102 protein-coding genes, 4 tRNA genes and 2 pseudogenes (1 of these 108 running past the window's edge) are annotated in these 111,911 nt (G+C 66.3%); 38 read left to right on the top strand and 70 right to left on the bottom strand.

All coding sequences use genetic code 11. The annotated features are described in order from the left end of the window. The 14 genes from BJP62_RS00510 to BJP62_RS00445 form a co-directional block, all read right to left on the bottom strand. Positions 1–95, bottom strand: the beginning of a protein-coding gene (locus tag BJP62_RS00510) for an EAL domain-containing protein (RefSeq protein ID WP_083300610.1). It extends 937 nt beyond the left edge of the window; the window shows 95 of its 1,032 coding nt (coding positions 1–95); its start codon is at positions 93–95; the stop codon falls past the left edge of the window. Positions 96–204: 109 nt separating this feature from the next. Further along, entirely contained in the window at positions 205–852 is a 648-nt protein-coding gene (locus BJP62_RS00505) for a response regulator transcription factor (RefSeq protein WP_070532095.1), read from the bottom strand. Between the two features lie 55 nt (positions 853–907). Further along, positions 908–4,177 carry a hybrid sensor histidine kinase/response regulator gene (locus BJP62_RS00500; protein ID WP_145927049.1) on the bottom strand — a complete coding sequence of 1,090 codons (3,270 nt, stop codon included), beginning with the start codon at positions 4,175–4,177 and terminating at the stop codon, positions 908–910. 188 nt (positions 4,178–4,365) lie between these two features. Then, the gene (locus tag BJP62_RS18800; protein ID WP_205700942.1) at positions 4,366–5,364 is read right to left on the bottom strand and encodes a fimbrial protein; all 999 of its coding nucleotides are present in this window, start codon (positions 5,362–5,364) and stop codon (positions 4,366–4,368) included. 63 nt (positions 5,365–5,427) lie between these two features. Further along, positions 5,428–7,989 carry a fimbria/pilus outer membrane usher protein gene (locus BJP62_RS00490; RefSeq protein WP_070525449.1) on the bottom strand — a complete coding sequence of 854 codons (2,562 nt, stop codon included), beginning with the start codon at positions 7,987–7,989 and terminating at the stop codon, positions 5,428–5,430. Between the two features lie 139 nt (positions 7,990–8,128). Continuing rightward, the gene (locus tag BJP62_RS00485) at positions 8,129–8,839 is read right to left on the bottom strand and encodes a fimbria/pilus periplasmic chaperone (protein ID WP_205700941.1); all 711 of its coding nucleotides are present in this window, start codon (positions 8,837–8,839) and stop codon (positions 8,129–8,131) included. 145 nt (positions 8,840–8,984) lie between these two features. Further along, positions 8,985–9,518, bottom strand: a complete 534-nt coding sequence (locus BJP62_RS00480; protein WP_070532092.1) for a fimbrial protein — start codon at positions 9,516–9,518, stop codon at positions 8,985–8,987. 410 nt (positions 9,519–9,928) lie between these two features. Then, positions 9,929–10,567 carry a response regulator transcription factor gene (locus tag BJP62_RS00475; RefSeq protein WP_070525445.1) on the bottom strand — a complete coding sequence of 213 codons (639 nt, stop codon included), beginning with the start codon at positions 10,565–10,567 and terminating at the stop codon, positions 9,929–9,931. A 155-nt stretch (positions 10,568–10,722) separates the two neighbouring features. After that, on the bottom strand, positions 10,723–13,983 hold the full coding sequence (locus BJP62_RS00470) for a hybrid sensor histidine kinase/response regulator (protein WP_070525443.1): 3,261 nt from the start codon (positions 13,981–13,983) through the stop codon (positions 10,723–10,725). 162 nt (positions 13,984–14,145) lie between these two features. After that, positions 14,146–14,454: a copper-binding protein gene (locus BJP62_RS00465; RefSeq protein WP_070525441.1), complete on the bottom strand. Its 309-nt coding sequence runs from the start codon at positions 14,452–14,454 to the stop codon at positions 14,146–14,148. Positions 14,455–14,502: 48 nt separating this feature from the next. Beyond that, complete coding sequence (locus BJP62_RS00460) at positions 14,503–14,973, bottom strand: plastocyanin/azurin family copper-binding protein (protein ID WP_070525439.1); 471 nt, start codon at positions 14,971–14,973, stop codon at positions 14,503–14,505. 23 nt (positions 14,974–14,996) lie between these two features. Continuing rightward, positions 14,997–16,403, bottom strand: a complete 1,407-nt coding sequence (locus BJP62_RS00455; protein WP_070525437.1) for a multicopper oxidase family protein — start codon at positions 16,401–16,403, stop codon at positions 14,997–14,999. A gap of 135 nt (positions 16,404–16,538) precedes the next feature. Next, positions 16,539–17,957, bottom strand: a complete 1,419-nt coding sequence (locus BJP62_RS00450) for a TolC family protein (protein ID WP_070525435.1) — start codon at positions 17,955–17,957, stop codon at positions 16,539–16,541. Beyond that, positions 17,954–18,214: a hypothetical protein gene (locus tag BJP62_RS00445; protein ID WP_070525434.1), complete on the bottom strand. Its 261-nt coding sequence runs from the start codon at positions 18,212–18,214 to the stop codon at positions 17,954–17,956. The genes BJP62_RS00450 and BJP62_RS00445 overlap by 4 nt, the downstream gene beginning before the upstream one ends. Before the next feature lie 145 nt (positions 18,215–18,359). Between BJP62_RS00445 and BJP62_RS00440 the strand changes: the two genes are divergently transcribed. Together BJP62_RS00440 and BJP62_RS00435 are read left to right on the top strand one after the other, a co-directional pair. Continuing rightward, a complete protein-coding gene (locus tag BJP62_RS00440) occupies positions 18,360–19,040 on the top strand; it encodes a heavy metal response regulator transcription factor (protein ID WP_070525432.1) in 681 nt (226 codons plus the stop codon). After that, complete coding sequence (locus BJP62_RS00435) at positions 19,037–20,395, top strand: heavy metal sensor histidine kinase (RefSeq protein WP_070525430.1); 1,359 nt, start codon at positions 19,037–19,039, stop codon at positions 20,393–20,395. Before BJP62_RS00440 ends, BJP62_RS00435 begins: the two co-directional genes overlap by 4 nt. Positions 20,396–20,902: 507 nt before the next feature. Here the strand turns inward: BJP62_RS00435 and BJP62_RS00430 are convergent. From BJP62_RS00430 to rnr, 9 genes are all read right to left on the bottom strand, one after another. Next, positions 20,903–21,187 carry a copper-binding protein gene (locus tag BJP62_RS00430; protein ID WP_070525428.1) on the bottom strand — a complete coding sequence of 95 codons (285 nt, stop codon included), beginning with the start codon at positions 21,185–21,187 and terminating at the stop codon, positions 20,903–20,905. Continuing rightward, entirely contained in the window at positions 21,184–24,348 is a 3,165-nt protein-coding gene (locus BJP62_RS00425) for an efflux RND transporter permease subunit (RefSeq protein ID WP_070525426.1), read from the bottom strand. Before BJP62_RS00425 ends, BJP62_RS00430 begins: the two co-directional genes overlap by 4 nt. Continuing rightward, positions 24,345–25,820, bottom strand: a complete 1,476-nt coding sequence (locus BJP62_RS00420) for an efflux RND transporter periplasmic adaptor subunit (protein ID WP_070525424.1) — start codon at positions 25,818–25,820, stop codon at positions 24,345–24,347. The genes BJP62_RS00425 and BJP62_RS00420 overlap by 4 nt, the downstream gene beginning before the upstream one ends. Beyond that, positions 25,820–27,028 carry a TolC family protein gene (locus BJP62_RS00415; RefSeq protein WP_070525422.1) on the bottom strand — a complete coding sequence of 403 codons (1,209 nt, stop codon included), beginning with the start codon at positions 27,026–27,028 and terminating at the stop codon, positions 25,820–25,822. Before BJP62_RS00415 ends, BJP62_RS00420 begins: the two co-directional genes overlap by 1 nt. A gap of 81 nt (positions 27,029–27,109) precedes the next feature. Beyond that, positions 27,110–27,493 carry a hypothetical protein gene (locus tag BJP62_RS00410; RefSeq protein WP_070525420.1) on the bottom strand — a complete coding sequence of 128 codons (384 nt, stop codon included), beginning with the start codon at positions 27,491–27,493 and terminating at the stop codon, positions 27,110–27,112. 32 nt (positions 27,494–27,525) lie between these two features. Beyond that, positions 27,526–27,969, bottom strand: coding sequence for a protein YgfX (locus tag BJP62_RS00405; RefSeq protein ID WP_070525418.1), 444 nt, complete (start codon positions 27,967–27,969; stop codon positions 27,526–27,528). Positions 27,970–27,974: 5 nt separating this feature from the next. Then, positions 27,975–28,685: an SIMPL domain-containing protein gene (locus BJP62_RS00400; RefSeq protein WP_070525416.1), complete on the bottom strand. Its 711-nt coding sequence runs from the start codon at positions 28,683–28,685 to the stop codon at positions 27,975–27,977. A 146-nt stretch (positions 28,686–28,831) separates the two neighbouring features. Continuing rightward, positions 28,832–29,191: a hypothetical protein gene (locus BJP62_RS00395; protein ID WP_070525415.1), complete on the bottom strand. Its 360-nt coding sequence runs from the start codon at positions 29,189–29,191 to the stop codon at positions 28,832–28,834. A gap of 66 nt (positions 29,192–29,257) precedes the next feature. Continuing rightward, on the bottom strand, positions 29,258–32,224 hold the full coding sequence (gene rnr / locus BJP62_RS00390) for a ribonuclease R (RefSeq protein WP_070525412.1): 2,967 nt from the start codon (positions 32,222–32,224) through the stop codon (positions 29,258–29,260). A gap of 62 nt (positions 32,225–32,286) precedes the next feature. Between rnr and BJP62_RS00385 the strand changes: the two genes are divergently transcribed. After that, positions 32,287–32,373: transfer RNA gene (locus tag BJP62_RS00385), tRNA-Leu, on the top strand. A 37-nt stretch (positions 32,374–32,410) separates the two neighbouring features. After that, positions 32,411–32,497, top strand: a tRNA-Leu gene (locus BJP62_RS00380). Between the two features lie 115 nt (positions 32,498–32,612). On the opposite strand, the gene BJP62_RS00375 is transcribed toward BJP62_RS00380, so the two are convergent. Then, positions 32,613–33,818: an MFS transporter gene (locus BJP62_RS00375; protein WP_070532090.1), complete on the bottom strand. Its 1,206-nt coding sequence runs from the start codon at positions 33,816–33,818 to the stop codon at positions 32,613–32,615. A gap of 98 nt (positions 33,819–33,916) precedes the next feature. Between BJP62_RS00375 and BJP62_RS00370 the strand changes: the two genes are divergently transcribed. Next, entirely contained in the window at positions 33,917–34,750 is an 834-nt protein-coding gene (locus BJP62_RS00370; protein ID WP_205700940.1) for a helix-turn-helix transcriptional regulator, read from the top strand. A 25-nt stretch (positions 34,751–34,775) separates the two neighbouring features. On the opposite strand, the gene BJP62_RS00365 is transcribed toward BJP62_RS00370, so the two are convergent. Together BJP62_RS00365 and ybaK are read right to left on the bottom strand one after the other, a co-directional pair. Continuing rightward, complete coding sequence (locus BJP62_RS00365) at positions 34,776–35,327, bottom strand: cob(I)yrinic acid a,c-diamide adenosyltransferase (protein WP_070525410.1); 552 nt, start codon at positions 35,325–35,327, stop codon at positions 34,776–34,778. Between the two features lie 41 nt (positions 35,328–35,368). Next, entirely contained in the window at positions 35,369–35,866 is a 498-nt protein-coding gene (gene ybaK, locus BJP62_RS00360; protein WP_070525408.1) for a Cys-tRNA(Pro) deacylase, read from the bottom strand. 91 nt (positions 35,867–35,957) lie between these two features. Here ybaK and BJP62_RS00355 point away from each other — a divergent pair, with 91 nt between their 5' ends. Both BJP62_RS00355 and BJP62_RS00350 read left to right on the top strand, forming a co-directional pair. Further along, positions 35,958–37,409 (top strand): YdiU family protein, encoded by a 1,452-nt coding sequence (locus tag BJP62_RS00355; RefSeq protein WP_070525405.1) that lies wholly within the window; start codon positions 35,958–35,960, stop codon positions 37,407–37,409. Between the two features lie 192 nt (positions 37,410–37,601). Then, positions 37,602–39,080: an inorganic phosphate transporter gene (locus BJP62_RS00350; RefSeq protein ID WP_070525403.1), complete on the top strand. Its 1,479-nt coding sequence runs from the start codon at positions 37,602–37,604 to the stop codon at positions 39,078–39,080. 47 nt (positions 39,081–39,127) lie between these two features. On the opposite strand, the gene BJP62_RS00345 is transcribed toward BJP62_RS00350, so the two are convergent. The 4 genes from BJP62_RS00345 to BJP62_RS00330 form a co-directional block, all read right to left on the bottom strand. Next, on the bottom strand, positions 39,128–39,811 hold the full coding sequence (locus tag BJP62_RS00345; RefSeq protein ID WP_070525402.1) for an amino acid ABC transporter permease: 684 nt from the start codon (positions 39,809–39,811) through the stop codon (positions 39,128–39,130). Continuing rightward, the gene (locus tag BJP62_RS00340; protein ID WP_205700939.1) at positions 39,793–40,506 is read right to left on the bottom strand and encodes an amino acid ABC transporter permease; all 714 of its coding nucleotides are present in this window, start codon (positions 40,504–40,506) and stop codon (positions 39,793–39,795) included. The genes BJP62_RS00345 and BJP62_RS00340 overlap by 19 nt, the downstream gene beginning before the upstream one ends. Positions 40,507–40,585: 79 nt before the next feature. Beyond that, positions 40,586–41,392, bottom strand: a complete 807-nt coding sequence (locus tag BJP62_RS00335) for an ABC transporter substrate-binding protein (protein WP_070525400.1) — start codon at positions 41,390–41,392, stop codon at positions 40,586–40,588. A gap of 216 nt (positions 41,393–41,608) precedes the next feature. Next, positions 41,609–42,487 carry a histone deacetylase family protein gene (locus BJP62_RS00330; protein WP_070525398.1) on the bottom strand — a complete coding sequence of 293 codons (879 nt, stop codon included), beginning with the start codon at positions 42,485–42,487 and terminating at the stop codon, positions 41,609–41,611. A gap of 180 nt (positions 42,488–42,667) precedes the next feature. Between BJP62_RS00330 and BJP62_RS00325 the strand changes: the two genes are divergently transcribed. The 7 genes from BJP62_RS00325 (at position 42,668) to BJP62_RS00295 (ending at position 50,655) form a co-directional block, all read left to right on the top strand. Further along, entirely contained in the window at positions 42,668–43,552 is an 885-nt protein-coding gene (locus tag BJP62_RS00325) for a hypothetical protein (RefSeq protein ID WP_070525396.1), read from the top strand. Between the two features lie 19 nt (positions 43,553–43,571). Beyond that, the gene (locus BJP62_RS00320) at positions 43,572–44,483 is read left to right on the top strand and encodes a MoxR family ATPase (protein ID WP_070525394.1); all 912 of its coding nucleotides are present in this window, start codon (positions 43,572–43,574) and stop codon (positions 44,481–44,483) included. Next, positions 44,483–45,433, top strand: coding sequence for a DUF58 domain-containing protein (locus BJP62_RS00315; protein ID WP_070525391.1), 951 nt, complete (start codon positions 44,483–44,485; stop codon positions 45,431–45,433). Before BJP62_RS00320 ends, BJP62_RS00315 begins: the two co-directional genes overlap by 1 nt. Further along, a complete protein-coding gene (locus BJP62_RS00310) occupies positions 45,430–47,400 on the top strand; it encodes a DUF3488 and transglutaminase-like domain-containing protein (protein WP_070525389.1) in 1,971 nt (656 codons plus the stop codon). The genes BJP62_RS00315 and BJP62_RS00310 overlap by 4 nt, the downstream gene beginning before the upstream one ends. After that, the gene (gene hemH / locus BJP62_RS00305; protein ID WP_070525387.1) at positions 47,397–48,503 is read left to right on the top strand and encodes a ferrochelatase; all 1,107 of its coding nucleotides are present in this window, start codon (positions 47,397–47,399) and stop codon (positions 48,501–48,503) included. Before BJP62_RS00310 ends, hemH begins: the two co-directional genes overlap by 4 nt. 81 nt (positions 48,504–48,584) lie before the next feature. Further along, positions 48,585–49,283: a response regulator transcription factor gene (locus BJP62_RS00300; protein WP_070525385.1), complete on the top strand. Its 699-nt coding sequence runs from the start codon at positions 48,585–48,587 to the stop codon at positions 49,281–49,283. Then, positions 49,270–50,655, top strand: a complete 1,386-nt coding sequence (locus BJP62_RS00295; RefSeq protein ID WP_070525383.1) for a sensor histidine kinase N-terminal domain-containing protein — start codon at positions 49,270–49,272, stop codon at positions 50,653–50,655. The genes BJP62_RS00300 and BJP62_RS00295 overlap by 14 nt, the downstream gene beginning before the upstream one ends. Here the strand turns inward: BJP62_RS00295 and BJP62_RS00290 are convergent, their stop codons facing one another. The 3 genes from BJP62_RS00290 to BJP62_RS00280 all read right to left on the bottom strand — a co-directional run bounded on the left by BJP62_RS00290 (position 50,656) and on the right by BJP62_RS00280 (position 52,322). Then, a complete protein-coding gene (locus BJP62_RS00290) occupies positions 50,656–51,276 on the bottom strand; it encodes a CoA pyrophosphatase (protein WP_070525381.1) in 621 nt (206 codons plus the stop codon). Beyond that, positions 51,276–51,890: a trimeric intracellular cation channel family protein gene (locus BJP62_RS00285; RefSeq protein WP_070525379.1), complete on the bottom strand. Its 615-nt coding sequence runs from the start codon at positions 51,888–51,890 to the stop codon at positions 51,276–51,278. The genes BJP62_RS00290 and BJP62_RS00285 overlap by 1 nt, the downstream gene beginning before the upstream one ends. Positions 51,891–51,968: 78 nt before the next feature. Beyond that, entirely contained in the window at positions 51,969–52,322 is a 354-nt protein-coding gene (locus tag BJP62_RS00280; protein ID WP_070525378.1) for an Hpt domain-containing protein, read from the bottom strand. A 117-nt stretch (positions 52,323–52,439) separates the two neighbouring features. Here BJP62_RS00280 and metG point away from each other — a divergent pair, with 117 nt between their 5' ends. Then, the gene (metG, locus tag BJP62_RS00275) at positions 52,440–54,485 is read left to right on the top strand and encodes a methionine--tRNA ligase (RefSeq protein ID WP_070525377.1); all 2,046 of its coding nucleotides are present in this window, start codon (positions 52,440–52,442) and stop codon (positions 54,483–54,485) included. 82 nt (positions 54,486–54,567) lie between these two features. Further along, a complete protein-coding gene (locus BJP62_RS00270) occupies positions 54,568–54,852 on the top strand; it encodes an acylphosphatase (RefSeq protein ID WP_070525375.1) in 285 nt (94 codons plus the stop codon). An 18-nt stretch (positions 54,853–54,870) separates the two neighbouring features. Here the strand turns inward: BJP62_RS00270 and BJP62_RS00265 are convergent, their stop codons facing one another. Continuing rightward, positions 54,871–55,350, bottom strand: coding sequence for a WbuC family cupin fold metalloprotein (locus tag BJP62_RS00265; protein ID WP_070525373.1), 480 nt, complete (start codon positions 55,348–55,350; stop codon positions 54,871–54,873). Positions 55,351–55,606: 256 nt separating this feature from the next. On the opposite strand from BJP62_RS00265, the gene BJP62_RS00260 reads away from it, so the two are divergent. From BJP62_RS00260 to BJP62_RS00250, 3 genes are read left to right on the top strand one after another with little or no spacing between them, the layout of a single operon-like run. Continuing rightward, the gene (locus tag BJP62_RS00260) at positions 55,607–56,686 is read left to right on the top strand and encodes a hypothetical protein (protein WP_070525371.1); all 1,080 of its coding nucleotides are present in this window, start codon (positions 55,607–55,609) and stop codon (positions 56,684–56,686) included. Between the two features lie 17 nt (positions 56,687–56,703). Beyond that, complete coding sequence (locus BJP62_RS00255) at positions 56,704–57,021, top strand: ferredoxin (RefSeq protein WP_070525369.1); 318 nt, start codon at positions 56,704–56,706, stop codon at positions 57,019–57,021. Beyond that, complete coding sequence (locus BJP62_RS00250; RefSeq protein ID WP_083300605.1) at positions 57,018–57,665, top strand: alpha/beta hydrolase; 648 nt, start codon at positions 57,018–57,020, stop codon at positions 57,663–57,665. Before BJP62_RS00255 ends, BJP62_RS00250 begins: the two co-directional genes overlap by 4 nt. A gap of 60 nt (positions 57,666–57,725) precedes the next feature. Here the strand turns inward: BJP62_RS00250 and BJP62_RS00245 are convergent, their stop codons facing one another. Together BJP62_RS00245 and BJP62_RS00240 are read right to left on the bottom strand one after the other, a co-directional pair. Then, positions 57,726–59,117 carry a sensor histidine kinase gene (locus BJP62_RS00245; RefSeq protein ID WP_070525366.1) on the bottom strand — a complete coding sequence of 464 codons (1,392 nt, stop codon included), beginning with the start codon at positions 59,115–59,117 and terminating at the stop codon, positions 57,726–57,728. Then, the gene (locus tag BJP62_RS00240; RefSeq protein ID WP_070525365.1) at positions 59,104–59,781 is read right to left on the bottom strand and encodes a response regulator; all 678 of its coding nucleotides are present in this window, start codon (positions 59,779–59,781) and stop codon (positions 59,104–59,106) included. The genes BJP62_RS00245 and BJP62_RS00240 overlap by 14 nt, the downstream gene beginning before the upstream one ends. A 198-nt stretch (positions 59,782–59,979) precedes the next feature. Here BJP62_RS00240 and BJP62_RS00235 point away from each other — a divergent pair, with 198 nt between their 5' ends. From BJP62_RS00235 to BJP62_RS00225, 3 genes are all read left to right on the top strand, one after another. Then, entirely contained in the window at positions 59,980–61,077 is a 1,098-nt protein-coding gene (locus BJP62_RS00235; protein ID WP_070525363.1) for an ABC transporter substrate-binding protein, read from the top strand. 74 nt (positions 61,078–61,151) lie between these two features. Next, positions 61,152–62,903 (top strand): iron ABC transporter permease, encoded by a 1,752-nt coding sequence (locus BJP62_RS00230; protein ID WP_083300604.1) that lies wholly within the window; start codon positions 61,152–61,154, stop codon positions 62,901–62,903. After that, a complete protein-coding gene (locus tag BJP62_RS00225; protein WP_070525360.1) occupies positions 62,896–63,960 on the top strand; it encodes an ABC transporter ATP-binding protein in 1,065 nt (354 codons plus the stop codon). The genes BJP62_RS00230 and BJP62_RS00225 overlap by 8 nt, the downstream gene beginning before the upstream one ends. 94 nt (positions 63,961–64,054) lie before the next feature. On the opposite strand, the gene BJP62_RS00220 is transcribed toward BJP62_RS00225, so the two are convergent. Next, entirely contained in the window at positions 64,055–65,164 is a 1,110-nt protein-coding gene (locus tag BJP62_RS00220) for an agmatine/peptidylarginine deiminase (RefSeq protein ID WP_070525358.1), read from the bottom strand. A gap of 206 nt (positions 65,165–65,370) precedes the next feature. On the opposite strand from BJP62_RS00220, the gene BJP62_RS00215 reads away from it, so the two are divergent. From BJP62_RS00215 to BJP62_RS00205, 3 genes are all read left to right on the top strand, one after another. Further along, the gene (locus BJP62_RS00215) at positions 65,371–66,282 is read left to right on the top strand and encodes a LysR family transcriptional regulator (RefSeq protein ID WP_070525356.1); all 912 of its coding nucleotides are present in this window, start codon (positions 65,371–65,373) and stop codon (positions 66,280–66,282) included. Between the two features lie 102 nt (positions 66,283–66,384). Beyond that, positions 66,385–66,918 (top strand): phospholipase D family protein, encoded by a 534-nt coding sequence (locus tag BJP62_RS00210; RefSeq protein WP_070525354.1) that lies wholly within the window; start codon positions 66,385–66,387, stop codon positions 66,916–66,918. A gap of 90 nt (positions 66,919–67,008) precedes the next feature. Beyond that, the gene (locus tag BJP62_RS00205; RefSeq protein ID WP_070525352.1) at positions 67,009–67,668 is read left to right on the top strand and encodes an energy-coupling factor ABC transporter permease; all 660 of its coding nucleotides are present in this window, start codon (positions 67,009–67,011) and stop codon (positions 67,666–67,668) included. Here the strand turns inward: BJP62_RS00205 and BJP62_RS00200 are convergent. From BJP62_RS00200 to BJP62_RS00190, 3 genes are all read right to left on the bottom strand, one after another. After that, complete coding sequence (locus BJP62_RS00200) at positions 67,665–68,615, bottom strand: IS481 family transposase (RefSeq protein ID WP_070525350.1); 951 nt, start codon at positions 68,613–68,615, stop codon at positions 67,665–67,667. The two genes, BJP62_RS00205 and BJP62_RS00200, sit on opposite strands and share 4 nt — an antisense overlap. A 95-nt stretch (positions 68,616–68,710) precedes the next feature. Further along, positions 68,711–69,256, bottom strand: coding sequence for a GNAT family N-acetyltransferase (locus BJP62_RS00195; protein ID WP_070532077.1), 546 nt, complete (start codon positions 69,254–69,256; stop codon positions 68,711–68,713). Positions 69,257–69,272: 16 nt separating this feature from the next. Beyond that, complete coding sequence (locus BJP62_RS00190; protein ID WP_070525344.1) at positions 69,273–70,550, bottom strand: NAD(P)-binding protein; 1,278 nt, start codon at positions 70,548–70,550, stop codon at positions 69,273–69,275. Positions 70,551–70,662: 112 nt separating this feature from the next. Here BJP62_RS00190 and rlmM point away from each other — a divergent pair, with 112 nt between their 5' ends. After that, positions 70,663–71,721 (top strand): 23S rRNA (cytidine(2498)-2'-O)-methyltransferase RlmM, encoded by a 1,059-nt coding sequence (rlmM, locus tag BJP62_RS00185; RefSeq protein ID WP_070525342.1) that lies wholly within the window; start codon positions 70,663–70,665, stop codon positions 71,719–71,721. A gap of 85 nt (positions 71,722–71,806) precedes the next feature. Beyond that, positions 71,807–72,223, top strand: coding sequence for a large conductance mechanosensitive channel protein MscL (mscL, locus tag BJP62_RS00180; protein WP_070525339.1), 417 nt, complete (start codon positions 71,807–71,809; stop codon positions 72,221–72,223). Positions 72,224–72,314: 91 nt separating this feature from the next. Here the strand turns inward: mscL and BJP62_RS00175 are convergent, their stop codons facing one another. The 9 genes from BJP62_RS00175 to gyrA form a co-directional block, all read right to left on the bottom strand. Further along, a complete protein-coding gene (locus tag BJP62_RS00175; protein WP_205700938.1) occupies positions 72,315–73,391 on the bottom strand; it encodes a calcium:proton antiporter in 1,077 nt (358 codons plus the stop codon). A 139-nt stretch (positions 73,392–73,530) separates the two neighbouring features. Beyond that, complete coding sequence (gene hisC / locus BJP62_RS00170) at positions 73,531–74,628, bottom strand: histidinol-phosphate transaminase (RefSeq protein ID WP_236943637.1); 1,098 nt, start codon at positions 74,626–74,628, stop codon at positions 73,531–73,533. A 60-nt stretch (positions 74,629–74,688) separates the two neighbouring features. Next, positions 74,689–75,276: a TIGR00730 family Rossman fold protein gene (locus tag BJP62_RS00165; protein WP_070525332.1), complete on the bottom strand. Its 588-nt coding sequence runs from the start codon at positions 75,274–75,276 to the stop codon at positions 74,689–74,691. A gap of 181 nt (positions 75,277–75,457) precedes the next feature. Further along, complete coding sequence (gene pheA / locus BJP62_RS00160) at positions 75,458–76,537, bottom strand: prephenate dehydratase (RefSeq protein ID WP_070525330.1); 1,080 nt, start codon at positions 76,535–76,537, stop codon at positions 75,458–75,460. After that, positions 76,534–76,740, bottom strand: a complete 207-nt coding sequence (locus BJP62_RS00155; protein WP_070525328.1) for a hypothetical protein — start codon at positions 76,738–76,740, stop codon at positions 76,534–76,536. Before BJP62_RS00155 ends, pheA begins: the two co-directional genes overlap by 4 nt. A 4-nt stretch (positions 76,741–76,744) precedes the next feature. Next, positions 76,745–77,842: a 3-phosphoserine/phosphohydroxythreonine transaminase gene (gene serC, locus BJP62_RS00150; RefSeq protein ID WP_070525327.1), complete on the bottom strand. Its 1,098-nt coding sequence runs from the start codon at positions 77,840–77,842 to the stop codon at positions 76,745–76,747. A 58-nt stretch (positions 77,843–77,900) separates the two neighbouring features. Continuing rightward, complete coding sequence (locus BJP62_RS00145) at positions 77,901–78,314, bottom strand: PaaI family thioesterase (RefSeq protein ID WP_236943636.1); 414 nt, start codon at positions 78,312–78,314, stop codon at positions 77,901–77,903. Continuing rightward, a complete protein-coding gene (locus BJP62_RS00140) occupies positions 78,314–78,763 on the bottom strand; it encodes a PaaI family thioesterase (protein ID WP_083301017.1) in 450 nt (149 codons plus the stop codon). Before BJP62_RS00140 ends, BJP62_RS00145 begins: the two co-directional genes overlap by 1 nt. Further along, a complete protein-coding gene (gyrA, locus tag BJP62_RS00135) occupies positions 78,756–81,389 on the bottom strand; it encodes a DNA gyrase subunit A (protein WP_374749727.1) in 2,634 nt (877 codons plus the stop codon). The genes BJP62_RS00140 and gyrA overlap by 8 nt, the downstream gene beginning before the upstream one ends. Positions 81,390–81,760: 371 nt before the next feature. On the opposite strand from gyrA, the gene BJP62_RS19225 reads away from it, so the two are divergent. The 6 genes from BJP62_RS19225 to BJP62_RS00105 all read left to right on the top strand — a co-directional run bounded on the left by BJP62_RS19225 (position 81,761) and on the right by BJP62_RS00105 (position 87,290). After that, on the top strand, positions 81,761–82,447 hold the full coding sequence (locus BJP62_RS19225) for an OmpA family protein (RefSeq protein ID WP_070525319.1): 687 nt from the start codon (positions 81,761–81,763) through the stop codon (positions 82,445–82,447). Between the two features lie 67 nt (positions 82,448–82,514). Continuing rightward, positions 82,515–83,129, top strand: coding sequence for an outer membrane lipoprotein chaperone LolA (lolA, locus tag BJP62_RS00125; RefSeq protein WP_070525317.1), 615 nt, complete (start codon positions 82,515–82,517; stop codon positions 83,127–83,129). Continuing rightward, positions 83,113–84,447: a replication-associated recombination protein A gene (locus BJP62_RS00120; protein WP_070525315.1), complete on the top strand. Its 1,335-nt coding sequence runs from the start codon at positions 83,113–83,115 to the stop codon at positions 84,445–84,447. Before lolA ends, BJP62_RS00120 begins: the two co-directional genes overlap by 17 nt. 60 nt (positions 84,448–84,507) lie before the next feature. Then, complete coding sequence (gene serS, locus BJP62_RS00115) at positions 84,508–85,791, top strand: serine--tRNA ligase (protein ID WP_070525313.1); 1,284 nt, start codon at positions 84,508–84,510, stop codon at positions 85,789–85,791. A 117-nt stretch (positions 85,792–85,908) separates the two neighbouring features. Further along, entirely contained in the window at positions 85,909–86,334 is a 426-nt protein-coding gene (locus BJP62_RS00110; RefSeq protein ID WP_070532074.1) for an NfeD family protein, read from the top strand. Between the two features lie 11 nt (positions 86,335–86,345). Beyond that, positions 86,346–87,290 (top strand): SPFH domain-containing protein, encoded by a 945-nt coding sequence (locus BJP62_RS00105; protein ID WP_070525311.1) that lies wholly within the window; start codon positions 86,346–86,348, stop codon positions 87,288–87,290. A gap of 59 nt (positions 87,291–87,349) precedes the next feature. Here BJP62_RS00105 and BJP62_RS00100 read toward each other — a convergent pair whose 3' ends face one another. The 5 genes from BJP62_RS00100 to BJP62_RS00080 form a co-directional block, all read right to left on the bottom strand. Beyond that, positions 87,350–88,258 carry a polysaccharide deacetylase family protein gene (locus BJP62_RS00100; protein ID WP_070525309.1) on the bottom strand — a complete coding sequence of 303 codons (909 nt, stop codon included), beginning with the start codon at positions 88,256–88,258 and terminating at the stop codon, positions 87,350–87,352. A gap of 216 nt (positions 88,259–88,474) precedes the next feature. Continuing rightward, positions 88,475–88,780, bottom strand: a complete 306-nt coding sequence (locus BJP62_RS00095; RefSeq protein WP_083300602.1) for a PilZ domain-containing protein — start codon at positions 88,778–88,780, stop codon at positions 88,475–88,477. Between the two features lie 13 nt (positions 88,781–88,793). Then, complete coding sequence (gene gspE, locus BJP62_RS00090; RefSeq protein WP_070525304.1) at positions 88,794–90,257, bottom strand: type II secretion system ATPase GspE; 1,464 nt, start codon at positions 90,255–90,257, stop codon at positions 88,794–88,796. Next, positions 90,254–92,362: a type II secretion system secretin GspD gene (gene gspD / locus BJP62_RS00085; protein WP_070525302.1), complete on the bottom strand. Its 2,109-nt coding sequence runs from the start codon at positions 92,360–92,362 to the stop codon at positions 90,254–90,256. Before gspD ends, gspE begins: the two co-directional genes overlap by 4 nt. A gap of 8 nt (positions 92,363–92,370) precedes the next feature. Then, positions 92,371–93,168 carry a type II secretion system protein N gene (locus tag BJP62_RS00080; RefSeq protein WP_070525300.1) on the bottom strand — a complete coding sequence of 266 codons (798 nt, stop codon included), beginning with the start codon at positions 93,166–93,168 and terminating at the stop codon, positions 92,371–92,373. Between the two features lie 167 nt (positions 93,169–93,335). Here BJP62_RS00080 and BJP62_RS00075 point away from each other — a divergent pair. The 5 genes from BJP62_RS00075 (at position 93,336) to BJP62_RS00055 (ending at position 99,698) form a co-directional block, all read left to right on the top strand. Further along, positions 93,336–93,411, top strand: a tRNA-Val gene (locus tag BJP62_RS00075). A 35-nt stretch (positions 93,412–93,446) separates the two neighbouring features. Then, positions 93,447–93,523: transfer RNA gene (locus BJP62_RS00070), tRNA-Asp, on the top strand. Between the two features lie 156 nt (positions 93,524–93,679). Then, positions 93,680–94,891: a PAS domain-containing protein gene (locus BJP62_RS00065; protein WP_070525299.1), complete on the top strand. Its 1,212-nt coding sequence runs from the start codon at positions 93,680–93,682 to the stop codon at positions 94,889–94,891. A 36-nt stretch (positions 94,892–94,927) separates the two neighbouring features. Further along, entirely contained in the window at positions 94,928–98,809 is a 3,882-nt protein-coding gene (hrpA, locus tag BJP62_RS00060) for an ATP-dependent RNA helicase HrpA (RefSeq protein WP_070525298.1), read from the top strand. Positions 98,810–98,978: 169 nt separating this feature from the next. Then, positions 98,979–99,698 (top strand): hypothetical protein, encoded by a 720-nt coding sequence (locus BJP62_RS00055; RefSeq protein WP_070525296.1) that lies wholly within the window; start codon positions 98,979–98,981, stop codon positions 99,696–99,698. Positions 99,699–99,783: 85 nt separating this feature from the next. Here the strand turns inward: BJP62_RS00055 and BJP62_RS00050 are convergent, their stop codons facing one another. The 16 genes and pseudogenes from BJP62_RS00050 to BJP62_RS00005 all read right to left on the bottom strand — a co-directional run bounded on the left by BJP62_RS00050 (position 99,784) and on the right by BJP62_RS00005 (position 111,894). Beyond that, entirely contained in the window at positions 99,784–101,577 is a 1,794-nt protein-coding gene (locus tag BJP62_RS00050; protein ID WP_070525295.1) for a diguanylate cyclase, read from the bottom strand. Between the two features lie 342 nt (positions 101,578–101,919). Further along, positions 101,920–102,327 carry a YkgJ family cysteine cluster protein gene (locus BJP62_RS00045; protein WP_236943630.1) on the bottom strand — a complete coding sequence of 136 codons (408 nt, stop codon included), beginning with the start codon at positions 102,325–102,327 and terminating at the stop codon, positions 101,920–101,922. A gap of 20 nt (positions 102,328–102,347) precedes the next feature. Then, on the bottom strand, positions 102,348–103,244 hold the full coding sequence (locus BJP62_RS00040; RefSeq protein WP_168163764.1) for an FAD-dependent oxidoreductase: 897 nt from the start codon (positions 103,242–103,244) through the stop codon (positions 102,348–102,350). Beyond that, on the bottom strand, positions 103,235–103,495 hold the full coding sequence (locus tag BJP62_RS18580; RefSeq protein ID WP_168163763.1) for an FAD-dependent oxidoreductase: 261 nt from the start codon (positions 103,493–103,495) through the stop codon (positions 103,235–103,237). The genes BJP62_RS00040 and BJP62_RS18580 overlap by 10 nt, the downstream gene beginning before the upstream one ends. Next, entirely contained in the window at positions 103,492–103,869 is a 378-nt protein-coding gene (locus BJP62_RS18795) for an HAD-IA family hydrolase (protein ID WP_257785850.1), read from the bottom strand. The genes BJP62_RS18580 and BJP62_RS18795 overlap by 4 nt, the downstream gene beginning before the upstream one ends. A gap of 8 nt (positions 103,870–103,877) precedes the next feature. Continuing rightward, complete coding sequence (locus BJP62_RS00030; RefSeq protein WP_205700936.1) at positions 103,878–105,554, bottom strand: 2-aminoethylphosphonate--pyruvate transaminase; 1,677 nt, start codon at positions 105,552–105,554, stop codon at positions 103,878–103,880. An 84-nt stretch (positions 105,555–105,638) separates the two neighbouring features. Next, entirely contained in the window at positions 105,639–106,355 is a 717-nt protein-coding gene (locus tag BJP62_RS18790; RefSeq protein WP_205700935.1) for an ABC transporter permease subunit, read from the bottom strand. Next, positions 106,337–107,023, bottom strand: coding sequence for an ABC transporter permease subunit (locus BJP62_RS18785; RefSeq protein ID WP_205700934.1), 687 nt, complete (start codon positions 107,021–107,023; stop codon positions 106,337–106,339). Before BJP62_RS18785 ends, BJP62_RS18790 begins: the two co-directional genes overlap by 19 nt. Positions 107,024–107,034: 11 nt before the next feature. Then, the gene (locus BJP62_RS18780; RefSeq protein WP_205700933.1) at positions 107,035–107,319 is read right to left on the bottom strand and encodes a hypothetical protein; all 285 of its coding nucleotides are present in this window, start codon (positions 107,317–107,319) and stop codon (positions 107,035–107,037) included. Then, positions 107,316–107,573, bottom strand: coding sequence for a hypothetical protein (locus BJP62_RS18895; protein ID WP_236943635.1), 258 nt, complete (start codon positions 107,571–107,573; stop codon positions 107,316–107,318). The genes BJP62_RS18780 and BJP62_RS18895 overlap by 4 nt, the downstream gene beginning before the upstream one ends. 52 nt (positions 107,574–107,625) lie before the next feature. Continuing rightward, positions 107,626–108,228 (bottom strand): ATP-binding cassette domain-containing protein, encoded by a 603-nt coding sequence (locus BJP62_RS00020; protein WP_250637342.1) that lies wholly within the window; start codon positions 108,226–108,228, stop codon positions 107,626–107,628. A gap of 76 nt (positions 108,229–108,304) precedes the next feature. Beyond that, positions 108,305–108,445 (bottom strand): annotated as a pseudogene (locus BJP62_RS19145) (hypothetical protein); the annotation flags it as partial. A 325-nt stretch (positions 108,446–108,770) separates the two neighbouring features. Further along, positions 108,771–108,992, bottom strand: a pseudogene (locus BJP62_RS18775) (hypothetical protein); the annotation flags it as partial. Positions 108,993–109,143: 151 nt separating this feature from the next. After that, complete coding sequence (locus BJP62_RS18890; RefSeq protein ID WP_236943634.1) at positions 109,144–109,797, bottom strand: extracellular solute-binding protein; 654 nt, start codon at positions 109,795–109,797, stop codon at positions 109,144–109,146. A 127-nt stretch (positions 109,798–109,924) separates the two neighbouring features. After that, positions 109,925–110,158 (bottom strand): hypothetical protein, encoded by a 234-nt coding sequence (locus tag BJP62_RS18885; RefSeq protein ID WP_236943633.1) that lies wholly within the window; start codon positions 110,156–110,158, stop codon positions 109,925–109,927. A 128-nt stretch (positions 110,159–110,286) separates the two neighbouring features. Then, on the bottom strand, positions 110,287–111,894 hold the full coding sequence (locus BJP62_RS00005) for a bifunctional diguanylate cyclase/phosphodiesterase (protein ID WP_070532070.1): 1,608 nt from the start codon (positions 111,892–111,894) through the stop codon (positions 110,287–110,289). Between the last annotated feature and the right edge of the window lie 17 nt (positions 111,895–111,911).

The following is a 111,911-nucleotide window of genomic DNA, read 5'->3' as shown; positions in this document are numbered from 1 at the left end:
AAAGAAAGATTCATTGTCCGTTTACGGAAAGCCCGGCCGGGCGGCGTCGCCACCGGCACGTTTTTCCCAACCCCGATCCACTCGATGCAGGGCATCGTCGTCGATTGCCGATGACGAGGACATCGGACGATCCCTAAAGACGCATCGGACAATCCTTAAATTGACGGGTCGCAGCCGGGCACCATCGGCACGCTGGCCCGGCGGTCACTGCCGGTTCAGGATGCCGTGATGCAGCGCGTACTCGTACAGCTCGCGCGGATTGGCGATGCCGAGCTTCTGTTGCGCACTGATCTTCTGGTGGCTGATGGTCTTGACGCTTCGGTGCAGCAAGGCCGCGATCTCCGAGACCGTGAGCCCGCTGACACACAGACGCAGCACTTCCAGCTCCCTGGCACTCAGGATGTCGGCAGGCGAATCTCCGGTCGACAACCGCGCCGCCTGCAGCAGTTGCCAGACACCTTCGCCGACGTACCGCCCCCCCGCCGCGACCGCCTGCACCGCCGAGCGGATTTCACCGTCCCCACCGGTTTTCAGCAGCAGCCCGTGGACACCGCTGTTCAGAATGCCTTCGAGCAGCGGCGGGTTGCTCATCATCGTCAGGATGACGAGCTTCAGCGCCGGATGGTGCGCCTGCAGCCAGGCGATCAGCGATAACCCGTCGCCAAGCGCACCGCCCGGCATGTAGAAATCACAGATCAGCAGCTCCGGCCGTTCGCGCTCGATCAGCCCGGCCAGCACACTCGAATTACCGACCACGCTGCAGACCTCGACCCCGGTCATGTCAGCCAGCGCCTGGCATACCCCATGGACGATCAGCGGATGATCGTCGATCACGGCCACCTTGAAGTTCATCATTTCCCCCTTTTTAACAACTGGTTCATCGTTCAGACCGACGCCGGCCGGACTGTCACGCGGCGCTGTCTGCCGCCTCCACCTGCAGCAGCGCCAGCACATCCTCGAGCATTGCCTGCAGCTCCTGCCAAGCCGGCTCGACGTCGGCCAGGCTTGTCGTGGCCAGCGCCTTTTCCAGTGCACGGCAATGCTCGCCCTCGACGTCGTAACCGATCACCGCCAGCGCACCGGCCAGCGCATGGGCCCGCTGGCGCAGCTGTGTTGCATCGCCGTTGGCCCACGCCTCCTGCAGCACCACCAGATCACCTTCCAGCGTCCGGACCAGCACGTCGGCAGACAAGCGGCCGGCAGCCTTCGGTGCCGGTGGCGCGGCCGGTGCCGACGGCAGCAGCGTATCGAGCAAGGTCCGCAAGGCGCTGATCTGCACCGGCTTGGTCAGGAACTGGTCGACGCCGGCGCTACTGGCCTGCTCGCGTTCGTCCCGATAGGCGTTCGCGCTGATCGCGACGATGGGCAGCCCGATGCCTTGCGCCCGCAACGCACGCGCCAGCGTGTAGCCGTCCATTTTCGGCATCTGGATGTCGGTGATGACGAGGTCGTAGTCGGCCTGGTGAATCTGTTCGAGTGCGGCAATGCCGTCGCCGACGACGTCGACGACTTGCCCCAGCGATTCGAGCTGGCCGCGCATCACGATCTGGTTGACCTGGTGATCTTCGACCAGCAGGATCCGCCTTTGCCGCCGGGCAAGCTGGTGCAGCGGCGCCGCCGGCCTTTCCTCGCGTTGCGGTGCCCGGCCGGCGATCTGAAGCACGGCGTCAACGATTGCACCGCGACTCAGCCAGCTGACATAACGCGCCTTGGCCTTGGGTGGACCGGTGGCGCCCTGCCCGAGCAGAATCGCCGCCTTCGGATAGCCTGCAAGCAAACGGGCGTCGGTCACCAGGATCGTTCCATCGCCCTCGGGCGCGCTGCTGTCAATGACACGGGCGTGGTGCCAGCGCAACCAGCGCGCCAGATCGCCCTGAAGTTCCGGCGACGACAACGCCAGCTTCACCGTCACGCCGCGCAGCAGCATCGGAAAATTGTCATTCGCCGTACCGACGACCTCCTCATACGGCACGGTAAGGCGAAACGACGAGCCGAAGCCGGGCTCGCTGACGAGGCGGATCTCCCCCCCCATCAGCGACAGCAGGCGCCGGCAGATCGACAGCCCCAGCCCCGTGCCGCCGTAACGGCGGGTATCCGACTGCTCGGCCTGGATGAACGGTGCGAACAGCCGCTTCTGGTCTTCCTCGGCAATGCCGATGCCGGTATCGACGACCTTGATGTCCAGCCACGACGACTCGCCGTCCGGCACCGCCACGCTGATCATCACCTTGCCGTTGTCGGTGAACTTGACCGCGTTGCTGACCAGATTGCCGAGAACCTGCTCGAGCCGGACCCCATCGAGCACGACATCGCTGCGCAGCACCGGGTCGATCGTGCAATACAGGTCGATCCGCTTGGCCAGGGCCGAATCGGTAAAGTTGCGCGCCACGCCTTCAACGATGTCGACCACATTGCAAGGCTGCGGCCGGATCACCATCTGGCCGGCCTCGATCTTGCTGAAATCGAGCACATCGTTGATCGTGTTGATCAGCGAGCGCGACGAGCGCTTGATCACCTCGAGCCGATCACGCTGCTGCATGTCCAGCCGGGTCATGTCCAGCAGTTCGATTCCGCCGAGCATGCCGTTGAGCGGCGTACGGATCTCGTGGCTCATCGTCGCCAGAAAGGCCGATTTGGCGCGATTGGCCTCGGCGGCCTCGGCGACCGCCTGCTTGAGCCGCGCTTCGGACATTCTCGCCTCGCTGCAGTCGCTCAGCATCAACAGCAGCGCCGGCAACCCCAGATAAGGGCTGGTGACGAAACCGACCTGGACGAAACGGGATCCCCCGCCGGGACAACTCATCTCGATCTCGAACCGGACGGGCGCATCGTCGCCAGAGCGGACCGGTGCCACGCGCTGGCAGCGGCCGATCAGCCGGTGAATTTCGGCAGCATCCACCTTGCAGATCAGTTCACGCGCCGTCTGGTTGGCCTTGAGAATCTTGCCGTCCTCACGCCGGACGGTCATCAGGCCCACCGGCGCAATCCGTACCACGCCGCGGTTGTACGTTTCGCTGTCCTGGACCAGCCCCGTCTGCCGACAACCTGGCCGCAGCACGCGCCAGTCCAGCCAGAGCAGCCAGCCGATCAGCATGACGGCGCCTGCCAGCATCGCCGCCAGCAATGGCAGCAAGGTCGGGCAAGCCTGCGCCCAGACCGCTGCTGCCGGTACCATGGCGCGCATCTGCCAGTCACCGATGCCGTACTGGAACAGCAGCCCCCAGCGCCAGCCGCCCAGGTAAATCCAACTCGCTCCGGCCATCGTCTGGACCGCTGCAAGCCGCGCCGAGACCACACGGCGGAAATCCGGCCCGGACGGGGTGGACGAAATCGGGCCGGTACCCGGCGCCTCGATGGTGAAACCGGACAGCAACACACCATCGGGCAGCAACGCCGACGTCGGGACATCGATTGCCAGGATCGCCAGCGGATTGCCGCGTTGCTGCACCAGCCTCACGTAGCTGACCACCTGCTTGCCGCTGATCGGATCAATCATCGGCGGCAGAACAACCGGCTCGTCCGGATCGGCGTACAGCTGCCGCAGCAGCGCCGGCGGGCGGAACCTGCCCAGCACTTGCGAGACATAACGCGCGTGCCACGCCGAATCGGTCAGCCGCGCCTGAGCCTCGCCACGCCGGCGTGGAAGCAGATGGAAGCCAGGCGACTTCAGGTCGACGACATAGGCGTTGCGCGCCGACTGGTACAGCCCGCCATTGAGGTACCAGCCGTGAGCCAGCAGTGCCGACAAGGCGGCCAGCTCGGTCCGTTCGGGGAGTACGGTGCCGGCGGCCGATACGATCAGCGCCCGGTCGTCACGGTACCGCCCTGCCACCGCCTCGCCGGGCTGCGAAAGGCCGGCCGACGGCGCGTCCTGATCCGCCAGTTGCGCCATTTCCGCTTCGGCATGATCGACCAGCCGCTGCATCGCCCCCAGCCGATCGGCCGTCGCCTGGCTCTGCTGGGCAAACCGGATGGCCTGCATTTCAACGACCCGCCGGACCTGCTGCCTGGCGATCAGGCCGCACACCACCAGCGCCCACAACGCCACCATGGCCGTCAGCCACCACACCAGCGAACGCAGTTGCCGCACGCTCGACGAGAGCGTTCTGCGCTTGCTCAGCAGCAAGCGCTTGGCGAGGGGATGGCGGTTGGCAAATACGGTGAGGGTCTGAATCATGAATCGCTTCGGCAGGCGGATGCGGAACGCCGTCAAGCACGGCGCCCGATACGCTGTCGATACTGACAGCCATTCGGAAAATTCTTAATCGGCGAAACCCTAAAAAGCCAGTCCCCTTCGCCACCATGTCGCAAAAAACGCCCTGCGGAGAGGGCGCAAGAGAGGAACAGCACATGAATCCGGCGATGTCATTGATAAGTCATCGTGAAAGTCATCGAGCTATTGGCACTGCCCGGCCCGACATTGGCCGCGGTCTTGTAATAACGCGCCTTCAGCGGAATCGTGTAGCTGCCACCTGTAGCTGTGCTGTAACTGCCCATTGTTCGGGCGACGCCGAGCGGAAACGGCACGCTGCTATCATCGAGCAACTGTACGCCAAGCCCCGTTGCCGTCGACGCAGCGTCAAGCGCCACGACCGAATTGCCCGAATCGATGACATTGGTCACCGCATCGATCTGATACTTGATCAAATTCATGCCAGCCGGACATAAAATTAGCGAAATTTCAAATGAAACCTCAGAAGAAACATTGCTGATCTTGAATTCAGACTGCACATGCGAACCAAGTTTGACCTCAGGATCGGGCGTCGTGCATGACAGCGAGCCAAAATTGATCGAATTGCCGAGGGAAAGCGTGATAGCATCCAGATTGTCACTAAGGGTAAAAGACGCCATGCTGCCACCGGGCACCGATGCATCCGCAGCCACAGGCCCGGTTTTAACCAGATCAAACCCGTGCTTGGTACCACCAAACCCTGTTGACTCGCCCTGTGGATATACGTGCACGCCGTATCTTTTTAAGAAATAATTGCCGGTACCGCTGTAGTATTTGTAGCGAAACGACACACCGGTCGATCCAATGGGAAACAGCACCTCCTCCAATGCAGACTGGGATCCGGCCTTGTTCACAACTCCGTAATAACCGGTACTGCATGTCAATGAGACCTGAAATGGCGGATCCTGCATTGGAGAAGAGTAAAGCGTTGTTCCATTCGGTAAGTCACGCGGAACCATGATCATGTCCGGCACCTGGAAATTGATCACTGCCGGCCCGCCGACGATATAGGAACAAGCAGCTTGTGCGCCCATAGGAAGCAACCCAAACACGACAAACAACTGGACGATTATTTTTTTTATTGGAACAGTGATACACACACTCATAATAATTAGCCTCTTGTTTCGTTGCATTCGTGACATCCAGATGATTCTGCTTCATCCTGCACTCGAACCGGACTCGGTACGCAGCGCAATTCAAATGCACGCCGAATCGGTCAGGTAGTACGGTGCTGCCTTGCCATCCAGCGTCGTCGGCAGCTGGTAGCCGAGTTTGCACTGCTGACCGCCCCCCCACTTCACCGTCAGCTCCCCCGTATCGGCGCCGATCTTGTGTGCAACGATACGGCTCGCTTGAGCCACGACCCCGACGCTGTGGCCTTCACCATCGAACACCTCTGCACCGAATGGCAGCGGTTTGCCATCGCCGAGATGCGCCCGCAGCACCACCGCACGTCCACCGCTTTCGGTCTCGAACCTGACCCGGACCACGGCGCCGGCCGTCGGCGCCGCTGCCTGCTGGGTGGACTTGAGCTGCACGCTCATCGGCAGGCCCTTCGGGTCGATTTCGATGTCATTGCGCTCGAACGGCCGCAGGCCCGAGACAACCGCGTGCCCCCACGCATCAATGCGCAGGCCGCTGGCGTTGGTGACGCGCGCGCCCCCAGCCCCGTCGGCCTCGACGATGGCGATGGTGTCGCTCAGGTTCGGGGTGAACGCAATCCCCCCTGGATAGGCAACGATGCCCCCCGACAAGCCGGCGCCGGTTTGCGTGTAGCTGTTGCTGCGGCTGGCACTGGCGCTGAGCGACGCGAACGGTGCGGCATAGCCGACATTGGCGCCGACGCTGTTGCTGCCGCCATTGCCGGTGCTACGGCCGGCGTTCAGGCCATACGTCAGAGCCCCATCGGCACCGATCGCACCCGAGATCGACTCCTGAATGCTGTTACTGCCGTCCCTGCTGTCGTGCTGGTAGGTCGTCATCGAATACGGCACCTGCGCGCCGCTCCCGAGTGGAATGCCGATATTGAGCATGAAGCGGTTGTCCCACTTGCCGGTATTGACGTCGTACTGGCGGTTGGCGGACAGGCCGTAGTTGATTCTCCGGTAGCTGTTGTTGTAACCAGCCGAGTACTGGGTATCGGTGCCGCTGCGGTTCCAGTAATCCTGCACCGATCCGCTCAGGTAAAGGCTGCCGTAGCGCTCGCCCAGCGCCTGATTGATCGTCGCCTGCAGCCGGCCACGCTGCGTACCCGGCATGCTGGCGGCGAGGCCGCGATCATCGAGGTCGCGCAGGCGCATCGCGTCGCCCAGGCTGAGGAAGCCGCTGGTCGAGTAGCGGTAGGCCGCCAGCGCGATATTGGTGTTGGTCGGGGCGAACTGCTTGGTGTAACTGAGCCGGAAGCTCTGGCCGTCGCGGTCCGGCAGGCTGTCGAAGCCGGCCTTGGCCAGCGTAGCATCGAAGCCAAATGCGCCATAGTCGGTGTTCAGTGCCACCCCGAGCGCGCCGGACAGATAGCTGTTGGCGAAGATCGCGCCGCCGTACACCGTCAGCAGATTGCTGATGCCGCTCTGGAATGCCGCCTGCGATACGAAGGGCTTGAGGTGGATACCGTCATCGCGGTACTGGCCGATGCCGAAGCTGTACTTGTTCATGCCCGGGCGCAGTGCGTTCACCGGCGCCGCATACGGCACAGTCGAAACATGCACACTGCCGTCGGCCTCGGTCACGATCACGTCGAGGTTGCCGCCATAACCGGTCGGATACAGGTCGTTGATCTCGAACGCGCCCGGCGCAACATTGGTTTCGTAGATGATGTTGCCGTTCTGGCGGACCTGCACCTTGGCATTGGTACTGGCAATGCCGCGCACGGTCGGTGCATAACCGCGCATCGACTCCGGGTACATCCGGTCGTCGCTGGCCAGCATGGCACCGCGCAGGCCGAAGCTGTCGAACACATTGCCATCGGTATACGCATCGCCCAGCGTCAGCTGGCTCTTGATCGGCTCGATGCTGCGTTGCAGATAGGTCTGCAGGTTCTGGTAGCGGGTGCCGGTCTCGTCGTTGTGCGTCAGGTTACCGCTATAGCGCAAGCGCCAGGGGCCGGCATTCAGGCCCGCATTCACGCCCAGATAGCTCTGCGTCGACGACGTACTGCCGCTTTCGGAGCGGAAAACGTTGGCGTTGTATCTGAGCATTGCCGCCGGCACCCCGTCGTCCCAGTATTTCGGATCGACATAACCGCGCGCCTGCTTGTTCAGCATGGCCTGGGGCAGGCTGATGTCCAGCCGCTGCTCGCCGACATCGAAGGTGGCGATCGCATCGGGCACCAGCTCGCTAAGGGTCAGGCAGGCGCCAGCGCCGGCATCCAGCCACGCAACGGCTTCCGGACTGAGCTTGACGAGATCGACACCGATCCGGGCCAGCAAGTCGCGGTCGAAGCACGGCTGCACATTGCCGGAGCCGGCTTCGATGTCGCGCAGGCTGACCCGGCCTTGCCCTTGCCAGACCTCGTTGACGTAGAGACCGACGCGGTAATCGCCGGGCAGCGCGGCGCTGCCCTTGTTGAAGCGGCTGATGTCGATCGACCGGCCGCCGCGTTGCAGAAAGGACTCGTTGAATTCAACCTCGCGCGGTGCGGCGCTGGCGATCGCCACGGCGCCGTAACTGCCGGGGGCAGCAAAGAGCAGCAGAATCACCGCGCTGACCGGCCGCAAGCGGCGGATGGACGGTTCAGGTTGTCGGGCATTGCGTGTCATGACGGTATTCCGGTTTCTTCAGGCAAGCCGTCCCCGATCACCGCCGCTGGCGGCGTGCGGCCCGGGCGGATAGCACTGATGGGATGCGGTCAGTTGGCGGCTTGTTCACCGCCAGCCGGATCGGCCGGCAGACCTGTCGTTATTGCGGCGCCTGAAGTGGTGCTTCACCGGTGGTTTCGCCACCGTAGTCGTTGATGAAGCGGTAGATCACCTTGCTCGTTTCGCCGGCCGGGACATTCCCCTTGAGCGGCATCAAACGCTTTTCGCCGGGCCTGACCATCGCGCTCTCCTCGCTTTCGGCCTTCTTCCCCACTGAAACCACATCGAACGACGCCAGCGTGACGTTGTATGGCGTGGGGTTACTGACTTCGACTGCCGGATGTCCCTTGGCCTGGACCAGCCGCCAGCCGAGCTGCGCGGGCGCCTCTTCGGCACGCCCCTTCAATCCGGCCGGGCGAAAGAACAACTTGATCCGGCTCCGGAACGCCAGTTGCAGCTTGTTGGCGCCCTCCTCGTCCGGCGCGGCCTTGGGGGGGATTTCGAGCACGTTCAGCCAGAAGACCGATTCCCTGTCCTGCGGCAGTGGCTCGCCGGTATAGCTGATCCGCAAGGTCTGCGCCTTGCCCGGGTCGATACGCGCAACGGGCGGCGCAATCGTGAACGGCACATCCAGCGCCTCCGGGTTGGCCTTGGCATTGCCGTCGTCGATCCAGGCTTGGACAAGCGCCGGGGATTTGCCCTCGTTGCTCAGCCTGAGCGTCGCTTCGGGCTCCGCTGCGTTGTAAACGACCCGCGTGCCGGCAAGCACCACCGAAGCCTGCGCAGCCTGCGTCATGCCCCAAATCAGCAAGCCAACTGCCAAGAAGCGGTTGATGATTTTACTCGTACCCATTGCCTACCCATTCCGCATTTGCATTCAACTCAGAAAAGGCGGGTTTCGGTCGAATCCCGCCTTATCAGTTTCCGATCAGGTCAATCCAGGACCGAATTGCAGCTTACTGATAAACGATGCTGTACATCACCGACGAATTGGCAGCACCCGCACCGGCAACACCGGTTGCTTCATACTGAACGGCATAGGCCAGCGTTGCAGCACCTGCAGCCAGCGCGGTCGACTTCGAGTTCTGGGCCGCATCGGCAGCACCCAGCTGGATTCGGGTGTAATCGCCGTTCAGCAGGCCGAGTTCGACATTGCTTGCGCCACCGGCCGCAACGATCAGACGACCGGTCGCCGCATTGACGGTCGGGCCCGGCTCGAAATAGGTGTGAACGGTGCCACTGTTCGGCGTGCATGCCGACAGGGCGATCGTGAACGGCGTACGGCCGGCAACCTCGCCGGCGCTGGCCAGCGCACTGGCCGATACGGTCGGCAGCGTGACGGTGAAGTCCTTGGCGCCAGAACCATTGCCGTTGATCGTGCAGGTCTGTGCGGTAACCTCACCATTGAAAGTAATGGTGCCGTCGGCCGCTTGCGCGCCGGCAGCCAGACCCAGACCGACCACCAGACCGGCAATCATTTTCTTCATCATGCTCATTTCTCCAAAATCAATTCACTCATCCGGGTATTGACGGATAGCCAATAACAATCAGCAATCGACGCCCACCCATTCCTCTGCATCCACAAAACCATTCTCAACACCATCTGCAAAACACCGCTTGAATCGTCGAATCCGGCTTGTTTCTTCAGGTGGCGCCATTATTGCCGTGTACGCCTCGATATCGAATCGGCGATACCTTAAAATCGCCGGTACTGCACGACGCCATTACATCGGGAAGGCCGGATGCCTTTCCGGCATCGCTGGAACAGCTCGAACAACCCCTGAAACGACGCGCAACCCCGGTCATCCGGCCCAGCAACGGCCGGGCCCAAGCGCAGCGGCGCCAAACCGGTTCGTCAATCGCGGACAGGGGCAGATCTGGATCGGCGGGTCTACGGCGGTCAGCAGGCCGGGCTGATCAGCCCGGTCGAGACCGCGTACTGGAAGATGTCGTGGTCGTTCTCCAGCCCCAGCTTGCGCATGGCGACGGTTTTCTGGGTGCTGATGGTCTTGGTGCTGCGGTTGGCCAGACGGGCGATTTCGACAATAGCCATGCCGGATGCACATTGCCGCAGCACTTCGAGCTCGCGCTTGGACAGCCGCTGCTCGACCAGATCCGGCACGGCGGCCTGCAACAGGTGGCGGACCGACAGCGGCAGGTAGTCACCGCCCAGATGGACGGCACTGATCGCCGCGGCGACGTGGCTGACCTTGTCGCTCTTGTTGAGAATCGCGTTCATGCCGGCCTTTTGCATATTGCGGATCAGCGCCGGGTTGTCGAGCATGGTCATCACGACGATGCGCAGATCAGGAAAGCGGCGACGCAGCAATTGCAGCATCGGCAGACCATCGCCGAACTTGCCGCCGGGCATCGAATAGTCGGTAACCAGCACGTCGCACACGCCGCCATCCAGCAACTGCATCAGCTCGGTTGAGTTGCTCGCCTCGCCGACCAGCTCGAACCCGGGGTACTGGACGATTTCACGGCTGATTCCCGCCAGAACGATGGGGTGATCGTCGGCGACGATGATCCTGATCATGGACCGTACTCCTGTTGATTCGGCGGGCCCTGCCCGACGTCTGCCCGGCAGATCTCGACGGCCAGCACTCGAATGCCGATTGCGTAAGCGCAGATACTAGGACTTATCCGACGTGCATTCTTTAGGGTAAACCTTAGTTTTGCTTGCATCCGGAATCATTTTTCACGCTCCGCCGAATGCGTCGGCGCCCCGTATTCATCGAAAAACAGCTGGAGATAATCCTCCAGCCCGGCCAGCGCAATCTGTGCCTCCTCCTGCACGCGGATCGCCATCGTTTCGAGCAACCGGCACGACTCCTGCACGTCCTCGCCGTCCACCACCGTGGTCAGCGCCCCCCGCAGCCGGTGTGCATGGCGCCGCAGCAACAGGACGTCACCCTGTTCGACGGCCCGGCGGATCTGCGCCAGATCCTGCTGCACGCTGTGCTCGAAGGCATCACGCAGCGCTTCGTCATGTACCGGCGCCATCACTTCGCCGACCGCAATCCACTCGTGGTCCGGCAGGATTCGGCGCAGCGCCTCGCTCAAGTCCTGCAGCAGCAGCGGCTTGAACAGTGCCAGCGTCATGCCAGCCTCGATGCAGCGTTCGCGCTCGCCGGGGAAGGTGCTGGCAGTGACGCCGACCAGTGGCGTGCGGTCGCCGCGCTCGCGCAATGTACGGGCCAACTGGTAGCCATCGACGTCAGGCATGTTGACGTCGGAGAAGATCACGTCGAACGAGTTTTGCCGCAGTAGCGTCAGTGCCTCGGCGCCGCCCTCGGCACTGGCCACCTCACCGCCCAGTGCCTGCAACTGCCTGACCAGCAGTTGCCGGTTGACCGGGTGATCCTCGACCACCAGCAGGCGCAGGCCGCTGGCGGTCTGGGCGGGCCGTGTAACCGTAGTTTCGGCAGCATCCGCTAGCGGTGCGCCCGCCAATACCAGCGCCTTGAGCAAGCCGCTCTGGCTGTAGGCGCTGACGATGATGTCCCCGCCCGCGCGGCTGGGTGTCGCCGGCCCGTCTGGCAAAAGGTGCACGGTCAGATAAGGGCCGGTCTGGCCGCTACTGTCGACAAGCAAGAGGCGGCAATCGTCCGGTGTGGCCTCACCCGCCTCGAGCACGCGCACCGGATAGCCGGCCGCCCGCAGCTGCTCGATCACGTTGTCGCGTTGCGGCGCCAGCCCGAACCGTACGCAGACCGGCGGACAGTCGGCCGGGGGAGGCGTTTGTGTATCGGACACGAGCGGGGTCACCGGTATCTGTACCTCGAAACGGCTCCCCTTGCCGGGCGCACTCTCAAGCCGTATCTCTCCCCCCATCATCTGCACCAGCCGGCGGCAGATCGACAGCCCCAGCCCGCTTCCGCCAAACCTGCGCATGACCGAACTGTCGGCCTGGACGAACGGCTCGAACAACTGTCCCTGCCGTTCCGGGTCGATGCCGATGCCGGTATCGGTAACCGTCAGCCGCAGCATCGGCACCGTTCCGTGCTCGAGTCCGAGCCGGACGGTCACGCTGCCGGCAGCGGTAAACTTGACCGCGTTCGACAGCAGGTTGGCGACGATCTGGCGCCAGCGTACCGGATCACCCAGTATCTCGGGCATGCCGGCCTGCAGCCAGCAGTGCAGCTGCACGCCCTTGGCCTGCGTCATTGGCGCATACATCCGGACCACGCTTTCGATCATGGGCACTGGTTCAAACGCGATGTGCTCGAGACGCATCTGCCCCGATTCGATCCGCGAGAAATCGAGAATGTCGTCGATGACGGCCTGCAGGGTCTGCGACGAATCGCGCATCGTCTGCAGCGCCTCCCGGTGTGCCGGCGGCAGATCGGCGATGGCCAGCAGGTCCAGCGTTCCCATCATCCCGTACAGCGGCGTACGGATTTCGTGGCTCATCACCGACAGAAACGCCGACTTGGCCTCGCTCGCCGCCACCGCCGCTTCGCGACTCTGCTCGAGCATGCGCTCGGTTTCCTTGGCGGCGCTGATGTCGCTGAGCGCACACAGCAAGGCCGGCTTGCCGTGATAGCGGGTCTGCGCACCGGCCAGCAGCAGGTAGTGTGCCTGTTCGGCATCACCGGCCATCAGTTCCATCGAACCACGCGGACCTTCCGGCCCCGGCTGCAACCAGGCAGCCAGTTTTTCCTGTGCCTGTTTGCCGGCCACTTCCGGCAGCAGGCGCTGCGCCAGCGCGTTGCCGAGCAGGATCGCACCGTCGGGCTGGTTCAGCACGTACAGCCCCACCGGCGCGGTTTCGATCAGCGCGCGGTTGAATGCCTCGCCTTCCTGATTGCGCCTGACCTGCTCGGCCCACGGCGCCAGGTAATGGCGCCCGATCAGGCGCCGGCCAAGCAGCAGTAGCGCAACCACCAGCAGATAGAGTCCCAGCGCCCAGAAAAGCCTGACCTGGGTCAGTTTGAACAGGGTCGAGAACGGGAAGGCGAATACGCCGCCCCAACGCTGCTCGCTGGATCGTCCGGCGATAAACAGCGTGTCCCCGTCCACCCAGTAAGTAATGATCGGCCGCCTTCCCGGCCGATTCAGATGTTCGGAAACCTGACTCGCCGACGCGCCTGTATCCCGGGAGACCCACAACGGCATGGCGTTCCGGCCGTGGTTCAGCATGATCAGCCTGCCCGCCTCCCAGCTGTCGTCGCCGGGCCAGTCAATGCCGACCGGCAACGCTGCGGTTTCGATCCCGGTCACGGTGTAGGCGATCACCTTGCCGCGCTGATCCCGCAGCGGCATCACGCAGTGGATCATCGGCACCCCGGTCAGCGGGTCTGTCCATTCGGGCAGCCAGAACGCCGAGCCGTCATCGACACGGGTGGATTCCGCCTGATGAATCCGCGCCAGCAACTGCCGCATCGCGGCACGGCTGAGCCGAATACCGCGCCCTTCGACCGGGTTCGCAATCGTAAAGAGACTTTCCTTGTCGACATCCAGCGTATAGCGCGGCCGGCTCCTGGCCCCCGGCCATATGACGCGGTTGACTTCGGCGAAGCGCAGGAACTGTTTGGCGATCACCTGCAACTGCGCCTCCCCGACGCTGGCGGGCAGGACAAGCAGCGGCAGCCCCCAGGCATCACCATTCAGTGCGCGCGGCTCGCCGACCGGATACGAGCGAAGCTCGTCGCCGAGTCTGCGCACACTGTCCGGGTTCGGCCCCACCGCCGGCAGCGATACCCGTGGCGCGGCAAAGCCGGTGACGAATGCCTCGTTGCTGCGCTGAATGTCCTGGACGCGGTTGACATAACTCCGTGCCGCCCCGCCCAGCAACCAAACCACGCCCTGGAATGTCCCGTAGAGCGAGAACAGCAGAACGCCGGTCGTCAGCGCCAGCATCAGCACCGTCATCCAGTTCAGCAGACGCCGCGAGAGCAACAGCTCGGAATGCGAGCGCGGCGAGGATTGGCCGGCGGGCCTGCTTGTCATCGTCGAATCAACCGGGGAAGCCTTGCCAGCGTTCAATGTACCCCATAATCACGACGCTCAAACCGTCGGTCTGCGCTGCCGCATGCGCACCTGTCGCACTTTGCCGGGCATGAAACGGGCCTGCCCGCTTGAGCATCGGCCCGACGTTTCAACCTCCCGCGGCTACGGTTTTGCCGCAACGTCGGCGGCGCGCAGATCGATGACCACCATCTTGCCGCCCTCGCTGGCCGCCTTGAAGCTGACCTTGTCGCCAGGCTGGACCTGATCGAGCTGCGCCTTGTTGGTGACGGTAAACACCATCGTCATCCCCGGCATGTCGAGGTTTCTGATCTCGCCGTGCTTGAGCGTGATCTTGCCGTTGGCCTTGTCGACCTTCCGGACCTCGCCGTCGGTGTAATCGTCGCCCTGGGCGTGGACGGTGCCGAGCCAGAGCGTGGCGGCCAGCGCGGCGAGCGCAAGGCGTTTTTGCATGATGGGTTCCTCGAGGTAATCGGGCTGCCGCCCGGTGGTTGATGACGCTTAACGTTTCTTGGCTACGTCGACGTAACCCTTCATCCCGGCGTCGTAATGCCCCGGCTGCAGGCAGGCGAAGTTGACCTTGCCGGCCTTGGTGAACTGCCAGATCACCTCGCCGCTTTTGCCCGGCGCAACCGATGCGGTCTGCGGGTCTTCGTGCTCCATGTCGGGAAATTTCTTCATCTGCTCGTAGTGCGCCTTGAGTTCGGCCTCGGTGCCGATGACGAGCTCGTGCTTGACCTTGCCGAGGTTTTTAGCGACGAAGCGGATCGTTTCGCCCTGCCTGACCGTGATGGTCGCCGGTGAATAACGCATGTCGTCGGTCATCTCCACCGTCACGGTCCGGTTGACTTTGGCGGCGCTGCCGGGCTGGCCGATCGCCGCATCGTGGCCACCGGCGTGCGTGCCGCCGGCAAAAGCCGTGGCGCCAAGGCCAAGGCCGGCGATCAGGACGGCGAGGTTTGAGGTTTTCATGGCTGCTCCAGTGGGTTGTGAATTCAGTGACCGGCCTTGGCCGTAGGTTTGCGGACCTGCACTTCGACATCGCCGCCCCTGGCGCGCGGCATCGCCGGGCTGCCGGTCGCCTTGCTGCGGGTCGCGTCGAGCGGCGGGCCCTTGTATTCGTGCGCCACCGTGCCGGGCGGGTGTTTGAACCAGCCGGGGTTCTTGTAGTCGCCGGGTTTCTGGTCGCGGCGGACCTTGAGCACGCTGAACATGCCGCCCATCTCGACGCTGCCGAACGGCCCCTGCCCGGTCATCATCGGCACGGTGTTGTCGGGGATCGGCATCTCCATCTCGGTCATGTCGGCCATGCCGCGCTCGCCCATCACCATGTAGTCGGGGATCAGCTTGTTGATCTTCTTCGCCACGCCGCGGTGGTCGACACCGATCATCGTCGGCACGTCGTGCCCCATCGCGTTCATCGTGTGGTGGCTCTTGTGGCAATGGAACGCCCAGTCGCCCTCCTCGTCGGCGAGGAACTCGATCTGCCGCATCTGGCCGACGGCGACGTCGGTCGTCACCTCGTACCAGCGCGTGCTTTTCGGCGTCGGCCCGCCGTCGGTACCGGTAACGAGGAACTCGTGGCCGTGCAGGTGGATCGGGTGGTTGGTCATCGTCAGGTTGCCGATGCGGATGCGCACCTTGTCGTTCAGCCGCACGTTGAGCGAATCGATGCCGGGGAAAATCCGGCTGTTCCAGCTCCACAGGTTGAAATCGAGCATGGTCATGATCTTCGGCGTATAGGCGCCGGGGTCGATGTCGTAGGCGTTGAGCAGGAAGCAGAAGTCGCGGTTCACGTCGTCGATCAGCGGGTGCTTCGCCTTCGGATGCGTGACCCAGAAGCCCATCATTCCCATTGCCATCTGCACCATTTCGTCGGCGTGCGGGTGATACATGAAAGTGCCGGGGCGGCGCGCGACGAATTCGTAGACGAAGGTCTTGCCCGCCGGAATCGCCGGCTGGTTCAGCCCGGCAACGCCGTCCATGCCGTTGGGCAGGCGCTGGCCGTGCCAGTGGATGCTGGTGTGCTCGGGCAACCGGTTGGTGACGAAGATACGCACCCGGTCGCCCTCGACGACCTCGATCGTCGGCCCCGGGCTCTGGCCGTTGTAGCCCCACAGGTGGGCCTTGAAGCCCGGCGCCATTTCGCGCACCACCGGCTCGGCAACGAGGTGGAACTCCTTCACGCCATTGTTCATCCGCCACGGCAGGGTCCAGCCGTTCAGCGTCACCACCGGGTTGTACGGCCGGCCGGTGCCCGGCACCAGCGGCGGCATCGTGTCCGGCCCGGTCTGGATCACCGGCTCGGGCAGCGCGGCCATCGCCACCTTGCTCACCGTGCCCGCCGCGACGGCGCCGCCGGCGATGCCCACGGTGCGCAGAAAGTCTCTTCTTGAAGTCATGTTCCAGTTCCTTGGCAGCTTAGAGTGGCTAACAAAACCCAGTGCAACGGTGCTGGCAAGGCGTGCGAAACGCAGACAGTACGAGCAGTACGGCAAGTGAGCACAACGCAGCCAGCAGGGTTTTGTTAGCCACTCTCAATGCCCGGCCTCGCCACCGCCGCCACCGGCACTGGCCACGGCGCCGACGCTCGTCGCGGTCGGTTTGCCGATCACCGCCGCCTGCAATGCCGCGTCGGCCAGCCAGAACTGCTGCTCTGCGCCGATCGCACCGATCACCGCACCGATCTGGTCACGGCTGTCGGCGAGCAGCTCGAACACGCCGATCAGCATGCCGTTGTAGCGAAGCGTGTTTTCCTCGGAGATCGTCCTGCGCAGCGGCACGACCTCGTCGCGGTAATGGCGGGCGATGTCATAGCTGGTCCGGTACGCCGAGTAGCTTTCGCGCAGGTTCGACCCGGCAGCGCGCAACGTTGCCTCGTAGCGGTTCGCCGCGGCCAGCGTCTGCGCGTTCATCGCGTCGCGCTGCAGGTCGCCCCAGTCGAACAGCGGCAGCCGCACGTCGATCTCGTAGCCGCGCTTGTGCGCCTTGGCGCCGTCGGCCGTATCGAACACCGTGTCGTAACGCAGGCCGAGTTCGATGTCGGCAAAGCTGGTGATCCAATTCAGCCCCTGTGCCTTCGCCGCCGCGTCGAGCAACAGCCGCGCCTGGCGCACGTCCATCCGGGTGCTGCTGGCCGCCTTGCCGGTGTCCTCAATCGAGCGCGGCACTTTCGGCAGATCGGGCAGACGCTCGGGCAGCGTCAGCCGCTGCGCCTGCGCGTCATCGAGCCCCAGCAGCCGCACCAGCGCCTCGCGCGCCGCCGTTGCACCATGCTGTGCACCGGCCAGTTGCGTTGCCGCGTCGGCGTAGAACACCTGCTGCCGCGCCCGGTCGAGCCGGGTGAAGTTGCCGACCGACTGAAGCCGGCGCGCCAGCTCGGCGCTGGCTTCGGCCGCCTCGAACACCTGCCGCGTGTAGACCAGCGTCTGCTGCGCGGCAACGGCGTTGACCCATGCCTGCCTCACCTGCGTGACCTGATCGACGACATCGCCGGTCAATCGCAGCCGCGCTGCGGCGATCTGCCGCTGCGCCGTGTTGTAGCGTTGCGGCAAGGTGATCAGGTCGAGCAGGCCGAAAGCCAGCAGCCGGCCGAACTCCAGCTCGTTGGCAATCGTCATCCGCTCGAACGAGAACACCGGATTCGGCAAGCGTCCGCCCTGCGCGGCCGCCGCCGCATCGGCCCAGTTCTGCGCCAGCAGCGCCTGCAGGGCCGGGTTGTTGAGCAGCGCCACCTGCACCGCACCGGTCTGGCCCAGCGGCTGGTCCAGCAGTTTCGCCGCTTCGTCGCGCATCGCATCGCGTTGCTCAGCGGTCGACGCCAGCGCCAGCTTGCCCTGCGTGAAGTCGGCCGCTTCGCGGTTGGCCTGCGCCAGCGACTCGTCGAAGCGGACGCTGGCGCAACCGCTCAGCACCAGCGCAGCGGCAATCGCCGCCAGCCGTCGTCCGGACGTCATTGCCGGCCTCCGTGGCCCGCGTGCGCATCGGCCGCGCCGGATTGCGCCGCCTCTTTCGCGTAGACACGCCAGCCACCAACATGGTCGACAAGCCGGTTGGCCTCGCGCCAGTCACCAGTCGACTCGTCCTTGTACGCCTGATACGTTGCGAATGCCGATTCGAACGACAGTCCGGTCGACGAAACCTCGGCCGACGCGGCCTCGTCGGCATGCACCCACGGCGAGATCGCCATCGCCAGCAGCACCAGCTTTACCATGTCCTCATCCCGGTCCCACGCTTGAATGAGCCGAGTATGGCCAGCCGTGCCGGGCGGGCGGATTACCCGCAGATGACGGAATTGTCATCTGCGGAACGCGCCGTGGCGCCCGGCTTAGAATGGCGCGGTGAGCAAGGAGAAGGCTGTGCGAATACTGATCGTCGAGGACGAAGCCAAGACTGCGGGCTATCTGAAACAGGGGCTGAGCGAGAGCGGCTACGCGGTCGACATTGCCGTGGACGGCATCGACGGGCTGCACAAGGCGCTCGAGGACGACTTCGACCTCGTCATCCTCGACGTGATGCTGCCGGTGCTCGACGGCTGGGGCGTGCTCGACGGGCTGCGGCGGCGCAAGCAGACACCGGTGCTGATGCTGACCGCGCGCAGCCGCGTCGACGACCGGGTGCGCGGCCTCGAATCGGGCGCCGACGACTATCTGGTCAAGCCGTTCGCGTTTGCCGAGCTGCTGGCGCGGGTCCGGCTGCTGCTCAAACGCAACCACAAGGGAAATCCGTCCGAAGTGCTGGACATCGGCGGGCTCGAGCTCGACCCGGTCAGGCACCGCGCCTACCGCGACGGCCGCAAGATCGAGCTGACCTCGCGCGAGTTCGCGCTGCTGCACCTGCTGATGCGCCGCAGCGGCGAAGTGCTGACGCGCACGCTGATCGCGGCCAATGTCTGGGACGTCAATTTCGATACCGACACCAATATCGTCGACGTTGCGATCCGCCGGCTGCGCGCCAAGGTCGACGACGACTGCGCGGCCAAGCTGATCCACACCGTCCGCGGCGTCGGCTACGTGCTCGAAGTGCGGGAGGACGAATGAGCGGCCGCTCGCTCGCGCTGCGCGTCGGCGGGCTGGTCGGCGCCTTCGGCACGGTGCTGGTGCTGGCGATCGGCGCCGGCATGGATCACCTGCTGCAGCTGGCGCTCGACCGGCGGGCCGAAACCGAACTCGGCGGCAAGATGGCACTGGTCGAAACGGCGCTCGCCCGCAAAGGCGCGCAGCCCGACGAGGCCGTCTCGCTGCTGCTCGTCGGCCACCCCTATCTGCACTGGGCGACGGTAACGCCGACCGCGGTGCTCGACGGCTCGGATGCCGTCGCCGAGCGCAGCGCCGGCCGGGTAATCCGCCAGCCACTGCACGCCGGTGTCACCCGGCTCGACCCGCGCCGCGCCGTCGGCCCCCTCGTCTGGTCGAAACCGGTCGGCGACGGGCGCTGGCTGCTCGGCTTCATCGAACGCGACGGCGACGAGCGCCTGCTCGCCGCGTTCCGCCGCTCGCTCGCCCTGCTGCTGCCGTTCGCGATGGTGTTCATCGCGCTCGGCTCGTGGTTCGTCGCCAAGCGCGCGCTGCGGCCGCTGCGCCACCTCAACGCCCAAGTCGGCGGCATCACTGCCGCATCGCTGCACTCGCGGCTGGCCACCGGCGACCTGCCGGCCGAGCTGCGCGAACTGGCCGAATCGTTCAACGGCATGCTGGTCCGGCTCGAACACAGCGTCTCGCGGCTGTCGCAGTTCTCGGCCGACCTCGCGCACGAGATGCGCACGCCACTGACCAATCTGCTCGGCGAAGTGCAGGTGTGTCTGGGCAAGACCCGCGATATCGCCACCTACCAGACGGTGCTGGCCTCGGCGGAGGAGGAAATGCAGCGGCTGAACCGGCTGATCACCGACCTGCTCTTCCTCGCCAGCACCGAGCAGCCCGAGCGCGCGCTACAGATCGAAACGGTTGCGCTGCGGCCGCTGATCGAGGGGCTGTTCGATTTCTTCGACGCGCTGGCCGAAACCCGCGGCGTCTCGCTGCAACTGCACGGCGACGGCGAGATCGCCGCCGACCGAAGCATGCTGCAGCGCGCGCTGACCAACCTGCTCTCGAACGCGATCCGCCACAGCCATCCGGACAGCGTGATCAGTGTGGCGATCCGGCACGAGGCCGGCAGCACGCAGATCGACGTAAGCAACCGCGGCGAGCCGATTCCGCCCGCCCACCTGCCCCACCTCGCCGAGCGCTTCTACCGCGTCAACCCGGCCCGCAGCCGCGACGACGGCGGCACCGGCCTCGGGCTGGCGATCGTCGCGTCGATCATGCAATTGCACGGCGGGCAGTTGCACATCGTCAGCAACGAAACACAGACCACATTCGGCCTGCATTTCGCCGACCTGCATGCCAGCCAATAAGCACGACCGACAAGACCCTGCTGGCCGCGCCGTACTCGCTGGCCGTACGGGCTTGTGCTTGCCAGCATCACCGGACGTTGGCCGATCAGCAGCAAACTACCGGCTGCCGCGCAAGCCAGTGAAAAGCAGGCGGCAAGCGCGGCCGGAGTTGCTCATCCAAACATCGACGAACAGGCGGAACCCGACAATTAATCAGCATCAACCACTTGCCGGATAAATTCTGACCCCCGTCGAATGCCGCAACGCACGCCGATACAGCTCCCATCGCAAAATACGCCTGGCAAGCGGCAATGCCGGGGCATGTTCACCGTTCAGCCACACCGCCCCCTTGTATCGGGCTCCGGTGGCCGCACCGGGTGATGCCGGGCCGTCCACTCTTCAGAGCACGTGCAACACTTTTCGGCCGCCAGCCGAGTCACTGAACGGGCGGCAGGCAACCCGGCCGAACCGTTCATGAAGCCCGCCCGAAAACGGGCCACCGACATTGCTGGCTGCGGGCGGAACCGCTCAACCGGCGCTCTTCTCGATCCGCTCGATCACCGCCCTGCCCGATTCGACACGGAAACTGAAGCCGACCTGATCGCCGGGCGTCAGCGCACCGGCTGCACCCCGGGCCGTGAACGGCATCGTCATTGCCGGCCAGCCGAGCGACCGGATCGCTTCGTGCGCGATCACGACCGTCGACGCGTCAATCCGCTCGACGATGCCGCTCGCGGCATGCACGCGGTCGCGCCGGTTACCCGGCGACAGCAGCGCGACGATGGCGGCGATCTGCGGTTGCCCGAATCTCATCGCCGCTCCAATTGCGTGACTTGGGATGGCGCAGCAGTGCTGTCACGGCGCCGCCGCATCAAGAGGTAGGCCGCCGGGATCACGAACATCGACAGCAGCGGTGCGGTGATCATGCCGCCGACCATCGGCGCGGCAATCCGGCTCATCACCTCCGAACCGGCACCGCTGCCCCACAGGATGGGCAGCAGGCCGACGAGGATGGTCGCAACCGTCATCACCTTGGGGCGGACACGCTGCACCGCGCCCTCGACAATGGCCGCCGTCACCGTTGCGGCATCCGGCGCCGCGCCGGCCTGCTCGCGGGCTTCGAGCGCCTGCTTCAGGTAGAGCAGCATGATCACGCCGAACTCGGCCGAGACGCCGGCCAGCGCGATGAAACCGACCCCGGTGGCGATCGACAGGTGATAACCGAGCAGATCGAGGAACCACACGCCGCCGATCAGCGCGAACGGCAGCGTCGCCATGATCAGCAGCGCCTCGTCGATGCGCCGGAACGTCAGGTAGAGCAGCACGAAGATGATCAGCAGGGTTGCCGGGACGACGAGCCTGAGCCGCGCGTTGGCGCGCTCCATGTACTCGAACTGGCCCGAGTAGCCGACGCTGATGCCCGGCGGCACCTTCAGCTGCTGCGCCACCGCGGCCTGCAGGTCGGCCACGACGGCGCCAAGGTCGCGGTCGCGCACATCGATGTACACCCACGACGCCAGCCGGCCGTTCTCGCTCTTGAGCATCGGCGGGCCGTCGACGACGTCGATCTTCGCCACGGTGCCGAGCGTGATCTGCGCCCCGTTCGGCGTCAGCACCGGCAGATCGCGCAACTGCTGCACGCTGTCGCGGATTTCGCGCGGATAGCGCACATTGATCGGGTAGCGCGCCGTGCCTTCGACCGTTTCGCCGATGTTCTCGCCGCCGATCAGCCGCGCCACCACCGACTGCACGTCGGCGATGTTCAGCCCGTAACGCCCGGCGGCGATGCGGTCGATGTCGACGTCGACATAACGCCCGCCCGACAGCCGCTCGGCCAGGCTCGACGACACGCCGGGCACATCCCTCGCGATCTTCTCGACGTCGATCGCCACCTTTTCGATCTGCGCCAGATCGCTGCCCGAGACCTTGACGCCAATCGGGCTCTTGATCCCGGTTGCGAGCATGTCAATCCGGTTGCGGATCGGCGGCACCCAGATGTTCGCCAGCCCCGGCACTCTGACGGTGCGGTCGAGCTCGGCGACGAGCTTGTCGGGCGTCATCCCCGGCCGCCACTGGTCGCGCGGCTTGAACTGGATCGTCGTCTCGAACATCTCCATCGGCGCGTTGTCGGTCGCGCTGTCGGCACGGCCGGCCTTGCCGAACACCGTCGCGACCTCGGGCACGGTCTTGATCAGCCGGTCGGTCTGCTGCAAGAGCTCGGCCGCCTTGCCGGCCGACAGCCCGGGCAGTGCGCTCGGCATGTACAGGAGATCGCCCTCGTCCATGTTCGGCAGGAACTCGCCGCCAAGCCGCGACGCCGGAACCAGCGTCGTCAGGAGCGCGACGAGCGCGATCACCAGCGTCGTTTTCGGCCGGCGCAGCACCCGATCGATCAGCGGCTGGTAGGCGCGGATCAGCCAGCGGTTGAGCGGGTTCTTGTCCTCGGGCGGAATGTGGCCGCGTATCCAGTAACCCATCAGCACCGGCACCAGCGTCACCGACAGCCCGGCGGCCGCGGCCATCGCGTAGCTCTTGGTGAACGCCAGCGGCCCGAACAGCCGCCCCTCCTGCGCCTCGAGCGTGAAGATCGGGATGAACGACAAGGTGATGATCAGCAGGCTGAAGAACAGCGCCGGGCCGACCTCGGCCGCGGCGTCGCCGATCACGCGCCAGCGCGCCTCGCCCGCCAGCGTTTCGCCCGGGTGGTCGTGCTGCCACGCTTCGAGTTTCTTGTGCGCGTTCTCGATCATCACCACCGCGGCGTCGACCATCGCGCCGATCGCGATCGCGATCCCGCCCAGCGACATGATGTTGGCGTTGACGCCCTGGTAGCGCATGACGATGAAGGCGGCGAGGATGCCCAGCGGCAGGGTGATGATCGCGACCAGCGCCGAGCGCAGGTGCCACAGGAACAGTACGCACACCAGCGCGACGACGACGAACTCCTCGATCAGCTTGTGGCTGAGATTCTCGACCGCATGGTCGATCAGCTGGCTTCGGTCGTAGGTGGTGACGACCTCGACGCCCGGCGGCAGGCTGGCCTTGAGGGTTTCGAGCTTCGCCTTGACTGCGTCGATCGTCTCGCGCGCGTTCTTGCCGCTGCGCAGGATCACCACGCCGCCGGCCACCTCGCCCTGCCCGTTCAGTTCGGCGATGCCGCGGCGCATCTCGGGGCCGACCTGCACCCGCGCAACGTCGCCGAGCGTGACGACAGTGCCGCCGACGGTCTTGAGCGGTATCGCCCGGAAGTCGGCTAGCGTTTTCAGATAGCCGGTCGCGCGGACCATGTACTCGGCCTCGGCCAGTTCGAGCACCGAGCCGCCGGCCTCGCTATTGGCCTTGTTCACCGCGTCGACCAGCGCATCGGCGCCGATGCCGTAGCCGGCCAGTTTCACCGGGTCGGGCACGATCTGGTATTGCTTGACCATGCCGCCGATCGCCGCGACTTCGGCCACGTTCGGCAGGGTTTTCAGCTCGTAGCGCAAAAACCAGTCCTGCAGGCTGCGCAGCTCGGCCAGGCTGCGTGTGCCGCTCCTGTCGACGAGTGCGTACTCGTAGATCCAGCCGACGCCGGTCGCATCCGGCCCGAGCGCCGGGCGCGCGCCGGCCGGCAGCTTGCCCTGCACCTGGTTCAGGTACTCGAGCACGCGCGAACGCGCCCAGTACAGGTCGGTGTGGTCGTCGAACAGCACGTAGACGTAGGAATCGCCGAAGAACGAGTAGCCGCGCACCGTCTTCACGCCCGGCACCGACAGCATCGTCGTCGTCAGCGGATACGTGACCTGGTCCTCGACGATGCGCGGCGCCTGGCCCGGATACGGCGTGCGGATGATCACCTGCACGTCGGAGAGATCCGGCAGCGCATCAACCGGCATCGACCGGATCGCCCAACCGCCCCAGACCGCGAGCGCGACGGTAGCCAGCAGCACCATGAAACGGTTGCGGATGGCCCAGTGGATGAGTGCGGCGATCATCGGCCACCTCCGTCGACCTTGCTCATCGTCTCGATCATCGCGTCGCCGCCGTGCATCATCAGCGTGAAGAGCACCCTGTCGCCCACCGCAATGCCCCTGGCGACGGACGGGCTCATCAGCGTGAACGGCATCGTCATCGCCGGCCATTTGAGCGCGGCGATCGGCTCGTGCGCGAGCGTGACCTCGCCATCGGCGATCGCCTTGACGACGCCGACGCCTTCGAGCGGCGCCGCCTTGGCGTCCTTGCCGGTGGCGGCGTTCCCGTCGACGGCCCCGGCCGGCGCGCTCGCCATCCGCGCCAGCACGCCGCGCAGGCTGGCTTCCGAGTCGATCATGAACTGGCCCGAAGCAACGACCTGCTGCCCCTCGGACAATCCCTCGACGATTTCGGTCTTGCCGCCCGCCTCCCTGCCGACCCTGACCTCGGCCGGGCTGAAACCGCCCTTGCCGTCGGCCACGATGACGACAAAGCGCTTGCCGGTGGCGATCACCGCGTCGCCCGGCACCAGCAGCGCCGGCTTCGCCTCGCCGGCCAGCGCCACCTGCGCGTACAGGCCCGGCCGCAACCGGCCTTCGCGGTTCGGCACGTCGATCCGCACACGGACGGTGCGCGTATCGGCCTTCAGTTCGGGCACCAGCGCGGTGACCTTGCCGGCGACCGGCGCATTCGGCCACGCGGCAAAGCTGGCCGACACCGGTGCGCCGATGCGCAGCATTGCGGCCTGCGCCTCGGGCACGTCGGCCTCGATCCAGACCGACGACAGCCCGTTGATCCGGGCCAGCGCCTGCCCGGCCGAAACGGTCATGCCCTGCCGCACGCCCAGCTCGGCGATCATCCCGCCGCGCGGCGCGACGATCGTCACCACCGGCTGCGCCCGGCCGCTGCGTTCGAGCTGTGCCACCGCCTCCGGGCTCATGCCGAGCTGGACCAGCCGCGACTTCGCCGCAGCCGCCAGCTGCGCATCGCCGCGCAGCGCCAGGTATTCGTTCTGCGCCGCCAGCCATTCGGGCACGCGCACGTCGGCCAGCGGGCTGCCTGCCTTGATCACGTCGCCGACCGCCAGCGGATACGCGCGCTCGACGATGCCGCCGGTGCGCGCCGAAACGACCGCCACGTCGCGGTCGTTGAACACGACGCTGCCGGCAACGGCGAGCCCGCCGGCCAGCTCGCCGTGCTCGACCTTCGCGAGCCGGACGCCGGTGTTCTGCACCAGCGCCGGATCGATGCGCACGCCGCTCGAAGCATCGCCGGCCTCGTCGGCGTAGCGCGGCACGAGTTCCATGTCCATGAACGGCGACTTGCCCGGCTTGTCGAAATGCACGTCGGGTTTCATCGGGTCGTACCAGTACAGCACCGGCTTGTCGGCGGCCGCAGCCGGCGCCGCATGATCCTGCCGTCCGGCCAGCCAGCCGCCGAAACCACCGATGCCCAGTGCGGCGATGGCGATCGCAATCGTTGTCTTGGTGTTCATCAGTGCGCTCCGGTCAGGAAGTAAAGCCGGGTATCGGCATTGGCAAGCTGGGATTCGAGCTCGACGCCACGCATCTGCGCAGCCAGACGCGCCTTGCGCGCGCCGAGCACGGCATCGCTGCCCTTGCCCGACTTCATGCCGGCCAGCGCGAGTTCGACCTGCCGGGCGATCAGGGGCAGGGTGCGGGTTTTCAGCCGATCGAGCTGCGCACGGATCGCCGTCTGCTCGGCGCGCGTCTCGTCGATCTGCTGCCGGTAGCCAGCCATCCGCGCCTGGCGCTCGGCGTCGCTCCGCTGCACGTTGGCGAGCGCGGCGGCAATCTTCGGGTCCTGCCGCGACGCGGCGAAGATCGGCAGGTCGAAGGTGAACTTGACCATCGCCATGCCCTGGTCCATCGCGTCATAGCCCCAGCCGACCTCGACGCCCCAGTTGGGCTTTTTCGCGGCCTGCGCCAGCGCCAGTTCGGCCTGCGCGGTGTTCAACTGCGTCGTCGCGGCGCGAACCTCGGGCTGTTCGGCAATGTCGTCGGCCTGCGCGCGGGCATCGGTCAGCCATGCCGGCAGGCTGCCGCTCACCGGCTGGCGGGCGGTGTCCGCGCCGACCCAGCGCGCGAGCTGCGCGCGGGCCCGGGTGCGGTCGCGTTCGATATCGTCACCGGCATCGTCGAGCTGGTCACGCTCGAGCCTTGCCGCCAGCGCGGCATCCGGTGCGGCGCCACCGTCAAGCGCGGCAACGCTCGCCTGCTGGCTGCGCAGGTTGTCGGCCCGCTGCGCCGCGAGAATTTCGGCCTTGCGATCGAGGAAGTACAGCGACAGCCAGGCCAGCGTCGTTTCGCGCCGGACGTTCAGCCGCGCATAGCGGGCCTGCGCCTCGCTCGTCTGCAACTGCGCACCGGCGATCTGGCGCTCGGCCTCGCGCGCATCGCCGTTGGGCACCTCCTGCATCAGGCTGACCATGCGTTTGGCGTCGCCGGCGCGCCAGGCGTCGGAGCCGGAGGTCGGCAGGTCGTCAACCCATACCGAGAGCTTGGGGTCGGGCAAGGCACCGGCCGACTTCGTCAGGGACCGGGCCGCTGTCATGGCGGCGGTGCTGGCAGCGATATCCGGTGCGCTGCCGGTGGCGGCCGCGAGCGCTTCGTCGAGCGTCAGCGCATGCGCACCGAGACTGGCGGTGGCAAACACCAGCCAGATAAGGCGAAATGGGGACATGGGATTTCTCCACGCAATCGTTTCGAATGCGTTCGGGCGCGCGCACGGCGGCCGAACGTGAAAGGCGATCAGCGGGAGAAACTAATTGCGGAAGACCTGGAACTGGACGCGCAAGGGCGGCGACGCGGCGAGCGTCGGCGGCTCGCGCCGCGGCACCGGCGCCGAGGCCGTCGCGGCATCGACATACGGTGTCGCAAAAAACAGCGCAACGAAAACCGGCGCCGCCACGCTGGGGATCTTGATGTCGGCGGACTGGCTGTCCTTCTGGCAGTGCGCCTTGCAGACCACCGGTTGCTCGACCTGCTGCATTTCGCTGCAGTCGCTCATGCCCATCATCGTGCTCATCGGCGCCGGCTGCACCGGCAGCACGTCGACGCAGGCGTAGGCCGCCGTCACCAGCTGGCTGAAGACCAGCAGCAGTGCAAGCAGCCAGGCGAGGCGGGATGAGCGGAAACGGGCGAACATGGCCGAACTATAAACAGCGGGCGATCGCCACTTCAAGGGCGAGCGTGCACCGCTTGATCTGGCGCAAGCTTCCGCCCGCCGGCCCCCGGCAGGCCGGGTCGCGCCCAGCACAACCAGATGCGCCATTGCCGCAGGGTTTCGGCATCGGCGCTGTCCGGCCAGAGCAGCAAGCTGCTGCGGCCGTGCGCGCCGTCGAGCCGCAGCGCAACCAGCCAGAGCCCGACGCGCGACGATGGCAGGATTCGCGCCGGCGTGGTCAATCCGTCCGGCCACTCGAGCACCACCGTGCCATCGTCGCGGGCGGCAATGCCCGCAGGCGCCACGCGCCGCCGCTCGAACCACGCGGCGATGGCCAGCCAGACCGCGCCGGCCAGGTTCCAGGGCCACGGCGACGCGGCGGCCGACGCGATTGCGGCAAGGCCGACCACCACGGCCAGACGCCGCCGCAAGCGCGAGGGCCGCAGCCGCAGCGACATCGGCGTCACTGGATGACCTGGATGCTGCCCGAAACGCTGACCGAGACGCGGCTATCGCCGCCCTCGAGCATCGGCGCCGCGCCGGCCACATCGGCCGCCATGGCCCTCTCGGCCTTGTACATCGGCCGCGGCGGCGCAACGAAGCCGCCCGAATCGACATTGACGTTGATGATCTTGTAGCCGCTGGCCTCGAACGAGCGGCGCATCAGATCGGCGCGCTTGCGGAAGGCCTTGACGCCCTCCTCGATCAACTCGTTCTCGATCTCGTCGCGCTTCTGCTCGGACACGCCGTAGCGCACGTCGGCCAGCTGCATGCCGATGCCGCCCGCGAGCGGCTGCTGCAGTTCGCCAAGCAGTTTGGACAGCGCGGCGAAATCCTTGCTGGCCAGCCTCAGCTCGCCGCGACCGCGCCAGCCTTCCTGCTTGTTGTTCTTGCTGTTGTAGAGCGGGAAAGTCGTATAGCCGGTGCCGCCGGACTGCACGCCGCTCGCCGCCTTGACCTTCTTCAGCGCCGCCGCCAGCGTCTGGTTGACCTTGTCGGACAGCCGCGCCGGGTCGCTGTCGGTCAGCTCGACGTACAGCAGCGCCCGGGCGCTGTCGTTGCTGACCTCGCGACTCGCCTGGGCACTGACGTTGACGACGTTGTAGTTGAGCGTTTCGGCCAGCGCCGGGCCGGACAATCCGGCAATCAACAGGCAGGCAGCAATACGACGCATCTATTTCTCCATCCAGTTAGGAGCGGCAAGCAGAATCCGCTGCAACGGCGCCGGCAAGGCGTAGCCCGCGGGGGATACCCTCGGGTCACGGCCAGCAGTACGCCAGCAGGATTTTGTCGGCCGCTCGCGGAACCGGGATCGCCGGTTCAGTGATAGCTGTGGTCCGACGGCGTGTTGTGGATTTCCTCGGCAACGCTGTCCATCACGCCGAGGTGGATCTCCACGTCGAACCACTCCCAAAACAGCTTGAGATTGCGCTTCTTCGGCCAGAGTTCCTCGTCGCTCACCCACGACGACAATTCCATCTCGAAAATCCGCTCGGCAATCTCGTCGATCTGCGCGATGCCGTCCTCGGGCTCGTTGGCTTCGGGAATCAGGATCACCGTGCAGTCGGCACGGACATCCTCGAGCGTCAGCGGAATGTCGTTGCCCGGCAGGGCCAGCAGCCAGTCCAGAAAGGGCTGCTTCGGGCGGATCAGCGCGGCCGAACGGTCCACGATAAACATGATGGTTTCCTCTTGGTTTTATGCGGGGGTCGCCGCCCCGCGGGGCGGCAACGATACACGTATCGGTCAGGATTTTCTGCGGCGCGTGCGCGGCTTGGCCTCGGCCGGTGCCGGCTCGGCGGCAACTGGTGCTGCGGCGGACTCAGCAACCGGTGCGGCGGTCCGGGGCGGCGCCAGCAGGGCCGCGACGGCCGGTTTGCGGCGGCGGCTCGTCGTGGCGACGTCCGCCGAAGCCGGTGTTGTCGCGGGCGTCGTCGCAACCGGACGCCGCGGCGCAGCCGGTTTTGCAGCCGGTGCCTTGGCCTGCTCGGCGCCGGAGCCTGCGACAGCCCGGGTCGCGCCACCGCGTGCGCGGCGCGGCGCGGCCGGTTTCGGCACCCCGGCAGGTTGGGCGGCTGCATCGGCCGTCGCCGCACCGCTGCGCGAACGCACCGGAGCGGGTGCCGCCACCTTGGGCGCATCCGCAGCCGTCACCGCCGGCTTGGCCGCCGGCGCAGCCTTGCGGCGACTCGACGCCGCCGGTGCCGGTGCCGGTGCCGGCGTTGGCGTTGGCGTTGGCGTTGGCGTTGGCGTTGGCGTTGGCGTTGGCGTTGGCGTCACCGAGCGTACCTTGGCACGGCTGCGCTGCGTCGGCCTCGATGGCTGGGCAGGGACAGCAGGCTGGGATGCGACCGGTTGGGTTACGGCCGGCTGGGCCGTGGGCGCTGCACCGCCGGCCGGGCGTTTGCCGCGGCGCTTGCGCGGCGCGCTGCGGCGGACTTCGGACTGCGGCTCTGCGAGCGGCGTGGCAAGCTCTTCGGCCAGCACGAAGTCGACTTTGCTGGTTTCGAGATTGACCCGCGCGACCTTGACCTTGATCCGGTCGGTCAGCCGGTACAGCTTGCCGCTGCGTTCGCCCTTCATTTCATGACGGCGTTCGTCGAAGTTGAAGTAGTCCTTGCCGAGTTCGGACACGTGCAGCAGGCCCTCGACATACAGGCCGTCGAGCATCACGAACAGGCCGAAACCGGTCACCGCCGAAATCGTCCCCTCGAACTCCTCGCCGACCTTGTCGCGCATGAAGTAGCACTTGAGGAAATTGAGCACGTCGCGGCTGGCTTCGTCAGCGCGGCGCTCGGTCATCGAGCACTGCAGGCCGAGGTCTTCCCACTTCCTCGCCGGCTTGTATTTCTTGCCGGCGAGCACGGCCTTGATCGCCCGGTGCACGAGCAGGTCCGGATAGCGGCGGATCGGCGACGTGAAGTGGGCATAGGCGTCGTAGCCAAGGCCGAAGTGCCCCTTGTTGTCCGGACTGTAGACCGCCTGGCGCAGGCTGCGCAGCAGCAGCGTCTGCAACAGGCCGGCGTCGGGACGGTCCTTGATCTTCTCGAGCACCGCGGCATAGTCGGACGCGCCGGGCTCGTCACCCCCTTCGAGGAAGAGTCCGCAAGTCTTCAGGTACTCGCGCAGATACTCGAGCTTTTCCGGTGTCGGCCCTTCGTGGACGCGGAACAGCGTCGGGTGCTCCGATTCGATCAGGAAGTCGGCCGCGCAGACGTTGGCGGCGAGCATGCACTCCTCGATCAGCTTGTGCGCATCGTTGCGAACGACCGGGACGATCTCGCGGATCTTGCCCTTGTCGTCGAAACGGACCTCGGTTTCGGTCGTCTCGAAGTCGATCGCGCCGCGCTGTTTGCGCGCGCTCGAGAACGCCTGGAACAGCGCGTACAGCGTCTGCAGGTGCGGCAGCAGTTTCTTGTTGTCCTGCGCCAGCGCACCGTCGGGCTGCGACAGCATTTCCCAGACCTTGTTGTAGGTCAGCCGCGCCTTCGAGTGCATCACCGCCGGGTAGAAGCGGTACTTCTTGATCAGGCCCTTGGCGCTGACCTGCATGTCGCAGACCATCGTCAGCCGCTCGACGTCGGGGTTGAGCGAGCAGATGCCGTTCGACAGCGCTTCGGGCAGCATCGGAATCACCCGGCGCGGGAAGTACACCGAGTTGCCGCGTTCGATCGACGTCAGGTCCAGCGCATCGTCCGGCGTCACGTAATGGCTGACGTCGGCAATCGCGACGACAAGGCGCCAGCCCTTGCCTTTCTTCTCGGCAAAGACGGCGTCGTCGAAGTCCCGCGCGGTTTCGCCGTCGATCGTCACCAGCGGCAGGTCGCGGATGTCCTCGCGCGCGACGCCCCTGACCGGTTGCCAGTCCTTCTTCCTGACCTTCTGCGGCGTGGCATCGGCCTGCGCCTCGGCGGCATTGGAGAAGACGTGCGGCAGGTTGTGCTTGCGCAGCGCGATCTCGATCTCCATGCCCGGGTCGTCGTAGCGGCCGAGGATTTCGCTGACGCGGCCCAGCGGCTGTACGTGGCGCTCGGGCTGCTGGACGATCTCGACGACCACGACCTGGCCCGGCTCGGCGCCATTGACATCGCCCGGCGGGATGAGGATTTCCTGGCTGATGCGCTTGTCTTCGGCAGTGACGATGTTGACGCCGCGCTCGGTGCGCAACCGCCCGACCAGCGAGGTGTTGACGCGCTCGAGCACCTCGACGATCTTGCCTTCGCGCCGGCCGCGGCGGTCGACGCCGATCTGCTGGCCGAGCACACGGTCGTTGTGCAGCACCTTGGCCATTTCGCGCGGGCCGAGGTACAGATCGCCGCTGTCGTCGTCGGGAACCAGGAAGCCGAAGCCGTCCGGATGCCCCTGGACGCGGCCGGCGATCAGCGCCACCTTCTGCGGCAGCACCAGGGCGCCCTTGCGGTTGATCATCAGCTCGGCTTCGCGCGCCATCGCGGCGATCCGGCGCTGGAAGGCGATCTGCTCGGCTTCGAGGATGCCGAGCATGCGCGCCAGCTCGTCGGCGTCGAGCGGCGCACCGGCGTCGGCGAGAATCTGGAGGATGAACTCGCGGCTGGGCAGCGGCGATTCGTAGCGCTCGCGCTCGCGCGCGAGGTAGGGGTCCTGGGCGCGAAGGCCTTGCGGTTTGCGGGTCCGCTTGGGCTTCGCGGCACTGCTTGCGGTTTTTTCGATTTTTTCAGCTTTATTTCTTGACATCGCTTCGACGCATCCTTATATTGGCGACCTCTCGAGCAGCAAGTAGTTTAGCGCAGAGCAGTGCCCAGGTGGCGGAATTGGTAGACGCACTAGGTTCAGGTCCTAGCGGTGGCAACACCGTGGAAGTTCGAGTCTTCTCCTGGGCACCACTACTGACGATCGACTGCTTGTTTCAACGAGATAAATGCCCAGGTGGCGGAATTGGTAGACGCACTAGGTTCAGGTCCTAGCGGTGGCAACACCGTGGAAGTTCGAGTCTTCTCTTGGGCACCAATTACGACAAAAACCCCGATCGTTCGCGATCGGGGTTTTTGTTTTGCCGTCCCGATCTTCCCTCCGCCCTCGTCATCCGGAAAGGGCGCCACGCAGCGCCCTCCCCGGCAGGCACTCAGCCGCCCTTCCCGGCCTTCGTCTCCGGCAGCAGCAGCGTCAGCAATCCCAGCAGCGGCAGGAACGAGCACACATGGTAAACGTAGGCGATGCCGGCGTGATCCGCGAGCCTGCCCAGCGCCGCCGCACCAATCCCGCCCATGCCGAACGCAAACCCGAAGAACAGCCCGGCGACCATGCCGACCTTGCCCGGCATCAGCTCGGTGGCGTAGACGAGGATCGCCGAAAACGCCGACGCAAGGATCAGGCCGATCACCACGGTCAGCACCGCGGTCCAGAACAGGCTGGCGTAGGGCAGCACCAGCGCGAACGGCACGACGCCGAGCATCGAGATGCCGATCACCCGCTTGCGGCCGATCCGGTCGCCGACCGGGCCGCCGAGCACCGTGCCGGCCGCAACGGCGAACAGGAAGAGGAACAGGTAAAGCTGCGCGTCCCGGACGCCGACGCCGAAGCGGTCGATCAGGTAGAAGGTGTAATAGCTGTTGAGGCTGGCCAGGTAGAAGTACTTCGCGAACACCAGCAGCGCCAGCAACGCCATTGCCCGCAGCACCCTGCCGCGCGGCAAGGCCGGTTGAACCGGCCGAGCCTTGTGCGCAGCGGCGGCCATGCGCTGCATGCCGTACCACGCACCGACCCGGTAGAGGATCGCCATGGCCAGCATTGCAGCGATCGAGAACCACGCAATGCTGCCTTGGCCGCGCGGCAGGATGATCAGCGCGGCCAGCAGCGGACCGAGCGACGAACCGAGATTGCCGCCGACCTGGAACAGCGACTGCGCCAGCCCGTGACGCCCGCCCGACGCCATCCGCGCCACGCGCGACGATTCCGGATGGAACACCGACGAACCGATGCCGACCAGCGCCGCCGCCAGCAGCAGCCAGGGGAACTGCGCGGCCTGCGACATCAGCAGCAAGCCGCAGAGCGTGAAACCCATGCCCACCGACAGCGAGTACGGTTGCGGGCGGTGGTCGGTATACAGGCCGATCAGCGGCTGCAGGATGGAAGCGGTCAGCTGGTAGACGAGCGTGATCAGGCCGATCTGCGCAAAGCTCAACGCGTAATTGTCCTTGAGCATCGGGTAGATCGCCAGGATCAGCGACTGGATCATGTCGTTGAGCAGGTGCGAGACGCTGATCGCGGCCAGCACCATGAAGGCGGTGTTATGCACCGCCGGGGAAGCGGCAAGGGATTTGGCTTGCATGGGCACACTCGCAAGGGAAATGAGAATCGGCACCGGCTTGTTGGTGCCCTGCCCGCAGTTTATGATGTCCATTCACCACGCATCCGACATCGATTATCTTGAATCAGCCATATCCGGATATCGGCCCGGCCGGCTACGATGCCCTGCCGCAAGCCGTGGTCGCCAAGGGCCGCCACTATGCGCAGGGCCACGACTCGGGCACCCATCAACACCGGCGTGCCCAGCTCGTCTACGCCTGCAGTGGCGTGATGCGGGTCGAAACGTTCGAGGGAAACTGGGTGCTGCCGCCGCAGCGGGCGCTGTGGGTGCCACCGCAAACACCCCACCGGGTGATGATCGCCAGCGATGCCGAAATGCGGACCTTCTACGTCGAGCCGGCCGCCACCACCGGCCTGCCCGAACGCTGCACGGTGCTCGAGGTCAGCCCGCTGCTGCGCGAGCTGATCCTGACGCTGACGGCGCTGCCGACCGCTTACGACGAAGGCAGTCGGGCCGATCTGATCGCCAGGCTGTGTCTTGCCGAGCTGCACCTGCTGCCAACGGCGCCGCTGCACCTGCCGATGCCGCAGGACGCCAGACTGACGAAACTGTGCCAGCGCGTGCTCGGACGACTCGACGGCGAAGAGACGCTCGAACAGCTCGCCGACCTCGCCGGCGCAAGCAGCCGGACGCTGGCGCGGCGTTTCCGCAGCGAGACCGGCCTGTCATTCCGCGAGTGGCGCCAGCAGGCGCGGCTGATCCGCGCGCTGGAAATGCTGGCGCAGGGCGAGCCGCTCAAACGGATCGCCGAACGGCTCGGCTACGCGAGTCAGAGCGCGTTCGGCGCAATGTTCCACCGGACGCTCGGTATCGAGCCCAGCCGCTACTTTGCGGCAGCGGCGCACCCGTCTGCCGAGGCCGGGTGCCAGACCGGGCTGAAGCGCAGGGCCTGACGGCCCGGATCATGCACCGCCGTGCTCAGGCGTTGAGTCCCGGCTGCCAGAGCACGTCGGGCTGGCCGGCGAAGCGGTTGGCGATCCGCGAGCCGATGAACAGCAGGTCGGACAGCCGGTTCAGGTACTTGATGCTGGTCGCCGGAATCACCTCGGCCTTGTCGAGCGCGACCACCGCGCGCTCGGCGCGGCGGCAGACGCAGCGCGCGACATGCAGCGCCGCCGCCGCACGGCAACCGCCGGGCAGGATGAATTCGCGCAGCGGCTCGAGCTCGCCGTTGAAGGTTTCGACGCAGGCCTCGAGCCGCGCCAGTTGTGCCTCGGTCAGCGCCTCGCGCCCCGGAATGCACAATTCGCCGCCGAGATCGAACAGGTCGTTCTGCACCAGCACCAGCGCATCGCGCAGTGCCGGCGGCAGCGCCTCGGCCAGCACGACGCCGATCTGCGAATTGAGTTCGTCGACTTCGCCGAGCGCGTGGATGCGCACGCTGTCCTTGCCGACACGGCTGCCGTCGCCGAGGCCGGTGCTGCCGTCGTCGCCGCCGCGGGTGGTGATCTGCGTCAGTCGGTCGCTCATCGTGTTCTCCAGATATTGTCTTGTATGTGGTCAGGTGGAAATCAGCCGTGCTCGCCGTGCGCCAGCGCGACATCGACCAGCGTCGGCTTGAGGATGGCGACCACGTCGGCCGGCGCAAGACCGACCAGGAAACCGCGCTTGCCGCCGTTCAGGTAGATCTTGTCGAAGCCGGCGATGCTGCGTTCCATGTATACCGGCATCGCCTTGCGGGTGCCGAACGGCGACGTACCGCCGACCATATAGCCGGAATGCTTGTTGGCAATGTCGGGGGCGCACGGGTGGATGCCCTTCTTGTGCAGGAGCCGCGCCAGATTCTTGGTCGAGACTTCGCAATCGCCATGCATCAGCACCACCAGCGGCTGCTTCGCCTCGTCTTCCATCACCAGCGTCTTGATCACCGCGTGCTCGGCCACGCCGAGTTCGCGTGCCGACACCGTGGTGCCGCCCTTCTCTTCGTATTCGTACAGATGTTCGGTGTACACCACCTTGTGCTGGCGCAGTACGCGCACCGCGGCGGTCACCGGGGTTTTCTCGGCCATGCTTCGGTCCAATCGTCTCGTCAATCCAATCGGGGCCACGTAGACTAGTACCCGATCAATTTACTCAGGATTCGCGCCACACGCGAAAGCCATGGAATATACGCTCGCCACCGCCCCGCTGACACCCCGCTTTGCGCTGCTGCCCGGGCGCTACTACAGCATCGTCACGCCCAGCCCCTTGCCCGATCCGCAGTTGCTGGCGTGGAACGCCGCGCTGGCCGGGCAACTGGGGCTGGCCGCCGATCCGGCCGCGCATCCGCGGCTGGCCGAGCTGCTCGCGGGCAACCTGCTGCGGTACGAGCGGCCGCTGGCCAGCGTCTATTCGGGCCACCAGTTCGGCCAGTGGGCCGGCCAGCTCGGTGACGGCCGGGCGATCCTGGTTCTTGAGCTGAGCGACATCGACGGCCGGATCCAGGAGATCCAGCTCAAGGGCGCCGGGCTGACGCCGTACTCGCGCATGGGCGACGGCCGCGCAGTGCTGCGCTCGTCGATCCGCGAGTACCTGTGCTCGGAGGCGATGGCCGGCCTCGGCATTCCGACGACGCGCGCGCTGTCGCTGGTCGGATCAAACGAGCCGGTCTGGCGCGAAACACGCGAAACCGCCGCCGTCGTCGCCCGCGTCGCGCCGAGCTTCCTGCGCTTCGGCCACTTCGAGCACTTCTACCACCGCGGCGAACCCGATGCGGTCAGGGAACTGGCCGACTGGACGATCGCCCACTTCTATCCGGATTGCGCTGCGGCGGCATCGCCTTATCTGGCCTTGTTCGAAGCGGTGCGCGACCGCACCGCGGCGATGATCGCCGACTGGATGGCCGTCGGCTTCTGCCACGGCGTGATGAACAGCGACAATATGTCGATGCTCGGGCTGACGCTCGACTACGGTCCGTTCGGTTTTCTCGACGGCTTCGACGCCGGCCATATCTGCAACCACTCGGACCACCACGGCCGCTACGCCTTCAACCAGCAGCCGCAGATCGGCCTGTGGAACCTCGCCTGCCTGGCGCAGACGCTGGTCAATCTGGTCGATGTCGAGCCGCTGCGTGCGGCGCTCGACGGTTACCAGACGGTGTTCGAGGCCGCCTACGCCGAGCGCCTGCGGCGCAAGTTCGGCCTGACCGAATGGCGCGAGGCCGACTGGCCGCTGTTCACCCGCCTGCTCGAACTGATGCAGGCCGCCGGCACCGACTGGACGATCTTCTGGCGCGACCTCTCCCGCCCGGCCGGGCAAGCGCGGCTGCGCGACCAGTTCGTCGACCGCGATGCATTCGACATCTGGCTCGCCGACTATCAGGCGCGGCTCGCGTTCGACCCGCGGGCGCCGGCCGAGCGCGAAGCGGCGATGCTGGCCGCCAACCCGCGTCTGGTGCTGCGCAACCACCTTGCCGAGACGGCGATCCGCAAGGCAACGGACGGCGATGCGAGCGAAATCGACCGGCTGCAACGCGCGCTGGCCCGCCCCTTCGACGACGATGCCGAATTCGACGACCTGGCCGGCCCGGCGCCGGACTGGGCGGCCAGCCTCAGCGTGTCGTGCTCATCATGAATGCCGCTCGCGAATACGATATTTTCTTGTCATAACAGGCACTTGTTAGCAAGCAGAAAGCATGCCGGCGCCAGCCGGCAGTAACACCGGCCGCGGAAGAATGACGACACCGGCCGGGCCTGTTTTTGATCAAGCCACGCCGTCATCTTTCTGCCATAATCCGCGGCAATTTCCGCTCCTCCCCGCCTCCCCATGATTGAAATGTTCAGCGGCCTCAGCCTCACCGTCGGGGTGAGCCTGGCGCTTGCGTTGTTGTTCGTCCTCACGTTCGAGTTCATCAACGGTTTCCACGACACCGCCAACGCGGTCGCCACGGTGATCTACACCAAGGCAATGCCGGCCCAGCTCGCTGTCGTCGCCTCGGGCATCTTCAACTTTCTCGGCGTGATCCTCGGCGGCCTCAGTGTGGCTTACGCCATCGTCCACCTGCTGCCGGTCGACCTGCTGATCAATGTCAGCAGCGTTCAGGGGCTGTCGATGGTGTTCTCGCTGCTTGCCGCGGCGATCCTGTGGAACCTCGGCACCTGGTACTTCGGCCTGCCGGCGTCGAGCTCGCATACGCTGATCGGCTCGATCCTCGGTGTCGGCCTTGCCAATGCCTTCATCAACAACACCGATGTGGCCACCGCGATCAACTGGAAGAAGGCGATCGACATCGCCCTCTCGCTGCTGGTGTCGCCGACGGTCGGCTTCCTGCTCGCATTCGCGCTGCTGCTGCTGTTCAAGAAAATCTGGGCCGACGGCAAGATGCACAAGACGCCGGAAGGCCGCCGCGCGATCGACGGCAAGAAGCACCCGCCGTTCTGGAACCGCGTGGTGCTGATCGCCTCGGCGATGGGCGTGAGCTTTGCCCACGGTTCGAACGACGGCCAGAAAGGCATCGGCCTGATCATGCTGACGCTGATCGGCATCGTGCCGGCCAAGTTCGTGCTCGACCTCGACAGCACCACCTACCAGATCGACCGCACCCGCGACGCCGCGATCCACATGCTGCAGTTCTACGAACAGCACGACGACAAGCTCGGCAAGTACATGCTGCTGAAGCCGGCCGCGAACAACGGCACCGAAATGCCCAAGCAGTTCCACTGCGACTACCACGACACCGTTCCGGCGGTGCAGGCGCTGGTTGCCAGGCTCGACGGCATCAAGGACTACAGCCAGATCGCCCCGGCCGCGCGCCCCGACGTGCGCCGGCTGATCCTCTGCCTTGACGACACCGCGCGCAAGGTCACCAAGCTGCCCGAGCTGAAGTCGCGCGAAGTCAGCGACCTGAACAAGCTGCGCGCCGACCTGACCGCGACGACCGAGTACTCGCCGCAATGGGTGATCGTCGCCGTCGCACTGGCGCTGGGCCTCGGCACGATGGTCGGCTGGAAGCGCGTGGTGCTCACCGTCGGCGAGAAGATCGGCAAGCAGGGCATGACCTACGCGCAGGGCATGAGCGCGCAGATCGTCGCCGCCAGCTCGATCGGCATCGCCAACATCTTCGGCCTGCCGGTGTCGACGACGCACGTGCTGTCGAGCGGTGTCGCCGGCACCATGGTTGCCAACAAGAGCGGCCTGCAGATGAGCACCATCCGCAACATCCTGCTGGCGTGGGTGTTCACGCTGCCGGCGTCGATGGGTCTTGCGGCCGGGCTGTTCTGGGCGTCGATGAAAATCTTCGGCTGATGCAAATCAGCGGATGAACAAACAGGCGCCCACGGGCGCCTGTTTTTTTATCCCAACCGCAGCCGCCGGGTATACATCACGGCGGCCAGCTCGAGCGTGCCGCAGATCAGCAAGTAGAGCAGCGCAACGAACAGGAAGACCTCGGTCGGGTAGACCATTGCCCGGTTGTTCACCTGAGTGGCGAGGAAGGTCAGCTCGCCGACGCCGACGATATACGCCAGCGACGTATCCTTGATCAGCGAAATCCACTGGTTGATGAACGACGGCAGCATCATCCGCAGCGCCTGCGGCAGCACGACCAGCCACAGGGTCTGCCACTCACTCAGCCCCAGCGACAGCCCGGCCTGCCACTGGCCGCGGCCGATCGCGACGATGCCGGCGTGCAGCGCATGCGACAGGTAGGCGCCGCCGATCAGCGCCAGCGCGCAGACCACGGTGCCGATCGCCGGCGCATCGATGCCGAACACGATGGGCAGCAGGAAGTAGCACCAGAAGATCAGCATCAGCACCGGAACCGCCCGCAGCGCATCGAGCACGAAGCGCAGCAACCGCGCCGGCCGGCCGCGAGTCAGCGTCAGCGCAATGCCGCCGGCCAGACCGAGCAGCGCCGACGCAATCCCGGCGGCCATGCTCAGCAGCAGGGTCAGTGCCGCGCCGCCAAGCGGTCCGTCCGGATAGGCGCCCCAGAGCAGGTAGTCGAGGTTGTCGCGGATCACCGTGAAGTCGAGCATTGCGCCGTCCTCCTTCGCCCCGCCGCCTGCACCATCATCACGCCGGCCATGTACAGCAGCGTTGCGACGCCGAATGCCTGGAAGGTCTTCAGCGTTTCGGTCTCGACCTGACGCGACGCGTACGACAGCTCGGCGAGGCCGATCGCCATCGCCAGCGACGAGTTCTTCACCACGTTCATGTACTGGCCGAACAGCGGTGAGCGGGCGATGCGCAGCGCCTGCGGCAGGATCACCCAGCGAAACGCCTGCCAGCCGGTCAGCCCGAGCGCTGCCGCCGCCGCGCGCTGTCCCCGGCCGACCCCGCGGATGCCGGCGCGGATTTCCTCGGCGACGAAGGCGGCCGTATACAGCGTCAGCCCGAACAGCGCGGCGATCCACTCGAACGACGGCCACGGCACGCCGAATGCATCGCGCGGCGTGTTGAGCCAGTCCATCCACGCCTCGGGCAACAGACTGGCCGCGCCGAAATACCAGAAGAACAGCTGCACCAGCAGCGGCGTATTGCGGAACAGCGACATCCAGGCAATGCACGGCGCAGCCAGCCAGCGCGTCTCGCGCGCCGCGGCCAGCAGCAGGCCGAGCAGGGTCGCCAGCACGATGGTGAACAGCGAGATCTGCAAGGTCAGGCCGAAGCCCTTGAGCAGCCAGAACAGATAGCGGGGTTCGAGCAGCCCCGGAAACAGCGAAGACATCATGGGCAGAGCATCAAAAGACGGCGAACGCCGGAAAACAAACGGCCCCGCCACACGACGGGGCCGGCCCGGAGCCGGTCGATCAGCGCTGGCCGATCCTGAAGTCGCCGCGCGGCAACGGCGCCTCGCTCTTCGGGCCGAACCACTTGTCGTAGATCTTGCTGGCCTGATTGCTCTTCTCGAGCTCGACCAGCGTGTCGTTCACCAGCGCGACGAGGCGAGTCTCGCCCTTGCCGATGCCGATGCCCTGATATTCGTGCGTCAGCGCGAACGGCGATACCTCGTACCTGGCCTTGTCCGGCACGCGGGCCAGCAGGCCGATCAGCTTGGCATCGTCCTGGGTGATCGCCTGGACATTGCCGTTGCGCAGCGCGGCGAATGCCAGCGGCGTGTCGTCATACGACACCACCGTCGCATTCGGGTACTTCTCGCGCAGGGTGATCTCCTGCACCGTGCCCTTGTCCGCACCGATGCGCAGCCTGGCGATGTCGTCCGGCCGCTTCAGCAGGCCTTTCTTCGCGATGAACTTCTGCCCGGTGGCAAAGTACGGCACGCTGAAATCGACGGTCTTGGCACGCTCGTCGGTGATCGTGAAATTGGCGGCGATCAGGTCGACCTTGTTCGACGTCAGCAGCGGAATCCGGTTGGCCGGATTGGTCGGCTGCAGTTCGACCCTGACACCGAGCTTTTTAGCGATCGCGTTGGCGACATCGACGTCGTAACCGATGATGTTCTTGTTCTTGCCGTCGACAAAACCGAACGGCGGATTGGCATCGAACACCGCAACGCGCAGCACGCCGGCCTTCTTGATGTCGTCGAGCTTGTCGGCCTGGGCCACGCCGGCGGCAAGCGCCAGCAGTGCAAAAATCAGTCCACGAGATGTTTTCATTGTGCGCACTCCCTGTAGTCGTTTCGCCGGCTTCTGGCCGGGCTGGCAACGCGGGCCGCGGATCACGGCGCCGTTGTGAAGCGATCTTAAGGCGCACCAACAAATAACCATAAATTATATATTTCTATTTCTTCATTCCGTTCAGATCCATACAGCGTCAGCGCGTAAAAAACCCCGTCGTGCGAACGGGGTTTCCGTGAGAAGGCAGCGCAAGTTCTAAAGCCCGGCAAGTACCTTGATGTGTGCAGCGACGCTGCGGCCGAGCGCCGACAGGTCGTAGCCGCCTTCGAGCATCGACACGATCCGCCCTTCGGCATGGCGAGCGGCAAGCTTCGTCAAGCGCTCGGTCACCCACGCGTAGTCGGCCTCGACCAGCCCCATCGACGCCATGTCGTCCTCGAGATGCGCATCGAAACCGGCCGAGATCAGGATCAATTGCGGCGCGAAATCGTCGAGCAGCGGCAGCCACTTCGCCGCGACCATCTCGCGGAAATCCTGCCCGGTGGTCGCGCGCGGCATCGCGACATTGTGAATGTTGTCGCCCTTGGGCTCGTCGCCGCAGTACGGGAAGAACGGATGCTGGAACATCCCGACCATCAGGATGCGCGGCTCCTTGCAGACGAGGTCTTCGGTGCCGTTGCCGTGATGGACGTCGAAGTCGACGATGGCAACGCGTTCGAGCCCGTAGGCGTCGATCGCATGCCGCGCGGCGATCGCGATATTGTCGAACAGGCAGAAGCCCATGCCGCGCGAGCGTTCGGCGTGGTGGCCCGGCGGGCGTACCGCGCAGAAGGCGTTGGCGGCCCTGCCGGTCATGACCAGATCGACCGCGTCGATGCCGGCGCCGGCAGCATGGTAGGCGGCGTTGAGGCTGAAGCGGTTGATCGCGGTATCCGGGTCGAGATGCACGTAGCCGTGCGACGGCACCATCACCGCCAGACGCTCGACATAGTCGGGATCGTGCACGGCCTCGATCTGCGCCCGGCTTGCCGGCTGCGCATCGACGTGCAGCAGGTAATCCCACAACTGTGCCGCGATCAGCCGGTCGCGGATCGCGGCCAGCCGCTCCGGACACTCGGGGTGCCCCTTACCCATGTCATGCAGGCTGCAGGCAGGGTGAGAAAGGTAAGCCGTGGGTTTTTCCGCAGCTTCGGTGTTGTACAAAAGCGGCCTCTTGACGAAAGCTGTTATTGTTTTGCGTTGAAACACGAGTGTACGCCGCGCATCCGGACTCGGCAAAATTCACACTCCGCCCCACCGACACCAGGACCGCCCATGCCCTCGCCGCCCCGCCTTGCCCTGCTCGCCGGCCTGATGACCGCGGCGCTGGCCCATGCCGACGGGCTCGAATACAGCGTTGCGCTGACGCCGGTCTGGCAGGGCGAAACGGCACTCGACGGTGGCGGCAAGGCCGGCGTGAACAGCATTCTGTTCAGCGCCAGCGTCGATCAGGCGATGGAACCGGGCTGGAGCTTCGGCCTCGGCGTGCGGCTGGCGCAGGACCGCTGGGACTTCGAGTCGCCGGCGCGTTTCGACGGCAAGGCGCCGTGGGGGACGGTCCGCCAGGGCAGTCTCGGTTTCCACGTCAATTACGTGACCGCCGGCTACCAGAGCTTTTCGGTGGCGCCGACGGTCGAGTACGCCGGCGAACGCGGTGCATCGGACGCCATCGGCTACGGCGCCACCTTCGTCGCCGCGCAGCAGTTCAGCGAAACGCTGCAGCTCGGCCTCGGTGCCGGCGTCTATCGCGAGTTCGACAAGACCAGCGCCTTCCCCTTCCTCGTCGTCGACTGGCAGATCGACAAGCGCTGGCACCTCGGCAACCCGTTCGACGCCGGCCCGTCCGGCCCCGGCGGACTCGAACTCAGCTACGCACCGACCGAACGCTGGCAGATCGCCGCCGGCGGGGCGTGGCGTTCCGAGCGCTTCCGGCTGGCCGGCAGCAATGCGGTGTCGCCGGGTGGCGTCGGCCAGCACGACCGCCTGCCGGTCTACCTGCGCGTCGGCTACGCGACCCAGCCGGGCTGGCGCATCGACGCCTACGCCGCAGCCGCCTTCGGCGGAAAGCTCAAGCTCGAGGACGACCGCGGCCACGAGATCGGCAGCGAAAACTACGACACCGCGCCGATGTTCGGCATCAGCTTCTCCGGCGCTTTCTGACCCCGACCCATTCACGCCCATGTCCCATCCGCTTCAAGCCGTACTCGCCCAGCTCAACCAGATCATTCTCGGCAAGGAGACGGTCGTGCAACTGGCCGTTGCCGGCCTGCTCGCCCGCGGCCACCTCTTGCTCGAAGACCTGCCCGGCGTCGGCAAGACCACGCTTGCGCACGCGGTCGCGACGACGCTCGGCCTGCGATTCTCGCGCGTCCAGTTCACCAGCGACCTGCTGCCGGCCGACCTGCTCGGCGTATCGCTGTACGAGCGCGACAGCGGCCGGTTCCGCTTCCATCACGGCCCGGTCTTCACCCAGGTGCTGCTCGCCGACGAAATCAACCGCGCGCCGCCGAAAACCCAGTCGGCGCTGCTCGAAGCCATGGAAGAGCACCAGGTCAGCATCGACGGCGAGACCTACGCGCTGCCAGAGCCGTTCTTCGTCATCGCCACGCAGAATCCGCAGCACCAGATCGGCACCTTCCCGCTGCCCGAATCGCAGCTCGACCGCTTCCTGATGCGGCTCGAGCTCGGCTATCCGGGCCACGAGGCCGAGCGTGCGATGCTGTCCGGGGAGGGCCGGCGCGAACTCGTCGCCCGGTTGACGCCGGCCTGCGATGCGGACACGCTGGCCGCGTCACAGCGCGCCGCGGCGGCGGTCAAGGTTGCGGCACCGCTGCTCGATTACATCCAGGCGCTGGCCGCAGCCACGCGGCACCAGCAGCGCTTTGCCTGCGGGCTGTCGCCGCGTGCGCTGATTGGCCTCGTCGCCGCCACGCGCGCCTGGGCCTGGCTCGACGGGCGTGACCACGCGATTCCGGAGGACGTGCAGGCGGTCTTTCCCGCCATCGCCGGCCACCGGCTGCTGTCGCGGGCCAGCGGCCGCCCCGATCCGCTGGCCGCTGCCGAGCTGCTCGGCAACGTCGCCATTCCCTGATGCAGAGCTGGTTCCGGCGCCGCTGGCTGAGCGCACTGGCGCGCCGTCACCCGCCGGCCGCGTCGGTGACGCTGAAGCACAACCGCATCTATGTGCTGCCGACCGCCTTCGGTGCGATCTACGCGGCCACCGCGGTGCTGGTGCTGATCGGCGCGATCAACTACCAGCTGAGCCTCGCCTATCTGTTCGCCTTCGTACTGATCGGCCTTGGCCATGCCGCGCTGCTGCAGGGCTATCGCAACCTGTTGAGACTCGAACTGCGCGCTCTCGCGCCGGAGCCGGTCTTCGCCGGCGATCCCGCCCACTTTCCGGTGGCCATCGCCAACCCGGGCAAACCGCCGCGGCGCGCGCTCTCCGTCTCCTTGCGGGGGCACGCCGCAAGCTGGGTCGAGAATATCGACCGCGACGATGAAACCATCGCGCGCCTGCCCATCGCCACCCACGGCCGCGGCTGGCTGGGCATGCCGACCCTGCGCATCGAAACCGCCTATCCGACCGGCTGGTGCAAGGCCTGGAGCTACGCCAGTCTCGACGCCCGCTGCCTCGTTTATCCGCGACCGGAGGACAAGCCGCCGCCGTATCCGGGCCAGCACGGCGAGCGGGGGCAGCGGCGCGTGCGCGGCGACGACGACTTCGCCGGGCTGCGCGACTATGTACCCGGCGACACGCCGCGCCAGATCGCCTGGAAACAGTTCGCCCGGCTCGACACGCTGCTGGTCCGGCAGGACGAACGGGTCGAAGGCAGCGCCTGGCTGTTCGACTGGGACGCGCTGCCCGAGCTCGGCACCGAAGCGCGGCTGTCCCGGCTCGCCGCATGGGTCCTGGCCGCCGAGGCCGCCGGCGACCGTTACACGCTGGCGCTGCCGGGCATCGTGCTGCCACGCGGTCATGGCCCGGCGCACCGGCATGCCTGCCTGCAGGCACTGGCGCTGTTCGAGCAGGGCGCATGACGAGCGACACGCTGCCGAGCCGCGCGCTCTATGCGCTGATCGCCGCGCTGATGATGGCGCTGCTGCCGCACCTGCTGATGCTGCCGCCGTGGCTGGCGCTGCTGGTCGCCGCGGTACCGCTGTGGCGCGCCAGCCTCGTCTATCGCGGCAAGGCGCTGCCGCCGCGCTGGCTGCGTTATGCACTGATGCTGGCCCTGCTGGCGCTGGTGTTCTGGCAGTTCCGAACGCTGATCGGCCGCAGCGGCGGCGTCGCAATGCTGGTCTGCCTGATTGCGATCAAGCTGCTCGAAACCCGCAGCCGCCGCGACGCGGCGGTGCTGACGCTGCTCGGCTACTTCGCCGGCGGCGCGATGTTCCTGGTATCGCAATCGTTCTGGATGCTGTTGTGGGCGCTCGCGACGGCGGTCGCGCTGACGACGCAGCTGATGGCTTGGCAGCGGCGCCAGGACACGCTGCAGCACGACGAAACATGGCGTGCGCTGCGCATGCTCGCCGAAGCCGCGCCGGTCGTCATCCTGCTGTTCCTGTTGTTCCCGCGCCTGTCCGGCCCGCTGTGGAGCATGCCCGAACAGCGCAGCGGACCGAGCTCCGGGCTGTCGGACACGATGAGCCCCGGCAGTTTCACCAATCTGGCGCTCGACGACAGTCCGGCATTCCGGGTCAGCTTCGACGGCAAGGCACCGCCACCGTCGGCCATGTACTGGCGCGGCCCGGTGTTCGAACGTTTCGACGGCCGCAACTGGCAGCAACTGCATGACGAAGCCGGCGTGCGTCCCACCGCCGTCGCCGTCGGGCCGACCTTGCGCTACAGCATGCTGATCGAGCCCAGCGAACGGACCTGGCTGCTGGCGCTCGACCTGCCGGTCAGCTGGCCCGAACGTACGCGCCTGACGTCGCGTTACCAGCTCGTCGCCGACGCGCCGCTGGCCCAGCGCCGGCGCATCGACGTCGTCAGCAGCCCGGGCTGGCACGCCCGCGAGCCCGGGCCGGTGCTCGAGCGCAACCTCGATCTGCCCGCCAGGGGCAACCCGCAGGCACGCGCGCTGGCACAGCAGTGGCGCACGTTGCCGCCGGACCGGCGGGTCGACCAGGCCCTGCAATGGTTGCGGACGGGCCGGTTTGCCTATTCGCTGTCGCCACCGCTGCTGCCCGGCCCCGATCCGGTCGACGGCCTGCTGTTCGACACGCGCGAAGGCTTCTGCGAGCACTATGCCGGCGCCTTCGTTTTCCTGATGCGCGCAGCCGGCGTACCGGCGCGCGTCGTCGGCGGCTACCTCGGCGGCGAGCGCAATGCCGGCGGCGACTACTGGCTGGTCCGCCAGGCCGACGCCCATGCCTGGACCGAGGTATGGCTGGACGGCCGCGGCTGGCAGCGTATCGACCCGACGGCCGTCGTCGCGCCGAACCGCATCAGTCAGGGACTGGCACGCAGCGTCGCCGACGCCACCCTGCTGCCCGGCGGGCTGCGCGATCAGGCGCCATGGCTCAAGGCCCTGCGCCAGCAGTGGGACGCCACGGTCTTCCAGTGGAACCGCTGGGTGATCGGGTATGATGCGCAACGCCAGATGCAGCTGCTCAACCGGCTCGGCATCGACGCACTCGCCTCTGCCGCCTTCATCGGCTGGTTCGCCGCCCTCGTGCTGACCCTGCTGCTCGGCTACGGCATCGCCCAGCGCTGGCGCAACCGTCCGCCGCGGCGCGACGCCGCGATGCGCAGCTGGCTGCGCTTCATCGCCAAGCTCGAACGCGCCGGCATCGCCGCCCGCGCCGGCGAAGCACCGACGCCGCTGGTCGAGCGCGCCGCTGCCGCCCTGCCCGCGCACCGCGATGCACTGATGGCGATTGCCCGGAGCTATCTGGCCGCCCGCTATGGCGAAAACCGCGCCGCGCTGACCGAGCTGCGAACCCGGGTCGACGGCCTGCGTCTGAACCGGGCCGGCCCCACGCATTCAGGAATCAAGCAATGAGCCGTTTCATCACCGAACCCGAATTCAGCCACGACCACCCCGCCCGGATCGGCGTACTGCTGATCAACCTCGGCACCCCCGACGCGCCGACCCCGGCGGCGGTCAAACCCTATCTGCGCCAGTTCCTGTCTGATCCGCGCGTGGTCGAGATCCCCAGGCTGATCTGGCAGGTCATCCTGCGCGGCATCATCCTCAACGTGCGCCCCGGGAAATCGGCGCACAAGTACGCCAGCATCTGGAGCAAGGAAGGTTCGCCACTGCAGGTCTGGACACAGAAACAGCTGCGCCTGCTCAAGGGCTATCTCGGCGAACGCCTGAACGCGCCGCTGTCGTTCGCCGTCGGCATGCGCTACGGCGAGCCGTCGATCGCCGCCGGCCTCGACACGCTGAAAGCCGCCGGCTGCGACCGCATCCTGCTGATGCCGCTTTACCCGCAGTACGCCGCCAGCACCACTGCGACCGCCTGTGACGCCGCGTTTGCCCGGCTGATGCGCTACCGCAACCAGCCGGCGCTGCGAACCGTGCGCAGCTTCCACGACCATCCCGGCTATATCGCCGCGCTGGTTGAACAGGTGCGCGCGCACTGGGCGCGCGAAGGCCGTGCCGACCACCTGCTGATGAGCTTCCACGGCCTGCCGCGCTATACGCTCGACAAGGGCGATCCGTACCACTGCCACTGCCACAAGACCGCGCGGCTGCTCGCCGACGCACTCGGCTTGGGCGAAGGCGATTACACGCTGGCATTCCAGTCGCGCTTCGGCAAGGCCGAATGGCTCAAGCCGTACACGGCCGACGTGCTTGCCAAGCTGGGCAAGGCCGGCGTGGCCAGGCTCGACGTGATCTGCCCCGGCTTCGTCGCCGACTGCCTCGAAACGCTCGAGGAGATCGCCATCGAGGGCAAGGAGACCTTCCTCACAGCCGGCGGCGGCAGCTTCCGCTACATTCCCTGCCTGAACGACCAATCCGCCTGGATCGGCGCGCTCGCCGACCTCGTCGAGACCGAGCTTTCGGGCTGGCTGGCAGACGACTGGCAAGCCGAACAGGCCGCCGGTCTGGCTAGGGAAAGCCGGGAACGTGCCCGTGCGCGGGGAGCATCAAAATAACTGGGAAATTGGCGAAATAGCAGTTACACTCAGCAGTAAGCATTTCCTTACAGAACACCGCGTTCCCGGAGGTTTCCCACCATGAGCACCCGGCTTTTTCTTGCCGAAGACGATCTCATTCTCGCCGACGCCCTGAAGACCAGCCTGTCGCAGGCCGACTTCCAGGTTGACTGTGTCAACGACGGCGCACTGGCGTTGCAGATCCTGCTGCACAACGACTACGACATCGTCGTGCTCGACATCGGCCTGCCGAACATGGACGGCCTCACCGTGCTGCGCAACGTCCGCCAGCACAAGCCTTCGCTGCCGATCCTGATCCTGACCGCCCTCGACGGCCTCGAGGAGCGCGTTGCCGGTCTCGATGCCGGCGCCGACGACTACCTCGCCAAGCCGTTCGAGTTCGCCGAGCTCGAAGCCCGCCTGCGCGCCCTGCTGCGCCGCAGCCAGATCCTGCCGCAGTCGGTCCAGCAGCTGGGCAACCTGCGTCTCGACCGTGCCGGCCAGCGCGCCTGGTGCAACGACACCCCGCTCGACCTGTCGGCCCGCGAGCTGACCGTGCTCGAGATCCTGATGTCGAACATCGACCGCGTCGTCACCAAGGAACAGATCGTCTCCGAACTCGGCTCGGACAACGCCGAAGTCGGCCTGAACGCGATCGAAGTCTACGTGCACCGCCTGCGCAAGAAGCTCGAGCCGTGCGGCGTCGTGATCCGTACCATCCGCGGTCTGGGCTACCTGCTCGAGAAACAGCAGCCGTTGGCACAGGATGTGGCGGGCTAAGGTCTCCCTCCAGCGGCAGCTGCTGCTGTGGCTGCTGATTCCGCAAATCGTCCTCTGGCTGGCCGGTGCGGCGCTGTACTACAACGTGGCGACGCACTACGCCAACGCCGTTACCGACAATAGCCTGCTGCAGACCGGGCGGGCGATTGCCCGCCAGGTCCAGCCGCTCGACGACGGCCTGATGATCGACTTTCCCCGGGCAGCCCAGCTGCTGCTCGAGGAAGGCCCGGACGACAAACTCTTCTACACGGTCAGCACCGTCCCCGGTGGCATGATCCTCGGCAATCGCCGCCTTCCCGCCCCGCCGGGTCAACCCGCGGCCGACCACCCGGTCTTCTACAACACCACGCAGGATCGCGAATCGATCCGCGTACTCTCGCTGTTCTATCGGCTGACACCGGACCGCTGGCTGCACGTGCAGGTCGGCAAGAGCCTGCAACCGCGCAACCGGATCTCGCGCGAGATCCTGCTGGCGACCGGCGTGCCGCTCGGCCTGCTGATCATCGCGATGAGCGTGCTGGTCTGGTGGGGCGTCAGCCGCGGCCTGCGACCGCTCGACAAGCTCAAGCGCGGCGTCGAGCACCGGGTGCCGCAGGATCTCACGCCGCTGGAAACCGAGTCCCTGCCGGTCGAATTGCAGTCGCTGACCCAGGCGCTCAATCAGCTGCTGTCAACGACCAATGAAAGCGTCTCACGACAGCGCCGCTTTATCGCCGACGCGGCACACCAGCTCAGGACCCCGCTTGCCGGACTCAAGTCGCAGACCGAGCTGGCGATGCGCGAAACCACGCCCGAGGGGCTGCGCGATCGGCTCAACCTCGTCCACGCCAGCGCCACGCGCAGCATCCACCTCGTCAACCAGCTGTTGACGCTCGCGCGTTCCGAACCGGGCGCCCAGGCCGGCATGCCGGGGATGAAGGTCGACCTCGCCAAGCTGATCCGCGACCTGACCGCCGAGTCGGTGCCGCGCGCGCTTGCCGCCGGCATGGACCTCGGCTGCGACAGCGCACTCGCCGAGGCGACGATCGACGGCAATCCGGCGCTGCTGCGCGAGCTGTTCATCAATCTGGTCGAGAATGCGATCAAATACATTCCGCGCGGCTCGAACATCACGGTCCGGCTGTTCGAGCAAGGGCCGGACTACGTCGTCGAGGTCGAGGACGACGGCAACGGCATCAGCGACGAGCAAAAGCCGCGCGTGTTCGAGCGTTTCTATCGCGTCAACCAGAACGACGGCAACGGTTGCGGTCTCGGCATGGCCATCGTCAAGGAAATCGCCGAACGTCACGGCGGCCGGATCGAACTCGCCGACGCCCAGCCGCACGGCCTGATCGCCCGGGTCAGCCTGCCCAGACAGCGCCCGGGCGAGTGACTAACCGACCTCGCGCGGCGCGCCGTCCGCGCCGAGCGCGTGCGCCAGCATCAGCAACATATTGGCTGTCGCGCCCCAGACCGTGTCGCCGTCGATCTCGATGAAATGCGTCTGCCCGCGCAAACCGCGGCGTTCGACCCAGCGGCGCTCGTAATGCGACGGGTCGAGCAGTTGCGCCAGCGGCAGCTCGAGCACCCGCTCGACTTCGTCGGCACACGGCGTCAGCGCAAAGCCCGGTTCGAGCACGCCGACCACCGGCGCCACCTCGTAACCGCTGACGGTGTAGTAATTGCCGAGCCGTCCGACGACGTGGACGAAACGCGACTCGAGACCGATCTCCTCGACGCTCTCGCGCAGCGCGGTAGCGGCGGCGTCGGCGTCGCCATCGTCGACGCCGCCACCGGGAAAACTGATCTGTCCGGCGTGCGCCGGCAGGTGTGCGGCGCGTTCGGTCAGCAGTATCGTCACGCCGGCCGCACGCGGCACGATCGCGATCAGCACCGCGGCCGGCCGCGACTCCTGCTCGATCGGAAAATCACCGCTGTCGACCCGCGGCGCATTCGCCAGCCTGGCGCCAAGCCACGCCGCCCAGTCGCGGAAATCGCCGACCGGCCAGTCCATCAGGCGCCCACCCTCGGCAGCCGGAAGTCGCGCTGATGGGCAATCAGCCGCAGTGCGAGCCCGATGGCAAACAGCGTCCATTCGACCCACAGGCCGCGCCAGCCGAACCGGGCCGCGACGAACAGCAGCACCGCCACCAGAATGGCGACGGTGCCGTAGAAATCCTCGTGCAGGATGAACGGCACGTCGTTGACCATCATGTCGCGCACCAGCCCGCCGCCGACCGCGGTGACGAAGGCGAGGAAGGAGACGCCGAACAGGTTCAGGCCAACGTCAAGGCCGATCTGCGCGCCGGCGATGCTGAATGCGACCAGTCCGATCGAATCGGCGACGATGAAGATCTTGTAGAGCAGGCCGCGGTTGCGCTGGTGCAGCTTGATCGCCCATGCCACCAGCAGCGTCGCGAAGATCGTGTACAGCGGGCCGGCGTCGAGAAACACCCGCGGGACGCGGTCGACGAGCACGTCGCGGATCATCCCGCCGCCGATCGCGGTCAGCAACGCCAGAATGACGACGCCGAGCACGTCGAAGCGCTTGGTCGCGCCGACCAGATAGCCGGAGATCGTGAACGCGGCGGTGCCGATCAGGAACAGGACGTCGAACTGCAGCTGCATAGGTCAGGGGCGCTCGGGAACGGGGGACACGAGTGTAGCGCGGCGCGATCGTCGTCCATTGTAACGATCGGCCAACGGTCAGCGCCGCAGCGCCGATTCGACCCCGACGGCGAGTTCGGCCAGTTCGCCATGCAGCACGAAGGCGTCGGCAACGCGCTGGTCGCGCAGCGCCATCTCGATGCCCTTGCACAGCGCGGTCATCCGCTGCGCGCCGATCTGGCCACACGCGCCCTTGAGCTGATGCGCGGCACGTTCGGCGACATACGGCTGCCCTTCGGCCAGTGCCGCGGCAATCTCGGCCAGACAGGCCTCGTGGGTCGGCCAGTAGGCGGCCAGCAACTCGGCGCGCATGTCCTCGCCCAGATCGCGCACCAGCGCGGAGAAAGCGTCGTCGATGCGGGTCAGTTCGGCAGACAGCTCGGAATGCGGCATGGGGGCGTGGGCGGGATGGGCATGACGACCCACTATAACTGCGGTCTTGCCAATGCGCCACGACCCGGGCGCCGGCTGCGATATAATCGTGCGATTCCTCGCCCGAACAAGTCGACCATGAGCCGCAAGATCCTCGTCACCTCCGCCCTGCCCTACGCCAACGGCGCCATCCACCTCGGTCACCTGGTCGAATACATCCAGACCGACATCTGGGTCCGTTTCCAGAAGATGCGCGGCCACACCTGCCACTATGTCTGTGCCGACGACACCCACGGCACGCCGATCATGCTGCGCGCCGAAAAGGAAGGCATCAGCCCCGAGGCGCTGATCGAGCGCGTGCATGGCGAACACCTGCGTGACTTCACCGGCTTCCATGTCGCGTTCGACAATTTCTACACGACGAACTCGGAAGAAAACCGCGAATACGCATACCGGATCTACAACACGCTCAAGCAGAACGGCAAGATCGCCAACCGGACGATCAGCCAGCTGTACGACCCGGTCAAGAACATGTTCCTGCCGGACCGCTTCGTGAAGGGCGAATGCCCGAAGTGTGCCGCCAAGGACCAGTACGGCGACAACTGCGAAGTCTGCGGCACCACCTACAGCCCGACCGAACTGAAGAATCCGTATTCGGCGGTCTCCGGTGCGACGCCGGTGCTGAGGGATTCCGAGCATTACTTCTTCAGGCTTGGCGACTGCGAGGCCTTCCTGCGCGACTGGACCCGCGGCAGCGTCACCGTGGCCGGCCAGGCCCGCCCGCGGCTGCAGGAAGGCGCAGCGAACAAGATGCAGGAATGGTTCGATGCCGGCCTGTCGGACTGGGACATCTCGCGCGACGCACCGTACTTCGGCTTCGAGATCCCCGATGCGCCGGGCAAGTACTTCTACGTCTGGCTCGATGCGCCGGTCGGCTACATGGCCAGCCACAAGAACCTGTGCGACCGCCTCGGCCTCGACTTCGACGAATACTGGAGCAAGGATTCGGACGCCGAGCTCTATCACTTCATCGGCAAGGACATCCTCTATTTCCACGCGCTGTTCTGGCCGGCGATGCTCGAGTTCGGCGGCTACCGCACGCCGACCGGCATCAATGCCCACGGTTTCCTGACCGTCGACGGCGCCAAGATGAGCAAGAGCCGCGGCACCTTCATTACCGCCGAATCGTACCTGCGCCACCTGAACCCCGAGTGGCTGCGCTACTACTTCGCCGCCAAGCTCAACAGCGCGATCGAGGACATCGACCTCAACCTCGAAGACTTCGCCGCGCGCGTCAACAGCGATTTGATCGGCAAGTACGTCAACATCGCCAGCCGCGCCGCCGGCTTCATCAGCAAGCGCTTCGGCGGCGAGCTGGCACGCAACCTCGGCGATGCGCCGGTGCTGGCCAAACTGCAGGCCGCCGGTGACGAGCTGGCCCAGCTGTTCGAGGCACGCGAATACAGCCGGGCGATCCGCGACATCATGGCGCTGACCGACGAGGTCAACCAGTTCGTCGATGCGCACAAGCCGTGGGAAATGGCCAAGCAGGAAGGCATGGACGCCGAGCTGCAGCGCGTGTGCTCGATCCTGATCAACGCCTTCCGGCTGCTGACGATCTACCTCAAGCCGGTACTGCCGAAGCTGGCCTTTGAGGTCGAGGCCTTCCTCAATATCGCGCCGCTGCGCTGGGTCGATGCCGGTTCGCTCCTACTTGCGCACTGCATCAATCCGTATTCGCACCTGATGACGCGGATCGACCCGAAGGCGGTCGAGGCCATGGTCGAGGAAAACAGGCAGAGCCTCGCACCGGCAGCCGAAACCAGGCCGGCACTCGATTACGAGGTACCGCCGATTTCCGAGACGATCAGCATCGACGACTTCATGAAGGTCGACCTGCGTATTGCGAAGATCGTCGAGGCCAAGTCGGTCGAGGGTGCCGACAAGCTCGTGTCGCTGACGCTCGACATCGGCAACGAGACGCGCCACGTGTTTGCCGGCATCAAGTCGGCGTACAAGCCCGAGGAGCTGCAGGGCAGGCTAACGGTGATGGCCGCCAATCTTGCGCCGCGCAAGATGAAGTTCGGCGTCTCGGAGGGCATGGTGCTCGCCGCCGGCGGCGACGGCGGCCTGTACATCCTCGGCCCGGACAGCGGTGCCAAGCCGGGCATGCGCGTCAAGTAAGCCCCCGGCAACGCCAACGCCTAGAATCAAGACCGGCCCTCAGTGGCCGGTTTTGCTTTCTGGCATTCATCGGAGCAAGGACATGAACGGAATCATCGCCCGGCGGCTGCGCGTCTACGGCCGGGTCCAGGGCGTCGGTTTTCGCTTTCACACGGTGCGTGAAGCGCTGACGCACGGCCTGACCGGCTGGGTGCGCAACCGCTCGGACGGCTCGGTCGAAATCCAGATCCAGGGCCAGCCCGGCGACATCGACAGCTTTCTCGACTGGGCACGCCGCGGCCCGGATTCCGCCCGGGTCGACCGGGTCGAGATCGGCGACGCCAGCGTCGAGGCGCTGGCGGTATTTTGCGAGATCGATACGCTCTGAGAGCAGCAGGCGCCGGCGCTAAGCCTCGAAGCGTGCGGCCATGCCGGCCAGAAACGCGGCAACGCCGGACTCGCCCTCGGCCGGTGCCCAAGCGGCCCTCTCGGCCTCCGTGAGTGCCGCGTACGGGCCCGCCTTGCTCTCGAAGAACACCGTTCCGGGCGCCAGCGCCACCAGGCTGTGGAACACGCCCGGCGCGACATTGACGCCGACCGTTTCGCCGCCAGCGACCAGTTCGCGCGTGGCGGTCACGCCGCCCTGTTCGTCGAACAGCAGCACGCCGATCCGGCCGCACAGCACGATCAGCGTTTCTTCCTTGTCAACGGCCAGATGGCGGTGCGGCTGGATGTAGGTGCCCGGCTCGAGCGCGTTGAGCAAGCGGTGACAGGCATCGTCGTTGCTCGCGTGGAAATTGCGGTTCTTGCGCAGCCGCGGGCTTTGCGCGGCTTCGGCGCTCAGTTCGCCCAGCAACTGGCGGTCGATGAACTGCGGTGAAGTCATTCGGGGTACTCCGGACGAAAAAAAACCCGGAAACGTAAACGGTTCCGGGCCACCAACAACATCTACAAAGGAGAAACCATCAAGACACAAAACTTGCATCCCAACAGAGGCTTGAATTTACCGTAGATATTGCCAGATTGTCAAATGGATTCAAGACCTTGCATATTCAGAAAGCATTAATCGCACCAGGGTCATGCAAAGCGCGCCGGGGCCGGCCTGCACGGTATAATTGCCTTTTTGCCCCCCGGTCCGCCCCATGTACCTGCCCGATCCCCGCCTCTACCCCCGCGTGAACGCCAAGAACCCGGTCATCCGCAACCTGATGGCGCTGCTGACCGCCGGCAACGCGGACGAGGCGGCGCAAAAGCGCGGCGCCCTCGACGAAATCGTGCGCGAGCTGCTGCTGACCGGCGATCACTACGGACTGAACGGTGCGCTGACGCAGGCGCCGACGCAGGATGGCTACAAGGTGCTGTGGCAGACGCTGCGCGAGGCCGTCGAAACCCCGGTCCAGCCGGGGCCGTTCGCGGTGCCGTTCGCCTTGCCCATCGTCTTCGTTGCCGGCCGCAAGGGCGCGACCAGCCTGCCGGGCGAGATCGACGCCGGCGCGGTGCTCGCGCTGCTGCGCCAGCACGGGGCCGTAGCGGCCGATGCGGCGGTCTGGCTCTCGGGCGCCCTTGTCGGCGCCGACCAGCTCGCCGCGGTCAACCCGGCGCAGCTGCAGCGCTGGCAACAGGCCGAAGCCACGCCGTTGCCGGTCGCGCTTTCGCCGGCACCGATCGAGTTCAAGGACGAAGGCGTCTTCCTGCGCTACCTCGTCGGCGTCGCGATCCAGCCCGAAGGCGGCCAGCCGGCGATCCGCCTCGGCGGCCCGGTGGGCGCCTGGGGCATGCCGCTGGCGCAACTGCTGAGCGACACCTTCAAACAGCCCGGCCTCACGCTGTTCCCGATTCCGCGCGTGCCGCAAAGCTGGCTTGCCGCGCAGGAGACCGGCCGCGTCACCGTGCTCGAAACCCGGCTTCAGGTCGCCGCCAGCAATGCGATCCGCAGCATCCGCAGCAAGGGCCGCACGCCGGCGATCACGCTGGCCGCGCACGAAGGCGGCGAAATCCGCATCACGTTCTCCAGCCGCGAGGACGCCGAACGCTGGGAAGGCTATGTCTGGCCGCTGGCGCCGCTCGACACCGCAGAACAGGTCCACGCCTTCGTCGACGAGCTGATGCGCGAATGCCAGGTCGACGACGTCGTCGTGATCGAAACGATCCAGCCCGACCTCGACACCGACGGCCTGCCCTTCTTCGTGACCGCGCACAACAAGCCGGTCCAGCCGCAGTAAGCGGCCCGGGAGCAACGATGAGCTACTACAAGCACCATGTGTTTTTCTGCCTGAACCAGCGCGATCCCGGCGAGCGCCAGAGCTGTGCCAATTGCGGCTCGGTCGCCGCGTGGGAACACGCCAAGAGCCGGATCAAGGACCTCAAGCTCGCCGGCCCCGGCGGCATCCGGATCAACAAGGCCGGCTGTCTCGACCGCTGCGAGGAAGGCCCGGTCGTCGTCGTCTACCCGGACGAGACCTGGTACACCTATGTCGACGAGAGCGACATCGACGAGATCGTCGACGAGCACCTTGTCAACGGCCGGGTCGTTGAGCGGTTGAGGCTGAAATCGTGAACGCACCCCGCAAAGCCCCCGCCTTCGAACTGCTCGAGATAGCCGGCCCGGCCGGCAGGCTCGAGTGCCTGCGTCTCGATTCGGCGCTCGATACCGTCCGCGGCGTCGCGCTGGTCGCGCACCCGAATCCGACCGAGGGCGGCACGTTCACCAACAAGATCGTCCACACGCTGGCCAAGACGCTCTCGCGGCTCGGCTACATCGCCTACTGCCCGAACCTGCGCGGCGTCGGCAACTCCGAGGGCGAGCACAGCCGCGGCCAGCACGAGCCCGACGACATGGCCGCGGTGCTGGCGTTCGCGCGCGCCGCGCACCCGGATGCCGGCAAACTGGTGCTCGCCGGCTTCTCGTTCGGCACCTATGTGCAGTCGCAGTTGCGCCAGCGGCTCGGCGGCGACGAGGTCGAAGGGATGATCCTCGTCGGCCCGGCGACCAGCCGCTATGCCGATTACCCGGCCGTGCCGGCCGATACGCTGGTGATCCACGGCGAGGAGGATGAGGTCGTGCCGCTGGCGAGCGTGTTCGACTGGGCGCGGCCGCAGCAGTTGCCGGTCATCGTCGTCCCCGGTGTCGGCCACTTCTTCCACGGCCGGCTGATGCAGCTGGGCGAGATCGTCGACCGGCAGTGGCGGCTGCGCGGCTGAACGCCGGCACCTGTTTACGATCTGTTCCCGACAGCATCGTGCCGGGTCGTCGACTAGTGCTCAGGCCGGCGGCTGGGCCGGGAAATCGACCGTCACCGTCAGGCCGCCGCCCGGCGTGTGCGACAGCGTGATCACCGCATCGTGCAGCCGGGCGATTTCATGCACGATGCCCAGCCCCAGTCCGCTGCCCTCGACCTGGGTGCCGGCGATCCGGTAGAAACGCCGGAACACCTTGTCGCGCTCTTCGTCGGGGATGCCGGGACCGTTGTCGATCACCTGCAGCCGGGCATGGCCGTCGACCGGCATGCAGCGCACCGTGACCATCCTGTCGGGACCGGCGTAGCGGATCGCGTTGTCGATCAGGTTGCCGACGAGTTCCTGCAGCAGCTCGGGCCGGCCCGAAATCGTCGCGGCCAGCTCGCCCTCGAAGCCAAGGTCGACCCGGCTGCGCCGTGCGACCGGCGCCCAGTCGAGCGCGACTTCGCGCGCCACGCCGGTCAGGTCGACGTTGCTGTAGGTGACGACGAGGAAATGGTCGGGCGCCAGCCTTGACAGCGACAGCAGCTGCTTGACGCCGCGCGACGCGTGCCGGACGGTCTCGAGCGTTTCGGCCATCTGCCGCTTCACCGTCGGCAGGTCGTCCTCGCGCAGGGCCAGCTCGACCTTGGCCTGCAGCACCGCCAGCGGCGTCTTGAGCTGATGCGCCGCATCGGCAAAAAAGCGGCCTCGGTCGTTGAGGATGCGCTCGATCCGGGCGATGTACTGGTTCATCGCCTCGACCAGCGGCTTGAGTTCGGACGGCAGTTCGGTCGCGTCGAGCGGCTGCAGGTCGTCGGCGTCCTTGTCCTTGACCTTGTTCGACAGCCGCCGCAGCGGTCGCAGGCCGATGCTGACCGCAAGCAGCACGATGCCCAGCGCCAGCGCCACCAGCAGCAGGTCCTGCAGGATCGCGCCGATGAGAATCTGCTGTGCCAGCTCCCGCCGTGACTCCGGCGTCTCGCCGGTCAGCACCCAGACCGTGCGCGTCTGTGCACCGGCGACGTCGTGGATGCGCTGGCGGATCGCGGCGATGCGGATCGTGTCGCCCTGGTAATCGGCGTCGTAGAACAGCGGTTTGTAGTACGCCTGCTCCCGGTGCTTGGGCAGCGGCAGATCCTTGTAGCCGGTCAGCTCCGCGCCGCCCTCTTCGACCACACGGTAGTAGACGCGGCCGGCGGCGTTGGATTCGAACATCTCCAGCGCCAGATAGGGAATGTCGACGACGATCTGCCCCTGCTGGATCGAGATGCCCTCGACCATCGCCTTGGTCGACGTGAACAGGCTGCGGTCGAACGCCGCGTCGGCCGACTGCCGGGCGCGATGGTAGGTCAGCACCGCGTCGATGCTGAGCAGCACCAGCAGCGGCACCAGCAGACAGACGGTCAGGTAGCGCCGCAGGCTACGCTGCCGCATCGCGCGCTTCCAGCAGGTAACCGAGCCCGCGCAAGGTGACGATGGCGACGCCGCTGCCGTCGAGCTTCTTCCGGAGCCGGTGGACGTAGATTTCGATCGCGTCGGGGCTGCTCGATTCGTCGAGGCCGAAGATCTTCTCGGACAGCGCTTCCTTGCTCACCGCCTTGCCGCCGCGCATCAGCAGCACTTCGAGCACCGCGTGCTCGCGCGGTGTCAGGCTCAGCGGCCCGGCGGGCAGGCGGAACGCCCGGCTGACGCTGTCGTAGTGCAGCGGGCCGAAAGTGAGTTCGGCGCTGTCGAAACCGTGGCTGCGGCGGATCAGCGCCCGCGCCCGCGCTTCGAGCTCGTTCAGGTCGCACGGTTTGGTCAGGTAGTCGTCGGCGCCGAGGTCGAGCCCCTTGACGCGCTCGTCGACCGAGCCGTGCGCGGTGAGGATCAGCACCGGCACCTTGTTGCGCCGTTGCCGCAGTCGGCGCAACACTTCGAGGCCGTCGAGCTTGGGCAGCGCCAGATCGAGGATCACCAGCGCGTAATCCTCGGTGCGCAGCACCTGGTCGGCATCGGCGCCGTTGTGCATGCAATCGACCGCAAACCCGCACTGGTTAAGGGCGCGGGTCAGTGAGTCGGCGAGCGACAGGTTGTCTTCTACGAGGAGCAAACGCATGGCGAGATCGATGAATTTCCCGGGTAGTTCAGTATTGTCAGCGGGCCGGGCGCGCACCATCAGGGATCGCCGCAACAGCGATTTGCATCGATCTGGTGCCTGGAAAGCAAATTGAAAGCGCTGCGCGCATAGGATCGTTTCACACGGATGAAACACATCCGAACCGACGAGCCGACAAGGCCAGCTTTGGAGATCGATATGAAGCGCACCACCCGTTTTGCCCTGGCCCTGGCCAGCTGTTCCGTCGCCGGCCTTGCCGCTGCCGCGAGCATTCCGGCCGGTTATCCCAACAGCTATGCGACGATTGTCGGCGCGGCCCAGAAGGAGGGCAAGGTCATCGTCTATTCGACGACCGACAGCGCCGCGGTCAAGCCGCTGATCAAGGACTTCGAGTCGCTGTACCCGGGTGTCAAGGTCGAATACAACGACATGAACAGCACCGAGCTGTACAACCGCTTCATCTCCGAAAGCGCCGCCGGCGGCACCACGGCCGACCTGCTGTGGAGCTCGGCGATGGACCTGCAGATCAAGCTCGTCAACGACGGCTACATCGCCGGCTACGCCTCGCCCGAGGCGCCGAACATGCCGGCATGGTCGACCTACCAGAACCAGGCCTACGGGACGACGTTCGAGCCGATCACCATCGTCTACAACAAGCGCCTGCTCAAGCCCGAGGAAGTGCCGCAAAGCCACGCCGACCTCGTGCGCATCCTCAAGGCCAACCCGGACAAGTTCAAGGGCAAGGTCACGACCTACGACATCGAGAAATCCGGCGTCGGCTTCAGCTACCTGACGCAGGACGTGCGCGTCGGCGGCGCGGCGATCTGGGACATGGTCAGGACCATGGGCAGCACCGGCCTGAAGCTGCAGTCGTCGACCGGCGCGATGATGGAGCGGATCTCGTCGGGCGAGAACCTGATCGGCTACAACATCATCGGCTCGTACGCGTTCACCAAGGCCAAGAAGGACCCGTCGATCGGCTATGTCTACCCGAAGGACTACACGCTGGTGATGAGCCGGCTGGCGACGATCACCAAGGCCGGCAAGAACCCGAACGCGGCCAAGCTGTGGCTCGACTACCTGCTGTCGAAGCGCGGCCAGACCGTGCTCGCCAACGATGCCGACCTGTTCTCGATCCGCAACGACGTCGCCGGCGAAACGTCGATGGCCGGCCTGACCAAGCAGCTCGGCAACAGCCTCAAGCCGATCCAGGTCGGTACCGGCCTCCTGGTCTACCTCGACCAGGCCAAGCGGCTGGAATTCCTCAAGCAATGGCAGCAGGCGATCAAGAAGTAAGCACCGCCCGCTGATCCTCCCTCCCGCATGACATTGCGCCGCGGCTCCCGGGCCGCGGACGCTGGAGTATTGCCATGAGTTCAACCACTTCCCTGCAAATACCGCTGCCGGCCTCGTCCGGCGGCGCAGGCCGCAGCGGCGAATGGCGGGCCTGGGCCGGCTTCGGCCGCTGGCTGACGATCGCGATTGCGGTCACCGTCGTCGTGCTGCCGCTGTCGCTGATCCTGTTCCAGAGCCTGCTGAGTGCGCCGTTCTTCATGCCGAACAAGGCGGTGTCGCTCGACGCCTACCGCTTCGTGTTCGACGACCCCGACTTCTGGTCGGCGCTGAAGAACACCTGCGCCATCGCCTTCGGCATGCTGTTCATTGCCGTGCCGATGGGCGGGGTGCTCGCCTTCCTGATGGCGCGCACCGACCTGCCCGGCCGCCGCTGGCTCGAACCGCTGCTGCTGACGCCGGTGTTCGTGTCGCCGATGGTGCTCGGCTTCGGCTACGTCGTCGCCGCCGGCCCGGTCGGCTTCTATTCGGCGTGGTGGATGTCGCTGTTCGGCACGGCCGAAGCGCCGTGGAACATCTACTCGCTGTGGGCGATCACGCTGATCGCCGGCCTGACCCACGTGCCGCACGTCTACCTGTACGCATCGTCGGCGCTGCGCAACCTCGGCTCGGACGTCGAAGAGGCCGCCCGTGTCTCCGGTGCCAGCCCGTTCCGCGTCGCCCGCGACGTCAGCCTGCCGATGGTGATGCCGTCGCTGCTGTTCGCCGGCGTGCTGGTGTTCTTCCTCGGCTTCGAGGTCTTCGGCCTGCCGCTGGTGCTGGGCGACCCCGAAGGCCATCTGGTGCTGACGACATACCTGTACAAGCTGACCAACAAGCTCGGCATTCCGTCCTACCACCTGATGGCCGCCGTTGCCGTGCTGCTGATCATGGTGACCTTCCCGCTGGTGCTGCTGCAGCGCCGGCTGCTGCGCAATGCCGGCCGCTACATCGCGGTCAAGGGCAAGGCAGCCCGCCAGCATGCGCTGCCGCTCGGCGCCTGGCGCTGGGTTGCGCTCGCCATCGTTGCGCTGTGGCTGCTCGTCACCGTGTTCGTGCCGCTGTCGGGGATCACGCTGCGGGCCTTCGTCAGCCACTGGGGCGTGGGCGTGCCGCTGCTCGAAACGCTGACCCTGTCCAACTTCACCGACCTGTTCGAGAACGACAGCCTGGTTCGCGCCATCGTCAACAGCTTCGGCGTCGGCATCTTCGGCGGCGCGATGGCCGTGGCGTGCTACACCGCCGTCGGTTTCGCCGGCCACCGCCGCAACGACTGGGGCAGCAAGCTGATGGACTACCTGGTGCTGGTGCCGCGCGCCGTGCCGGGCCTGCTCGCCGGTCTCGCCTTCCTCTGGGTCTTCCTGTTCGTGCCGGGGCTGAAGGAGTTCAAGAACTCGATGTTCTCGATCTGGCTGGCCTACATGGTCGTGTGGATGGCCTACGGCATGCGGCTGATCCAGGGCGCGCTGATGCAGGTCGGCCCGGAGCTGGAAGAAGCCGCGCGCAGCGTCGGCGCCACCCGTGGCCAGACCAGCCGCCACGTCACGCTGCCGCTGATCAAATCCGGGCTGCTGGCCAGCTGGCTGCTGGTGTTCATGATCTTTGAACGTGAGTACTCGACCGGCGTGTACCTGCTCTCGCCGGGCACCGAAGTGATCGGTGCGCTGATGGTCTCGCTGTGGGCCACCGGTGCCGTCGATCAGGTTGCCGCACTGTCCGTCATCAACATCCTCATGGTCGGCGCCGGTCTGGCTGTCGCCCTGCGTTTCGGAGTGAAACTTCATGACTAAGCTCATCGTCGAAGACCTGCACCTCAGCTATGACACCACCCCCATCCTCAAGGGCGTGTCCTTCCATCTGAAGGCAGGCGAAGTCGTCTCGCTGCTCGGCGCCTCGGGCAGCGGCAAGACCACCCTGCTGCGCGCCGTTGCCGGCCTCGAACAACCGTCGGACGGCCAGATCCTGCTCGACGGCAAGGCGCTGTACGACAGCGGCAAGAACATCAACCTGCCGGTCGAACAGCGCTCGCTGGGCCTCGTGTTCCAGTCGTACGCACTGTGGCCGCACCGCACCGTCGCCGACAACGTCGGTTACGGCCTGAGCCTGCGCAAGGTGCCGCAGGCCGAGATCAGGCAGCGGGTGCAGAAGGCGCTCGACCAGCTGGGCCTCGGCCATCTGGCCGAACGCTTCCCGTTCCAGCTCTCGGGCGGCCAGCAGCAGCGCGTCGCGATCGCCCGGGCGCTGGTCTACAACCCGCCGGTCATCCTGCTCGACGAGCCGCTGTCCAACCTCGACGCCAAGCTGCGCGAGGAAGCCCGCGCCTGGCTGCGCGAGCTGATCGTGTCCTTGAACCTGTCGGCGCTGTGCGTGACCCACGACCAGACCGAGGCGATGGCGATGTCCGACCGCATCCTCTTGCTCAAGAACGGCAAGATCGAGCAGGAAGGCACGCCGGCCGAGCTGTACGCATCGCCCAAATCGCTCTACACCGCCGAGTTCATGGGCAGCAACAACAAGCTCAATGCCAAGGTCGTCTCGGTCGAGGGCGAGCAGGTCAAGCTCGCCGGTGACGGCTGGGAACTCCAGGGCCAGGCCCGCGACTGGCTCAGCGCCGGCCACGATGCGCAGGCGGTGATCCGGCTCGAGCGCGTCCGCGTCGTCGACGGCCCCGGCGACAACCGCATCAAGGCCAGGCTGGTCACCGCGATGTACCTCGGCGACCGCTGGGAATACCTGTTCCACCAGGGCGGGCTGCGCTTCCGTGCCTACGGCGGCGAGCCGCGCGACGCCGGCGATTACTGGGTCGAGTTTCCGACCAACGATTGCTGGGTGTTTGCGGCCGCCTGACCGGCCTGCATGTTTCCGGGTTTGCGGCGGGCTGGTCCCGCCGTTTTTTTTCGCCCGCGAAAGAGGCCCTGCAGCCCCCGGGGCAACGCCGCGCTCAGGCAGGCTGCTGCTGGGTCGTGCAATGGATACCGCCGCCGCCCGCGGCAATGGCGTCGATCTCGATCTGGACGACCTCCCGGTCCGGAAACGCATCGCGCAGCACGTCGCGGCAATGGGCGTCGGCCTTGGCATCGCCGAATTCGGGGGCGATCACCGCGCGGTTGCACAGGTAGAAGTTGATGTAGCCGGCGGCGAACTCGTCGTTCTCGTACCTGGGCCGGACGGTGCGGGCAGCGGGTATCACGATCACCTTCAGCTTGCGCCCCCTGGCATCGGTGGCCTGGCGCAACACCTCCAGATGGCGCCGCGTCACCGCATGCTCGTACGAGGCAGGGTCGGCATCGTAGTGGGCCAGCACCACGCCGGGGCCGGCGAAGCGCGCATAGAAATCGGTGTGCCCGTCGGTAATGTCCTTTCCGGCAATGCCCGGCAGCCAGATGATTTTCTGCAGCCCCAGTAAACGCTTCAGTTCGGCCTCGCATTCGGCCCTGCCGACGCCGGGGTTGCGATTGCGGTTCAACACGCAGCTGGCCGTGATGATGGCGGAGCCTTCGCCGTCGACCTCGATGCCGCCGCCCTCCAGCACCAGCTTGCTGTTCAGCAACTGTACCCCGGTGCGACCGACGACAAACGGCGCCACTTCGGCATCGCGGGCATGGGCCTGCTTGTTGCCCCAGCCGTTGAAGTTGAAATCCACGCCGCCGGGCTGGCCGAGATCGTTCTTCACGAAAACCGGCCCGGTATCCCGCATCCACAGGTCGTCGATCTCCCTGACGATCAGGTTCGCGCTCGCACCGCACAGCCGCCGCGCAACGTCGTAATCGCGCTCGCGCACCAGCATGTTCACCGGCTCGAAGTCGGCAATCGCCTCGGCAATGCGGGCCAGGCTTTCGCGCGCGCCCTGCTGCAGCCGGCGCCCCCAGATGTCCTCGCTCGGGCCGAACGCCATCCAGGTCGCGGCATGCGCTTCGCCCTCGTCGGGCATGCGCCAGCCGCCACCGGCCGCGACGGCGGTGCCGATCAGATTGCCGCCAAGGCTGCCACCAAGTACGCCGGCCAGCATGCCGCCGGCAGAAGCTTTCAGAAAATTGCGTCGAGTGGTCATCGTGTACTCCACGTGCTCGTCATGTGAATGATGGCCGGCTGCTGCCGCGCCGAACAATACCGGTCGCTGCCTCCGATCGGAATGCCGGCGACCGGGGTGCATCAGAGCAGCCCTTGCCTGCCTCCCTGATTCACGCAGCTATTGTCGATCGCATCACACTTGATGAAAATTGATGTTTATTGCGGTAATCAATCAGGTTTTCTCATATGTCGAATGCCAACATCCCGTCCCTGCGTTTGCTGATGGGCTTTGAGGCCGCAGCAAGGCTGGGCAGCTTTTCGCGCGCGGCCGAGGAGCGCCATCTGTCGCAATCGGCCATCAGCCATCAGATCCAGCAGCTGGAAGCGCAAATCGGCCAGCCGCTGTTCAGCCGGGCAGGACGCGGCGTCGAGCTGACGGTTGCGGGCGAGGTGCTGTTGCGCAGCGTGCAGCTGTCGCTGGATACGCTGCGCAGCGGGCTGGGACGCATTGCCAGCTATCTCGATCCCGGCCTCGTGGTGCTGGTCTGCCCGGCACCGCTGCTGCAAGGCTGGTTGCAGCCGCGGCTGGACGAGCTGCGGCGTGCCCTGCCGGCGCTGTGCCCGCTGCTGTCCACCGACGAGTCCGCGCGGTTCGTGGACGAGCTGGATGTCGACATCAACATCGTGGCGCGTCCCCTGCAGCAGCAGGGCCTGCTCGAGGTGCCCTTCCTGCAGGATGAACGGGTGGTCGTCGCGGCCCCGGCCCTGGCAGCACAACTCGCCGCCCGGCCATTGGCGGAGCACGCCCGGCATGCCGAGCTGATCTGCCTGGAGGAGAGCATCACCCGCGACGATGGCGCCGAGCTGTTCCGCGGCCCGCTGGCGGGTTTCCGCAAGGGGCTGATCTACGACGACGCACGCTTGCTGCTGGACAGTGCCAGGCGGGGCACGGGGATTGCGAGCGTGTCGCGCCTGCTGGCGGACGAGGCGCTGGCCCGGGGGGAACTGGTCTTGCTGCCCGGTTACCCCCGCCTGCCGGGCGGGCACTGGTGGCTGTCGCGTGTTGAAGGCGAAACTCGCTCTCCACTGGTGCGGCACCTGTTTGACTGGTTGCGGGCCGAGGCCGGTAGCCCCGACCGGCACGCGCCGACGTCGTAGCAACCGGAGCCGGCCCGTGAATTGTGGCAGCCGGCCTGTATTGGGTACCGTCGCCAGGCCGGACAGGCGTAATGTTGCTGCTGCAGACCGGAGCACCCCCTCATGCAATGTCACCCGTGGTTCAGGCGCATCGCCCTGGCGGCCCTGCTGGGCCTTCCCGCCGCTTCATTCGCCGCACCCGGCGTCGAGGTCGGCTTTTCGCCCGAAGGCTCGGCGCAGGCCATGGTGCTGCAGCTCATCGGCAGCGCGAAGAACAGCATCCGGATGATGGCCTACAGCTTCACCGCGCCCGACATCATGCAGGCACTGGCCGACGCACGGGCTCGCGGCGTGGACGTCCGCGTGGTCATCGACAAGAAGCGCAACCTGGGCAAGCCCAGCCAGTCCGCCATGGCGTATGTCGCCAGTCACGGCGTGCAGCTGCGGATCGACGATCACTACAACATCCAGCACGACAAGACGATCATCGTCGACGGCCAGACAGTGGAAACCGGCTCGTTCAACTACGCGCCATCGGCCGAGACCAAGAACTCCGAAAACGTCATCGTGCTGCGCGGGATGCCGGACATTGCCGCGCAATACATGGCGCACTGGCAGTCGCGCTGGGATCAGGGCGTGCCCTACGAAGCTCGCTGAACGACGGATTCCGCCCCGCCTTGCACGCACGAATGCAGCCTGCCACCGGCTGCACTAAGATGCCGGCTGTCGCCCTGCTACCGCCCCGGCATGAATCTCGTTTCGTCGCATTTTCCGCTCTGGCTGCTCACACTGTCGTGGATCGCCGCCACCCTCCTGCTGATCCGCGCCGCGCTGCGGGTGCCATGGTTCGCGCTGTCGCAGTCGGCGATCACCGGCTGGCTCGGCGCAACCGTCGCCGCGCTGCTGCTCTGGCAGATGAAGGCCGGCATCCTGCCCGGGCTGAGCTTCCACCTGATCGGCGCGACGGCGCTGACGCTGATCGCCGGACGCGACCGCGCCCTGCTCGGCCTCGCCGCCGCGCTGGCGATCGACACCGGCTTCGGCCACGCCGACTGGGGCGCCCTCGGCCTGTCCTGGCTGATCATCGCCGCGCTGCCCTGCCTGCTGACGCAATCGCTGCTGCGGCTGGCGCAAGCGCGGCTGCCGCTCAACTACTTCGTCTACATCTTCCTAAACGCCTTCGCCGCTGCGGCGCTGTCGATGTGGCTGGTCGGGCTGCTCACCTGTGCACTGCTGGCGCTTTTCGGTCCGTACACGCTCGACTTCCTGCTGGCCGAACAGCTGCCGTACTACTTCCTGATGGGCTGGCCCGAGGCATTCACCACCGGCAGCAACCTCGCCCTGCTGGTGATCTACCGGCCGCAGTGGGTCGCCACCTTCGACGACGCCAAGTACCTGGCGGACTAGCTGTGAAGAGTCAAGACGTTGTTTTTCGTTGCTGAGAGACGGGACATGGGCACGTGGCAGCCGATGCCGTGATGCGGACGGTGCCAGTTGTAATAATGATTCCAATACCTCAGGACTGCGCCGCGCTCATCCGAGTGTTGATAGGTTTGGCCGTAGGCCCATTCGCGCAGCGCGGACTGGATGAAGCGCTCGGCCTTGCCGTTGGTTTGCGGTCGGTAGGCGCGGGTGAACCTCTGCTTAATGCCCAGTTCAACGCAAACGCGGCCGAAGTCATGGGAGCGGAAGGCGGGCCCGTTATCGGTGATCAGGCGCTGGAGCGGTACGCCCAGCGTTTTGAAGTAGTCGTTGGCCGCACGCAGGAAGTCGATGGCGCTGGCGCGGCGCTCGTCGGGGTAGAGTCGGGTGAAGGCGATGCGACTATGGTCGTCGATCGCCACGAACAGATATTCCCAGCCGCTGTTTCGGCTGTTCTGGCGACGATCGCCGGTGATGCGATGGCCGACCTGCTCGAAGCGGGCGAGCTTCTTGATGTCGACGTGCAGCAGTTCGCCGGGCGTTTCGCGCTCGTAGCGCTGCACAGGCTCTGCGGGCTGCAGGTCGCTTAACCGCGATAGCCCTGCGTGTCGCAGCACGCGACTGACGGTTGCTTTGGACACGCCGATATAGCTTGCGATGCGAGCCTGCAGGAACAGCTTGCGACGCAATTCGATGATCGTCAGGGCAACGCTGGGCGCAATGGCACGTGGCGAGCGCTCGGGACGCGAGGATTTGTCGAGCAAGGCAGCCGCGCCGCCGACCAGATAGCGGCCCAGCCACTTGCGGGTGGTGACCGCGCTTACGCCATGGCGTGCCGCCGCCGCCGCGGTCGACAAACCATGCTCGGTGATGTCCTGAACCATTTCCAGGCGACGCAGATACGTCAGTCGGGCATTCTTATGTGTGTTCATCCGGTGTCTTGTTCTGTGACTGGGGGTTTGGCGATTTCCAGTCTCGCAGAACTTCTCCGGGTGAACACCCGAAACAACCTATTGAACCTTCACAACTAGCGCCCGCGCCACTCTTGGCGCAGCAAGCCGTAATCGGCCAGATCGAGATAGCGGCCGTCCTTGAACTCGCACTCGCGCCGCGTGCCCTCGTGGACGAAACCCAGACCGGCCAGCAGGCTGCTGCTGCGCACGTTCTCGGGTTCGACCTCGGCGGCAACCCGGTGCAGGCCCAGCACCCCGAAACCGTAGCCGAGTGCCGCAGGCAGGCATTCGCGCATCACGCCATGCCCCCAGTGCTCGGGCAGCAGCCAGTAACCGATATCGGCGTGGCGGTGTTCGTGGTTCCGGTCGTTGAAGCCGCAGGCGCCGAGCAGCGCATCCGGCGAATCGGCAGCGCAGACCGCCCACCAGATCCCGCTCTGCTCGGCTGAGATCTGATGGAACCAGTCCATCTGCATCCGGGTGTCGTCGCGCGTGTCGTACGACACGCCGTAATGCGCGATGATCTGCGGGTGGGACAAACCGCGGAACACCGCGTCGATATCGTTCTGAACGAATTCGCGCAGCACGAAGCGCGAAGTGGAAAGCGTCGGAAAGGACATGGCGAGCATCGGATGGTTAGTAATCGGGACCGTCGACAGACCCGGCAGACCCGGATCGGTTCCGCATTCTGCCCCAGTCGGGGCTGACGCCAAAACCGGCGGCAACGCGCAGGGCCGACCCCACCGCATCCTCGGGCAGGCCGTCGCCGGTCCACGCACCGGCATACCAGGTCGCGCGCCGCCCCTGCAGCGCATCGAGTTTCAGCTGCGCCACCCTGGCCGCATGGTCGAGCACCGGATAACGCCGCTCGAAACGGTGGATCACCGATGCCGGCGCGATCAGCGGATCGACGGTCAGCACCAGCGGCGTTGCGAACGGCGGCGCTTGCAACCGGTTCAGGTCCAGACTGAGGCAGGCTTCGCCGCCACGGCGCAGCCAGTTCACCGGCGCCCGGACCTTGCGTGCCAGCGGCAACAGCCGGCGATCGGTGTGCAGACAGACTACCCCGGTGCGAAACTTCAGCCCCGCCAGTGCGGCCGATTCGTCGCCGTCGGCATCGGCCAGCAGCCGTTCCGGCGAGGTCACGGCCAACACCACCGCGTCGACACGGTCGACCCGTCCCGCGGTTTCGACCAGCACGCCCAAGGCTTCGCGCCGGATCGCGACCACCTGCGCCGCGGTACGCACATCGTCGATCGAAGCGGCGAGCATCGTCCGCCACACCGGATCGGCCGCACAACACCAGCGCCGGCCGCCGCGTTCGTGTTCGACGAAGTGCCGCAACAGGGCTGCTGCCGGCAGGTTCGCGATGTCGACCCGCGGATCCTGCCACAGCGCCGCCGCCAGCGGCCGCAGATAGCCATCGCCAAACGCGTCGCCATACCCCGCCTGAGCCAGCAGTTGGCCCACGTCGCAGCGGGTGGCGATCGCGGCGAACCGCAGCCGTCCGGCCTCGTGGCGAAAGCGCCGGAGGTCGGCGAGCAGACGAAGGTGGGCCGGTGACCACAGCAGGCGCCGCTGCGCAAACCAGCCATCGGGGTCGGCCCATTCGAGCCGGCCGGCGTCGAGCGACACGCCGAGCGTTGCGGCGCAATCTCGCGTTCCGACGCCGAGCGACGCCAGCATCGCGCGCAGGCTCGGGCTCGCCGCGCCGAACATGGCCAGACCGACATCGACCGGCCGGGTCTGGCCGTCGAGCGTGACGTCGACGACCCGTTTCGCCAGCGTCGCAGCCGATTCGTACAGCGTCACCCGGTAACGCCGTGACAGCAAGGCGGCCGACAGCAGCCCGGCCAGCCCGCCACCGACCACCGCGATGCGGCTGCCCGCCACCGTCTCGCTGCCCGTATGCATTCCCTGCCCCTTCCAGGCCCACGCCTTCCAGCGTAGCACCGCGCGTCCGGTCTTTTGCACCGCATCGGCGGCGGCAAATGCGTTATCCTCTGCGGTTTTGCGAGTCGCCGCGATGAATCCTGCCCTGCTGCTGTATTGCCGTCCCGGCTTCGAGGCCGACTGCCAACAGGAATTCGCCGCGCGCCACCCGCTCGACGGTCGCTGGCAGGCCGGCGACGGCTATGTCGTGTTCGAGGCCGACGACAGCTACGAGCTGACGCAGCTGCATCAGACGCTCGACGTCGCGCAACTGATCTTCACCCGCCAGGTGCTGCTGGCGCTGGCCAGGGTCGAGCTCGGCGAACGCGACCGGCTCACGCCGATCACCGATGCACTCGACGGCCTCGATGCGCGCTATGCGGCGCCGTGGCAGGCCGTCTGGCTCGAACACCCGGACAGCGACGCCGGCAAGCCGCTGTCGGGCTTCTGCAAGCGCTTCGGCGCCATCGTCGAAGCCGCGCTGCAAAAGCGCAAGGCGCTCGACGCGCGCCGCGGCCGCTACCGGCTGCACCTGTTCTTCACCTCGATGTCCGAAGCCTGGATCGCCTTTGCCAAGCCGGCGCTCGCCAGCCCGTGGCCGCTGGGCATCGCCCGCGTGCGGATGCCGACCGGCGCGCCGAGCCGCTCGACGCTCAAGCTCGCCGAAGCGCTGATGATGCTGGTGCCCGATGCCGAGGCGAAAATGAAGCCGGGCATGGTCGGCGTCGACCTCGGCGCGGCACCGGGCGGCTGGACCTTCCAGCTCGTTGCCCACGGCCTCAAGGTGTTCGCGATCGACAACGGCCCGATGAAGGGCGACATGGCGATCCACCCGCATGTGAAGCACCTGCGCCAGGACGGCTTCAAGTTCCGCCCGCCGCATCCGGTCGACTGGCTGGTCTGCGACATGGTCGAGCAGCCGGCGCGCATCGCCCAGCTGATCGCCGACTGGTTCACCCGCGGCCATGTGCGCCACGCGGTGTTCAACCTCAAGCTGCCGATGAAGAAGCGCTGGGCCGAAATCGAGCGCTGTTTCGACCTGATCGACAACGCGCTCTACAGCGCCGGCATCGACTACGAGCTGAGCGCCAAGCAGCTCTACCACGACCGGGAAGAAATTACCTGCTACCTGACGCGTACCAAAGTGCGTTGACAGCATTCGGTACCCCTCACTAGGCTTACAACAATCCGGCCGGCATAAGCGCCGTCCCGCTTGCAAACAATAACGGAGATACACGATGTTCAAGGAATTCAAGGAATTTGCCATGCGCGGCAACGTCATCGACCTCGCGGTCGGTGTCGTCATCGGTGCGGCGTTCGGCAAGATCGTCGACTCGCTGGTCAAAGACGTGATCATGCCGCCGCTCGGCTTCCTGATCGGCAAGGTCGATTTTGCCAACCTGTTCCTGACGCTGTCGGAAGGCAAGGTCCCCGGCCCCTACGCAACCCTCGACGCCGCGCAGAAAGCCGGTGCGGTGACGCTGAACTTCGGCTTGTTCGTCAATACGATGATCAGCTTCATCATCGTCGCCTTCGCGATCTTCCTCGTCGTCAAGGTGATGAACAAGCTCAAGCGCGAGGCGCCGGCCGCGCCGGCCGCCACGCCGGAAGACGTGCAGCTGCTGCGCGAAATCCGCGACCTGCTGAAGAAGTGAACGGTTCGGCACCATGAAAAAAGCGCCCGTTACGGGCGCTTTTTTCATGCCTGCTTTCGGGCGGGCCGGCCTGCGCCCCCCGAATCCGGCGCTACGGCACGACGGCAAAGAAGAAGAACGACGCGAAGATCACCAGATGGACGATGCCCTGCAGCACCGTCGTCCGCCCGGTGGCCAGACTCATCGAACCGACCAGCAGCGTCAGGGCCAGCAGCACGGTTTCCTTCATCGGCAGCCCCAGCAGCAGCGGCTGGCCGGTGATGACGAAAATGATCGCAACGGTCGGAATCGTCAGGCCGATGGTCGCCAGTGCCGAACCGAGCGCCAGATTCAGGCTCGTCTGCAGCCGGTCGGCACGTGCCGCACGCGCAGCGGCGATCCCTTCGGGCAGCAGCACCAGCCCTGCGATGACGATGCCGACCACCGCCTCGGGCGCACCGGCATTCGCCACGGCCAGCTCGACCGCCGGCGACAGCACTTTGGCAAGACCGACGACGGCGACCAGGCACAGCAGCAGCAGGCCAACGCTGACCCATGTGACCCGGATGCTCGGCGGCGCCGCGTGCGCGTCCTCGTTCGAGCCTTCGGCGAGGAAGTAATCGCGATGCCGGATCGTCTGCACGAACACGAAGGTGCCGTACAGCAGCAGCGACACGACACCGATGAACGCCAGCTGCGTCGAGCCGAGGAACGGCCCCGGCATTGCCTGCGCGTAGCTCGGCAGGATCAGCGTCAGCACCGCCAGCGACGCGAGCACCGTCATCGCCGTGCTCGCGCCGCGCAGCTGGAAATCCTGCTCGCGATGGCGCAGGCCGCCGAGCAGCAGGCACAGGCCGACGATGCCGTTGCAGACGATCATGATCGCGGCGAACACCGTATCGCGCGCCAGCGCAGCCTTGGCCTCGCCGCCGGGCAGCATCACCGAGATGATCAGCGCGACCTCGATCACCGTGACCGCCAGCGCCAGCACCAGCGTGCCGAACGGCTCGCCGACCCGGTGCGCAACGACCTCGGCGTGGTGGACCGCGGCAAACACGGTGCCGGCCAGCGCCACGCCGACCAGCAGCAGGAACAGTGTCGCCTCACCGGCAAATGGCGAGGCGAACATCGCGCCCCAGGCGATGACGGGCAGCGCCCAGGTCCAGCGAGGTATCGTGTTCAGCGACAATATGTGCTCCTTGATTCAAACCGCACGCAGGCGGGTTCTGGTTGGCTGCCGGAGGGAATCCGGCCCCGCGCCTGCCCCGGGGGCGAACGGGATTCGGTCATCCGGCGATGAAAATGGGGCCGGCGGCCCCGTCGATGGCTCAGTCGCCCATCGCCTCGTCGAGCACGGCAATGAAGCGGGCATTCTCCTCGGGCAGGCCGACCGACACGCGCAGGCTGCTCGGCAGCCCATACCCTGCCAGCGGCCGGACGATCACGCCGCGTTCGAGCATGAAGCGGTCGAGCAGGCCGGCGTCACCGCAATGGAAAGTCACGAAGTTGCCCCAGCTTTCGATGAACGGCAATCCGAGGCGCCGGAATGCCGCGGTCAGCTGGGTCATGCCGGCGTTGTTGACGCGGACCGATTCGGCGACAAAAGCATCGTCGTCGAGCGCCGCGCACGCCGCCGCCTGCGCGAGGCTGTTGACGTTGAACGGCTGGCGCAACCGGTTCAAGAGGTCGGCAACCTCGGGCGACGCCAGCGCCATGCCGACGCGCAGCCCGGCGAGACCGTAGGCTTTCGAGAACGTCCGCACGACGATCAGATTGGGAAACCGGCGCAACCAGGCGATCGAATCCGAGCGCTTCTCGCGCGGCAGGTACTCGGTGTACGCCTCGTCGAGCACGACCAGCACGCTGGCCGGGCACAGCTCGAGGAACTCGATCAGATCGCCGGGGCGCGCGAGGGTTCCCGTCGGATTGTTCGGATTGGCAATCCAGACGACCTTGGTATCGGGGCGGATCGCCGCACGCATCGCCTCGAGGTCGTGACCGTAGTCGATCGCGCGCACCTCGATGCCGGTCGCGCCCACCGCCTGCACCGCCAGCGGGTAAACGGCAAACGCGTACTGCGAGTACACCGACGAGTCGCCGGCGGTCAGGAAGACCCGGGCGACCAGGTCGAGCACGTCGTTCGAACCGTTGCCGAGCACGATCTGCGCCGTGGCCACGCCGAACTTCGCCGCGATCCTCGCCTTGAGCTCGAAACCGTTGCCGTCCGGATAGCGCGCCAGTTCGCCGAGTTCGCGCTCGATCGCCGCCCTCGCCTTCGGGCCGATCCCGAGCGGGTTTTCGTTCGACGCCAGCTTGACGATGGTCGCCGGATCAAGTGCCAGTTCGCGGGCCAGCTCGCCGATCGGCTTGCCCGGCTGGTAGGGCGCGATGGCGCGAATGTAATCGGGCGCGAGTTCGGCGAGCATGAGGCTCCTCTCAGACATTGGGGCGGATAACGGTTTCTAGCACGATCACGTCATTCCGCGTCAGCTTTTCTTCAGCAGATCGGCCTTGGCCCAGCGCGCCGGCAGCACCGGCGTGGCTGCCAGCGCGTCGATCAGCGCGGCCGGCTCGGCCGATACGGCGATCCGCTCGGCCTCGGCGTCGCGCACGAAGCCTTCGCTCACCGTTTGCCGGATGAAACCGAGCAGCAGGTCGAAATACCCAGCGGTATTGAGCAGGCCGACCGGTTTGCCGTGCAGGCCGATCTGCGACCAGGTGAGAATTTCGAACAGTTCGTCGAAGGTGCCGAATCCACCGGGCATCGCGATGAAACCGTCGGCGATCTCGGCCATCTTCGCCTTGCGCGTGTGCATCGAATCGACGATCAGCAGCTCCGAGCACTCCTTCAGCGCGAGTTCGCGCTCGACCATGAACTCGGGAATCACGCCGATCACCCGGCCGCCGGCGTCAAGGCAGGCATGGGCAACCTCGCCCATCAGTCCGACGTTGCCGCCGCCGTAGACGAGCGCGATCTGCCGCTCGGCCAGCAGACGGCCGAGCGTACGCGCCGCTTCGGCATATTCGGGGCGCGCACCGTGACGCGAACCGCAGAAAACCACGAGCGATTTCATTGCTTGATCTCCCTTCGGAATGAAACAGGCCCGGCGTGGGCCGGGCCTGTCGAACAGCGCAAAGATCGGAGCGGCGAACAAAACCCAGTGCAACGGTGCTGGCAAGGCGCGCGAAACGCAGACAGTACGAGTAGTACGGCAAGTGAGCGCAACGCCGCCAGCAGGGTTTTGTTCGTCGCTCCTACAGGACTGCTTGCGGGTAGGCGCCCAGCACCTTGACGAACGCCGACGTCGACCGCAGCTCGTCGAGCGCGGCAATCAGGTTCGCGTCGCCGACATGCGCCTCGACGTCGACGAAGAACAGGTACTCCCACAGTCCGGTACGGCTCGGCCGCGATTCGAACTTGGTCATCGACACGCCATGGCGCGCCAGCGGTTCGACCAGCGCGTGCAGTGCGCCCGGTTTGTTCGGCGCCGAAATCACCAGCGAGGTCTTGTCGCGCCCGCTCTTGCTCACGTCCTGATAACCGAGGACGAGGAAGCGCGTCGTGTTGTTCGGCTCGTCCTCGATGTTCTCGGCCAGTTTCACCAGCTGGAACTTCTCGGCCGCCGCGTCGCCGGCGATCGCCGCGGCGTTCGGATCGAGACTGGCAAGGCGCGCGGCCTCGGCATTGCTCGCCACCGACACCCGCTCGACCTCGGCCGGCAGGTTGCGGTTCAGCCATTCGTGGCACTGCGCCAGACTCTGCGCATGCGAATACACGCGCTTGATGCCGTCCTTCGTCGCCGCGGCGCGCAGCAGGTGATGGTGGATGCGCAGCACCACCTCGCCGCAGATCTTCAGCGGCGAGCTCACCATCAGGTCCAGCGTGCGGCCGACCGCGCCTTCGGTCGAATTCTCGACCGGTGCGACGACGTAATCGGCGGCACGGGCCTCGACGGCGCGGAACGCATCGTCGATCGACGCACAGGCCTGCGTCGCCGCGGCGTGGCCGAAGTGCTTGATCGCCGCCGCCTGGCTGAACGTCCCTTCGGGGCCGAGGAAGGCGATCGTCAGCGGGCGCTCGAGCGCCAGGCACGCCGACATGATCTCGCGGAACAGCCGCGCGACAGTTTCGTCGGACAGCGGCCCCCGGTTGAGCTCGCGGACGCGCGCCAGCACCTGCGCTTCGCGCTCGGGACGATAGACGATGCCGCCGCCCTTGATCTCGCCGATCGTGTGCGCATGCTGCGCACGCTGGTTCAGCAATTCGAGCACCTGCGCGTCGATCGCATCGATCGCGTCACGGTGCACCTTCAGTTGTTGTTCCTGATCTGTCATTTGTTCGGCTCGAAACGGGCCGCATCGATGATCGACCACAGGTGAATGATCCAACCCATCAGAATGAACCACAGGGCACCCGCGAGCACGAACATCAGGAGCGCAATCAGCGGCCTGCCCTGCAGCAGCTGCCCGAGGCCGGGAATGAAGAAGCTCGCCAGTGCCGCGAGCACGTTACCGCCAGAACCCTGTCCCGTCGCCATGCGCTTATCCGTGAGTACGCGCGAACTCGCGCATGAACGACGCCAGCACCTGCACGCCCTCGAGCGGCATCGCGTTGTAGATCGATGCACGCATGCCGCCGACCGAACGGTGGCCCTTGAGCTGCAGCAGACCGGCGGCCTTGGCGTCGCCGAGGAAGGCATCGTCGAGCGCGTCGTCGTGCAGCATGAACGGCACGTTCATGCGCGAGCGGCAAGGCTTGTCGACCGGGCAGCGGTAGAAACCGTTCGAGGCGTCGATCGCTTCGTACAGCAGTGCGGCCTTTTCGATATTGGTCTGCTCGATCGCGGCAAGGCCGCCTTGCTCGAGCAGCCACTTGAACACCAGGCCGGCAACGTAGATGCCGAAGGTCGGCGGCGTGTTGTACAGCGACTCGGCGTCGGCGTGGACCCCGTAGTCGAGCATCGTCGGCGTCGACGGCCGGGCGTGGCCGAGCAGGTCGTCGCGGGCGATCACCAGCGTCAGGCCCGAGGGGCCGATGTTCTTTTGCGCACCGGCATAGATCAGGCCGAACTTCGACACGTCGACTGGACGCGAAAGGATGTTCGACGACATGTCGCAGACCAGCGGGATATCGTTACCACCGAAGGCCGATTGCGGGACGAACGGAAACTCGACGCCGCCGATGGTTTCGTTCGAGCAGTAGTGCAGATAGGCCGCGCCCTTGCTGCGCTGCCAGCCCGCCTCATCCGGAATACCGGTGAAGTGGCTGTCCTCGCCCGATGCGGCGATATTGACGCTGGCAAAGCGCCGCGCTTCCTTGATCGCGATCTTCGACCAGTGGCCGGTATTGACGTAATCGACCGTATCGCCTTCGCGCGCCAGGTTCAGCGGCAGCATCGCAAACTGGAAATGCGCGCCGCCCTGCATGAACAGCATCCGGTAGTTCGACGGGATGTTCAGCAGCTTGCGCAGGTCTGCTTCGGCCTCGTGGATGATCTGGGTGAACTCGCGGCCGCGATGGCTCATCTCCATCACGCACATGCCGCTGCCGTGCCAGTCGACCAGTTCTTCCTGAACGGTCAGCAGCACGTCGCGCGGCAGCACGGCCGGGCCGGCACTGAAATTGAACACTGGGCTCATGCTTCGTTCTCTCGGTAAACCCGGCTCATGGAGGCCGGTGAATTCGTTTTTTCCCGGCTCAGGCCAGCAGGAAGTGCGCCCGCGCCGTTGCGACCGGACGGGTTGCGTCATCCTGCCATGCGGTCATCAGCACATTGGCCACCCGCCGCCCCTGCCGGACGATCTCGCAACGCGCGTACAGATCCTGCGGCCGGCCTGCGCGCAGATAGTCGAGCGAGAAGTCGACCACGCGCGGCAGCACCGACGCTTCGTGCGCCCACATCAGGTGCAGCACTGCGGCATTCTCGAGAAAACCGCCGATCACGCCGCCATGCAGCGCCGGCAGCAGCGAGTTGCCGATGTTCGACTCGCGGAACGGCAGCACGAACAGCGGGCTGCCGTTGTCGTCGCGCACCTCGGCGCCGATCAGCCCGGCGTACGGAATCTTCGCCAGCAGGGCGCTCAGGTCGGCGACAGTATCGATCCGGGACATCATGCCTCCTTGCCGGTGCCGCGCGCGAAGGTCGCTACCGCATAGGCAACCGGTTTGGCGATGTCGTCCTGGAAAGCCGTCGCCCGCGTGAACGCGATGTGTTCGGTCAGCCGGTAGCACTCGGCCGTGCAGAAAATCGGCGCGTCGGGTTTGGCCGGACGCAGGTAGTCGATGCGCAGGTCCAGCGTCGCGATCGCCTCGGGCGCCGGCAGCAGCGTGAACAGCGACGTCCCGCTCGCGGTGTCGATCAGCGTCGTCACCGCGCCGCCGTGGACGACGCGGGTTTCCGGATTGCCGATCAGCGCCTCCTGGAACGGCAGCTCGAGCGTCACCTTGCCTGCTTCCGATGCAACGTGCCTGAGGCCGAGCGTCCTGCATTGCGGCAGACCCTCGAACCAGGCCATGACCTGCGGAAAGTAGGACGGGACCGCTCGCGCTGCATCAGGCATCGGTTTGCTCCACGGCACCGGCGGCTTCATCGTCGCCTTCGTCGTCATCGGAATCGGGCTCGCAGACCTTCTCCAGCCCCGACAGCATTTCGCCTTCGTCGAGGTTGATCAGCCGCACGCCCTGCGCCGCTCGGCCGGTTTCACGGATCTGGGCGGCCTTGGTGCGGATCAGCACGCCACCGGTCGTGATCAGCATCACGTCGTCGGTTTCTTCTACCAGACTGGCCGCAACCAGCTTGAACCCGGTCTTCTCGGTCAGATCCATCGCAATCACGCCCTGGGTGCCGCGGCTGGTCAGACGGAAATCGCCGACCGGGGTCCGCTTGCCGTAACCGCCATCGCTGGCGGTCAGCACCATCTGGGCATCCGAGCTCGCGACCAGCAGCGAAATCAGCTTCTGCCCTTCGCCCAGCTTCATGCCGCGCACGCCCTTGGAGTTGCGCCCCATCGGCCGTACCTTGGCCTGGCTGAAGCGCACCGACTTGCCGGCGTCGGAGAACAGCATCACCTGATCGCCATCGACGGCCTGATCCTCGTCGCCGTTCTCGTCGTCGGGCAGCGCCTCGTCATCGCTCGCCGCATCGTCGTCAAGCACCGCGCCAGCGGCGCCACGCGTCAGCGCCACGCCGACGAGGTAATTGCCCTCGTCGAGATTGATCGCAATGATGCCGGCGGTCCGTGGACGGGAGAAATCGGTCAGCGGCGTTTTCTTCACCGTACCGTCGGCCGTCGCCATGAAGATGTACTGGTCTTCGCTGAACTCCTTGACCGGCAGCACCGCGTTGATCTTTTCGCCCTCTTCCAGCGGCAGCAGATTGACGATCGGCTTGCCGCGACTGGTCCGGCCGCCCTGCGGCAGCGTGTAGACCTTGAGCCAGTACACCCGGCCGCGCGAGCTGAAGCACAGGATGTAATCGTGGGTATTGGCGACGAACAGCTGGTCGATGAAGTCGTCTTCCTTCGTCGCCGCCGCCTGCTTGCCGCGGCCGCCGCGCTTCTGCGCACGGTACTCGTCGGTCGGCGTCGCCTTCATGTAGCCGCCGTGCGTCAGCGTGACGACCATGTCCTGCGGCGTGATCAGGTCTTCGAGGCACAGGTCTTCGCCGTGAGCGATGATCTCGGACTTGCGCGCATCGCCGAAGGCCGCCTTCACCTCGTTCATTTCGTCGGCGATGATCTGCGTGACGCGCTCCGGCCGGGCAAGGATATCGAGCAGATCGAGGATCTTCTCCATGATGTCCCTGTACTCGGCGACGATCTTGTCCTGCTCGAGGCCGGTCAGTCGCTGCAGCTGCATTTCCAGAATGCGCTGAGACTGCGCCTCGGAGAGACGATAACCGTCGTCGCTCAGGCCGCAGGCCGCATCGAGCCCGTCCGGACGCGATGCGCTGGCGTCGGCACGCGCAAGCATTTCCTCGACCAGCGACGAGCGCCAGGTCCGCCCCATCAGGCCGATCTTGGCTTCGGCCGGCGTCGGCGCGGCCTTGATCAGCGCGATGATCTCGTCGACGTTCGACAGCGCCACCGCCAGACCTTCGAGAATGTGGCCGCGCTCGCGCGCCTTGCGCAACTCGAACACGGTACGGCGCGTGACCACTTCGCGGCGGTGCTTGAGGAAGCACTCGAGCACCTGCTTGAGGTTCAGGAGCCGCGGCTGGCCGTCGACCAGCGCGACCATATTGATGCCGAAGCTGTCCTGCAGCTGGGTCTGCTTGTACAGATTGTTCAGCACGACATCGGGGACTTCGCCGCGCTTGAGCTCGATCACTACGCGCATGCCCGACTTGTCGGACTCGTCGCGAATTTCGCTGATACCCTCGATCGACTTCTCGCGCACCAGATCGCCGATGCGCTCGAGCAGCCGCGCCTTGTTCACCTGGTACGGCAGTTCGTCGACGATGATCGCCTGCTTGTCGCGCGACACGTCCTCGAAGTGCGTGCGCGCACGCATCACCACCCGGCCGCGGCCGGTGCGGTAGCCCTCGCGCACGCCGTGGATGCCGTAAATGATGCCCGCGGTCGGGAAATCCGGCGCCGGAATGATGTCGATCAGTTCGTCGATCGTCATCTCCGCATTGGCCAGCAGCGCCAGCGCCGCATCGACCACTTCATTCAGATTGTGCGGCGGGATATTGGTCGCCATGCCGACGGCGATACCGGACGAACCATTGATCAGCAGGTTCGGAATCCGCGTCGGCAGGACCGTCGGCTCGAGTTCCTTCTCGTCGTAGTTCGGCGTGAAGTCGACGGTTTCCTTGTCGATATCGGCCAGCAGTTCGCTGGAGATCTTTTCCAGCCGGCACTCGGTATACCGGTAGGCTGCGGCGTTGTCGCCGTCGATCGAGCCGAAGTTGCCCTGGCCGTCGATCAGCGTGTAGCGCAGGGAAAAATCCTGCGCCATCCGGACCAGCGCCTCGTAGGCGGCCGAGTCACCGTGCGGGTGGTATTTACCCAACACGTCGCCGATGACGCGCGCGCACTTCACATAGGCGCGATTCCACACATTGTTGCTTTCATGCATCGCAAAAAGGATGCGCCGATGCACCGGTTTCAGGCCGTCGCGGACATCGGGTAGCGCACGCCCCACGATGACGCTCATTGCGTAATCGAGGTAGGAGCGGCGCATCTCCTCTTCAAGGCTGACGGGTATCGTTTCTTTTGCGAAGCTAGGCTGTTCGGACATCTTCCAGGTCTATCGCTGGGCGCTGAAAGCGCGAGGAAAGAGAAAAACTTGATACGGCTGCAACGGTAAAAGGGAATACCGCTACGCAAAACCGCGTCGGGCCAGTGTAACATGGCGGTTCGCGCGCTCCAATTTCGTTGCCGTCGCAACAAAAATTCACGCGCATTTCATTTGCCGCCCGCATCTACCCGACATTAGAATGGGCGGGGTTTTGGAAAAATAATGCCTTGACGCAGGGCTGTTGTCAGGTATATCCAGAAACAACAAGCTTGGTTGGTTTTAACACCATATCCAAATTTACCAGGAGAAAAACTATGCTGTCGCTCAAGCAAACCATGATGTCCCTTGCTGTCGTTTCGGCTCTGAGCATGGGTTCGGCCTTCGCCGCCACCACCGCTTACAGCACCAACGGCACCAATGTGTCGCCGACCAACGTTGAAGGCGTGGTGAAGAACTCGATCGGCGAATGCTGGCGCACTGGCACTTGGAGCAAAGAGCAAGCGACCGTGGAAGGCTGCGACGGCTACGTGAAGCCGCAAGCAGTTGCTGCTACCCCGGCTCCGGTCGCCCCGGCTCCGGCCCCGGTCGTCAAGAGCAAGACCTTCAGCCTGCAAGCTGACGTGCTGTTCGACTTCAACAAGGCCAGCCTGAAGCCGGCCGGCAAGGACGCGCTCGACAAGCTGTACGCCGACGTCGTCAACTTCGATCCGAAGGAAGGCGAAGCCGTTGTCGTTGGCTACACCGACCGCATCGGTTCGGACAAGTACAACAACGCGCTGTCGCAACGTCGCGCCCAGTCGGTCGTCGACTACCTCGTCGGCAAGGGTGCCCCGGCCGACAAGATCCGCGCCGAAGGCCGCGGCAAGGCTGACCCGGTGACCGGCGATACTTGCAACAAGATCAAGGCTCGCAAGCAGCTGATCGAATGCCTGGCTCCGGATCGTCGCGTCGAGATCGAAGTCAAGGGCGTGAAGGAAGTCGTTGTTCCGGCAACCAAGTAATTCCGGTTTCGCCCCGAAGCCCCGCCCTTGGCGGGGCTTTTTCATTTTTCAGCTTCACGGAGCAAGCATGAAGATCGTCCGATGGCTCCCCTCCCTGATCCTGAGCTGCTCGGCGCTGGCCCACGCCGACGGCGTGAGCGACCTCAAGCGCTTCCTGTCGTCGACGGCCGGCGTGCAGGGTCAGTTCAACCAGGTCGTGTCCGGCAAGCCCGGCAGCCCCACCCAGATCAGCAATGGCGATTTTGCGATCCAGCGCCCCGGCAAATTCCGCTGGAACTACCGCAAGCCGTATGAACAGTTGATCGTCGGCGACGGCAAGCGGGTCTGGCTCTACGACCCGGAACTGCGTCAGGCAACGTCCAAACAGCTCTCGGCGGCGCTCGAAAGCAGCCCTGCGGCGCTGCTCGCCGGCGACAATGCGCTCGACAAGACCTACACCCTGCGCAACCTCGCCAATCGCGACGGACTGTCGTGGGTTGAGGCCGTTCCCAAGAGCAAGGAATCGACCTTCGACAGCATCCGTCTCGGCCTGAAGAACGCCCAGGTCGTGGCGATGGAACTACAGGATCACTTCGGCCAGACGACCAAGGTGACGTTCAGCGGCCTGACGCAGAACCCGAAGCAGTCGGCCGACCTGTTCCGCTTCACCCCGCCGAAGGACGTCGATGTCGTCGAGGAATGACCTCTTCGCCGGCGAGCGCAACGAGCACGAGCCGCTGGCCGAGAAACTGCGCCCCAGGGTGCTGGCCGACGTCATCGGCCAGCCGCAGCTGCTGGCGCCCGGCAAACCGCTGGCGCTGGCCGTCGCGTCGGGCCAGCCGCATTCGATGATCTTCTGGGGACCGCCCGGCGTCGGCAAGACCACGCTGGCGCGGCTGATGGCCGGCGCATTCGACGCCGAGTTCATTCCGCTGTCGGCGGTGTTTTCCGGCGTCAAGGACATCCGCGCCGCGATGGAACAGGCCGAGCACTACCGCGCCGGCGGCCGGCGCACCATCCTGTTCGTCGACGAGGTCCATCGCTTCAACAAGTCGCAGCAGGACGCTTTCCTCCCCTTCGTCGAATCGGGTCTCGTCACCTTCATCGGCGCAACGACCGAAAACCCGTCGTTCGAAGTCAACGCCGCGCTGTTGTCGCGCGCACAGGTCTACGTGCTCAAGGCACTGGAAGAAGACGCGCTGGCCGAACTGGTCACCCGGGCGCACACGCAGTGTTACCCGGCACTGGATTTCCGGCCCGACGCGATCGCCTTGCTGACCAGCTACGCCGACGGCGACGCCCGCCGGCTGCTCAATCTCGTCGAACAGGCCGCCAATGCCGCGGGTGCGCAAGGTCGCACACGGCTCGATGCGGCCTTCCTGCAGGACGCACTGACGCTGAACAACCGTCGCTTCGACAAGGGCGGCGACGCGTTCTACGACCAGATTTCCGCACTGCACAAATCGGTCCGCGGCTCGAATGCCGACGGCGCGCTTTACTGGTTCTGCCGGATGCTCGACGGTGGCGCCGACCCGCGCTATCTGGCGCGGCGCATCGTCCGGATGGCCTGGGAAGACATCGGCCTGGCCGACCCGCGCGCAATGACGATCTGCAACGATGCCGTCGAGACCTTCGAGCGCCTCGGCAGCCCCGAAGGCGAACTGGCGCTGGCGCAGGCGGTGATCTATCTCGCGGTCGCACCCAAGTCCAACGCCGGTTACAACGCCTACAACGCCGCCCGCGCACTCGTTGCCGGCGACAAGTCGCGCCCGGTGCCCGAGCACTTGCGCAACGCGCCGACCAGACTGATGAAGGAGCTCGGCTACGGCAAGCTGTACCGTTACGCGCACGATGAACCGGAAGCCTATGCCGCCGGCGAGACCTATCTGCCCGACGGGCTCGAGGGCACCCGCCTCTACCTGCCGACACCGCGCGGACTCGAAGGCAAGATTGCCGAAAAACTGCGCCATCTTGCCGAGCTCGACGCCGCATGGCGGGTCGAGCAGCACGGAAAGTCCTAGGGTGCTTCGTGTAGAATGACGACCAACCGCACCAACCGATAAACGACAAGAATCCAGCCCATGCTCGATATCAATCTGCTTCGCAACGACCTCGACGGCGTTGTCGCCCGCCTCGCCGCCCGCGGCTTCGCCTTCGACGGCGCCACCTTTGCCGCGCTCGAAGCCGAACGCAAGACGCTGCAAACCGCCACGCAGGAACTGCAGGCCAGGCGCAACAGCGTGTCCAAGCAGATCGGCATCGCCAAGTCCAAGGGCGAAGACGTCGCGACCATCCTGGCCGAAGTCGAAAACCTCAAGGGCGAGCTGGCCGCGAACGAATCGGCCCTTTCGGCTTTGCAGGACAAGCTCAACGGCCTGTTGCTGATGCTGCCGAACCTGCCGCACGAATCGGTGCCGGCCGGTGACGACGAAAGCGGCAATGTCGAAGTCCGCCGCTGGGGCACGCCGCGCGCCTTCGATTTCGACGTCCGCGATCATGTCGACGTCGGCGCGCCGCACGGGCTCGATTTCGAGACCGGTGCCAAATTGTCGGGCTCGCGCTTCACGCTGCTGCGCGGCCAGATCGCCCGGCTGCACCGCGCACTGGCGCAGTTCATGCTCAACACCCAGACCGAAGAGCACGGCTATACCGAGGCGTACACGCCGTACATCGTCAATCCGGAAGTGCTGTACGGCACCGGCCAGTTGCCGAAGTTTGCCGACGACATGTTCCGGGTCGAGCGCGGCGGTACCGACGGCCAGACGCAGTACCTGATCTCGACGTCGGAAATCTCGCTGACCAACACCGTCCGCGACACCATCCTCAAGGCCGAGGAACTGCCGGTCAAGCTGACCGCGCATTCGCCGTGCTTCCGCTCCGAAGCCGGTGCGGCCGGCCGCGACACGCGCGGGCTGATCCGCCAGCACCAGTTCGACAAGGTCGAGATGGTGCAGATCACCGCGCCGGAACAGTCGTACGCCGCGCTGGAGCAGATGGTCGGCCACGCCGAAGCGATCCTGCAGAAGCTCGAGCTGCCCTACCGCGTCGTCGCGCTGTGTACCGGCGACATGGGTTTCTCGGCCGCCAAGACCTACGACCTCGAAGTCTGGCTGCCGGCGCAGAACACCTACCGCGAAATCTCGAGCTGCTCCAACTGCGAGTCCTTCCAGGCCCGCCGGATGCAGGCCCGCTTCAAGAACGACGCCGGCAAGAACGAACTCGTGCACACGCTGAACGGCTCGGGCCTCGCGGTCGGCCGCACCCTGGTCGCGGTGCTGGAGAACTACCAGAATGCCGACGGCTCGGTCACGATTCCGACCGTCCTGCGGCCCTATATGGGCGGCCTAGCCCGCATCGGCGGCTGACGAAACGGCGACCCAAGGTCGCCGTTTTCGCATCCGCCGCCGCCGGCACACTATGCCCGGCTCCGTGGATGCGGCATGATCGGGAACTTGCCGAGCTTTTTTTAATCTGACTTGATCATGACTCCCACTACCATTTGGCTCATCGCTGCCGCCGTGCTGGTCGGACTGGAAATGTTCAGCGGCACTTTCTATCTGCTGGCCATTGCTGCCGGCATGCTCGCCGGTGCGATCACCGCGGCGCTCTCGGCGTCGCTGGCGGTGCAAATCGGCACCGCAGCCGTCGCCAGCCTGGTCGCGCTCGCCGGGTTGCGGCGGTGGAAACGCCGGGCCCAGCCGAGGCACGACAACAGCAATGCGCTCGATCTCGGCGGCCTTGTCACGATCGAGCGCTGGATCGACGCCAGCCACGCCAGGGTCCGCTACCGCGGCGCAGACTGGGACGCCGAATTTGCCGAACCCGCCGACCGGGCCCTGACCCGGTTCTACATCGTCGGGCAGCGTGGCAACACGCTGCTGCTCGACACCTCGCCTCCCCAACCTTGATGGAGTCATCCATGTCGCTGCAGTTCATCGTCGCGTTTGCGGTCATCGTCGTCATATTCATTGCCAAGACGCTGAAAATCGTCCCGCAGCAGCAGGCGTGGGTCCGTGAGCGGCTTGGCCGTTTTCACGACGTACTCGAGCCGGGCCTGCGCATCGTGGTCCCCTTCATCGATCGCGTCGCGTACAAGCACAACCTGAAGGAAATCCCGCTCGACGTGCCGAGCCAGATCTGCATCACCCGCGACAACACCCAGTTACAGGTCGATGGCATCCTCTACTTTCAGGTTCGCGATCCGAAACTGGCCTCCTACGGCGCCAGCGACTACATACTCGCGATCACGCAACTGGCGCAAACGACGCTGCGCTCGGTGATCGGCAAGCTCGAACTCGACCGCACCTTCGAGGAACGCGAGGACATCAACCGCGCGGTCGTGCTGTCGCTCGACGAAGCCGCGGCCAACTGGGGCGTCAAGGTGCTGCGCTACGAAATCAAGGACCTGACACCACCGCAGGAAATCCTCCACGCGATGCAGAAGCAGATCACCGCCGAACGGGAAAAGCGCGCGCTGATCGCCCAGTCCGAAGGCGTCAAGCAGCAGCAGATCAACCTCGCCAGCGGCCAGCGCGAAGCGGCGATCCAGAAGTCGCAGGGCGACATGCAGGCGGCGATCAACCAGTCCGAAGGCGAGAAGCAGGCGGCGATCAACCGCGCGACCGGCGAAGCACAGGCGATCCGGCTGGTGGCCAGCGCAACGGCCGAAGCGGTCGAAACCGTCGGCAAGTCGATCGAAACCGGCGGTGGCATCGAAGCGGTCAACCTCAAGGTTGCCGAGCGCTACATCGATGCGTTCGGCAAGATCGCCAAGGAAGGCAACACGATGCTGCTGCCGGGCAATGTCAGCGACGTTGCCGGTGTCGTCGCCACGGCAATGAACATCGTCAAGGCGAGCAAGTAGTTCTGGCACCGCCCAAACAAAAACGCCGGCTCAGCCGGCGTTTTTGTTTGGGCCACTACCTACAAGAATTCGGGCCCCTGGACCGCCAGCTCACCGCTCCGCCCCGGGATTTCGGCCATCCGCACCTCGTGATACGGCAGCTGGCTCAGATCGAGCGCGGCACAGTGCTCGCCAAGGCTGACGAACTGGTAGCCCTGCTCCCGCCAGCCTGCGAGCAAGCGCTCGAACACCGGCAGAAGCTTCATGCCCTCGAGCTCGGCGTGCAGCGTGTAGACGTGGCCGTATGGCGTTTCGGCAAGGGTCAGGCCGAGCAGGTGCTCGTGGACGTTGTCCGGGGTCAGGCCGCCGATGCCGATCAGCTCGTCGAGCGTCGGCAAGGTCGTCGGCAATTGCGGTACCCGCACCGGTTCGCCCCTGACCATGGGCCAGAACGGATGCGTGCCGCGCCCGTCGGACGCGTAGCGCATGCCAAGCCGCTGCTCGAGCCGGTACGCATGCGCGTTCATCTGCCAGCCGGCGGCGCCGTGGGTTTGCGGCGGCTCGCCGAAGATTTCGACATAGCGCTCGATAGCGGCGTCGAACTCGGCCGCGGTCCACTCCTCGTCGGCCAGCACAACGCCGTCCTGCCAGCGGATATGGTCCCAGGTATGCACGCCGCTCTCGAAGCCGGCGGCGACGACTTCGCGCATCAGCGGCGCGCAGCGCTTGCCGATGTCGGGCCCCGGCAGCAGGGTGCCGTAGAGCAGCGTCCTGATCCCGTAATGCTCGCGCACCGAGGTACGCGACACCTTTTTCATGAAGCCGGGGCGGAACACCCGCTTGATCGCCCGGCCGGTATGGTCCGGCCCGAGGCTCCACAGGAAGGTTGCGTTGGCGTTGAAGCGTTGCAACAGGTCGACCAGCCGGGGCACGCCTTCCCGGGTGCCGCGATAGGTGTCGATGTCGATCTTGAGCGTAAGAAGCCGCATGGTGTCATGGCACCGCGAGCGGTGCAGTGGAGTGCGCCCGGCGACGCTTCGCAGCGGCCCGGTGCAGATTGCCTGGGGAGAACGGTTCCGGTCGGTGCCGGCGGGGTGCCGGCGAACGATCGGCGCAGTAGTTTACTACGGTCTGACCGCCGGGTTGCCGCAATCGTGAACGGCCGTCGTCCGTGCAAGGTCGGCGGTGACGGCGCCGCGATCACCTCACCGGAGGATTTCCTCGATTGCCAGGCCCAGTTCGTACTCGGCGTCGACGGCGTGGCAGCGCACGACCCTGGCACGGGCCGACAGCGGGTTGGTCCGCCCGCCCTGCGGCGGTGGCAGCACGCAGACCTCGATGACCTCGCCGGCCTGCGGCACGAAGGACGTTCTTACCGTCAGCCCGCTGACCGACAGGTCGGCGCAGATGCCGTAATGCGTCTCGCCGTCGCCGCCGCGCATCCTGACCTTGCACCCCAAGGGCACGCGCAATGCGCCACGCGCATCCGGTGCCGGCAATCCATGCCCCATGTCGCCTCCTTCATCAGTGTTCGCGCGTCACCCGCCAGACCTCTTCGAGGCTGGTCCGGCCGTCCCGCGCCAGCCGCTCGCCGTCCTGGCGCAGGGTCAGCATGCCCTGCTGCAGCGCATGCTGCTTGATGGTCTGTTCGTTGCCGTGACGATGGATCAGCCCGCGCACCGTTTCGTCGACCAGCAGCATCTCGTACACACCAGAGCGCCCGCGGTAGCCGCTGCCGTTGCACGCCGGGCATCCGGCCGGCCGGTAGAGCGTCACTGGCGCCATCGACCCCATGGCCGAACGCTCGGCCTCGTCTGCAGCATAGGCAGTCCGGCAGTCCGGGCACAATGTGCGTGCCAGCCGTTGCGCCAGCACGCCGAGCAGCGAGCTCGCCAGCAGGAAGGGCTCGATGCCCATGTCGGTCAGCCGTGTCACCGCGCTGGCGGCATCGTTGGTATGCAGCGTCGCCAGCACCAGATGACCGGTCAGCGACGCCTGCACGGCGATCTGCGCGGTTTCGAGATCGCGGATTTCGCCGATCATGATCACGTCCGGATCCTGGCGCAGGATCGCACGCAGCGCCCGGGCAAAGCTCATGTCGATCTTGGGGTTGATCTGCGTCTGGCCGACGCCGTCGAGGTCGTATTCGATCGGGTCCTCGACGGTCATGATGTTGGCGGTCTTCGCGTCCATCTGCGACAGCGCCGCATACAGCGTCGTCGTCTTGCCCGAGCCGGTCGGCCCGGTGACGAGAACGATGCCGTGCGGCTGCTTCAGCAGATCCTGCAGTTGCTCGAGCGTGCGTCCGCCCATGCCGAGCCTGGCCAGATTCAGCCGCCCGGCCGACTTGTCGAGCAGGCGCAGCACCGCGCGTTCGCCGTGTCCCGACGGCAGGGTCGAAACACGGACGTCGACCGGCCGGCCGGCGATGCGCAGCGTGATCCGGCCGTCCTGGGGCAGCCGTTTTTCGGCGATGTCGAGCCCGGCCATGACCTTGATCCGCGACACCAGCGCCGCGTGCAGCGCGCGCTTGGGTTCGAGCACGTCGCGCAGCGCGCCGTCGACGCGAAAGCGCACCAGCGAGCGCGTTTCGAACGCCTCGAGGTGCAGGTCGGATGCGCCCTCGCGCAGCGCCTCGGTCAGCAGCGCATTGATCAGCCGGATGATCGGCGCATCGTCCTGCGCATCGAGCAGGTCTTCGATCTCGGGCAGCGCCTGCACCAGCCTTGAGAGGTCGACCTGCTGCTCGACGTCGTCGGCCACGCTCGCGGCCTGGCTGCCGTTGCTGAACAGCTGCGAGAGCCGCTGCTCGTACTCGGCCGGATCGACGAGTTCGACGTCGAGCGGCCTGCCGGCAACGCGACGCAGCTCGTTCAGCGCCGCCAGCGACGCGCCGCGGCGCATCAGCACCTGCACGCTGGCGTTGTCGCCGCCAAGGTCGACGACGCCGCGGTCGCGGGCGAAATGGAACGGTACCAGACGGCTCATGGCTGTCCCGGTTCGGCCCCGGCGGCCGGCCTGGCCGGATCGACCGCCTCAGCCGGCTTGGCCGCCGGCAAGGCCGGCAATCCGACCTTGGGCAGGTCGGGCAGGAAGGGATTGCTGTCGAAGCCGAACTTGGCCTGCTCGTTGCGCAGGTACTGGTAGCGGTCGGTCGACAGCGTATTGCTGGCCGCACCGTCGCGCAGGATCACCGGGCGCAGGAAGATCATCAGGTTGACCTTGCCCCAGTTGCGGCTCTGGTACTTGAACAGGTTGCCCAACCCCGGCACGTCGCCGAGCATCGGCACCTTGTTGACCGCGTTGTCGAGCTGGTCCTGGATCAGCCCGCCGAGCACGACGACCTGGCCGTCGTCGACGAGCACCTTGGATTCGAGCGCGCGCTTCTTGGTCGCGATGCCGGTCCCGCCGGTGTTGACGGTCTTGTCGATCGTCGACACCTCCTGGTACACCGACAGCGTGATGCTGCCGCCCTCGGACACCTGCGGCTTCACGCGCAGCGAAATGCCGATGTCCTTGCGCTCGACCGTCGTGAACGGGTTCGGGTTGCTGCCGGTCGACGACTGCGTACCGGTGATGATCGGGATGTTCTGGCCGACCATGATCCGCGCTTCCTCGTTGTCGAGCGTGATCAGGTTCGGCGTCGACAGGATGTTGGCGTCGCCGGTGTTCTGCAGCGCGCTGGCAAGCACGCCGAGCGTCGGCGTCTTGCCACCCTCCTTGAACGGGTTGCCGTTGACCACGCCGACGGTCAAGCCGGTCGGAATCGCGTTCGGGTCCTTGTTGACGATGCCGCTGATCAGGCTGCCGATGCTATTCGACAGCAGCCCGAGCGCGCTGACGCCGACGCCGGACACATTGTCGCCGCCGCCACCGAGCAGCCATTGCACGCCGAACTCGCCGACCTTGGATGCGTTGACCTCGGCGATCATCGCCTCGACATAGACCTGCGCGCGGCGCACGTCGAGCTTGTCGATCACCGAACGCAGGTTGTTGTAGACGTTGTCCGGCGCGGTGATGATCAGCGAATTGGTCATCGGGTCGGCCTGTAGCAGCACCGTCGTGCCGCCGATCTGCACGCTGGCGGCCGAGCCGCCCGCCGGCGCCGACGGGGTGCTGCTCGGCGGCAGCGACAGACCGCCGTTCGAACTGCTCGTCGTCAGCGACGCCGTACTGCTGCTACCCGTCTGCGTGCCGCCACTGTCCTGACCGGTGAGCACGCCCTTGAGCGTCGCGGCGAGCTTCACCGCTTCGGCATTGCGCAGATAGACGACATGGATGTTGCCGCCAGCCGCACCGGGCTGGTCGAGCGTTTCGACCAGACGGCGAATCTGCTGTGCATGGACGGCGTTCTCGCTGCGCACCAGCAGGGTATTGCTGCGCACGTCCGGCACGACGCTGCTGCGTCGCGCCCCGTCGAGCGGCGCAGCGCCGGGGATCGCGCCCTGCGCATTGAGCTCGGGCATCAGTCTGGAAAGCGTCTGCGAAACGTCGACGGCCGACGCGTACTTGAGCTGGATCGGGTAGATGTCCGACTGCGTCGGCTGGTCGATGCTCTGGATGATCCGGTTGAGCCGGCGGATGTTGTCGGCGTAATCGGTGATCACCAGCGTGTTGGTCGGCGCGTAGACCGAGATCGCGTTGTTGGCCGACACCAGCGGCCGCAATATCGGCAGGATCTGGTTCGCCGACTCGAACCTGAGCGGATAGACCTGGGTCACGATCCTGTCGCCGGCGGCGCGCAGCTCGCGGCTCTCGGTCGGCCCGCCGCTCGTCTTGGCGTCGCCCTCGGGCATCACCTTGATCAGCTTGCCCGACTCGACCGCGGTAAAGCCCTGCTGGCGCAGCGCCGACAGCAGCACCGGGTAGACCGACGCCTTGTCGATCGGCTGCGACGAAACGATATTGATCGTCCCTTTCACGCGCGGGTCGATCAGGAAGTTCTTGCCGGTGATCAGCCCGACCGCCTTGACGGTCGATTCGATGTCGGCGTTGACGAAGTTGAGCGTCACCTTGTCGTCGGCGGCAAAGGCCTGCGTCGCCAGAAGGCCGGCGAACAGGACATGACGGGACGCGCGAAACATGGATTTCATCGTGGTATTCAGGGTTGGATTTGGTACTGCAGCGTGGTCGGTACACCGCCACGCAACACCGAAAGTCTGATCTGTGCCTGCTGGCTGAACGCAGTAAACAGCAGCGACATGTCGGCCGGCTGCGCCAGATTCTGGCCGTTCACCGACTTGAGCACGTCGCCGGCCTGCAGTTGCAGCGACCTGGCCAGCGGCTGTTGCGCCGGATCGTTGACCAGAATGCCGCCGCCGGGCGCAGGCGCCAGTCCCCTGGCCCAGTCGGCGATATTGCCGGCCTGCATCGTTGCCGCGAGCTGGCCGCGGTAGAGCGTTTGCGCCGCGGGCTCGGCCGCCGCCGGTAGGCCCGGCGCTGCAGCGCTGGCATCGCGGCCGTCGAGCATCAGCACTTCACGGCGGCCGTTGCGTTCGAGTTCGACCCGGTCGCGCGCCACCTGCACCAGACGGACTCCGGGCTGCAAATCGTCGCCGACGCGCAACGCGACCGCACTGGCCTCGAGCCCGGTGAACACCGCCGCACTGCTGCGCGCATCGCCGGCCACCACGGCAATCAGCCTGGCCGACAGGCTGCTCGTTGCAGCCGTCGCCTCGCCCGCGCCGAACCACGACGGCGCGCCCGTCCAGACCTGCACACCGGCTGCCGGCGCCGACAACGGCGGCACCAGCCGGGGGCCGGCATGGCGCGGCGCGAACAGTTGCCAGAAAACCCCTGCCGCCACCCAGGCGATGACGAGTACCAGGGCGATCTCCAGCACCGGGCGCACGCCGGCCAGCCCGGGCAACTTGGACTTCAGCGCAAGACCCTTGAACACTTGTCTTTTCCGAACATTACAGAACTGTGAAAAATTGTCTTCGTTTTATACTCCAAGCAGGTTACAGCCGCTACCGCCGTCCGTTTTTGCCGTTCAACTGCACTATTTTGAAAAACGTGTTGACGACCAGAAGTTCACATGCTTAAATGCGCTCCTCGTTTGACGACGGGTGATTAGCTCAGTTGGTAGAGCGTCTGCCTTACACGCAGAATGTCGGCGGTTCGACCCCGTCATCACCCACCAGTCATCCGGAATACCGGATGTAACGAGACCGCTGCGGAGCGGTAGTTCAGTTGGTTAGAATACCGGCCTGTCACGCCGGGGGTCGCGGGTTCGAGTCCCGTCCGCTCCGCCAAGACACTCGCAAAAAGCCAGCGCAAGCTGGCTTTTTGCATTTCCGTCACGGTGTTGCAATGCCGTCACCGCGGCGGAAACGTCTGATGGTCAAGCCGCCGGGCGACCGATACACTCGGATCGTCTTCGACCCTCACGGACAGGCGCCCGACCCGGCATGCGCTCCCTGCCCTCCCCCGTTTTCATCGCGGCCGCGGCCGGCATTGCCATCCTGCTGGCGCTGAGCCACGTGCTGGCCGTCTCGTCGATCACGCTGCTGCTGTTGCAGCTCGGCATCGTTACGTGTGCGCTGGTACTGCTTGCCGGCACACGGCGCAAAACCGGCGCCGTGCCGGCACCGGATTTCGCCGACCTGCCGGCCTGCCTGCCCGACCTCGTCTGGCAGGTCGACTACGCGACCCGCGTGGCGCTCTCGCTCAATACCAACCAGTGCGCGCAGCACCCGCTGCCCGGCAACGGCAACAACCGCATCTCCTCGCTGTTTCCGGCCCGGATCGCCCGGCAGTACCTCGAGGCGCTGATCGCCGTCCAGAGCAGCAACAAGCCGCAGCAGTTCGAATACCGGATCGGCAACGAGGAGCGCAATGCGCGCAGCTTCGAAGTGCGGCTGATGCCGCGCAGCGCGCGCGAATGCATCGCGCTGATCCGCGACGTCACGGCGGTCCGCGACACCGAGGAAGCGCTGTTCCAGCAACAGCTGTTCGTCAACCAGATCATCGACGTCAGCCCCAACCTGATCTTCGTGCGCGACCGGCACGGGCGCTTCCTGCTCGTCAACCGCGCAACGCAGACGACCCTTGGCCACGACCTGCTCGTCCAGTCGCACATGGGGCTCGAGGACGATGCACTGCCGTTTGCGACCGGCGACGCCGAAGTACTCGAACACGGCCAGACGATCCGTCTCGTCGATCACTGGACGCCGCCGAGCGGCCGCACCCACTGGTTCGACATCACCAAGCAGCCGCTGGTGCGCGACGGCGAGGTCTACGTCCTGTCGATCGCCATCGACATCAGCCACGTCAAGGCCGCCGAGGCCGCGCTGGCGCTGACCGACCCGCTCGGCGGCGACATTGCCGATGCGCTGCCTTGCGCCTTCCTGCTGGTCCGCGAGGGCCAGATCGAATTTGCCAACCTGCGCGCCTGCGAGCTGCTGAACACGCCGCCGGTCGGCCTGCTCGGCCGCCCCCTGGCCGCAGTCGCGGGCGCCGACCTGCTGCCGCCGGACGGGCAGGCTCAGTGCAGCACCCGCTTCACCGTCGGCGAACAGACGCTGCTGGGCGAAGCCCGTGCGATCACCTGCGTCGAGCAGCGCACAACACTGGTCGTTCTGCACACGGCCGGCGCCGCCGGGACGGCCGGCACGGCGTGATAAACTGCGCGGTTACCTCAAATACGCCGCGCAGCAATGAACGCCACGTCCACTCTTTCCGATCTCCTGAGCCGCGTACCGGCGCGCGAACACGCGGCGCTGGCAAGAAAGCTCGCCACGCTCGAAACCCGTCGTGCCGCCGGCAAACCGGTTGACCGGCTCGAGACCGAACTGGGTCAGGAACTGAACCACGCAGCCGCCAAGACCGAACGGCGCCGGCAGAACCTGCCAGTCCCGAGCTTCGACGAATCGCTGCCGGTCAACCAGCGGCGCGACGAAATCCGCGCGGCCATCGCGGCGAATCAGGTTGTCATCGTCTGCGGCGAAACGGGCTCGGGCAAAACGACGCAGTTGCCGAAGATCTGTCTCGAACTGGGTCGCGGCATCAACGGCCTAATCGGTCATACGCAGCCAAGGCGCCTCGCCGCGCGGTCGGTCGCCAGCCGGATTGCGCAGGAGCTCAAGAGCGAACTCGGCGCCATCGTCGGCTTCAAGGTCCGCTTCACCGAGAAATCCGGTGGCGACAGTTACATCAAGCTGATGACCGACGGCATCCTGCTCGCCGAAACGCTGTCCGACCGCGACCTGACCGCCTACGACACGATCATCGTCGACGAGGCGCACGAACGCAGCCTCAACATCGACTTCCTGCTCGGCTACCTGAAGCAGCTGCTGCCGCGCCGGCCCGACCTCAAGGTCATCGTCACCTCGGCGACGATCGACGCCGAGCGCTTTTCGCAGCATTTCGACGGCGCGCCGGTACTCGAAGTCTCGGGCCGCACCTATCCGGTCGAAGTCCGCTACGCGCCGCTGGAAAGCCGCGACGAGGACGACGCCGAGATCGAGATGGAGGAAGCGATCGTTGCCGAGGTCGAGCACCTGTGGCGGCATGACGGCGCCGGCGACGTGCTGGTCTTCCTGCCCGGCGAGCGCGAAATCCGCGAAACCGCCGAGGCCTTCCGCAAGGCCAAGCTCCGCAATGCCGAAGTGATTCCTCTGTTCGCACGGCTCAGCAACGAAGACCAGCAGCGCATCTTCCGCCCCGGCAACGGCCGCCGCGTCGTGCTCGCGACCAATGTCGCCGAAACCTCGCTGACCGTTCCCGGCATCCGCTACGTGATCGACTCGGGACTGGCACGGATCAACCGCTACAGCCCGCGCGCCAAGGTCGAGCAGTTGCTGGTCGAAAAGATCTCGCAGGCATCGGGCAGGCAGCGTGCCGGCCGTTGCGGCCGCGTCTCCTCGGGCATTTGCGTACGGCTTTATTCGGAAGAAGACTTCAATCTGCGCCCGGCCTTCACCGACCCCGAGATCATCCGTTCGAGTCTGGCCGGCGTCATCCTGCGCATGGCCGCGCTCAGGCTCGGCAAGGTCGACGCCTTCCCCTTCCTCGAAGCGCCGTCGGGCCGGCTGGTTGCCGACGGTTACCAGCAGCTACACGAGCTCGGTGCCGTCGACGACCTCGACGAGCTGACCCCGGTCGGCAAGCAGCTTGCGCGGCTGCCGGTCGACCCGCGACTGGCGCGGATGCTGCTTGCCGGCCATGAACAGCAATGCCTGTCCGAGATCCTGATCATCGCCTCGGGCCTGTCGGTGCAGGACCCGCGCGACCGGCCGTTCGACGCCCGCGACGCCGCCGACCGCGCGCAGGCAAAGTTCGTCGACGAGAAGTCCGACTTCCTCACCTATCTGAACCTGTGGGCCTTCTTCGAAAAGGCCGTCGCCGAGAAGACATCGAACCGCCAGCTCGTCGAGGTGTGCCACACGCATTTCCTGTCGCACATCCGGCTGCGCGAGTGGCGTGACCTGTACCGGCAACTGGCCGACATCGTCGACGACCTCGGCTGGCGCCGGAACGAGACCACCGGCACCTTCGAGCAGATCCACAAGGCGCTAATCACCGGCCTCTTGGGCAATATCGGTTTCAAGCAGCCCGACCGCGACGAATACCTCGGCGCACGCGACATCAAGTTCAACATCTTCCCGGGATCGGGGCTGAAAAAGGCGCGGCCGAAGTGGATCGTCGCCGGCGAACTGGTCGAAACGACCAGGCTGTACGCGCGCGGTGTTGCAGCGATCGAATCCGAGTGGATCGAAAAACTCGCGACCCACCTGACCAAGAAGCAGTACTTCGATCCGCACTGGGAGAAGAACGGTGCACAGGTGATCGCCAGCGAGCGCGTCACGCTGTACGGCCTGCCCATCGTCAACCGCCGCCGCGTCCACTACGGCCGCATCAATCCGGTCGAGGCGCGCGAGATCTTCATCCGCGAGGCGCTGGTCCGTTTCAACTACCAGACCAAGGCCAAGTTCTTCGACCACAACCTCGAACTCTTGCTCGAGATCGAGGAGCTCGAACACAAGGCACGCCGGCAGGACGTGCTGGTCGACGAGAACGCGCTGTATGCGTTCTTCGACGAGCGCGTGCCGGCGGACGTCGTCAACGGCGCCAGCTTCGAGGCCTGGCTGAAAAAGGCCGAACGCGAACAGCCGCAGCTCTTGTACCTGAGCCGCGAGTTCCTGATGAGCCACACCGCCGACGCGGTGACCGAGGAGCAGTTCCCGGTGTTCTTCAAGCTGGCCGAGGCCAGGCTGCCGCTCGCCTACCGCTTCGAGCTCGGCCACGCGCTCGACGGCGTCACGCTCACCCTTCCGCTGCACCAGCTCAACCGCGTCAACCACGCGGTGTTCGACTGGCTGGTGCCGGGCATGCTGCGCGAGAAGGTCACGCTGCTGGTCAAGTCGCTGCCCAAGGCGATCCGCCGCGTCTGCGTGCCGGTGCCCGAGTTCGCGACCAGGATGCTGACCGAACTCGACAAGGCCGACCGCGAGGCGCCGCTGCTGCCGCAACTGGCGCACGCCGTCACTCGCGGTACCGGGCTGACCGTGAGCGCCGAGGATTTCGACCCCGGCGTGCTGCCGCCCCACCTGTTGATGAACTTCCGCGTCGTCGACGACGCCGGCCAGGAGCTGGCAGCGGGCCGCGACCTGATCGCGATCCGCGCCCAGCTCGGCGAAGCGGCGCAACTGACGTTCCGCGACGAGGCCGACGATGCCGGTATCGAGAAATCCGGCATCGTGAAGTGGGACTTCGGCGACCTGCCCGAACAGCTCACCTTCAAGCGCCACGGCCGCAAGCTGACCGGCTACCCGGCGCTGGTGCCCGATGACGACAGTTGCGCGATCCGGCTGTTCGATACCGCCCACGCCGCAGCCGGGGCACACCGGCAAGGCGTGGTGCAGTTGCTGCGTTTCGAGCTCAAGGAACACGTGAAGCAGCTCGAGAAATCCGTACCCAACTTCCAGCAGCACGCCATTGCGCTGCGCGGCACACAGAATGCCGACCAGTTGATGGCGGACATCGTCGCGGCGATCTGCGACCGCGCCTTCGTCGGCGACGACGAAGCGCCGCGCAGCAAGAAGGACTTCGACAACCAGAAATCGCGCGCCAAGGTACGGCTGCCGAGCGTGCGCGATGCCGTGGTCCGCACGCTCGCGGCGGTCGTCGCCGAATACGTGCCGGTGGTGATGGCGGCGAACAGGTCGGGCAATCTTGCCCACGCGCTGAACCAGCAGCTCGGCACGCTGGTCTACCAGGGCTTTCTGGCCGCGACGCCGTGGGAGCAGTTGCCGCGGCTGCCGCTGTACCTGAAGGCGATCCGCATCCGGCTCGAGAAGCGCGTCGCGAACCCGCAACGCGACGGCCAGCGCAACGCCGAGATCACCGAGCTGTGGCAGCGCTGGGAATCCGAGCTCGATCGTTGGCAGCGCGAAGGTCGCGATACCGCGCCGCTGCTGCCGTTCCGGTGGATGATCGAGGAGCTGCGCATCTCGCTGTTCGCGCAGGAGCTCAAGACGCCGTACCCGGTATCGCTGAAGCGGCTGAACAAGAGCTGGGACGAGATCACCCGCCGATGACCGGTCTCCCCCGGATCTGCTGCGCAACCCGATTGCTGCGTCGGTCTTTCACCCGACCCTCGCTGCGCCGCGAAGCAAGTCCCCTTGCGAGATACGGTGCGTATCATCTCGGGTTTGGTTCAAAGCCCTCCTTGCTCTCGGGCTGCTCGCGACGATTCGGGATGTCAGCTTGAAACCGCATCTCGACCTGCGGGGTGCGCTGCAGGACGTGAGGCCCGAAGCGGACGAGCGTCGGACCGCGCTGATCGCCGGCGCGGTCAACCGGCTCGGCGAGGCGCTGCTGAACCGGCTGCTCGTCGAGTACCGGCACGTCTGGGTGCTGACGAGCAAGCCGCTGCTCAGCAGCACGTCGCGCTGCGGTGAAGTGCTGCTGGCCGGCGAACCGCTCGATCACGCCGGGCTAGCCGCCGCGCGGCTGCCGCGGGTCGACGACGTCTACTGCCATGTCGGCGAACGCGGCCTTGCCAACCAGCGCGATGCCGGCATCCATGCAATCGGCCCCGGCGACATCGTTGCGCTGGCGCACGCCGCCGCACAGGCCGGCGCGCGGCGCTTCTGCCTGATCGAAGCGATGGCACCCGGCGCGCAGATGATGCGGCACGTTCCGCTTGCCGCCGGCGAGACCGGCCGCCAGCTGGCGCTGCTGTCGTTCGAGCACGTCGCCCATGTCCATCCGACGGTGTTCAGGACGCCGCCGGCCGGCCAGGGCTGGCTGGCCCGGTTCAAGTCGGCCTACCTCGCGCAGTTCGCCTACATGCTGCCGCAATCGGTCACACCGCTGACCAGCCCGCGCATCGCCGAAGCGTGCACGCGGATCATGCGGCGGCCGGCGACCGGCCATCAGGCCTTCGACGTTCGCGACCTGCGGGACGCACTCGAACAAGGTTGAGTGCGGCGATCGGAATCCGGTTTGACGGCGAAGACGCACCGACAGCCGATACGCCATACCGCCGGCAGCGGTTTCGGCCGCCGCCCTAGGCCAGGCACCAGCCGTCGCGCCCCCCCGCCTTGGCGCGGTACATCGCCTGGTCGGCCAGGCGGATCAGCGTGCCGATATCGGCCGTGTCGCCGGCCGGCACCGCAATGCCGATACTGGCGCTGACCCCGATGTCGATGCCGAGCGAGTGGTGGATGACGCGGACCGCGTCGTTGATCTGGACCGCGATCCGCTCGGCATCGTCCGGCTCGCCGACGTTCTCGAGCAGGATCACGAATTCGTCGCCGCCGAGACGGGCGACGGTGTCGCTGGCGCGGACCTGCTGGCGCAGCGCCAGCGCAATCGCCTTGAGCAGCGCATCGCCGACATCGTGGCCGTAGCAATCGTTCACCGCCTTGAAGCCGTCGATGTCGATCAGCAGTAAGGCCAGCCTTGCCCCGTTTCGGCCGGCACGCGCCAGCGCCGTCTTCAGCCGGTCGTGCAGCAGTAACCGGTTCGGCAGCCCGGTCAGCGGATCGTGATGCGCCAGCCGGGTCAGCTGTGCCTCGCTCAGCGCCAGCCTGGCGTTGGCGTCGGTCAGTGCCTGCGTGCGCTCGGCGACCTTGGCTTCGAGCGCCTGCTCGCTCTCGCGCGACGCATGCAGCGCCATCTCGCGCGTCGCAAGCGTCTCGGCCTGCGCCGCCTCGGCCTGGCGGCGCGACACCTGGATGCGGTCGGCGAGGGCGAACGACAGCAGCAGCATTTCCAGCGCCGAGCCGATCTGCATCGTATGGCTGGTCAGCGCATTGGTCGGCAGCCACGCGAGGTTGCGCATGGCCATCATGCCGACGCCGGCGAGCAGCAGCGTCCATGCAAGCAGGAAGTAGCGCGCACCGGGCTGGCGGCGCAGCAGGCACAGCACGCCGATGACCACCGCCAGCAGCGAGAACGATGCCCCGAGCAGCGAGGTCACGACGGCCGCCCACTGGTAAGGCAGCACCGCCGGCGCGAGTGCGGCGAGGCCGAATCCGGTCATCAGCACGACGATCAGCCGGTCGGCCCTCGGTGCCACCGTGGCGGTATCGAGGAACATCCGCGTGAACAGCGCGCCGAAGAAACCGGTGGCGGCAAAACCGCTGGGCAGCGCGACATTGCCCCAGGCCAGCCACTGCGGCCACAGGTACTGGTTGCCCAGACCGTTGAGCGACAGCTGCCCGACCGCCATGCTCGCTGCGAACGCGACATAGACGAGATAGACCCGCTCGCGCAGCGAGAAATACAGCAGCAGGTTGTAGAGCGCCAGCGCCAGCAGCATGCCGTAGTACAGCGCCAGCAGCGCGTATTCGTCGCGACTGTGTGCGTGGAAGGCGGCCGGTTGCCAGAGCCGCAGCGGCACGGTGAGGTTGCCTTCGGACACGACGCGCAGGTAGACCGTCGATTCGCCGGCCGGCAGCGACAATGGCACCACGAAGTGCCGGTACGGCAGCGGCCGCTGTGCGAACGGCAGCTTGTCGCCGAACTGCGCGGTGGCACCCGGCGCGTAGACGGTGATGTGGTCGAGCGACGAATAGCCGATCTCGAGCAGCCAGTCCGCCGGCGCCATGCCGCGCTGCACGGTCAGCTTCAGCCAGTAGGTGCTGTGCGAGTAGCCGAAGTTGGGATCGCTGTGCGATGGCGGCAGCGGGCGGAATCCGTCTGCCTTGCGGACGTCGTCTATCGTCAGCGCCCTGCCGGCGTCCTCGAGATAGCCGACTGCCGGCGCCGCGTCGTACATCGTCGCCCGGGCGTCGAGGACCAGCGCCGAGTGTGCCTTCGCGGCAAGGCAGAGCAGCAGAAGTATCAGCAGCCGCATCGGGCTTTCCTTGGAAGCTGTTTACGATTTTTTCGCGGCCGCGCCGAGCCGGAAAAAACACCGCCACAAGGCGTGCGACGCGGGCAATAACGGCTTATTGGCAAGAAGCACAACGCAGTGATACGTTTTTTCCCGGCTCGCTCCACCGGCTTCCGGGCAGTGCCGGCGGCGGACCGCGCTGCAAACCGCTTGCGGTACTCGTACCGCGGCGCGGTTCACGCCCTGCCCCCGGCACGGCCCGAAACGTAGCCGTGAAAAGATCGTAAACAGGTGCTTGCCATGCAATCGGCATGATTTTCGCAGATTATGCCGCAGCGTGTGACCGGCAATGCATCCGGCCGATCAGCCTGCGACGGCCAGCGCCGGCAGCCCGTGCCGCGCCCGCGCGTCATTGCAGCGCTCGTCACCCTCGGAAAACTCGTGGCAGGTGCTCGATCGCCGCGCATAGATGCCGCAGCCGACCGATACGCCGACCTCGCCCTGCAGCGCAATGCAGTGCACCGGCGCGGTTTCGGTGCCGCGCATCGCCACCCGCCACGGATTGATCGGCGTCGTCAGCTCGGCCGGCACCGTGCCACCCGGGCAGGCGTCGGTTTCGCCCCAGTAGAACGAGACGCGGAAGCTGGCGCAGCAAGCGCCGCAGGACTGGCAGGCTGAGGACATCGCACGGATACCGGAATGCGGTGCACCCTGCACCGCGGCGGCGATCATAGCCAGCCGGCGCCAGAGCGGATGTTGCGATCTGTACAAGCCGCATCCGTGTTGTGCGTTTACGCCAGTGTCGCACCGAGCACCCGCTCGGCCAGCCCGAACGACACGCTCATGCCGATGCCGCAGGTGATCGCCACCGCGGTGACGCCCGGCGCCGCCTGCCTGACGAGGTAGCCGCCCGGGCCGCTGGCGTAGACGCCCTGCCAGCGTTCGAGCACCGTCAGCCGACGCCCGAGCAGCGATTCGGCCAGCTCCAACAGGCGCTGGTCGATCGCCTCGGCGTTGAACGGCCCGACCGACTCGCCGTAGCGGTGCGAATCGCCGATCAGCAGCTCGCCCGACTCGCCGACCTGCTGGACGATCAGATGGATGCCCTCGGCCAGCCAGACCGGATCGGTGGCGTCGAGCTGGCGGCGCAGCGCGGCCAGCGACTCGAGCCCGGCGAACGAGCCGTAGCGCAGGGTCGACATCCCGGTCATCAGCGCCGGGCCGAGCGTGATGCCGGGGTTGGCAACCCGGAGCATCTGCAGCGCGCAACGCTGCAGCGGCGGCTCGGCGTAGGCGTCGGGGAAGAGCGTCTGGAAATCGTGGCCGGCGCAGATGATGGCCTGTTCGGCCTGCCAGATGCCACGGCTCGTCGTCACGTTCGGCAATTCGATCGCGTTGACCTGCGTACCGAAAACGAACTCGACGCCGTGCACTTCGGCCAGCCAAGCGACGAGACGCGGCAAGGCAACGCGCGATTCGAACGCGATCTCGTCGCCGCTGTAGAGCGCGCCGGTCACGTTGTCGAAAGGCACGCCGAACGCGCCGACCTCGGCCGGACTGATGAGCCGCGTGCCGTAGCTGTCGCCACGCAGCGCCTGGAACTCGTCGAGCACCGCCTGCTCGACCGGATTGCGTGCCACCGTCACGCTGCCCTGCGCCTTGTGCCAGCAACCGGCCTTCAGCAGCACGTCGAGCAGATCTCGCGGCTGGCCTGCGCCAGCTCGCGCATTTCGCCCTGCGTCTGGCCGAGCACGAGGCCGAGGCCGAAGTTGCGCACCGATGCGCCGAGCGGCTGGCTGTCGCGCTCGAACACCGTCACCTTGTGGCCGCGTCTGGCCGCCGCCAGCGCGTGTGCCAGCCCGACGATGCCGGCCCCGACGATGGCGATGTCGCACCGTTTGGCCGCACTCACGGCCGCTTGCCGCGCGGTCTGATTCACGGCCGCTCCCCGCGCGCGAGGCGCGCATCGATCTCGGCGATGACCGCCGGCAGGTCTGCAATGCTGTCGATGACGAAATGCGCGCCGGCGGCGTCGAGCTTCGCTCGGCCGGCGCGCGGCGCGCGGCCTGTTCGGGCGGGCTTAGCGCCGCCCATTCCTCGTAGCTTCAGGCCGACTTCGTTGCCCGACGCCGACAGCCCGACGGTCCACATCCCGGCCGCCAGCCCCTCGGCGATGCCGGGCACGGTGTCGTCGACCTTGACGCAGGCGGCAACGTCGCTGATGCCTAGGCGGATGACGTTCTCGAGCGCCATCCATGGCCCCGGACGCCCGCCGGCGGCAGGTCGTCGGTGGCGATCGTGCAGTCGGCGCATAGCCGCGATCAAGCGCGATCGGCAGCAGCGCGTCCATCACCACGCGCGGATAGCCCGAGCACGAGCCGATTTTGATGCCCTGCGCCCGCAGCGCCGCAATCGCGTCGAGCGCACCGGGGATCAGCTGCGAATACTGGCCGACCCGCGCAACCTGCAGCGGCATGAAGGCCTCGTAGACGGCATCGACGTCGCCATTGCTCATGCCGCGGCCGTACTTCGCATGCCAGCGCGCAGCGATCTGCGGCATGTCGCCGAGCGCGCGGGATGTGGTCCCACTTGGCGAGGCCCATCGGCACGCGGGCCTCGGCCATGTCGATGTCGACGCCGAAGCCGCCGAATGCGTCGAGCAGCACCTGCGTCGGCGCGAACGAGCCGAAGTCGACGACGGTGCCGGCCCAGTCGAAAATTACGGCTTGCAATTGGCCGGCGTAGCGGCGGGTGTAGCGGTAGTTCATAGGTATGCTCCTGGTAATACGGAGCGACCGGAAAAGCCCCGCTGGCAAGGCGTGCGAAGCGCAGACAGTACAAGCAAGTACGGCAAGCGAGCACAACGATGCCAGCGGGGCTTTGCCGGCCGCGACAAAGTCAGTGGGTCCAGCCGAGTTCGGCGAGTGCATCGGCAATCGCGGCAACCGCCTGGCCGATCTCGGCGCCGTCGATCGCGCCGATGCAGCCGACGCGGAAGGTTTCGACCGCGGTGAGCTTGCCCGGGTAGAGCACGAAGCCGCGTGCGCGCACCGCCTCGTAAAAGCGCTTGAAGTCGTAGTCGGATGGTTCGGCGCGTGGAAGGTGACGATGATCGGCGCCTGCAGCGACGGCTCGAGGAACAGCCTGAGCCCGATCCGCGCCAGCCCCGAGATCAGCCTGCGGCAGTTGGCGGCATAGCGCACCAGCCGGGCCGACTGGCCGCCCTCTTGCCGGTACTGGTCGAGCGCGGCGGCCAACGCCGCGACGACGTGGGTCGGCGGCGTGAAGCGCCACTGGCCGGTTTTCTGCAGGTAGAGGTACTGGTCGACGAGGTCCATCGCCAGCGAATGGCTGTTGCCGCTCGACGCCAGCAGCGCATCGCGCCGGGCGATGACGAAACCGACGCCGGGCACGCCCTCGAGGCATTTGTTGCCCGACGCGATCAACGCATCGAAGCGGATCTCGCGCGCGTCGACCGGCAGCGCACCGAAGCTGCTCATCGCGTCGACGATCAGGCTGCGCCCGGCGCGCTCGACCACGGCGGCGATCTCGGCCAGCGGGTTGAGGATGCCGGTGCTGGTTTCGCAATGGATGACGCCGACGTGGCTGATCGCCGGGTCGGCGGCGAGCCTGGCGGCCAGCTCGGCCGGATCGGGCGGCGTGTCGTCGGCCGTTTCGCAGACCGCGACCCGCCGGCCGATCACTTCGGCGATCCGTGCCATCCGCCGGCCGTAGGCGCCGTTGACGAGCACGAGGATCTTGCCGCCCCTGGGCACCAGGTTGCCGATCGCGGCCTCGACCGCAAAGGTGCCCGATCCCTGCAGCGGCACGCAGACGTGGGTCTCGGCGGCGTGGGCAATGTCGACCAGCGCCGTGCAGACCTGCGCCGTCAGCGCGTTGAACGCGCCATCCCACGATCCCCAGTCGGTCAGCATCGCGGTCTTGGTCGCCAGACTCGTCGTCAGCGGCCCCGGCGTGAGCAGAATGGCATCTCTCATTGGGCTTCCCTCATCATCATCCCTCAGTCATCTAGACGAATTTTTCGTTACTTAAAAACCGGGCAGCGCCCCGGCACGATCGAATCAGCGTTGCCGCCACGCCTGCGTCCTGCGGCCCAGCCACCACGCGGCAAGGCTGAACAGCAGGCAGACGAGCGCCGATGCGGCAACGATCAGCGTCGCCATCGCCGCCGCCGCTGCGGTGTCGCCGGCGTCGTCCATGTTCAGCACCGCAACCGAGGCAAGCACCGTGTCGGGCGTGTAGAGGAAGATCACCGCCGACACCGTGCACATCGCCGACACGAAGTAAAAGCGCGCAATGTCGAGCATCGCCGGCAGGCAGACCGGCAGGGTCACGCGCCACAAGGTCGTCCAGAACGGCACCTTGAGCGATGCGGCGACGGCCTCGAACTCGTCATCGAGCTGCTTGAGCGCGGTGGTCGCGGTCAGGTGGGCCGTGGTGTAGAAGTGGGCGACCGAACAGAGCACCAGCACCGTCATCGAGCCGTAGAGGAAGTGCAGCGGGTTGGCCGGATCGTTGAAGAAAAAGATGTAGCCGAGACCGAGCACCAGCCCCGGCACCGCCATCGGCAGTATGGCGAAGGCCTTGAGCAGTTGCCGCGCGACCGGCGCCGCGCGGCTCTTCTCGGCCAGATAGGCGCCGCCGAACACCGCGACCGTGCCGCAGACCGCCGTGGCCAGCGCCAGCCTGACGCTGTTGTAGAACGCCGCCCAGCCGCCACCGTCCATATTGTCGAAGTCGAAGTGGGCCAGCGTCGGCATCAGCTTGTACGGCCACATCTGATGAAGGCCGCGGCGACCGCGGTGGCGAGGATGGCCAGCAGCGCGCCGCCGATCACCGTGCACGTCAGCGTGCTCAGTGCGTCGACCCAGGCCTTCGGCCTGATCACCAGCGGCTGCGCCCTGGCCGTCAGCAGCGCGCGCTGGCGCTTCTGCAGCGCCCGGTCGATCACGAAACTCAGCACCGCCGGCAACAGCAGCAGCACGCCGATCACCGCGCCCTTGGGGAAGTTCTGCTGGCCGATCACCTGCTTGTACGCCTCGACCGCGAGCACGTTGTACTGGCCGCCGATGACCTTCGGCGCACCGAAGTCGACGATCACCAGCGTGAACACGACCAGCGCCGACGAGATCAGCCCGTAGCGCGCCGCCGGCAAGGTCACGGTCAGGAAGCGCCGGACCCGGCCCGCGCCGAGCGCCGTCGCCGCCTCGTACAGCCGCGCATCGGCAACCGACAGCGCCGTGACCAGAATCATCAGCGCATGCGGAAACGTGAAGAAGACCTCGGCGATGACGATGCCCCAGAAGCCGTAGATGCCGCCATCGGGAAACCACGCCTTCAGCAGCCCCTGGTTGCCGAACAGGTAGACGAGCGCGATGCCGGGCAGCAGCGACGGCGCCAGCAGCGGAATCAGCGCCAGGCCGCGGAACAGCGGCTTGGCCGGCATGCAGGTCCGGGTCAGCGCCGCGGCAAAACATAGGCCAGCGGCAGTACGATCGCGGTCGTCGCCAGCGACACCGCCAGGCTGTTCGACACCGCGTCCCAGAAGCGCTCTCCGCCGGCGATCGCGGCAAACTGCGCCAGTCCGGCGAAGCGGCCGTCGTCGCCGGTCAGCGCCTTGCCGAGGATGGCCGCCAGCGGCAGCGCCAGGCTGACCACCAGCGCGGACACCAGCAGCCAGAGCAGGCCGGCCGCGAGGAGCTGACTGCGATCGCTGGCGAGCCGTGTGCGCAGCGCGATCATGCGCCCTCCTCCGCCGATGCAAATGCGCGCAGGCGCGCTGGCGGCAGCGACAGCGGCACCATCCGGTCGAGCGACAGGTTCAGGTGTTCGAACTCGCCGCGGCCGACGTCGGCGACAAGCTGCAGGCCGCCCCAGCCCGGCACCGACAATGCCACCCGGTAAAAGCCGCCGAGGAGCTCGATCTTGCGCACATGCGCCAGCGCGGTATTGGTGACCTGCGTTCCGGCCGGCCCCCAGTTCGCATGCAGCTGCACGTCCTCGGGGGGATGAACAGCGTCAGCGGATGGCCTTCCGGCCTTGGCGGCGTCACGGTCGCGGCCAGCAGCAGATCACCCAGCCTCGCCATCCCGATGCCGGCCGAACTCGCGTCGATCCAGTTCGACTGGCCGACGAACCCGGCGACGAAGCGGCTCGCCGGCCGGGCGTAGATCTCCTCCGGGTGCCGATCTGCTCGATCACGCCATGGTTCATCACCACGACGCGGTCGGCCATCGTCAGCGCCTCCTCCTGATCGTGCGTCACCATGATCGTCGTCACGCCAAGCCGTTGCTGCAGCGACTTGATCTCGCGGCGCAGGTGCTCGCGCACGCGGGCGTCGAGCGCCGACAGCGGCTCGTCGAGCAGCAGCAGCGACGGGCTGGTCGCCAGCGCCCGGGCCAGCGCGACACGCTGCTGCTGGCCGCCCGAGAGCTGGGCCGGGTATCTGGCGTCGATGCCGGGCAGGCCGATCTGCGCCAGCAGCTCCGTGACACGCCGCGCCTTGTCCTCGCGCCGCCCCTTGAGGCCGTAGGCGATGTTCTGCGCGACGGTCAGGTTGGGAAACAGCGCGTAGCTCTGGAACACGATGCCGTAGTCGCGCTGCGAAGCCGGCAGTCGCGTCACGTCGCGCTCGGCGTCGCCAGCGGACATGAACAGCGCACCGTCGCTGGCCGCCTCGAGGGCCGGCGATGATGCGCAGCAAGGTCGTCTTGCCGCAGCCGGACGGGCCGAGCAGGCAGAGGAACTCGCCCTTCTTCACCGACAGCGACACGCCGTCGAGCGCAGTGAATGCGCCGAAATGCTTGGCGACGCGCTCGACGCGCAAGGCATCGACCGCGGTGCCTGCCTGTTGCCAGTCGCGGTTCATTGCGCTTCTCCTGCAACAACGCGCGCGGCGCGGCGGGCAATGGCGAGGTAATGCGCGAGCCCCGGCGTCGTCTTGCCGACGACCTTGGCCTCGTCGTCCCAGCGGCGCAGCGCGACCGCCGCCACGGCATGCGGATTGCGCGCGAAACGCCCGGCTCGGCCGCGCCCATCACGCCGCCCTGCAGCGCCAGTGACAGCCGCGACGCATCCGACAGCCCGGCCAGATAGCCCGGCTCGGCCGCGCACAGATAGCGCTTGGCCGACACGTGCAGGGCGATCGGCGCAAGCACATCCTCGCCGAACAGCTTGCGCAGCGCGGCGATGCCGGTCTGCTCGTGGCGGTCGTCGATGCCCTTGGCAAGGTCGTCGTCATCCTGTCCGGCCACCAGATGACCGACGTCGTGCAGCAGCGCCGCGGTGATCAGCGATGCGGACGCACCGTCGCGCTCGGCGCATTCGGCGCTCTGCAGCGCGTGTTCAAGCTGGCTGATCGCCTCGCCGCCATAGCGCGAAGCGCCTGCGCCGGCCAGTAACTCCTCCAGCGCCATCCAGTCCAGAGTCATCGTGTATCCATCCCGTTTTGACATGGCGCCAATCTAGACGGCTTGTGTTACGCACCCATGACGTCTAGACGACTTTTCGCACCAGGCCGCAAATGCAAACAGCCCCGCGGCTGCGGGCTGTCTGACGGGGGCAGGCTTATTTCTTCGGTTCGGACTTGGCGTCGTAGCGCTTGGTCCACTCGGCGAGGATCTTGTCTCGGTTGAGCGCCGACCACTTGAGATCCTGCTTGATCAGCAGCTGTTCGTAGTTGGCCGGGATGTGCGCATTCGGCTTGGCGATACCCGGCATCGCGACGATGGCGAAATTCTTCTCGTACAGCTCGTTGGCCGAGCGCGACGCCGACCAGTCGGCGAGCTTCTTCGCCGCATCGGCGTTCTTGGTCCCCTTCATGATCGCCGTGGCTTCGACGTCCCAGCCCAGACCTTCCTTCGGGAACACGAGGTCGATCGCGCCCCCGCCTTCCTTGAGCTTGGCCGCACGGTACTCGAACGAAATGCCGATCGGGAACTCGCCCGCGGCCGCCTGCTTGCACGGCTTGGAGCCCGAATGCGTGTACTGGGCGATGTTGTCGTGCAGCTTGTCCATGTACGCCCAGCCTTCCTTCTCGCCGAACACCTTGAGCCAGGCCGACACGTCGAAGTAGCCGGTACCGCTCGACGCCGGGTTCGGCATCACGATCCTGCCCTTGTACTCGGGGCGGGTCAGGTCGCGCCAGCTTTCCGGCTTCTTCAGCCCCAGCTTGGCGGCTTCGACGGTGTTGAAGCAGATCGCCGCCCCCCACACGTCCATGCCGACCCACGACGGCGGGCTGGCCGGATCGACATAGGCCTTCGACAGCTTCTCGACGCCCTTGGCGCGTACGCCTGCAGCATGCCTTCCTTCTCGAGCACCAGCAGCGACGACGCGGCAACGCCCATCACCACGTCGGCCTGCGGATTGGCCTTTTCGGCCAGCAGCTTGGCGGTGATGATGCCGGTCGAATCGCGCACCACTTGAGCTTGATGCCGGGGTTCTCTTCCTCGAACTTCTGCTGGTAGGCCTTGAGCTGGTCGGCTTCCAGCGCGGTGTAGACGGTGAGCGTGGTATCGGCGAAGGCGGTGCCGGCCAGTGCGCAGGCAAGACCGAATGCGATACGGTTGACGAGTTTCATGACTGCGGTCCTTGTGCGGTCCAGAGGGGGAAATCGCAGCGGATTCTAGGCAGCGTGTATTACCAGGTTGTGACGTCTAGACCTATCCGGCCGGCACGATCATCGCGCTCGCGCCGTGGCAATCGTGCTCACGACGCCAGCAGCGGCGCCATGTTCGGCGGCGTGGACGGCAGCTCGAATCCCAGCGTCATCCAGTGGCGCAGTTCATCGGCCGGCATCGGCCTGGCGATCAGATAGCCTTGCGCGGCATCGCAGCCCATCACCGCCAGCGCCTGCCAGATCGCCGCGGTTTCGACCCCCTCGGCGACGACCTCGAGCCCGAGGATGTGGCCGAGTTCGATGATCGAGCGCACGATCGATACATTCTCGAAATTGTGGCCGAGCCGCTCGATGAAGGTCCGGTCGATCTTGAGCTCGTGGACCGGCATCTGCGCCAGATAGCCGAACGACGAGTAACCGTTGCCGAAATCGTCGATCGACAGCAGCACGCCGAGCTGGCGCAGCCGGTCGAGGTTGCGCAGCAACTGCTGCGGCCGGTGCATCATGCCGGTTTCGGTGATTTCGAGGCACAGTTGCGAGGGCGGCACATCGTGTCGCTGCAGCGTGTTGTCGATGAAGGTCACGAAGGTGTCGTCCTCGACGTCGCCGGTGCTGACGTTGACCGAAACGCACAGCATCAGCCCGCCTTCGCGCCAGCGTGCCAGCTGGCCGACCACTTCGTTGACAACCCAGTGCGTGATCGCGTGCAGCCGGCCGGTCTGTTCGGCGAACGGGATGAACTCGTCCGGCGCGATCCAGCCGCGCTCCGGGTGCGCCCAGCGGATCAGCGCTTCGGCCTTGTCGACGCTGCCGTCGCCCAGCCTGGCCTTGGGCTGGTAGTGGACGCGGAACTGTCCGTCCTCGATCGCTTCGCGCAGGTCGGCGAGCAGCACCGTCCGGTTGCGCCGCTGCACCTGCGTTTCCGGACAATAGATCGCATAGGCCGTGTGGTCTCGCTTGGCCAGATACATCGCCATTTCGGCATGGCGCAGCAGCAGTTCGGCCGTCTCGCCGTGTTCCGGGTAGACCGCGCCGATGCCGACGCCGAGGTCCAGCCGCTGCCCGCCGACCATCACCGGATCGAGCAAGGCTGCGTCGAGCCGGGCGAGCAGGCTCGGCAGCGCGTCGATCCGGGTGCGCGGGAACAGCAGCGCGAACTCGTCGCCAGGCAGACGCGCGCACAGTTCGCCCTGCTGCTGCATCAGCCCGGACAGGCGACGCGCCAGCGCGACCAGCATCGCATCGCCGGCCGGATAGCCGAGGTAGTCGTTGACATAGCGGAACTGGTTGATGTCGAGCAGCAGCAGCACGAACGGCGCATCGTCGCTGGCCATGCCCGACTGCATCAGTTCGAGCAGCCTGGTCCGGTTCGGCAGGCCGGTCAGCCTGTCCTCGAAAGCCTGCCGCAGCATCAGCCGTTCCCGCTCGGCCACCGCCTCGCTCATCGCATTGAAGTTGCGGGCCAGTTCGCCCAGCTCGCCGCCCCCTTCCTGCCCCAGCCGGACACCGTAATCGCCTTCGCGCATCCGCCGTACCGCGGCCAGCGTTGCGCTGATCGGTCTGGCGATCCGCCACGCGAGCAGGCTGGAAATCAGCATGCCGACCATGAAAACGGTCATGCCGACCCAGATGGCCTGCCACAGCGCCCGCACCAGTGCCGCATCGAATGCAGCGGCATCCTCGGTCGCGGCGATCACATAGCGGCTGCCGGCAG

It is taken from the genome of Jeongeupia sp. USM3 (genome assembly GCF_001808185.1).
GTDB lineage: Bacteria > Pseudomonadota > Gammaproteobacteria > Burkholderiales > Chitinibacteraceae > Jeongeupia.
Note: the sequence above shows the minus strand (reverse complement) of the source record. Positions and strands in the feature narration are given on the sequence as shown.

What these genes read in the sequence shown, in the direction of transcription:
- BJP62_RS00505 (WP_070532095.1), bottom strand. Translation starts at nt 852, where the DNA reads ATGAACTTCAAGGTGGCCGTGATCGACGATCATCCGCTGATCGTCCAT.
- BJP62_RS00500 (WP_145927049.1), bottom strand. Translation starts at nt 4,177, where the DNA reads ATGATTCAGACCCTCACCGTATTTGCCAACCGCCATCCCCTCGCCAAG.
- BJP62_RS18800 (WP_205700942.1), bottom strand. Translation starts at nt 5,364, where the DNA reads ATGCAACGAAACAAGAGGCTAATTATTATGAGTGTGTGTATCACTGTT.
- BJP62_RS00490 (WP_070525449.1), bottom strand. Translation starts at nt 7,989, where the DNA reads ATGACACGCAATGCCCGACAACCTGAACCGTCCATCCGCCGCTTGCGG.
- BJP62_RS00480 (WP_070532092.1), bottom strand. Translation starts at nt 9,518, where the DNA reads ATGATGAAGAAAATGATTGCCGGTCTGGTGGTCGGTCTGGGTCTGGCT.
- BJP62_RS00475 (WP_070525445.1), bottom strand. Translation starts at nt 10,567, where the DNA reads ATGATCAGGATCATCGTCGCCGACGATCACCCCATCGTTCTGGCGGGA.
- BJP62_RS00470 (WP_070525443.1), bottom strand. Translation starts at nt 13,983, where the DNA reads ATGACAAGCAGGCCCGCCGGCCAATCCTCGCCGCGCTCGCATTCCGAG.
- BJP62_RS00465 (WP_070525441.1), bottom strand. Translation starts at nt 14,454, where the DNA reads ATGCAAAAACGCCTTGCGCTCGCCGCGCTGGCCGCCACGCTCTGGCTC.
- BJP62_RS00460 (WP_070525439.1), bottom strand. Translation starts at nt 14,973, where the DNA reads ATGAAAACCTCAAACCTCGCCGTCCTGATCGCCGGCCTTGGCCTTGGC.
- BJP62_RS00455 (WP_070525437.1), bottom strand. Translation starts at nt 16,403, where the DNA reads ATGACTTCAAGAAGAGACTTTCTGCGCACCGTGGGCATCGCCGGCGGC.
- BJP62_RS00450 (WP_070525435.1), bottom strand. Translation starts at nt 17,957, where the DNA reads ATGACGTCCGGACGACGGCTGGCGGCGATTGCCGCTGCGCTGGTGCTG.
- BJP62_RS00445 (WP_070525434.1), bottom strand. Translation starts at nt 18,214, where the DNA reads ATGGTAAAGCTGGTGCTGCTGGCGATGGCGATCTCGCCGTGGGTGCAT.
- BJP62_RS00435 (WP_070525430.1), top strand. Translation starts at nt 19,037, where the DNA reads ATGAGCGGCCGCTCGCTCGCGCTGCGCGTCGGCGGGCTGGTCGGCGCC.
- BJP62_RS00430 (WP_070525428.1), bottom strand. Translation starts at nt 21,187, where the DNA reads ATGAGATTCGGGCAACCGCAGATCGCCGCCATCGTCGCGCTGCTGTCG.
- BJP62_RS00425 (WP_070525426.1), bottom strand. Translation starts at nt 24,348, where the DNA reads ATGATCGCCGCACTCATCCACTGGGCCATCCGCAACCGTTTCATGGTG.
- BJP62_RS00420 (WP_070525424.1), bottom strand. Translation starts at nt 25,820, where the DNA reads ATGAACACCAAGACAACGATTGCGATCGCCATCGCCGCACTGGGCATC.
- BJP62_RS00415 (WP_070525422.1), bottom strand. Translation starts at nt 27,028, where the DNA reads ATGTCCCCATTTCGCCTTATCTGGCTGGTGTTTGCCACCGCCAGTCTC.
- BJP62_RS00410 (WP_070525420.1), bottom strand. Translation starts at nt 27,493, where the DNA reads ATGTTCGCCCGTTTCCGCTCATCCCGCCTCGCCTGGCTGCTTGCACTG.
- BJP62_RS00405 (WP_070525418.1), bottom strand. Translation starts at nt 27,969, where the DNA reads ATGTCGCTGCGGCTGCGGCCCTCGCGCTTGCGGCGGCGTCTGGCCGTG.
- BJP62_RS00400 (WP_070525416.1), bottom strand. Translation starts at nt 28,685, where the DNA reads ATGCGTCGTATTGCTGCCTGCCTGTTGATTGCCGGATTGTCCGGCCCG.
- BJP62_RS00395 (WP_070525415.1), bottom strand. Translation starts at nt 29,191, where the DNA reads ATGTTTATCGTGGACCGTTCGGCCGCGCTGATCCGCCCGAAGCAGCCC.
- rnr (WP_070525412.1), bottom strand. Translation starts at nt 32,224, where the DNA reads ATGTCAAGAAATAAAGCTGAAAAAATCGAAAAAACCGCAAGCAGTGCC.
- BJP62_RS00375 (WP_070532090.1), bottom strand. Translation starts at nt 33,818, where the DNA reads ATGCAAGCCAAATCCCTTGCCGCTTCCCCGGCGGTGCATAACACCGCC.
- BJP62_RS00365 (WP_070525410.1), bottom strand. Translation starts at nt 35,327, where the DNA reads ATGAGCGACCGACTGACGCAGATCACCACCCGCGGCGGCGACGACGGC.
- ybaK (WP_070525408.1), bottom strand. Translation starts at nt 35,866, where the DNA reads ATGGCCGAGAAAACCCCGGTGACCGCCGCGGTGCGCGTACTGCGCCAG.
- BJP62_RS00355 (WP_070525405.1), top strand. Translation starts at nt 35,958, where the DNA reads ATGGAATATACGCTCGCCACCGCCCCGCTGACACCCCGCTTTGCGCTG.
- BJP62_RS00350 (WP_070525403.1), top strand. Translation starts at nt 37,602, where the DNA reads ATGATTGAAATGTTCAGCGGCCTCAGCCTCACCGTCGGGGTGAGCCTG.
- BJP62_RS00345 (WP_070525402.1), bottom strand. Translation starts at nt 39,811, where the DNA reads ATGCTCGACTTCACGGTGATCCGCGACAACCTCGACTACCTGCTCTGG.
- BJP62_RS00340 (WP_205700939.1), bottom strand. Translation starts at nt 40,506, where the DNA reads ATGATGTCTTCGCTGTTTCCGGGGCTGCTCGAACCCCGCTATCTGTTC.
- BJP62_RS00335 (WP_070525400.1), bottom strand. Translation starts at nt 41,392, where the DNA reads ATGAAAACATCTCGTGGACTGATTTTTGCACTGCTGGCGCTTGCCGCC.
- BJP62_RS00330 (WP_070525398.1), bottom strand. Translation starts at nt 42,487, where the DNA reads ATGGGTAAGGGGCACCCCGAGTGTCCGGAGCGGCTGGCCGCGATCCGC.
- BJP62_RS00325 (WP_070525396.1), top strand. Translation starts at nt 42,668, where the DNA reads ATGCCCTCGCCGCCCCGCCTTGCCCTGCTCGCCGGCCTGATGACCGCG.
- BJP62_RS00320 (WP_070525394.1), top strand. Translation starts at nt 43,572, where the DNA reads ATGTCCCATCCGCTTCAAGCCGTACTCGCCCAGCTCAACCAGATCATT.
- BJP62_RS00315 (WP_070525391.1), top strand. Translation starts at nt 44,483, where the DNA reads ATGCAGAGCTGGTTCCGGCGCCGCTGGCTGAGCGCACTGGCGCGCCGT.
- BJP62_RS00310 (WP_070525389.1), top strand. Translation starts at nt 45,430, where the DNA reads ATGACGAGCGACACGCTGCCGAGCCGCGCGCTCTATGCGCTGATCGCC.
- hemH (WP_070525387.1), top strand. Translation starts at nt 47,397, where the DNA reads ATGAGCCGTTTCATCACCGAACCCGAATTCAGCCACGACCACCCCGCC.
- BJP62_RS00300 (WP_070525385.1), top strand. Translation starts at nt 48,585, where the DNA reads ATGAGCACCCGGCTTTTTCTTGCCGAAGACGATCTCATTCTCGCCGAC.
- BJP62_RS00295 (WP_070525383.1), top strand. Translation starts at nt 49,270, where the DNA reads ATGTGGCGGGCTAAGGTCTCCCTCCAGCGGCAGCTGCTGCTGTGGCTG.
- BJP62_RS00290 (WP_070525381.1), bottom strand. Translation starts at nt 51,276, where the DNA reads ATGGACTGGCCGGTCGGCGATTTCCGCGACTGGGCGGCGTGGCTTGGC.
- BJP62_RS00285 (WP_070525379.1), bottom strand. Translation starts at nt 51,890, where the DNA reads ATGCAGCTGCAGTTCGACGTCCTGTTCCTGATCGGCACCGCCGCGTTC.
- BJP62_RS00280 (WP_070525378.1), bottom strand. Translation starts at nt 52,322, where the DNA reads ATGCCGCATTCCGAGCTGTCTGCCGAACTGACCCGCATCGACGACGCT.
- metG (WP_070525377.1), top strand. Translation starts at nt 52,440, where the DNA reads ATGAGCCGCAAGATCCTCGTCACCTCCGCCCTGCCCTACGCCAACGGC.
- BJP62_RS00270 (WP_070525375.1), top strand. Translation starts at nt 54,568, where the DNA reads ATGAACGGAATCATCGCCCGGCGGCTGCGCGTCTACGGCCGGGTCCAG.
- BJP62_RS00265 (WP_070525373.1), bottom strand. Translation starts at nt 55,350, where the DNA reads ATGACTTCACCGCAGTTCATCGACCGCCAGTTGCTGGGCGAACTGAGC.
- BJP62_RS00260 (WP_070525371.1), top strand. Translation starts at nt 55,607, where the DNA reads ATGTACCTGCCCGATCCCCGCCTCTACCCCCGCGTGAACGCCAAGAAC.
- BJP62_RS00255 (WP_070525369.1), top strand. Translation starts at nt 56,704, where the DNA reads ATGAGCTACTACAAGCACCATGTGTTTTTCTGCCTGAACCAGCGCGAT.
- BJP62_RS00245 (WP_070525366.1), bottom strand. Translation starts at nt 59,117, where the DNA reads ATGCGGCAGCGTAGCCTGCGGCGCTACCTGACCGTCTGTCTGCTGGTG.
- BJP62_RS00240 (WP_070525365.1), bottom strand. Translation starts at nt 59,781, where the DNA reads ATGCGTTTGCTCCTCGTAGAAGACAACCTGTCGCTCGCCGACTCACTG.
- BJP62_RS00235 (WP_070525363.1), top strand. Translation starts at nt 59,980, where the DNA reads ATGAAGCGCACCACCCGTTTTGCCCTGGCCCTGGCCAGCTGTTCCGTC.
- BJP62_RS00230 (WP_083300604.1), top strand. Translation starts at nt 61,152, where the DNA reads ATGAGTTCAACCACTTCCCTGCAAATACCGCTGCCGGCCTCGTCCGGC.
- BJP62_RS00225 (WP_070525360.1), top strand. Translation starts at nt 62,896, where the DNA reads ATGACTAAGCTCATCGTCGAAGACCTGCACCTCAGCTATGACACCACC.
- BJP62_RS00220 (WP_070525358.1), bottom strand. Translation starts at nt 65,164, where the DNA reads ATGACCACTCGACGCAATTTTCTGAAAGCTTCTGCCGGCGGCATGCTG.
- BJP62_RS00215 (WP_070525356.1), top strand. Translation starts at nt 65,371, where the DNA reads ATGTCGAATGCCAACATCCCGTCCCTGCGTTTGCTGATGGGCTTTGAG.
- BJP62_RS00210 (WP_070525354.1), top strand. Translation starts at nt 66,385, where the DNA reads ATGCAATGTCACCCGTGGTTCAGGCGCATCGCCCTGGCGGCCCTGCTG.
- BJP62_RS00205 (WP_070525352.1), top strand. Translation starts at nt 67,009, where the DNA reads ATGAATCTCGTTTCGTCGCATTTTCCGCTCTGGCTGCTCACACTGTCG.
- BJP62_RS00200 (WP_070525350.1), bottom strand. Translation starts at nt 68,615, where the DNA reads ATGAACACACATAAGAATGCCCGACTGACGTATCTGCGTCGCCTGGAA.
- BJP62_RS00195 (WP_070532077.1), bottom strand. Translation starts at nt 69,256, where the DNA reads ATGTCCTTTCCGACGCTTTCCACTTCGCGCTTCGTGCTGCGCGAATTC.
- BJP62_RS00190 (WP_070525344.1), bottom strand. Translation starts at nt 70,550, where the DNA reads ATGCATACGGGCAGCGAGACGGTGGCGGGCAGCCGCATCGCGGTGGTC.
- rlmM (WP_070525342.1), top strand. Translation starts at nt 70,663, where the DNA reads ATGAATCCTGCCCTGCTGCTGTATTGCCGTCCCGGCTTCGAGGCCGAC.
- mscL (WP_070525339.1), top strand. Translation starts at nt 71,807, where the DNA reads ATGTTCAAGGAATTCAAGGAATTTGCCATGCGCGGCAACGTCATCGAC.
- hisC (WP_236943637.1), bottom strand. Translation starts at nt 74,628, where the DNA reads ATGCTCGCCGAACTCGCGCCCGATTACATTCGCGCCATCGCGCCCTAC.
- BJP62_RS00165 (WP_070525332.1), bottom strand. Translation starts at nt 75,276, where the DNA reads ATGAAATCGCTCGTGGTTTTCTGCGGTTCGCGTCACGGTGCGCGCCCC.
- pheA (WP_070525330.1), bottom strand. Translation starts at nt 76,537, where the DNA reads ATGACAGATCAGGAACAACAACTGAAGGTGCACCGTGACGCGATCGAT.
- BJP62_RS00155 (WP_070525328.1), bottom strand. Translation starts at nt 76,740, where the DNA reads ATGGCGACGGGACAGGGTTCTGGCGGTAACGTGCTCGCGGCACTGGCG.
- serC (WP_070525327.1), bottom strand. Translation starts at nt 77,842, where the DNA reads ATGAGCCCAGTGTTCAATTTCAGTGCCGGCCCGGCCGTGCTGCCGCGC.
- BJP62_RS00145 (WP_236943636.1), bottom strand. Translation starts at nt 78,314, where the DNA reads ATGTCCCGGATCGATACTGTCGCCGACCTGAGCGCCCTGCTGGCGAAG.
- BJP62_RS00140 (WP_083301017.1), bottom strand. Translation starts at nt 78,763, where the DNA reads ATGCCTGATGCAGCGCGAGCGGTCCCGTCCTACTTTCCGCAGGTCATG.
- gyrA (WP_374749727.1), bottom strand. Translation starts at nt 81,389, where the DNA reads ATGCGCCGCTCCTACCTCGATTACGCAATGAGCGTCATCGTGGGGCGT.
- BJP62_RS19225 (WP_070525319.1), top strand. Translation starts at nt 81,761, where the DNA reads ATGCTGTCGCTCAAGCAAACCATGATGTCCCTTGCTGTCGTTTCGGCT.
- lolA (WP_070525317.1), top strand. Translation starts at nt 82,515, where the DNA reads ATGAAGATCGTCCGATGGCTCCCCTCCCTGATCCTGAGCTGCTCGGCG.
- BJP62_RS00120 (WP_070525315.1), top strand. Translation starts at nt 83,113, where the DNA reads ATGTCGTCGAGGAATGACCTCTTCGCCGGCGAGCGCAACGAGCACGAG.
- serS (WP_070525313.1), top strand. Translation starts at nt 84,508, where the DNA reads ATGCTCGATATCAATCTGCTTCGCAACGACCTCGACGGCGTTGTCGCC.
- BJP62_RS00110 (WP_070532074.1), top strand. Translation starts at nt 85,909, where the DNA reads ATGACTCCCACTACCATTTGGCTCATCGCTGCCGCCGTGCTGGTCGGA.
- BJP62_RS00105 (WP_070525311.1), top strand. Translation starts at nt 86,346, where the DNA reads ATGTCGCTGCAGTTCATCGTCGCGTTTGCGGTCATCGTCGTCATATTC.
- BJP62_RS00100 (WP_070525309.1), bottom strand. Translation starts at nt 88,258, where the DNA reads ATGCGGCTTCTTACGCTCAAGATCGACATCGACACCTATCGCGGCACC.
- BJP62_RS00095 (WP_083300602.1), bottom strand. Translation starts at nt 88,780, where the DNA reads ATGGGGCATGGATTGCCGGCACCGGATGCGCGTGGCGCATTGCGCGTG.
- gspE (WP_070525304.1), bottom strand. Translation starts at nt 90,257, where the DNA reads ATGAGCCGTCTGGTACCGTTCCATTTCGCCCGCGACCGCGGCGTCGTC.
- gspD (WP_070525302.1), bottom strand. Translation starts at nt 92,362, where the DNA reads ATGAAATCCATGTTTCGCGCGTCCCGTCATGTCCTGTTCGCCGGCCTT.
- BJP62_RS00065 (WP_070525299.1), top strand. Translation starts at nt 93,680, where the DNA reads ATGCGCTCCCTGCCCTCCCCCGTTTTCATCGCGGCCGCGGCCGGCATT.
- hrpA (WP_070525298.1), top strand. Translation starts at nt 94,928, where the DNA reads ATGAACGCCACGTCCACTCTTTCCGATCTCCTGAGCCGCGTACCGGCG.
- BJP62_RS00050 (WP_070525295.1), bottom strand. Translation starts at nt 101,577, where the DNA reads ATGCGGCTGCTGATACTTCTGCTGCTCTGCCTTGCCGCGAAGGCACAC.
- BJP62_RS18795 (WP_257785850.1), bottom strand. Translation starts at nt 103,869, where the DNA reads ATGCGCCGACTGCACGATCGCCACCGACGACCTGCCGCCGGCGGGCGT.
- BJP62_RS00030 (WP_205700936.1), bottom strand. Translation starts at nt 105,554, where the DNA reads ATGAGAGATGCCATTCTGCTCACGCCGGGGCCGCTGACGACGAGTCTG.
- BJP62_RS18790 (WP_205700935.1), bottom strand. Translation starts at nt 106,355, where the DNA reads ATGTGGCCGTACAAGCTGATGCCGACGCTGGCCCACTTCGACTTCGAC.
- BJP62_RS18785 (WP_205700934.1), bottom strand. Translation starts at nt 107,023, where the DNA reads ATGCCGGCCAAGCCGCTGTTCCGCGGCCTGGCGCTGATTCCGCTGCTG.
- BJP62_RS18780 (WP_205700933.1), bottom strand. Translation starts at nt 107,319, where the DNA reads ATGATCGCGCTGCGCACACGGCTCGCCAGCGATCGCAGTCAGCTCCTC.
- BJP62_RS00020 (WP_250637342.1), bottom strand. Translation starts at nt 108,228, where the DNA reads ATGTCCGCTGGCGACGCCGAGCGCGACGTGACGCGACTGCCGGCTTCG.
- BJP62_RS18890 (WP_236943634.1), bottom strand. Translation starts at nt 109,797, where the DNA reads ATGGACGTGTGGGGGGCGGCGATCTGCTTCAACACCGTCGAAGCCGCC.
- BJP62_RS18885 (WP_236943633.1), bottom strand. Translation starts at nt 110,158, where the DNA reads ATGAAACTCGTCAACCGTATCGCATTCGGTCTTGCCTGCGCACTGGCC.